Here is a 115,343-nt window from a genome sequence, read left to right on the forward strand (position 1 = left end):
TGGCAACGCCGTTCCGTCCATCAAGGGTCTGGAGAACCTGGTGGAGGAGGACAACCCGCCGCTGCCCGCGCACGCCAAGACCTTCAACGAGCTGGCTGCCAAGGGCTACGCCGTCCCGCTGAAGATCTCGAACACCGCGGTCGTGGCCGCCAACATCTCCACCGAGGTCGACACGTGGATCAAGGCCAAGATCTCGGCGGTCGACTTCGGCAAGAAGCTCGCCTCCTACATCAACACCGGCAAGGCCTGACACGCCAAGCCACCAAGGCTCACGCCTGAACTCGCTGCCCCGGGACGAGAGATCGTCCCGGGGCAGTGTTCATCTGCCCCGCCCGCCTCGCACTGTGTAAGGGTGGGTTCCATGACCAGGGTTGCCTACGACCTCGAGCACCGTGTGCTCGACAACGGTCTGCACGTCGTGGTCAGCCCCGATCAGCTCGCCCCCGGCGTGGCGGTCAACCTGTGGTACCGCGTCGGCTCGCGCGACGAGATTGCCGGGCGCACCGGGTTCGCCCACCTGTTCGAGCACCTGATGTTCCAAGGGACCTGGACCGGGGTCACCCCCGGTGAGCACCTCGCCGCCATGCAGGCCGCCGGTGGTGAGGCGAACGCGACCACCAGCTTCGACCGCACCAACTACCACGAGACCGTGCACCGAGGTGCGCTCGAACTCGCCCTGTGGCTGGAGTCGCAGCGCATGGGGCACCTGAGGGTCGACCAGATCAACTTCGACACCCAGCGTGACGTGGTCAAGGAGGAGAAGCGCCAGCGTTACGACAACGTGCCCTACGGCGACACCTTCGAACTGCTCACCGCCCAGCACTTCGGCGACCACGCCTACGGACACGTGCCGATCGGCTCGATGGCCGACCTCGATGCCGCCAGCCTGGACGACGTGCAGGCCTTCCACCAGCGCTTCTACCGTCCCTCGAACGCCAGCCTGGTGGTCTGCGGCAAGATCGGCGTCGACGAGGGCTTCGCCCTGGTCGAGCAGCACTTCGCCCACCTGCCCGCCCTCGATCGTCCCGATCGTCGTCCACCGGCATCGCTGGGTCCGCACGACGTCGCCCACGAGGTAGAGGTGGTCCGCCCCGTCCCCCGCGACATGCTGCACCTGGGCTGGCGGGTACCGGTCTTCCACCACCCCGACACCTTGGCGCTCGACCTGGGACTGGGCGTGCTCACCCGCACCCAGTCATCCCGGCTGCACCAGCTGCTGGTCGTCCAGCGGGAACTGGCCGAAGGTGTTTCGGCGCACACCATGGGTCTGGAGACCGGCACCAACCTGGCCCTGGTCAGCGCACGCGCCCGCCAGGACGGACCGAGCGACGAACTCGAGCGGGTGCTGCGCGAGGCGCTCGCGGAGTTCGCCGCCACCGGCCCCACCGAGGCCGAACTCGATCGCGCCCACGCCCAACTCGAGCGCGAGTGGTTGAGCGAACTGGCCACCGTCGACTCCCGAGCCGATGCGATCAACCACTTCTCGGTCGCCCTGGGCGACCCCCAACGGCTCAACACCCACCTCGATGAACTGCTGGCCATCACCCCCGAACGGATCGCTCAGGCGCTGAGCCAGTGGCTCGACCCTGAACACTGTTCCGTGCTGCGCTACCGGCGCGAGGAGGCGTGATGGACCAGCGTATCCCCCACCGCCCGCGACCGGACGTCCAGGCGGCCCCGTCGTGGCGCTTCCCGCAGCCCGCGGTGACCACACTGCCCAACGGCATCGAGCTGTGGAGCTTCCACCTGCCGGGCCAGCACGTCGTGGCCACCGACGTCCAGGTCGAACTGCCGCTGGCCAGCGAGCCCAGGGACCTCGAGGGCGTGGCCAGCATCGCCCTGCGCACGGCGGACGAGGGCACGCTGCCACACCCGGGCAGCCAGATCGCCGAGCGGCTCGAGGACGCCGGTGCCGCGTTCGGCGGCGAACTCGACCACGAGGCCACCACCTGCACCCTCGACGTTCCCTCCACCCGGCTGGCGCAGGCGCTGCCGCTGTTGGCCGAGATCGTCACCCAGCCGAGCCATGCCGCCGCCGACGTCGACCGCCACGTGGCCCTGCGCCTGGCCCAGATCGACCAGATCCGGGTGCAGGGACCCCAGCGGGCCAACCAGGCCTTGCGACAGGTCACCTGGTGGTGGGACTCGCGACGGTCGCGTCCCGGCGCTGGTCTGGCCGACTCGGTGGCGAGGGTGACCCGTGACGACGTGGCAGACTTCCACGCCCGGCACTGGACGCCGGCCGCGACCCGGGTGCTGGTCGCCGGTGACCTCTCCGACACAGCTGACCTGGTTGGGCTGGTCGAGCGCTCGTTCGCCGACTGGGCCACCCCGGGTACGCGCCCGTCACCGGTGCGCGAGGAACCTCTGCCCACCCCACCGGGCCCGGTCGTGCACCTGGTCGACCGCCCGGGGGCGGTGCAGGTCGACCTGCGGATCGGCGGTACCTCGGTCGACCGGCTGCACCCGGACTTCGCCGCCCTGCAGACCGCCTGCGTGGCGGTCGGCGGGTCGTTCATGTCCAGGCTCAACCGGGTGCTGCGCGAGGAGCGCGGCTACACCTACGGCGTCAGCCTGGGCGCGGTGCCGATGCTGCACGCCGGACAGTGGACCCTGGCCGGAAGCTTCCGCACCGAGGTCGCCGTCGCCGCCCTGATGGAGGCCCGCGGACTGCTCGACCTGGTCTCGAACCCACTCACCGGCGACGAGGTCGACGACGCACGCACCCAACTGGTCGACATGGCCGCGCTGCGCTACGACACCCCCGCCTCGATCATCTCCCAGGCACGCCGACTGGCCCTGGTCGGGCTCGATCCCGACCAGGTCAACCGCCATTTCGCCAATGTCACAGCCGTGGGCACCGACGAGGCGTCAGCGGCCTTCAGTCGCCACATCGGCCCGGACGAGGGCCACATCGTCCTGGTCGGTGACGCCGAGGCCCTCACCCGTGACCTCGAACTCGACGGCTACGAGGTCCGTCCGCTCGAGGTCTACTGATCGCCAACAGGCCCGACCACTGGGTTCTGGCCTTCAGCGGCCCGACAGGGCCAGCGCCTCGGCGACCTTCGCACGAGCCACCTGCACCTGCTTCTGGTAGCCGGCGAGGTCACCGTTCTTCAGCGACTCCTCGGCCGCCTTGAACGCTGCGTCGGCTTCTGCGAGAAGCTTCGTCACCGTCGGGTTGGTGGTCGTCGAGCCTCCGCCCTCATCGGTGGGGTCCTCGCCGGTGTCGGCGCCTGAATCGCCACCGAAGACCTGGTCGAGGGCCTGCTGCAGGGTGTCACCGATGCCCACCTGCTCACCGAAGCGGACCACCACGAAGCGCAGGGCCGGGTAGCCACCCTGGTTCGACGAGACGCGCTGGGTGTAGATCGGCTGCACGTAGAGCAGTCCCCCACCCAGCGGCAGGGTCATCAGGTTGCCGTAGTGGGCCTGCGCCGACCCCTGGTTGAGGAAGGGGCGCAACCGCTCGGCCACCACCGGGTTGGTCGTGATCGCATTCATCGTCTGCGAAGGACCGGCGATCTGTTGGGCGTCCTCCATGCGCAGGATGCGCAACGTGCCGTAGTCGGACGACGCGGCGTCGGCGTTCACCGCCAGATAGGCACGCAGGTTCTCGCGCTTGTCGGGGACGAACAACGTGGTCTGGCTGAACACCGGTTCGGAGTCGCCCGGCCACTTGATGCTCAGGTAGTACGGCGGCTCGAGGGTGTTGCCCCCGGCGACCGGGTCGTTGGGCACCCGCCACAGGTCGGTGCCCTGGATCAGGGTGTAGGGGTTGGTGGTGTGGTAGCGGCCCAACACCTCTCGCTGCACCTTGAACAGGTCCTGCGGGTAACGCACGTGCGACAACAGTGAGGGCTGGATCGCCGACTTGGGCTTGACCACGCCCGGATACACCTTCATCCAGGTCTGCAGGATCGGGTCGTCCTCGTCCCAGGCGTAGAGGGTGACGGTGCCGTCGTAGGCGTCGACCACGGCCTTGACCGCGTTGCGCATGTAGTTCACCGGCTGCGACTGCTGCAGCCGCCCGGTTTCGGTGCGGGAGTCGGCGGTCGCGGTGCGCAGGTCGGTACGGGTGGAGTTCGGGTAGTTCGCGCTGAGCGTGTAGCCGTCGAGGATCCAGACGATCCGACCGTCGACCACTGCGGGGAACGGGTCCTGGTCGAGGGTCAACCACGGGGCGACCTCGGCAACCCGCTTGGCCGGCTGGCGGTTGAACAACAGCTTGGACTCGGAGTTGACCCGGTCGGACAGGATCAGGTTCAGGTCGGCGAAGTGGGTGGCGAACAGCACCCGCGACAGCGGGTTGCTCAGCGAGACCCCGCCGGCACCGTCGTAGGTGGTCTTCTGCTCGGCCCCCAGGTCTCCGGAGGTGGGGATGTCGAGTTCGACCGGTGCGGTGCCCTCGGGGGCCCCGACCACCACGTACTGGCTGGCACGCTCGCCGTAGTAGATCCGCGGCTGCGACTCCTTGAGCGGACCGGTGTTGGGGATGTTGCCGGCCAGCCAGACCGGCTCACCGTTGCTCTCGCGCTGGTTGCCGTAGGCGGCCACCAGCCCATAGCCGTGGGTGTAGACCGTGTGCAGGTTGTTCCATGACCGATCGGGGATGTTGTTGACGTCGATCTCGCGTGCGGCGACGACGGCGTCGGTGACGGTGCCGTTGACGTTGTATCGGTCGACGTCGAGCACCGAGGGGAAGGAGTAGTAGCCGCGCACCTGCTGGCGCTGCTCGAAGGTGGCCGGGATCCGGGCAGGGTCCATCAGCCGGATCGCCGGCAGTGCGGCGGCGTCGCTGCGCAGCTGGCCGGCGCTGGCGGTGGTGACCGCCGGGTAGTCCTCGATCTCGACCCGGTCTATGCCGAACGCGGCTCGGGTCGCCGCAATGTTCGTCTCGAGGTAGGGGCGCTCCAGCTCCTGCTCGCTGGGCTTGGTGTGGAAGCGTTGCAGCGCGGCCGGGTAGATGCCCTGCACCACCAGCGAGGCCACCAGCATGACCAGGATGGCCAGACCTGGGATCGACCAGCGTCGCACCCGGGCGTTGGCGAAGAACAGCGCCGCGCACACGAAGCTGATCACCGCGATCACCACCTTGCCGGTCATCCGGGCGTGATGGTCGGTGTAGCCGACACCGGTGAACAGCGAGTTCTGGTTGATCGCGAAGCCATACCGGTCGAGCAGGCTGCTCAGGCCGTAGAGCACCAGCAGCACGCCCATCATCACCGACAGGTGGGCCTGTGCGGGGCTGTCGAAGGGACTGCGTCGGCGCACGGTGACCACCCCGGGCGGACCGGACATGTTCAGGGTGCGCAGCGCTCCGTTGGCGAAGTGGGTCAGTGTGGCGCCCACCAGGGCGGCCACCACGACGCTCATCGCGAAGCCGACGACGAACCGCCACCAGGGGTAGCTGAACACGAAGAAGCTCACGTCGAGTCCGGTCCATGGGTCACGCACGCCGAAGCCCGTGGCGTGGCGCCAGGCCAGGAACATGTCGGTGCGCTCGACCGCCGACACCCCGGCCAGCAGGCCGAACGCGAGGGCGGGCAGGATGATCGAGGTGCGGGAGCGGCGCTGGATGAGTTCGCGGTAGCGCGCCAGCATCGCCGAGGTGTCCTCGGGGCGAATCCTCGGACGCATCCGCTGCGCCAGCCACATCATCGACCCCACACCCAGGGCCATCGCCAGCCCGAAGACCACGAACAGCAGCACACTGGCTGCCAGCCTGGTGGTGTAGACCGACTGGAAGCCCACCTCGCGGAACCACAGCCAGGTGGCGGCGATCTCGGTGGCGATCAGGTAGATGACCAGCAGGGCCGCCACGACTGCGGCCACCACACCCCAGCGCACTCCACGGCGTTCGGTCATCGCAGCGTCTCCCACAGGGCCTTGGTCAGTGCTGGTACGAACTCGGGTCCGCCGACGAGGTCATCGGGGTTCGAGACCACGCGTCCCAGGCCGTACTGGCTGCCGTCACGCAGGGCGCCTGCCACCAGGCGGATGTCGACACGGTGCGGATGTCTCGCCACGAACAGACTGGCCTCGTGCGGGTCCTGGGGTAGCTCGTGCTCGTACTCGGGTGGCACGGTGGCGTGCTCGAAGGCAATCGCGCAACCGGCGACCGAGGCTGGCCAGGCGATGCCTGCCAGGGTCTGGTCGAGCCGCTCGCCAGCGTGGAAGTCCTCCTGTTCGACCGATGACAACCCGTCAGGAGCGCCCACCGACAGGTGTTCGGCCAACGACGGCTCGTTGCGGATCAGTTCATCGGTGCGCACCAGCGCGAACAGTCGTGCCGGCTGGTCCCAGCCCGAGCGCGACACATGGCGCTCGATGTCGGCCAGGGCGGCCACCAGAGCGTCGGGAACACTGTGGTCCTGCTCGCTCAACAGCGAGGCACCCCCTCCGAGTTGTTCTGCTTGATCTTCTGCAGGCTGCTGATCGCCTCACGAAGCGTCGAGACCTTGACCAGGTCGAGCTTGGTGCGCAGCCCCTGCACGTCCTGACAGTTCTGCGCGGGCACCAGGAACACCTTGGCGCCGGCCTTCTCGGCGCCCGCGACCTTCTCCTGGATGCCGCCGATCGGCGAGACGGTGCCGTCGGCGGAGATCGAGCCGGTGCCGGCGACGTTCATGCCGGCGAGCAGGTCGTTCTCGGTGACCAGGTCGTAGATGGCCAGGGCGAACACCAGTCCGGCTGACGGGCCGACGATGTTGGGGTCGATCCCGTAGCTGACCTTGGCCTGGTACTTGTGCCCGAGGTCGAGGCTGATGCCCACGTAGGGGACGGCCTTCTCCTTGGGCCCCGGTGCGGTCTGGATGGTCACGTCGACCGGTGCCCCGTCGCGCTCGACGGTGAACACGACCGACTCCCCCACCTGGTGGCGTCGGATCCGGTTGCGCACGTCGTCCACGGTCTGCACCGCCACGTCGTCCACCTCGGTGATCAGGTCGCCGGGCATCAACTTGCCGTTGGCCGGGCCCGACACGACGACGCTGACCACCATCGGCAGTTCGAGCACCGGCTGCCCGGCAGCGCGCAGCGCGGCGACCACGGCCGCACGCTGCGAGTTGTCCATCATGGCCACTTCTTCGGACTTGACCTGTTCGGTCGACTTCGAGCGGGGGTAGACCACCTCACGGGGCAGCACGTCGCGCTTGGGCAGCCAGTACGACAGCACCGATTCCGGCAGCGACACGAACGAGTCCACCCGGGTGACCGAGACGGTGGTCATTCGCAGGTGCCCGTTGAGCGGGGTGGTGGGCAGTCCCTGCACGGTGATCATCGGCTGGCCCGCGGAGTTGTTGCCAGCCAGGTCGACGGTGCGTCCGGGGGCCCATGACACGAACGGGACCGGTGCGAGCGCGATCACCGCGGCGAGCGCGATGAACACCACGGCAGCCACCATTGAGGTGAGCGTGTTGGTGGTCAGTGGCCCCCGCAACCAGCGACGCAGACGCCGACCACGGGGCCGCTTCCCCGGTGCCGCCGGGGCAGGCGTGTCAGCGCTCATGGCCCGAACCCTACAGGCAGCCGCCAACCACGGCCGAGGCGCACACGGTTGCCCGCTGCGGTTCAATGGGAGTGCTGTTCAATGGTGCTGTCGCCGCGCTCGCTCTGCGACCTCGACGACACCCGCAGCCCGACCCGGCCAGGAGGCCACACACACGATGAACGACACCCCTGACCACGACCCTCGTCCCGGCGACCAGCCCGAGGGCGACCCGGTCGACCCCTTCCGCCAACTGTTCGAGCAGATGGGCATGGGCAACGGCGACCAACCGCTCGACCTGAACGCCCTGATGGCGCAGGTGCAGCGCCTGCTGGGCGGGTCCGGACTGCTCGGTGGCGCCGCCGGCATGGGCGGTGCGGGCAGTGCCACCGGCTCGCCGATCGACTGGACGCAGGCCCGGGTGGCCACGCGACACCTGAGTGCGGCCAGGGGCAGCGACCCCTCCCCGACTCCCAGCCAGCAGCGTGGCCTGGCCGACGCGGCCCGCCTGGCCGAACTGTGGCTCGACGAGGCATGCGAGTTCCCCGCCGTGACGGCGACCCCCCAGGTGTGGAGCCGGGCGGAGTGGATCGAGCAGACCCTCGACTCGTGGAAGCCGATCGTCGAACCGATCGTCACCTCACTGGGCGACGCGATGGCCGGGTTGTTGGCCACCGACGGTCACGAGGACGACCCGATGGCGGCGATGGCCACGATGTTCGTGCCGATGCTGCGCCAGATGGCCGGTGGCATGTACACGATGCAGTTCTCGCAGGCCTTGGCCGAACTGTCCGGCCAGGTGGTCTCGGGCACCGAGATCGGCATCCAGTTGCTCAGCCGGCCACGCGTCACGCTGATGCAGTCCAACATCGACACCCACTTCGCCGACCTCGACCTGCCCAGCGACGACATTCGGTTGTACCTGACCCTGCGCGAGGCGGCCCGGCAGCGGCTGTTCAGCGCGGTCGGATGGCTCGCACCGCAGTTGCTGGCGCTGGTGGAGCACTACGCTCACGAGACCCGCATCGACCGTGACGTGATCGAGTCGACCATCGCGATGGACGACATCGGCTCACTCACCCCCGAGCGCCTGCAGGAGCTGTCCCAGCAGTTGCAGGGCAAGCTGTTCGAACCGACCCAGACCGACGAGCAGCGGGCGGTGCTGCAACGGCTGGAGACCCTTCTCGCCCTCACCGAGGGGTGGGTCGACCACGTGGTCGCAGTCGCCGCGACTCGGTGGATGCCGAACCATGCCGCACTGGCCGAGACCCTGCGGCGTCGCCGGGGCGTGGGCGGGCCCGCCGAGAAGGTGTTCCAAGCCCTGGTGGGGCTCGAGCTTCGTCCCCGCCGGGTGCGGGACGCTCAGAACCTGTGGGCAGCCATCGATGCCGAGCGTGGCGCGGTCGCCCGTGACGGGCTGTGGTCGCATCCTGACCTGCTGCCCTCGGCGTCGGCGCTGGACGACCCGATGGGCTATGTCGTAGGTGAGGCCGAGGGAGGCGACCAGGCGGCCGACGAGTCGTTGGACGACCTCGACCGTGAGCTGGCCAAGCTGCTCGAGCAGGAGGGCCGCGAGCAGGACTGAGCAGGGCGCGCTGGCACCTTGACGTTGACGTCGGCCTGCCACTAGCGTTACGGGCGAAGCCCCCGGAGGGAGCGGACCGCGTGCAGGGGAAGGCATGCGACCGCGAAGACCGGGGGCTTCTCCCTTCGGCGGAACTGCGGCGCGTCGTGAGGCGCCGACGGGCACAGCACCCCCTGCTTCGCTACAGTGTGCGGGTAGTTGTCCCGTGTTCCCCACTCGGTTGGGGGGTGTGGGAGCCCCTAACAACAAGGAGGAAACGTGGCTGACGAGACCTACAGCGGTGAGTTCTACTGCGTGAAGTGCAAGGACAAGCGCAAGGCCGAGGGCAACGTCGTGGTCAACGACAAGGGCACCCGGATGGCCAAGGCCAAGTGCCCCGAGTGCGGCACCAACCTGAACCGCATCCTGGGTCGCGCCTGAGCCAAGGCGACACCCGCAACTTCCGACGGGACGGATCCTGACAAGGGTCCGTCCCGTCGGCGTTCTGCGGGTGTTGTCCGGGTGTTGCCCGCGTCGGGCGTGGGCATGGACGAGTGATCGTCGGCTGCGCAGGCTGTCGGCATGGAGATCGCCACCGCACCGTCGCCGCACAGCCCGCTCGACGCCGACCTCGTCGAGATCGGCGGACGATGGCGACTGGTCGACCGGCATGGTGACCAGTGGGACCTCGGCACCTTGGACCAGGTCACCATCGACGCCCTCATCGCGATGCGCACCGGTGGCGCGATCGACCAGGAGCTGTTCGACGACCTCGACCTGCACGGCCTGATCAGTCCGCCCACCAAGCGGCTGTCGGTGGCCGTGGTCGGGTCACGCGCCGCGGCCGGCGCCTGTGCCCGCGCTGTCCTCGACGTGCCCGGCAGCTCACTGCTGGTACTCGACCCGCGTGGCCTGGTGATGGCCACCCACCGTCAACGGCGTCCGCTGACCGGCGCCGACGACCTGAGGCGTGACCTGCTCGCGGCTGGCGCCGACCCCGCACGAGTGGTCGCCCAGGGCCACTGGTCGGAGTTGGGCGCCGACGCTCCGGTCGACCTGGTCGTGGTGGCCGAGCGCCAGGTCGAGGCTGACCGGGCAATCACCGATCACTTGGTGCGCACCTGCCTGCCCCACCTGGTGGTCACAGCGCACCGCGACCGCGCCACTGTCGGACCGTTCGTCCTCCCCGGCGGCAGCGCCTGCGTGGGGTGTCTCGACCGCCACCACAGCGACCGTGACCCGCACTGGTGGGCAGTGGTCGCGGCACTGGCCCGCAGGCCCGCTCGTCCCGCCGACACCACCGTGGCCTGGATCCAGGCCACGGTGGCGTCGTGGCTGCACACCCTGGCCCGAGACGACGACTGCTTCGGTCGCGGCGAGGTGGTGCAGTTGCAGCTGGGACGAGGGCCGGCCAGCACCGTGCTTTGGCCACCCCACCCCCAGTGCTCCTGTCGCGGGTGATGGCCGTGAGGCTGGCTCACGCGGCGCGAACCACCTGCGCCGCCGCTGGAACCGTCTCGAGCGGGCGGGGGTGCTTGGGCGGGCGTCCACGGGGACGCTTGCGTGCGATGACCACGCCGTTCTGGAACAGCTCGCCGCCCCAGACGCCGTGGGGCTCGCGACGTCGCAGGGCGCCTGCCAGGCACTCCTCGCGCAGCGGGCACGGGCCACAGACCGTCTTGGCGAACTCGACCGTGGCGGGGGCATCGGCGAAGAACACCTCCGGGTCGTGGTCCTGGCAGGGCAGGTCGGCCTGCTCGGCCAGCCACATCAGGTCGGCGCTGGTCGTGTCGGTGCGGGTCACGTCGCGGTTCAACACGTCGTGGCTCATGAGGATCTCCTGTGGATGGTGCCTGTTCTGGGATCCGGGAAATCACGAAGGCCGTGAACCCGGAGTGCGGATTCACGGCCTGGTCGGCAGCTGCACGTCTAGACGAGTGCGCGCGATTCCAGACTGGTCCGCTGGGCGGGAGTGCCCACGTAGGTCTTGGGTCGGGCAGTGGCGGCCCCCGACGGGGTGCACGACATGCCAAGGGTGAGGCCCAAGCCATTGATGATGGTGATCAGCATGGGGGCTCCTCCTCTCCGGACCGGTGTGGGCACGACCTGTTCCACAGGGTGCGCGCCCCACTCTACTGGAACCGGTGTCAGGCCGCGCAACCCATTTTCGACAAGCGCTGATGCCGATCGCTCAGACCAGGGTCGCCCCCTGCGCCGAGCGATGGTCGGCCAGGATCCGGAGCACGTCATCACCGTGGCGCTCGAGCTTGCTCCGCCCGACCCCAGAGATGGCCAGCAGCTCGCTGGAGCTCGTGGGCAACTGCTCGGCGATCGCGATCAGGGTGGCGTCGGTGAACACCACGAACGCCGGCATCGAGGCAGCCTGTGCCACCTCCAGTCGCCACTGCTTGAGCTGTGCCAACAGCGACTCGTCGTACGAACTCGGGCACCCGGCATGGCGGCCCAGCTTGCGATCGGCACCGGTACGCAGGCCCTCGCCGCAGACCCGGCAGACGTCAGCAAGGGTCGTCCCCCTGCGCCGGCCGGCCCGCGGCTTCGGCTCCTCGACCAAGGTGGCCGGGGTCAGACCGTCGAGGAAGCGGGACACCGGGCGGGACGACCGTCCAGGACCACCTCGCGACCATGACAGCCGCAGGTGCCTGCGGGCACGGGTGATGCCGACGTAGAGCAACCGCCGCTCCTCGTCGACCTGGCTCGGCGTGCTGGCCAGGACGAAGGGCAGGGTGCCCTCCTGCACACCGACCAGGGCGACTGCGTCCCATTCCAGCCCCTTGGCCGAGTGCAGTGTCGAGACCACCACCGAATCGGCGACCGGGACGTGCTGCAGGCTCGCTCGTGCGTGCAACTCGTCGGCCAACTGCCCCAACGTGAGCTCCTCGTCGGGGTCGACGTCGCAGCCAACGTCGACCAGCGCCTGCCAGGACTCCCAGCGTTCCCTGACCCGCCCGGAGCCCTGCGGCGGCTCGGACGACCAGCCCAGACCGGTCAACAGTTCGCGCAGTGCGCTCAGCCCCGGCCCTGGGGGGTCCTGCTGGGCACGAGCGCCGAGGTGGGTGAGGGCTTGACGGATCTCGGGCCGTTCGTAGAAGCGTTCGCTTCCCCGCACGCTGTACGGCACACCGAGGTCGGCCAACGCGGCCTCGAGCGCAGGAGCCTGCGCGTTGATCCGGGTGAGCACCGCCATCTCGCGCCAGGGCGTCCCGCTGGCGTGCAGGTCGCGGAACCAGGACGCCACGGCGCGAGCCTCGGCCGCCCCGTCGGGAAGGCTCGCGAACTCCGGATCGGGTCCGTCCGGCGCCTGCGCGACGAGGTTGAGCGGGGCTGGCTGGTCGCGGCGGCGAGGGGCCCGCGCCAGCACCCGGTTGGCGAGTTGGACGACCTGGGGTGTGCTGCGGTAGTCGCGCACCAGGCGCACCTCGCGGCAGTTCGGGTGCGCCGCGGAGAATCCCAGCAGGTGCTCGGGACGCGCTCCGGCGAAGCCGTGGATGGACTGCTGCGGATCGCCGACCACGCACAGGTCGACCGAGTCGCCCACCCAGGCGTCGAGCAGGGTCTGCTGCAGGGGGCTGACGTCCTGGTACTCGTCGACCACGAAGTGTCGGTAGCGCCCGCGCACCTGCTCAGCGACGTCAGGGTGTTCGTGCAGCAGGGCGACGGTGCACAGCAGGATGTCGTCGAAGTCGATCACCCCGCGTTCGCGCTTGGCGGCCTCGTAGGCGCCCAGTACCCGGGCCACGGCTGCCGGTTCCAGGCCGGCGACCTGGCGGCCGGTCGCCCTTGCCAGGCGTGGGTAGTCGCCGATGGTGACGTTGGAGACCTTGGCCCACGAAATCTCGCCGAGCAGGTCGCGCAGCAGCGCGGTGTCGGCCGACAGTCCGCACTCGTGGGCGGCCTGCGCCGCGAGCCCCATCCGCTGGTCGCTGACCGGGGGCAGCTCGACCCCGTAGGCACGCGGCCAGAAGTGCTGCACCTGCCTCAGGGCGGCGGAGTGGAAGGTGCGAGCCTGCACCCCTGCCACACCCAACGCCTGCAGGCGCGAGCGCATCTCGCCGGCAGCACGGGTGGTGAAGGTGACGGCCAACGTCCGTCCTGGGTCGTGGGCGCCGACCAGCGCCGCATGGGCGATCCGGTGGGTGATCGCCCGGGTCTTGCCCGTTCCTGCCCCGGCGAGCACCACGACCGGCCCATCGAGTGCGGTCGCCACCTGACGCTGCTCGGGGTCGAGGGCAGCCAGTACTTGGTCAGGGGTCGCATCCACGCAGGCCACTGTAGGCGGCCGGTCCGACGAGCGCCCCGACCATCCTGCTCGCACAGTTTTGTCAGTGCGGGGCCATAGATTGGTCCGCAGGTTCGCCAACGAGCCATCACCAGTTGTCGAGGGGAGGCCCAGTGCTCGAGGTGTCGGTCGTGCGCACGCTGCGCCAGGCTGCTGACGGCCTGGGCCGGTGGTGGGCCGTGCCCCCTGCAGACCCCTTCGACACCGACCTGCTGGTGACCCCGGGCGCAGGGCACCACCGCTGGTTCTCCCAGCAGCTGGCCCTGGGCCTTGGCGTCACGGCCGGGGTCCGTGCGATCACGATGGCGCAGCTGCGCCGTGACCTCACCGTTCGTCACGCCGACCTCGACCCGAGCTCAGACCCCTGGTCGTCGACCGCGGTCACCGCCACCCTGGTCAGGGTCTTCGAGGACCACTGGCAGTCGGCCTGGATGACACCGGTGCGCAACCACCTTGCCCCGGTGCTCGACGATGTCACCGAGTACGAGCGCCCCGGACGACGGCTGGCCACCGCCACCCGTCTCGCCCGCCTGTTGCTGGGCTACTGCCGACGAGTGCCGTCAATGGTCACCGCGTGGGAGCAGGGCACGGCTGTCGGACCGGACGGACAGCCACTGGTGCACGACCGTTGGCAGTACGAGCTGTGGCGCCAACTCACCCATCGGATCGGCGCCCCCGGACCGCTGCAGCGCCACCGGAGGGTGGTCGAGGCCCTCCGCGACGACTCCGATCGCCAGCGGGTCGCCGTGATCAGCCTCGAACCGCTGGCCCCCCTCGACCTCGAACTGCTCACCGCACTGGGTTCGGGTCGAGCGACCAGGCTGTGGCAGCTGGTCAGCGCCGACCCCGACCGCGTCGGCCCGATGGCCCCGATGGGGCGTCAGGGCGCAGCTGCCCTGGCCCAGTGGCGCGCGGTCGAGGGCATCGAACTGGACGAGTCGGGAACGGTGCTGCCCGACCAGCCCGGCACGACCGCCCTGGGGCGCCTGCAGCAGGTGCTCCGCGGCGCCGACCCCGTCCGCGGGGGCGTGGACCACTCGGTGCAGGTGCACGCCAGCCACGGCGCAGACCGGCAGGTCGAAGTGCTGCGTGAAGTGCTCTGCGGCCTGTTCGACGAGCACCCCGACCTCGAGCCTCGCGACGTGGTGATGGTCTGCCCCGACCTGGACAGGTTCGCTCCCCTGCTGGACGCGGCCTTCGGTCTCGGTGACGACGGGCACCACCCGGGCCATCGACTGCGCGTGCAGACCCCGGGGATGCGCGTCGTCGACAACCAGGCCCTTGCCCTGCTCGAGCGCATCCTGGCGCTGCCGGCCGAGCGCACCACCAGCGCCGACCTGGTCGACCTGTGCGCCAACCCGTGCGTGCGCCACCACTTCGGCTTCGGTGGTGACAACCTCGAGCTCGTCCGGAGCCTGCTGTCACGGGCCCAGGTCCGGTGGGGTCTCGACCTGTCCCACCGTCAGCAGGCCTTCGACCTGCAGGTGCCGCAGTCGACCTGGTTCGCCGGGGTCGAGCGGATGATGCTGGGTGCCACGATGGCCGACACTCCCCCGGCCTGGGTCGGTCTGACCGCTGCCGCCCCGATGACGGACGCCCAGGACCTTGCCGTGGCCGGCTCCTTGGCAGAGCTGGTCTCGCGACTGCGCAAGGTGCGCGCCGACACTGCCACCCCGGCGACCCCCGACCAGTGGGTGACCAGGTTGGACGACGCCCTGGGCATGTTGGCGTCCCTGCCCCGCGACGAGCAGTGGCAGCTGACCGCGGCCCGCGCCGCGGTGCGGTCTTGGGCGTCCCGGGCCGGTGCTGCCGGCGGACGGATGTCACGTGCCGACGTGCACACGATGGTCTCTGGCCTGGCCGGGCGCAGCCACCGACGTCCCGCCTTCGGCAACGGCAACCTGCAGGTGGTCGGTCTGGACGAACTTCGCGGTGTCCCCCACCGAGTCGTGGCCGTGCTTGGGCTGGACGACCAGTGCTTCCCGGCTCGTCCCGGACGAGTGGGCGACGACCTGGTGCCCGTCGCCGACCGGCTCGCCTGGCAGGACCGTCGGCTCAGGTCGCAGGGGGCGCTGCTCGACGCGATCCTGGCCGCCTCCGACCACGTGGTGATCACCCATGCCCACCGCGACTCCCGCACCAACGACCCGATCGACGAGCCGGTCGCCGTCACCGAGTTGAGGGCAGCGATGGCGCTGGTCACCCAACCCCCTGGCCGCACGGCCCCGCTCACCTGGCGTTGGCCGGTGATGACCCATCCCCTGCAGCCTCACGGCGTCGACAACTTCGCGGCCCGCACCGGTGATCGTCCGTTCAGCTTCGACGCCCACTCCCACGCCGCCGCCGGCGCGCTCAGGTTGCGACTGGAGGCCAGGCCCGAACCACCGGTCGATGCGACCACCTGGCGCTTCGACGCGCTCGACCCGGAGGAGCCGGTGGCGCTGGCCGACCTGCTCGCCTTCTGGCGACACCCGGCCAGGGCGTTGCTGCAACACACCATCGGCGCTTCCATGCAACGCCACAGCGAGCACCTGGAGACCCACCTGCCGCTGGAGTTGTTCGCGATGTCGGAGTACACCGTCGGCGAGGGCCTGCTGGCCTCACACGCGAGCGGGCTCACCCGTGACGAGGCGCTGAGCCTTGAGTGGCTGCGCGGCAATGTGCCGCCAGGCCTGATGGGCCGCAAGCAGCTTGAGCGGGTCGCGACCAAGGTCGACCGACTGCTCGACCACAGCCTGCCCCGTGATGCCACGGTCACCGACCACCCGATCAGCCTCACGCTGGGCACCACCCCGTTGACCGGCATGGTGCGGTTGCGCGACGGCCACCTGGTCAGCCAGTCGTTCGCCAGGCTCAAGGGCAGCTCACTGCTCGCGACCTGGCTCGAACTCCTGGCTGTGGTGGCCCAGACCGGGCAGTCGGTCGAGTCCCACGTGGTGCGCAAGGACTCCCGCACCGTGCTGCTGGGCCCCAGCCGCGCTGAGGCCCTCGCGCAGCTGGGGTGGTACCTCACCTGGTACCGGCGAGGCCTGTCTCGCGTGCTGCTGGCGCCGATGGACCAACTGCTTCGCGAAGCCAGTGTCGACGGCCCGTGGGAGCGGGGCGACGACGACCGGGCGAGGGTTGCCCGCGCGTGGGAGTGGAAGAGCGAACGCGATGCCGACTGGGCCATGTTCACCACCGAGCCGTGGGAGGCGCTGCGGGTGCGTGACAGCGGTGTCGACGGCATGACCTTGGTCCAGCTCGCCGACCACGTGTTCGGCCAGATCAGCCAGGCCCGCCGATGACTGTTCGACAGTTCGACGCAGCGCTGATCACCAGTGCAGCGACCACCACGGTGATCGAGGCGAGTGCCGGGACGGGAAAGACCACCGCCATCGCCGGGCTCACCGTCCGTGCCCTGGCCGAGGGCTGGTGCACCGTCGAACAGGTGATGCTGGTGACCTTCGGCAACCGGGCCTCGACCGAGCTGCGCTCCCGCCTGCACGCGCGCCTGGTCGACGCGGTCGAACTGCTCGCCGATCGCCGGCAGCCCGGGGACGGGATCGACCACCTGATCGCCGGCAACGGCGACGAACGTGCGCTGCGCGCCAGCCGGGTGGCGACCGCGCTGCGTGACGTCGACCGGGCGACGATCGCCACGACCCACGGGTTCTGTGCCTCGATGCTGGCTGAACTGGGGGTGCTGGTCGACCACGACAACCGTGAAGTGTTCGCCGACGACCTCGACGAGATCTTCGAGCAGGTGTTTCGCGACTGCTACCTGCGCCAGCACGCCGACGCTGCTCCCTCGCAGTTCCACGTCAGCAAGGCACGCGCGGTCGCCGAGTTCGTCGTGAAGCGCCTGGAACCGCTCGACGGCCCTGAGGGAGTCCCGGCCGAGCACTGGGCGCTGGCCACCGCGGTGCGGGCCGGGCTCGAACAGCGCAAGCGCGTCCTGGGTGTGCACGGCTACGACGACATGGTCACCCGACTGCACCGCGCCCTGCAGGCCGACCTGCCGGCGACGATGTTCGCCGAGGGCGACCCCGTGCTGCGGGCCCGACAGAAGCTGGCCGACCGCTTCCGTTGGGTGATGATCGACGAGTACCAGGACACCGACTCGATGCAGTGGGAGATCGCCCAGGCCGCGTTCGACGGGCGGAGTCCGCTGGTGCTGGTGGGCGATCCCAAGCAGGCCATCTATGCCTTCCGGGGCGCAGACGTGCAGGCCTACCTGCGTGCAGTCGAGGGAAGTGACCAGGTCACCCTCGCCACCAACTGGCGCAGTGGCCACACCGTCGTCGCCGCGGTGGCCCAGCTGTTCGGGCCGCGCGCGCTGGGCACAGGCATCACCCTGCCGACGGTGGGTGCCCACCACGACGACCGCCACCTCGAGGGCGCCGACGGGCCGATGCCGGTGGTGCAGTTGCGCCTGGTGACCGGCGCTGAAGACCGGACGATGTCGGACGTCGAAGCCACCAGGTTGATCACCCACGACGTGGTGGCCGAGGTCACCCGGCTGCTGGCGGCTGAGTTCGTCGAACCGCCATTCGGCTCCTCCGGTCCACAGCGTGCCCGGGTGCACCCCGGCGACATCGCGATCCTGGTGCGCACCAACCGCCGCGGTGACGAGTTGAAGGAGGCACTGCTCGAGGCCGGGGTGCAGGCAGTCTTCTCCGGTGCCGGGTCGGTCTTCGACACCCTCGCCGCCAAGGACTGGCTCCGCCTGCTCGATGCGATGGAGCAGCCGACCACCGCCAACATCCGTCGAGCCACGCTGACGGCCTTCTTCGGCCACGACGTCATGACGCTGTCGCGCCTCGACGACATGGCCGTGGCCGACATCGCGGTGACGATCAAGGATGTCGCCGGGGTGATCACCCGTCATGGCGTGGCCGCGGGCTTCGCCGAACTGTGTGAGCAGCGCGACGTGCTGCGTCGGGTGCTGGGCGGCCAGGACGGGGAGCGGGTGGCCACCGACCTGCGCCACATCAGCCAGCTGCTGCACGACCACCAGCGCCGCACCGACTGCGGCGTGAGCGCCCTGCGGGCATGGCTGGCCGATCGCGTCGACGGTGGTGCCGGCTCCGAAGAGGGTATGCGTCGCCTCGAGAGCGACCGTGGCGCAGTGCAGATCATGACGATCCACCGCTCCAAGGGCCTCGACCTGCCGATCGTGCTCGTACCCGAGGCCTCGACCTGGACCGCACCCACGCGTCGTCGGTTCGAGCCGGTGGTCACCCACGACGACCAGCGGCGGGCCAGGATCAAGCTCGCCCCGACCAAGGCAGAGGAGTCCGCGGCCGACCAGGAAGCGGCAGACGAGGAACTACGGCTGCTCTACGTCGCCCTGACCCGTGCCAAGTACGCCCTGCGCGCCTGGTGGGCGCCCAGTGGACTGAACACGCCTCGTTCGCCTCTGCATCGCGCGCTGGCCGACCTCACGACCACCGCCCAGTCGCCCCCACCGATCGTGGCGCTCGCCGAGGAACCAGCCGCACGCCTGCTGGCTCGGTGGGGTGGCACCCTGTGGCAGGCGACCAGGGTGGTCGAGCCTCCCGCCCCGGCCCGGGCAGCCCTTCCCGACAAGATGACACCTGTGCCTGAACTGCGGCGCTTCGACCGGGAGATCGACCCACACTGGCGCCGCACCAGCTACAGCGCCCTCACCAGCGACGTGCACGACGCCGTGTCGGCCCCAGGACTCCACCCCGCGCCGCGAACCCAGATCGACGACGAGCCGGACGATCTCGACGAGCTTGCAGCAGACGACGGTCCCCCCACCCCGATCAGGGACGACGTCCAGCCCGAGGCCGGTGACCGAAAGGTGTCGCCCCTGGCGAGCTTCCCGGGCGGGGTGCAGTTCGGCACCCTGGTGCACGCCGTGCTGGAGGACCTCGATCCGTCGGTGAATGACCTGGATGCTGAACTGACCCGGGCCAGTGTGGCCGCGCTCGACCAGGTGCCGCTGCCCGACGTGTCGGCCACCGACCTGGCGTTGGGTCTGCGAGAGGTGGTGACCAGTTCGCTGGGGTCGCTGAGCCAGGGGCGGGCGCTCTGCGACTACCCGACCACCGATCGCCTGCCCGAGTTGGTCTTCGAACTACCGATGGCCGACGACACGCGCAGGGCCCACTCGGTGGCCGACCTGGCGGCAGCGTTCACCCGTCATCTCGACGCCTCGGACCCGCTGGGCGACTACGGCGCACGGCTTGGGGCCACGGTGGCCGGTGACCGCTTGTTGGCTGGTTGGCTGACCGGGTCGATCGATGCGGTGCTGCGCCAACGTGATGGCGACACCACCCGCTACCTGGTGCTGGACTACAAGACCAACCGGATGCCACTGCCACCCGACGAGGTGCTGACGGTGCAGCACTACTCCGCGGCGGCCATGGCCGAGGCGATGATGGCCTCCCACTACCCGCTGCAGGCCCTGCTCTACAGCGTGGCCCTGCACCGATTCCTGACCCTGCGCGTTCCCGGCTACGACCCCGACCAGCACCTCGGCGGCGTTGGCTACCTGTTCGTGAGGGGCATGGCTGACGACACGGTCGAGCAACCCCTCGACATGCCCTGGGGTGTGTTCACCTGGCACCCGCCGGCAGCCCTCGTGCTCGAGGCCTCGGCGATCCTGGAGGGACTGTGACCGACATCGCCCGCGACCACGTGATCAGTGCCACCGGTGTGCTGAGGGACTTCAACCTGGCAGGGATCCTCGACCTCGGCGACGTCCACCTCGCCCAGACCGTCGCCCGCCTGCACCGGATCACCGACCCCCGGGTCGTGCTGGCCATGGCGTTGACCGCACGTGCGGTCCGCAACGGCTCGTCCTGCATCGACCTCACCACGATCCGCTCGGAGGTGCGCGAAGACCTGCTCGACCCGGCCCTGCGCGACCTGACAGTCCAGGATGCGGCCTCCCACGATCCGGACGAGGCCACCGCCCTGGTCGAGGCGCTCCCCTGGCCCGAACCCCAGGACTGGTTCGAGGCCCTGCGGTCCTCACCGGCCGTGGCTGACCCCTTCGCCGAGGTGAACCGCTGCCCGCTGCGCCTGGACGACGGCCTGCTGCACCTGGAGCGACACTGGGTCACCGAGCGCCGCATCGAGGGTTTCCTGGCAGCCCGCCGGGCCACCAGCCCGAGCGTGGACACCCAGCTGTTGGACGAGTCGCTGGCCCGGCTGTTCTCCCCCAGCGACCCGCTGCAGGCCCAGGCGGCCAGGGCCGCTGCCACCTCATGGACCTCGGTGGTCGCCGGCGGTCCCGGCACCGGCAAGACCACGACCATCGCACGTCTGCTCGCCGTCCTGGCCAAGGTGCACGGCCAGCCGCCCACAGTGGCGCTGGCTGCACCCAGTGGCAAGGCCGCAGCCAGGCTGCACGAAGCCGTGCTCGGAGCCTGGGCCGCCCCCGACCTGGCCGGCTGGTCGAAACCCAGGATCTCGGCAGGGCTCACCGTGCACCGGCTGCTCGGTGCGCGCGGGCGCCACGGAGGCTTCCGCAAGGGTCCTGACGACCCGCTGGCCCACGACGTGGTGGTGCTGGACGAGGTCAGCATGCTCGACCTGTTCCTGTTCGAGCGCGTCCTGAGCGCCCTGGGCCCACGCACCAGGCTGGTCATGGTGGGCGATCCCCACCAGCTCAGCAGCGTCGAGGCCGGTCGTGTGCTGGCTGACGTGACCCGACTGGGACTGACCGTCTCGCAGGCCGACCCCACCCCGGCCGTGGTCGAGTTGCAGCACAACTACCGATTCAGTGGAGCCATCCAAGATCTGGCCCACGCCGTGCGTTCCGGTGACCACGAGGCCGCTGCCTCGGTGCTGTCATCCGGTGATGACAGCGTCCAACTCGTCGATGTCGACCTGGGCCACGCCAGCTCCACCGAGGTTCCTGGCCTTCTCGACGACCTGCTCGGCCCCCTGACCAGCATGATCGACGCGGCCGAGGCGGGCGACGCGCCGCAGGCGCTGCGTGACCTCGACGAGCACCGCCTGCTGTGCGCGCACCGGGAGGGCCCGTTCGGGGTCGGGCGGTTCACCCGTGAGGTGGCTGAGCTGCTCCGCCGCGCCAGGCCGGGGCATGGTCATGCCGGTGAGCACCATGTCGGTCGTCCGGTGCTGGCCACCACCAACCAGCCCGACATCAACGTCTTCAACGGTGACAGCGGGGTGATGGTGTCCACGCAGTCCGGAGTGCGCCTCGCCCTGGGCCCTGCCGACCAGCACCGCCTGCTGGGGGCATCGTTGGTCGACGGTCTGGAGACGCTGTACGCCATGACGGTGCACAAGTCGCAGGGCAGCCAGTTCAACCACGTGACCGTGGTGCTCCCGCCGCTCGGGTCGCCACTGCTCACCCGGGAACTGCTCTACACGGCCCTCACCCGCGCCACCCAGCGCGTGCGGCTCGTGGGCAACCTCGACCAGGTCGAGGCGGCACTGGCTCGTCCGACCCGACGACTCACCGGCTTGGCGCGGGGCACCCGGGCCGAGCACGGGCCTCAGATCAGCGGCTGATCCTCCGGGGAAGGCAACCGACCGGCCCGCCACGCCTCGATGACCCTCCTGGCGACCGACCCGGGTCCGGGCGGCAGCACGATCCCTGAGCCAAGGGCGCGCTCGTAGTCGCTGCGGCCGAACCAGCGCACCCACTCCAGTTCGACGCCGTCGGCCACCGGCTCACCGCTCGCCCGAGCCACGAAGGCCAGCATCAGTGAGCGCGGAAAGGGCCACGGCTGGCTGACCAGATAGCGCAACGCAGTCACCTGCAGCTGGCTCTCCTCACCGACCTCACGCACCACCGCCGCCTCGACCGACTCCCCAGCCTCGGTGAACCCGGCCAGCAGCGAGGCTCGTCCGGTCGGCCACGTCAGCTGGTGGCCCAGCAACAACCGGTCATCCTCGTCGACCACGGCCACGATCATCGCCGGGTCGGTGCGTGGGAAGACCAGGCGGCCGCAGTCGAGGCACCGTCTCGAGAAGCCGCCGTCGACCGGCACGGTCTGGCCGTGGCAACGCTCGCAGCGCGGTTCGGTGTCGTGCCAGGCCAGGATCGCCGTCGCTGCCATCACCACCTGGTGCTGCTCGCTGCTCAGGCCGCTCGCCTCACGCAGGCTGGTACCCCCGTGCACCTCACCTCGACGCGCGAACCACGGACCGGACGGCCCAACGCCCAGGAACACCTCGCCCGACTCCTCCGGCAGCAGCGGCCCGCTGGTGCCCACGGGTTCGGACGCGAACATCCCGTCGGGGTCGACAACCAGCACCCGGGCCTTGAGGTCGGCGCGGTGCTGGGCGAGACGCCGCCGGTCACGGCGATCATCAGCGCGGCGGTCAAGGACGTGGTCGAGCACGAGGCTGACCCTAGTGCGGCTCCCGTCGGGGTGAGAGCAGGTCCACCAGCTCGGCGCGCCCCATCCAGCGCTCGGGCCGTTCGCGTCGTCCGCTCGCCACGTGCACGTAGCAGGCGTCGACCAGATCGACATCCACCCCCTGCGACGCCGCCCAGGCCAGCCGGTAGATGGCCAGCTGCACCGGGTCGGCTGGACGGTCGGAGGTCTTCCAGTCGACCAGCAGCCAGCGGTGGGTGCCGTCCTCGGACGGGTAGACGGCATCGATCTTGCCCCGCACCACGTGGTTGCCCAGGGCCATCACGAACGGCACCTCGACCGCCGCGGGAACCTTCGAGGCCCACTCCCCCGCTCGGAAGGCCGCGACCAGCGCGGCCAGCTGGTCGTCATCGGTGACGACATCGTCCTCGATGTCGACCAGGGGGTCGACCAGGTGGGTGGGACCATGGTGCTGCTCGACCCACTCGTGGAAACGAGACCCCAGCGTGGCAGCCGGGTTCACCGGCCGCGGCAGTGGCCGCACCAGCTGGGCGGCGTAGCTGTGCGGGGCGCGGTGGAGTGTCACCATCGCGGTCACCGACAACGACTCGGGCAGTTCAACAGCAGCCGAGGCCGACCGGCGGCGTTCGACATCGAGCAGCAAGTGCTCCAGCCGCTGGTCCCACTCAGCGACCTGCAGTGTCTCATCCAGTGACAGCTCCTCGTCCAAGGGGCCCTGGTGACCCATCGCGGTCTTGGCGGCCCTCACCAGCTCGGCAGCCTCCAGACGGCGACGCCTGCCCTCGGAGTCGACCGGAACCGGCCACGGGGTGACCGACGCACCGTCGCCGCTTGGCCGCTCTGCGGTGTCGTCGACCACCGGATGCAGCCGGCCCTGCCGGGCAGCCTCCTCGGCCACCACCTGCCAGTACGGAGAGGGCTCGCGGGCCGAGCTCAGCCCGGGACGCCACCGGTGCGTCGTCGCCACCAGCTCGCGGCGGGCGCGGGTGAACGCCACGTAGGCCAACCGGTCCTCACTCAGCCGGTTCGCCTCGCGCTGTTCCTCGTTGTAGGCGGTGAACCGTTTGTCACTGGGCGGCCCAAGCTGGGCGATCGAGTCGGCATCACCCCTGAGCTCAGCCGGGACGGTGTGCGCGGCGCGCACCCAGTTCTCGGTCACCCGGTCGGAGGGGAAGACGTCATCAACCAGCGCAGGTACGACCACCAGGTCCCACTCCAGGCCCTTGGCGCGGTGCACGGTGAGCAGCTTGACCGAGTCCCGGTCGCTGGGTGTGGCCTGTTCGAGGCCCACACCGTGGTCGATCTCGGCCTGGAGCCAGGCCAGGAGCCCGGCCAACGAGGTGTCGCCGTCGACGTCGACATAGCTGGCCACCGCGTCGACGAACACCCCGAGGTGGTCGGCTCGACGAGCGGCGACCGCCTCGGTGCTGGCCTGCAGTTCGACCTCGAGCCCGAGCGTGGTGATCACCCGCCTGACCTGGTCGAGCACCGGCTCACCCGAGTGGCGGCGAAGCTGTTCGAGTTCCCCCGAGAAGATGGCCAGGCGCTGGCGGGCCTGGTCCGACAGCGGTGCGGTGCCGGGGTCGTCGACGGCCTCGAGCAGGCTGAGCACGTCGCTCTCGTCGGTCTCAGCCAGGGCACCGTCCAGTTCGTCGGCGAGGTCTGCGACCCGGCCCTCGACGGGCAGGCGCCGTCCCGCCAACTCGCGAGCGCGCCGCCCCAGCACCGCCAGGTCCCGTGGACCGATCCGCCATCGCGGTCCGGTGAGCAGGCGGACCAGGTCGGGGTTGCTGGTGACGTCGTTGACCAGCCGGAGGGTGGCCAGCACGTCGGCCACCTCGGGCAGCGACAGCAGACCGCCCAGTCCGACGATCTCGACCGGGACGTCACGCTCACGCAGGGCGCTGTGCACGGCCCCGAGGTCGGCGTTGCGTCGCAACAGCACCGCCGCGTCCGACCACAGGGCGATGGTGCCGCTGCGGTGTCGATCGACCACCAGGTCTGCCAGCCACTCGACCTCGTCCGGCCAACTGATGAAGCTGGCAGCCCGGACGGTGGCAGCGGGGGTGTCTTCCGGAGCGACCAGCGGGATGGGGGTCCCCTCACCGGCAGGGTCATGCACGGTGAGCACCGGATCGGTGCGCAGGCTGGTGGCGACGCGGTTGGCCACGTCGAGCACCTGCTGGCCGGATCGGCGGTTGACCGACAGCTGGTGGCGCCGGGCATCGAGCAGTTGTCCGGCCGGCCCGACCCTGGGGAAGTCACGGTGGAACCGCAGGATGTTGCTCGCCGCCGCCCCGCGCCAGCCGTAGATGGCCTGGAACGGGTCGCCCACGGCGGTGACCGGGTGCCCTGCACCCTCACCCGCCGAGGGTCCGCTGAACAGGCCGCGCAGCAGTTCAGCCTGGGCACTGGAGGTGTCCTGGTACTCGTCGAGCAGGACGACCTTGAAGGTGTCCCGGGTGAGTTCGCGCACCGCCGGCACCTGCTCGACCACCGCTGCCGCGACGGCCATCTGGTCAGCGAACTCCGCCACGCCCAACTCGTCCTTGAGCCGCTGGTAGTCGGCCACGAGCCCGAGCAACTCGACCCGCTCGTCCACGGTCGCCCGCGCGCTCGTCACCGAGCGGTAGACCGCACCGCGTGTCGACAGGGGCGCCTGGTCGAGTTCGCGGGCGAACCGGGCGGCATGGTTGCGGATCCGCTCCGGACTGACCCGGTGCGCCTGCATCATCGCGTCCAATGACAGCACCCGCTCGGTCAGGGTGGCCGGGCGCACCCGCGACAGGTGGCTGACCGGTCCGGGTGCACGACGCACCACACGGCTGGCCAGCCGGTACCGGGCTGCACCGGTGATCAGGGTGCGGTCGCTCTCCTCGCCGATCCGCAGGCCGTGCTCGCTGACCAGGCGTCCGGCGAAGGAGTCGTAGGTCATGACGACCTCTTCACCCTGTTCGTCGGCGCCCTCGAGCAGCACGCCACCACGACGCAGCGCGGTTCGGATCCGTTCGGCCAACTCCCCGGCCGCCTTGCGGGTGAAGGTCAGTCCGAGCACTTGGTCGGGACGCACCTGACCGGTGCCCACCAACCACACCACCCGGGCGGCCATCACGGTGGTCTTGCCCGAGCCGGCGCCGGCGATGATCACGCCCGGCTCCAGCGCAGCGGTGGCCGCGGCGAGCTGCTCGTCGCTGAAGTCGATGCCGAGGGCCTGGCTGAGGTCGTGTGGTTCGCGCAGGCTCATCGTCCGACCTCCCCTGCGATCGCCTTGGCCGGGCAGGAGGCCAGGAACGGGCAGTGCCGGCACCCGTCACACGGTCTGGCCTCGAACTGCTCCGACCGCACGGTGGCCACCGCCTCGCTGACGGCGTCGACCATCCAGTTCACCGACTCGGACTGCTGCTCGAGGTGCGGCCGGGTGTCCAAGGAGGGCTGGGTCAGGACCGACGGGGTCGTGGCGCCGTGGCGCAGGTAAACCAGTTCGGCCCCGCCGGTGCGTCGTTCCCCGTCGGTCAGGTCGTCGAAGGCACCCAGCTGGGTGGCCAACTGGTACAGGCCCAGCTGCGGTGATGCCTCGGCCTGTGCCTTGGTGGGTCGCTGGCGTCCGGTCTTGAAGTCGACCACGTGCAGCTGCCCCTGCGAGTCGCGTTCCAGCCGGTCGACGACACCGCGCAGCTCCACCTGCTCGTCACCGAGGTCGAGGTCGAGTGAGAACGACACCTCGGTGCCGACCACCTCGCGGGTGTTGGCTGCCGCCCAGGCCGCGTAGCGCTCCAGGGCAGCCTCGGCCTCGCTGCGCTCGGACGAACTCAGCCAAGCGGCATCGAACGGGATGCGGTCCCAGACGTGGTCGAGGTGGGCCTGCAGTGTCTCCAGGTCGATCCCCTCCGACGAGGCGTGGTCGACCAACACGTGCACCACCGAACCGAGGCTGCTCGCGCTGCCACGAACGGTCTCCGCGCGAGCGGGACGGCTGAGGAACCAGCGCCGGGGACAGGTCAGCAGGGTTTCCAGCTCCGACCCCGACAGCGAGATCGGGGCTCGGGGGTCGAGGAGCGGTTGCTCAGGATCGGTGTGGTCGAGCAGCCCCCACCAGCGGCCGGGGTCGGCATCCGGCGCCAGTCGTCCCCCTTGGTGGTCGTCCGAAGCCGCCAGCACGGCCAACCGACTGGCCGCGGCCTGGCGAAGCGCTGGCGACGACCGGCCGTCAGTGGCGGCACGGCGCAACTCCGCCACCAGGCCCTGCACCGTCAGCGGACGGCTGGGTCGCCCGAGCAGTCGTACCGGCTCGACCGGCAGCTCCTCGACGAACCGTGAGGGCTGGTCGCCCTCGCCCTCGGTGCCGTGCACGCAGGTGACCAGCAACTCGTCGGTGGCTCGGCTGGTGGCCAGCAGGAAGAGCCGGCGCTCCGCGGCCACCAGTGCGCTGAACGGCTCCGGATCGGCCAGTCCCTCGCGGGTCAGCCGGCTCGCATCGAGCAGGCTGCTGCGGCGTCGGGTCGCCGGCCACTCGCCCTCCTGCACCCCGGCCACCACCACCAAGGGCCATGACAGTCCCTTGACCCGATGGGCGGTGGTCAGGGTCACCCCGCGTTGCCTGGGGTCGGACTCGCGGGCCCGGTCGGCCGGGATCTGCTGGGCGGCGACCTCCGACAACAGTGCCCGGATGCCGCGCACGCCGGTCCAGGTCGTCTGCGGGTTGGCCACGTCGAACAGGGCGCAGATGGCGTCGAGGTCGCGGTTGGCGCGCGGGGCGGTCTCGGAGGACGAGACTGCCTCGTTGGTCAGCCGGCGGGGCCAGTCGGTGCCCGACCACAGCTCCCACACCACCTGGGCGGCGGTCGCCCCCTCGACGGCCATCTCATGGCAACGGCGGAGCAGCTGCCCCAGGCGCACGGCATCGCGGCCCTCGGGGGTGTCGGTGACGTCGGCATGGCCGTCCGGGTCACGGAGCAGCCGCACCAGGCCTTCGGCCGAGGTCGGTGGTTCCGCGGCTGACTCCTCCGACTGCCGCCCAGACCGCAGCCGTCGCCCGAGCCGGCGAAGACCCAGACCATGCAGCCCGGCCAGGGGCGAACGCACAAGGTCGAGGACGAGGTCTGCCGTCCACTCCTGGGGCTCGACAGTGACTGCCGTCAGCGCCAACACCAACGGTGTCACGGCCATCGCCTCCGACAGGGCCACCTCGTCGGCTGCCATCTGTACCGGAACGCCGTGGGCCGACAGGGTGCGGGCCAGCATCGGCAGCGTGCCGTGGCCCGATCGGGTGATCACCGCCATCTGCGACCACTCCAGTCCTTCGGTGAGCCGAGCGCTGCGCAGCCGCTGCACGATGTGGTCGGCTTCGGCCCCCGGCGAGTCGCACACCCAGGCCTGGACCCTGCCGGCCGGCCGGCCCACCTGGGCGGTGCCAGGACCGAAGCCAGCGGGTCGCGGCAGGCGGTGGGCCGTCGCCGTCATCGCCTGCACCACCGCCGAGGAGTTGCGGTGGTTCTCACCCAGCCACACCCTGGAGGGGTCGGCGCTGCCCACTCGGCGGAACAGGTCGGTGAAGTCCAGCACGAGGCGGTCGTCGGCCCCCCGGAACCCGAACACCCCGGTGAACGGGTCGGTGGTCGCCCACACTCGTGCACCCACGTGGGCCAGGTCTGCCACCAACTGCACCTGGCTGGGGTCGTACTCACCCATGTCGTCGCACCAGACCTGTTCGATCTCAGCAGCCCAGGCCTGGGCGACCTGTGGCTGGGTCATCAGCAACCGTCCCCGGTGCACCAGTTCGGCGTAGTCGAGCACGTGCTCGGCGTCGAGCACCTCGAGGTACTCCTCGAAGAACTCCGCGAGCATCGTCCAGGCCGGCCGACCGGACTGCTCGGCCAGCAGTGCCACGTCCGAAGGATCCAGGCCCAACTGCCGGATGCGGGCCATCGCCGTGCGCAGCTCGCTGGCGAAGCCCCGCGTCCTCGCCGCCGAAGCCAGGTCGTCGGGCCAGCGGGTGGTGTCGGTGTGGGCGAGCAGTTCGCGCACCCTGAACTCCTGTTCGGGTGCGCTCAGCAGCGTGGGCGCCGACCCCCACTCGTCGTGGTCGCCGAAGCGCCTCAGCAGGCCGTGGGCCAGTGCGTGGGGTGTCATCACCGCCGGGGCCAGTTCGGCCCCACCCAGCGTGCGGATGATCTGCGTGCGGAGGGCCTGGGCAGCTGGGCGGGTGTGGGCGAGGACGAGTTGCCTGCCCAGCGGGGTGCCGTCAGCCACCGCTCGGCGCACCCCCTCGACCAACAGAGAGGTCTTGCCCGTGCCCGGTCCACCGACGACCAGCACGTCACCGCCACCAGCAGCTTCGACGGCAGCCTGCTGCTGCGGGTCGAGGGCGAGGGGCTCGTGATTGTCGGCCGAGGTCCGCGCCAGCAGCTGCGGGGCCCCTGGGCGTGGCTCCCCCGGGGTGCGCTCGGTGCGGCTCGGCATGCACCCATGCAACCACGAGGCTGTGACAGCTGGCGTCCACGGGCGGCCCGGATCGGCGTCCCACCCCCACGGGTGTGGCCATCATGGCTTGTCACAGGCATGTCTAGATGTGATTTCCACCAAGTTCGCGCCTGACCCCGGGCTGTGGAAGAGTGGTGACACCGTACGGCGGTGACGCGGGAAGTCCGCGACCACGTGACCGAACGGGGTGAGCCGGTCACGGTTCACCAGCATCCAGGGGCTGCGGCCCCACCACGCAAGTGCACGAGGAGTAGTCATGGCACAGGGAACCGTCAAGTGGTTCAACGCCGAGAAGGGGTACGGCTTCATCGCCGTTGACGGAGGTTCTGAGGACGTCTTCGTCCACTACACCGCCATTGAGTCGAGCGGCTTCCGCACGCTCGAGGAGGGCCAGAAGGTCGAGTTCGAGATCACCCAGGGCCCCAAGGGCCAGCAGGCCGACAGCGTTCGGCCGATCGGCTGATCACCGCACGATCCCACACACGTCCACGCGGGGGGCCCGGGCAACCGGGTCCCCCGCGTGCGTGTTGACCGCTGCGGGAGCTCCCGGCACCCCGCGCGTGCGTGGCGGGCAGAACTGAGAAGCTGAGTCATGTCCTCCCCCAGTCCTGACCTGACCACAGAGGTCGCCGGACGCCGCGTCGCGCTGTCGAACCTCGACAAGCAGCTCTACCCCAGCGGCTTCACCAAGGCCGAGGTGATCGCGTACTACCTCGAGGTGGCGCCGGTGATGTTGCCCCACCTGCATCAGCGCTGCATCACCCGGCTGCGGTTCCCCAACGGCACCGACCAGGGCTCCTTCTACGAGAAGAACGCTCCCGCAGGCACCCCCGGCTGGGTCCGCATCGCCGAGGTCACCGCCGCCGACTCCCTGCTGCGCTACGTGGTCGCCGAGGACGCGGCCACCTTGGTCTGGCTCTCGAACCTCGCAGCCCTCGAACTGCACACTCCTCAGTGGCGTCTGGACGATGCCCCCAGCGGCGAGCAACCCGTCACCTTCGACGGCGCCAACGCCGTGCACGCCAGTTCACTGGTCGTCGACCTCGACCCCGGGCCAGGCATCCAGGCCTCACAGATCGCGACAGCGGCCATGCTCGCCGCCCACGAACTCGCCGAGGCCGGGCTCGTCCCGTTCGTCAAGGGCTCCGGGTCGAAGGGCATGCAGGTGGTGGCGGCGATCGAACCCGCACCCTGGCGCGACGCCATGGAGCAGGTGCGGCGCATGGGGGTCCGCCTCGCGCGGCAGCACCCGGACCTGTTCGTGACCACGATGAACAAGCAGGCCCGTACCGACCGGATCTTCCTCGACCACCTGCAGAACCGCGCCGACCGCAACACCATCTCGGTCTACTCGCTGCGGGGCCGGGCCAAGCCGACCGTCTCAGCGCCACTGTCCTGGGACGAGGTCGCCACCATCGCCGACGGCGATGAGTTCCAGCTGACAAGCGATGAGGTGCTGGCCCGGTTGGCTTCCGACGGCGACCTGTGGGCGGGCCTGCTCGACCCCGCCAACGCTGCTCCTCTGCCCGACTGGCCGGACGATCCGGGCTCGTGATTGACTACCCACAGCCACCCCGCCCGACATCCACCACCCGTGCACCGATGGTCACGGACACTCCCCGAGGTTCGCCCGATGACAGACGAAGCTGACGAGCCCACGCGGCGGATCCTGCGTCAGCTGGAGGATCCCTCGCGGACCCGGCGCACCGAGGAGTTCGGGGCCTGGGTTGCCGGTGCCACCGACATCGGACGACGCCACCACACCAACCAGGACGCCTTCGCGATCGGGGTGCCCGATCCCGAGGCCCGCCGCGCGGTGCTGGTGGTCAGTGACGGCGTCTCGTCCTCGGTCGGTGCCGAGCGGGCCTCGGCCACCGCCTCGAGCACATTGCGTGACTTCCTGGTCGACAACCTCGACCTCGACACCGCCGAACTGTCCGAGCAGTTGACCACCGGCTACAAGCTGGCCAACGACGCCGTGCTCGCCGACGGTGAGGATGGGTCGTCGGTGGGCTCCTGCACCCTGGTGGCCGCCGTCGTGCGCGATCACGAGGTGCACCTGGCCAACATCGGTGACACCCGTGCCTACTGGGTCCCCGACCGGGGCGAGGCCGTGCAGCTCAGCGTGGACGACTCGATGGCCCAGGCCCAGATGGAGATGGGACTCAGCCGCGAGGAGGCCGAGTCGAGCTACCACGCCCACGCGATCACCAAGTGGCTGGGCCCAGAAGCCCCCACCGTCGCCCCCCGCGTCGGGTCGGCCACGCTCGAGGAGGCCGGCTGGGTGCTGATCTGCAGCGACGGCCTGTGGACCTACGCCTCCAGCGCCGAGGCGATGGGACGACTCGTCGGTCAGTTCCAGCGCTCGATGCCGCCCAGCGACGGTCCCGGGGTGCTGGCGGCTGCCCTGGTCGCCTGGGCCAACCACCAGGGCGGCCGCGACAACATCACCGTCGCGATGGCTCGTGTCGATCCTCCCGCCCCCGACGTGGCGTCCCTGCTCGACGACTGAAGCGCACAGCACCTGAACCGACCCGCTCCACGCGTCCGCCGTCGGCGTAGCCATGGCGCACCCGCTCCGGGGCCGCGCTAGGTTGGCCACGTGGAGATCAAGATCGGGATCATGAACGTGTCACGCGAGCTGACGGTCGAGTCGAACGACACCTCCGAGCAGGTGTTGTCGTCCTTCAGCCAGGCGCTGGCCGACGGTGGCGTGCTGACACTCAAGGACGAGAAGGGCCGCACCATCGCCGTGCCGGCCGCGTCGGTCGGCTACCTCGACCTGGGCAGCGAACAGAGCCGCCCGGTCGGTTTCGGCACCGTCTAGGACTCTCTCAGGCCCACACCAACGCAGGACCACCAACTCAGGGCTGCAACCCCAGCGCCACCATGCGCTGCGCGCTGGCCTCGACCAGGTCGGCGATCAGCTGCACGCTGGCGCTCAACTCCTCGAGGCTGCCGGGTACCGAACCGGTGCACAGCGCCGCCAGGGAGCTGTCCTGACCGGCGACCCGCTGGGCCTGGGCACTGCCCTCAGCGAGCACCCGGCGACCGAACAGCCCGAGCGAGTGCACCACCTCGGGGTCGGCGTCGACCAGTGACTCCAGCGACTGACGGGCCCACCAGGCCAGAGCCTGGGCCTCAGCGACCAGTGAGCTGAACTGGGCGCGCAAGGCCGGGGGCAGGTGCTCTGACACTGCTCCCTCGAAGTCGGTGGCGAAACCACACACCAGCACGCACTTCAGCAACACCTGGGGCCAGGTCTGCGGGGCGGTGTGACGGTGGAACTGCCCGAGCGCCTCGGTGAAGGCACCAAGACCCGCCTCAGGGCTGCTGCCGTGGTCGGTCAGGGCGGCCAGAGCCCGGTCGAGGGCCGCGAAGCGGGTACTCGCGTGCCTGGCCAGCTCGAGCGTCTCGGGCACGCTGGTGCCCAGTCGGGCATCGGCGGCCAGCGACTGGAAGTGCGTGAGCAGAGCCGCCGAGGTGAGCCCCAGCAGGCTGGCTGCCTGCGCGTCGGAGTGCTCGGTCAGCGCGGTGTTGTCCACACCTGCGACCCTAGCCAGCGGACGCCGCCACGGGCCGACAACGCGCCGCAGGTGGGCGCCGCGGCCCATCAGGGGTAGGATCGAGGGGTTGGCCATCGCCGCTGCGCCACGACTGCCCTGCCGGGTCCACCCTCGGGAGCCGGTCGCCGCCGTGCAGGTCCGCGCGGTGTCCCCCAACGACGCACACAGACCCCAGGGCCGACGCCCTGATGATCAGAAGGCATGACCCTGAGCGAGCACACCGTCTCCCACGACGAGGTCGAGCAGACCTCCCCCACCACCAGCCAGGCCGAACCCGCCTCCCCGCGCAGCGCACCGGAGGCCGACGAGCGCCTCAGCTTCGCCGACCTCGGCGTGATCGCGCCGATCGAGCAGTCGCTGGCCGAGGTCGGCATCACCCATCCGTTCCCGATCCAGTCGCTGGCCATCCCGATCGCCATTGAAGGCACCGACATGATCGGCCAGGCCCGTACCGGCACGGGCAAGACGCTCGCCTTCGGTATCTCGTTGCTGCAGCGCATCGTCGTCGCCGGCGATGCCCATGAGGACGAGTGGGCCCATCCGGGCAAGCCGCAGGCGCTGGTGATGTGCCCGACCCGCGAACTCGCGCTCCAGGTCGCCCGCGACCTCGAGATCGCCTCGTCGGTGCGCAAGGCCCGCGTGCTGACCGTCTACGGCGGCGTCGGCTACGAGCCCCAGCTGGACGCGCTGGCCGCCGGCGTCGACGTGGTCGTCGGCACCCCCGGACGACTGCTCGACCTGGCCAACCGCGGCACCCTCGACCTGCGCCATGTCAAGGTGGTCGTGCTCGACGAAGCCGACGAGATGCTCGACCTGGGCTTCCTGCCCGATGTCGAGCGGCTGATCGGCAAGACGCCCACAGACCGGCAGACCCTGCTGTTCTCGGCCACCATGCCGAGCGCGATCGTGTCGCTGGCCCGCGCCCACCTGCGTCGCCCGGTCAACGTGCGCGCCGAAGGCCACGACGCCCAGGCGACCGTGCCGGACACCACGCAGTTCGTCTACCAGGCCCACGACCTCGACAAGCCCGAGATCATCGGCCGCGTGCTGCAGGCCGACGGTGTCGAGAAGGTCATGGTCTTCTGCAAGACCAAGCGCGCCGCCCAGCGGCTGTCGGACGAGCTCGAGGACCGTGGCTTCGCCGCTGCCTCGATCCACGGCGACCTCAACCAGGCTGCCCGTGAGCGTGCCCTCAAGCGCTTCCGTGACGGCAAGATCGCGGTCCTGGTCGCCACCGACGTGGCCGCCCGCGGCATCGACGTCAGTGGGGTCAGCCACGTGATCAACAACGAGTGCCCCGATGACGAGAAGACCTACGTGCACCGGATCGGCCGCACCGGTCGCGCCGGCGCCAAGGGCGTGGCGATCACCTTGGTCGACTGGGCCGACCTCACCCGCTGGAAGCTGATCAACAAGGCCCTCGAGCTCGACTTCGAGGACCCGGCTGAGACCTACTCGACCTCACCGCACCTGTACACCGATCTCGAGATCCCCGAGGGGACGAAGGGGCGGCTGGTGTCGGCGGGCGACGCGGAGCGGGCCCGCAGCGAGCGCAGCGAGCGCGACGGCCACCGCAGCGACCGGGGCGGACGCTCCGGCCGTGGCGACCGTGGTCCGCGTCGCGACCGCGACGAGCGCCGCCGTGACGACCACGCCCAGGGCGAGCACGCCGCTGCCGACCGCCCGCGCCGTCAGCGTCGCCGCACCCGCAACGGCGAGGTGCTCGACCAGGCGCAGGCGCCCTCGTCCGAGCAGCAGACCAGCACCGCAGGAACGTCGGAGGGCAGCGACGTCGGTCAGTCGTCGCGTCGCCGCCGTCGTCGTCGCGGTGGACGAGGCGGCGGCCAGCCCGGCTCAGATCAGACCCGCCCCAATCAGACCAGCCCCAATCAGCCCAGCCCCAATCAGACCAGCCCCAATCAGACCAGCCCCAATCAGACCAGCACCGATCAGACCAGCACTGATCAGTAGACCATCTGCATGGCCTGCCGGACCTCTGACAGGGTCTGGTCGGCCACAGCAGCGGCCCGCTCGTTGCCGTCGCGGATCACCTGCCGCACGTGGTCGAGGTTCTGCTCGAGCTCACGTCGACGTGCCCTGATCGGTTCGAGATGTCCGTTGATCGCCTCGGTCGCGGCCTTCTTCAGGCCACCGCCTCCCCCGTCACCGATCTCGGCGGCGACCTCCTCGGGCGTGCGGCCCGAGCACAGTGCGGTGAGCAGCACCAGGTTGCTCACCTCGGGGCGACCCGTCGGGTCGTAGGTGATGTGGCGGTCGGAGTCGGTCTTGGCCTTCTTCAGCAGCGCAGCGGTCTCATCAGCCGACATCCGCAACTCGATGACATTGCCCTTCGACTTGCTCATCTTGGTGCCGTCCAGCCCCAGAATCGCCGGGGCGGCCGACAGCAGCGCAGCCGGCTGCGGGAACACCGGCTCATCCGGGTTGACCCGGCCGTAGCGCTCGTCGAAGCGGCGGGCGACCAACCGGGTCTGCTCGATGTGGGGCACCTGGTCCTTGCCGACCGGCACGATGTTGGCCTTGCAGAACAGGATGTCGGCGGCCTGGTGCACCGGGAAGGTGAGCATCAGCCCTGACATCGGGCGGGTGGAGCCCGCCAGTTCGTCCTTGACCGTCGGGTTGCGCCGCAGTTCGGAGTCGGTGACCAGCGACAGGAACGGCAGCAGCAACTGGTTCAGCCCCGGCAGCGCCGAGTGGGCGAAGATCGTCGTGCGCTGCGGGTCGATGCCGGTGGCGAGGTAGTCGATCACGGCGTTGAGCACGTTGTTCTGCAGGTCGCCGACCCCGTCACGGTCGTAGATCACCTGGTAGTCGGCGATCAGCACGTAGGTCTCGACGCCGAGGTCCTGCATGCGCACGCGGTTGGCCAGCGACCCGAAGTAGTGGCCCAGGTGCAGGAAGCCAGTCGGGCGGTCACCGGTGAGCATCCGGTAGCGCTCGGGGTGCACGGGCAGGTCGGCCTCGATCTCGTCGCTGCGCGCGATCGTGCGGCTCAGGGAGGCCTCGGAGTTGCTCTGCTCGATCAGCTCGGAGGCATCGTCTGCCGCGGACTCGAGAGCGGGGTCGGCGGGGGTGGTCATCGGGTCGGTCATGTCAGTCCTTGTCGCTGTGGCTCCCTGGTCGGCCCCGTGGATCTGCCCGTACGGGCACATGCGAAACGGCCGTCCTGGGACGGCCGTCGGGTGGGTCGTGCTCACCACTGGATCGCCGTCAGGTCGACGGCCACCAGCTCAGGAAGGTGTGCACGCCAGTGAGACTAGCACCCCACCCGGCTAGACCCTGGCGCCGCGGCCTCGGGCGACCCGCTGCAACTCGCGGAAGGCGCTGGCCCGGGTCAGGTTGCAGCCCAACTCGTGACCCTCCTTGCCCAGGCCGTGGTAGTCGGACGATCCGGTGCGCACCAGCCCGAGCCGAGCACCGAGGCGGAACAACAGTTCGCGGGTGTCGTCGTCGTGGTCCTCGTGGTCGACCTCGATGCCGTCCAGGCCGTGGTCGGTGACCAGGTCGCCGATGTAGTCGGCGGGCAGCACGTGGGCTCGTCCACGGCCCCACGGGTGCGCCAGCACCGCGACACCGTGTGCGGCGTGGACGAGGTCGATCGCCAGTTCGAGTGGGATGGCGTAACGGTGCACGTAGCCGGGCTTGTCGTCGGCCAGCCACAGGTCGAAGGCCTCGTTGCGGTTGGCGACGTAGCCCTTGGCCACCATCGCGTCGGCGACGTGCGGACGACCGACCGAGGGACTCGCCTTGGCGGCTCGACGGATGTCATCGCTGGTCAGCGGCATGCCGAGCTCGGTCAGGCGTTCGGCCATCGCCTCGATGCGTCCGGTTCGTCCGGCTCGGCTCTTGCGCAGTTCGTCTCCCAGCCCACGGTGCCAGCGGTCGCACCAGAAGCCGAGCAGGTGCACCGACGCACCGTTGCGCTCGCACGAGATCTCCACGCCGGGCACCACGGTCAGACCGATCCGCTTGCCGGCCTCGGTCGCCTCGTCGATGCCGTCGAAGGTGTCGTGGTCGGTCAGGCCGATGACGTCCAGACCGCTCGCCTGGGCCTTGTGCACCAACTGGGTCGGAGTGTCGGTGCCGTCCGAGACGGACGAGTGGGTGTGCAGGTCGACGCGCAGCATGGCCCCATCATGCCGCGTCGTCGCCGCGCCCGCCCAGCAGGGTGCGCACGACGCGCAGCCCCACCTGCAGCGGTGCCAACTCCGGGTCGCGGGCGAGCACGTCGGCCAGCAAGTCGGCCCGCTCGTCCACATGAGGTGTGCGCTCCCACCACGCCTCGACCACCTGCTCGGACGAGGAGTCCGGCGGTGCCTCGGCCAGAGCTGCGCGGGTCAACTGCGAGACCAGGCTGAGCAGGTCACCGCGAAGCGCCGCCCTGGCCTGCGCCTCCCACCGGTCCTTGCGGGGCAACGCCTCGATGCCGGCCAACAGCCGGTCGAGCCCCAACCGGGTCGACAGCTGAACCTGAACCGCCGCCGCACGCATCAGCTCGACTCCGGTCGCCTCGGCATCGGCCACCATGCCCAGGGCCAGGTGGGCATGACGTGACACCGCCGCCAGCTTGGCGACCTGCTCGGGCACACCGGCGGTGAGGTAGCGGTCGAGACGGTCGAGCACGCGGTCGCGCTCGTCCGGGACGAGCAGTTCACCGAAGCGGTCCACCAGCGTCTCGACCCCGCCTCGGTACTGGTCGATGGTGGCCTGCACCTCGATCGGGTGGGGCAGGTTCTGCAGCAGCCAGCGCGTCCCCCGGTCGACGAGGCGACGGCAGGCCAGCCGGATCTCGCGCTGCATGTCGGGGTGCACGCCGGCCCTGGCCACAGCCACCTCGACTCCACCGGCGGAGAAGATCGAGCGGGCGGCCAGTTGGGCGCGCACGACGTGGTCGGGTCCCACACCGAACTCGTCGGTCAGCCGGGCGGCCGCGGTGATGCCCTGGCTGTTGACGAACCGGTTGACCGCGACCGTGGTGATGATCTCGCGGCGCAGTGGGTGGGCCGCCATCTGCTCGGCGAAGCGCTCGCGCAGTTGGTGGGGGAAGTAGGTGACCAGCCGGTCGGCCAGGTAGGGATCATCGGGCAGGTCGGTGGCCAGCAACTCCTCGGCCAGGTCGAGCTTGGTCCAGGCCATCAGGGTGGCCAGTTCGGGGCTGGTCAGCCCCTCACCCGCGGCGATCCGACGTTCCAGCTCGTCGCGGCTGGGCATCTCGTCGACCTCACGATCGAAGTCCGAACTGGCTGCCAGGTGGTCCATCAGGCTCTGGTGCAGACCGGCGAAGTCGACCGCGCGGGCCAGGGCGTTCGACAGGGCAACGTTCTGGTCGATGTTGTGCCGCAGCACCAACTCGGCGATCTCGTCGGTCATGGTCGGCAGCAGGTTGTCACGATCCGAGGCGCTCAGCAGCCCCGACTCTGTTGCCAGACCCAGCAGGATCTTGATGTTGACCTCGTGGTCTGAGGAGTCGACGCCGGCGGAGTTGTCGATGAAGTCGGCGTTGACCCGGCCCCCGCCCTGGGCGTACTCGACGCGGGCAGGCTGGGTGAGCCCGAGGTTGCCTCCCTCGGCGACCACCCGGCAGCGCAGCTGGGTGGCGTCCACCCGCACGGCGTCGTTGGCCCGGTCGCCGGCCTCGGCGTCGGTCTGTGTGCTCGCCTTGACGTAGGTGCCGATGCCGCCGTTGAAGAGCAGGTCGACCGGTGCTGCCAGCACCGCCTGCACCAGTTGGCTGCCGGTCAGTTCGGTGACCTCGGCGTCCAGCCCGAGCGCGCGACGGATCGGTTCGCTGATCGGCACCGACTTCGACGAGCGCTCGAACACCCCCCCACCCTCGGAGATCAGTGAGGGGTCGTAGTCGGTCCAGGCAGATCTGGGCAGCTGGAACAACCGCAGCCGTTCGGCGTGGCCGACGGCGGCATCCGGGTCGGGATCGACGAAGACGTGTTGGTGGTTGAAGGCCGCCACCAGCCGGATGTGCTCCGACTGCAGCATTCCGTTGCCGAACACGTCACCCGACATGTCGCCGATGCCGACGCAGGTGAAGTCGGTCTGCTGGCAGTCCACGCCCATCTCGGCGAAGTGACGCTTGACCGATTCCCAGGCACCACGGGCGGTGATGCCCATGGCCTTGTGGTCATACCCCTTCGAACCTCCGGAGGCGAAGGCGTCGCCGAGCCAGTAGCCACGCTCCAGGGAGACCTCGTTGGCCAGGTCGGCGAACGCGGCCGTGCCCTTGTCGGCGGCCACCACCAGGTAGGTGTCGTCACCGTCGTGGCGCACGGTCCGTTCGGGATGGACGACTTCGCCGGCGACCAGGTTGTCGGTGACGTCGAGCAGGGCGCCGACGAAGATCCGGTAGCAGGCCCGTCCCTCATCCAGCCACGCCTCGCGATCGGCGGCGTCCGGTAGCTGGCGGGGCAGGAAGCCTCCCTTGGCGCCCACCGGGACGATCACGGCGTTCTTCACCAACTGGGCCTTGGCCAGACCGAGCACCTCGGTGCGGAAGTCCTCGGCCCGGTCCGACCAGCGCAGCCCGCCGCGGGCCACGGCACCGAAGCGCAGGTGCACTCCTTCCACCCTGACCGAGTGGACGAAGACCTCGAACGCGGGTCGGGGCTCGGGCAGGAACTCGATCAGTTCGGGGCGCAACTTCAGGGCCAGTGCGAACTGCTGCGGCGTGCGGCCAGTGCGTACCTGGTGGTGGTTGGTGCGCACGCAGGCATCGACGATGGCGAGCAGCCACCGCACGATCCGGTCCTGGTCAAGCAGGCTCACCCGGTCGAGGTCGTCGAGCAGCCGAGTGCGCAGCCGCTCGACCTCGTCCAGGCGCCGTTGCATCGCCTGCTCACCGGACTCCCCCGCCTCGACGACGAACTGGTCGGGGTCGAACTTGGCGGCCATCAGGGCGGCAAGGCCAGTCGCCAGGTGCGGCAACGCCAGCAGCGTCTGGGTGACGTAGGCGTGGGAGTACTGGCTGGGCGTCTGCAGCAGGTAGCGGGTCAGGGCACGCAACAGGTTGACCTGTCGCCAGTCGAGATCGGTGGCCGTGACCAGGGCGTTGAGCGGATCAGCGTCCACCCAGCCTCGGTGGACCGCCTCGAAGGCGGCCATGATCCGCGCGCGGTCACCCTCGTCCCACTCCTCGGCCTCGGGGTGCCGCAGTCCGAAGTCGTAGACCATCACCTGGCGGCCTGCCAGCTCGAGCTGGTGAGGACGCTCGTCCACCACCTGCACCCCCAGGCTGGTCCACTGCGGCATGACCTCCGACAGGGTCATGGTCGCGCCGGTACGCATGACCTTCACCCGCCACTGGGCGATGTCGGTCCCCTCGGGGCGGTGGATGGCCAGTTGCATGTCGTCGGCCTCGTCCAGGGCGAGCAACTGCTGCACGTCCTCAACTGCCTGTTCAGGCGTGGTCGACTCCTTGTAGCTGTCAGGGAAGTCCACCTCGCGCGCGGCACGGTCGAGGTCGGCCGCCAGTGCGTCGTAGGTGTCCTCCCACGTCTTGACCGCCCCCGCCAGCACGGCCTGCAGTTGGACAGGGTCGACCTCGGGACGATCCCCTTGGGCGAGTACCGCGGGATCGATCCTGACGGTGAAGAACACCCGGCACAGCACCGACTCGAAGAACTGGGTGCGGAAGTCGAGCGAGGCCACCGGGACGAGCGAACCGATGGCCTGCTCCATCGCCCGTCGCGACTCGGTCGAGTAGCGGTCGCGCGGCAACGAGACCAGCACGTAGAGGAATCGGTGACCGGTGCTCCAGCGCATGAACGACCTCAGCTCGCGCCGTTCACGGAGCTCGGCCAGCCGGGCGATCGCGGGCACCAACTGGTCGACCGGGGCCTGGAACAGCTCGTCACGCGGGAAGGAAGCGATGGTGGCCTCGACCGCCCGGGCCCCGTGGCTGCCCGGCGGGTAGCCGATGGCCTGCCGCACCCTCGCCGCCTTCTCACGCACCAGGGGAATCGAGTCGACCGGGTCGGTGTAGGCCGACCGGCTGAGCAGCCCCAGGATCCGGTGCTCGCCGGTGCAGCGGCCGTCCTCGTCGAAGGTGCGCACAGCGAGGTGGTCGATGTGGCCGCCGCGGCGGATCGTCGAGCGGGCCGAGTCCTTGGTGACGATCACCCGCTGGGCCCGCATCGGGTCAGCGGGCACCACCTCGAAGTCCGAGACCGGGTGCTGCCCGTCTCGCAACAGGCCCAGCCCGGTGCCGGGTACGGCGACCAACTCTCCCGCCTCGAGACGGTGCTGTCGGGTGCCGAGCAGCAGCGAGTGGTCGTCGGCGAGCCAGGTCAGCAGTTCGGCCAGGTCGGGGTCGAGGTCGGCGGCCACCTGGTGCACCCGCTGCTGCATGGCGGCCCAGTCGTCGACCACGACGGCCAGGTCGTCCAGCGCCTGTCGCAGTTCGCCTGCCAACTCGCCACGCTGGTCGTCCGGATCGCCACGGGGCGCGACCACGTCGACGTGCACCCATGACTCCGGGTGACCGCCGATGTCGAGTTGTGGGTGGTGCAGGTCATGGATCGCCCACCCGAGTCGGGTCAGGGTGAGTTCGATGGTGTCGACCACGAACGGACGGTCAGGACTGACCACCTGCAGGGCATGGTGGTTGGCACCGACCCAGTCCGCCTCGCCGGGGGCCCAGATCCGGATCGCGGGCTGGTCGCCGGGGCGAGACGCCGACAGTTCGGCGTGGGCATCGATCATGTGCCCCACCTGGACGGGATCCAGGCCGCCCAGTTGCTCTGTGGGGACACGCCGAAGGTAGCCCTCGACCAGCGCTGCCGATCGGCCCTGGGTGGCTGTGGCGACGCTGTCCAGGAATGCCTGCCGTGCCCAGTCCTCGACCACGCCCGACCACTCCTTCGCATGCGACCGTCGCCGGCCACGACGCCGGTGCCGTGGCCATCCCCCAGCCTAGCGAGCACCCACCTGCCGATTCAGCCGTCGGCGCATCACCGCCGCGGTCTGCGCGCCTGGCACGGACGAGCACGCACAATGGAGGCATGGAGATCACGTCCCACCAGTCCTACGCCGCCGACCCGGCCCGCGTGCACGCCATGATGACCGACCCCGCCTACCTGGCCGAGGTGTGCCGCCGCGGTGGCGCCACCAGCCAGACCATCGACGTGCAGGGTGACACCACCACGGTGACGATGGCGCTGCCGGCGCCCGAGCAGGTGCGCAAGTTCGTCGGTGAGTCCCTCGACGTCACCCAGGTCGTCGTCTGGGAGCCTGCTGCGGCGGACGGTCGGCGTGAGGGCACCCTCGACCTCACCGTGAAGGGCATGCCGGTGGTGATGAAGGGACGAGCCACCATGGCCCCGGCGGGTGCGACCACCGAGGTCAACTACCTGGCCGACCTCAAGGTCAACATCCCCCTGCTGGGCAAGAAGCTCGAGCAGGCTGCTGCCCCGTCGATCAGCCGCGCACTTCAGGTGCAGCAGCAGGTGGGCACCGACTACCTGGCCGAGCGCGCCTGAGCCTCAGGCCCGCTCGGGTGTCCGGTCAGGCGTCGGGCGCCATGTGCGGGTAGCGGTGGTCGACCACCGGCACCAGGCTCTCCTTGACCGCCCTGGGGCTCGTCCAGCGGGCGATGTTCCACAGCGAGCCGGCCTTGTCGTTGGTGCCGGAGGCTCGTCCACCACCGAAGGGTTGTTGGCCGACCACCGCACCGGTGGGCTTGTCGTTGTAGTAGATGTTGCCCGCGGCGTGCACCAGCGCCCGGCTGGCCCGGTCGAGGGCATGGCGGTCGGTGGAGATGATCGCGCCGGTCAGCCCGTAGACGGCGGTGCTGTCGACCAGGTCGAGGATGGCGTCGTACTGGTCGTCCTCGTAGACGAAGATTGACAGCAACGGCCCGAAGTACTCGGTGCAGAACACGTCCTGGTGGGGGTTGTCGGAGACCACCAGGGTGGGCCGCACGTACCAACCGGTGGAGTCGTCGACCGTGCCGCCGGCGATGATCCGGGCGTCGGACGACGCACGCACCGCGTCGATCGCGCCGGACAGCTTGGCGAAGGCCCGTTGGTCGATGACTGCCGAAGTGAAGTTGGTGAAGTCGCGCACGTCACCGACGGCCAGGTCATCGGCCAGAGCGGCCAGGTCGCCCTCCAGTCGCCTCCACAGGCTGCGCGGCAGGTAGGCCCGCGATGCTGCCGAGCACTTCTGGCCCGAGTACTCGAACGCTCCCCTGACCAGGGCGGTGCGCAGCACGTCGAGGTCGGCCGAGGGGTGGGCGAGGACGAAGTCCTTGCCCCCAGTCTCACCGACCAGGCGCGGGTAGGTGCGGTAGTCGGCGATCCGGTTGCCCACCTCGCGCCACAGGTGCTGGAAGGTGCCGGTCGACCCGGTGAAGTGGATGCCGGCCAGGTCGGGTGAGGCCAGAGCGACCTCGCTCACCTCGGGGCCGTGGCCCGGCACCAGGGTGATCACCCCGGGCGGCATGCCGGCCTCGCGCAGCAGGTTCATGGTGACTTGGGCGGCCAGTTGCTGGGTGATCGAGGGCTTCCACAGCACGACATTGCCCATCAGCGCGGGTGCGGTCGGCAGGTTGGCGGCGATGGCGGTGAAGTTGAACGGGGTGATGGCGTAGACGAAGCCCTCCAGCGGGCGGTACTCCATCCGGTTCCACAGTCCCGGTGAGCTGATCGGCTGCACCTGGTGCACCTGGCGGGCGAAGTCGACGTTGAACCTGAGGAAGTCGACCAGTTCGCAGGCGGCATCGATCTCGGCCTGCTGCACGGTCTTGCCCTGGCCGAGCATGGTGGCTGCGTTGAGCCGGTCTCGCCAGGGTCCGGCGGCCAGCTCGGCGGCCCGCAGCATGATCGCGGCGCGGTGCTCGAAGCCCAAGTCGGCCCAGTCGCGGGCCACGGCTCGTCCGGCCTCGAGCGCCTCGGTGACGTCGGCGGTGGTCGAGACCGCGACCCGTCCCAACACGTGGTGGTGGTCGACCGGACTGGTCACCTCGACCAGGTCGCCGCCGGCCATCCGAGGGCCGTGCCCGAAGTCACCGGTCAGCTCGACCGGCTCGGACGACCACACGTCGTCCAGGGCCTGCTGCAGGCTGGCGCGCTCGGACGAGCCGGGTGCGTAGCTCCTGACCTCTTCGTTGACGGGGATGGGCATCTCAGCCTGCCTTGCTGGTCTTGGACGACTTCGCGGCCGCCTCGCGCTTGGCCTTGGCCGCAGCCACCGAGGCCTTGAGTGCCGCCACCAGGTCGACGACCTCGCCGCCGGTGGCCTGCTCGTCGCCGCCCTCGGGCATCGGGGCGCCGTTGAGCTTGGCCTGGACGACCGCGTCGAGGGCCTCGCGGTAGGCGTCGGTGAACTGGCTCGGGTCGAACTCGCCCTCGAGTTCGGTGATGAAGGTCTGGGCCATCTTCACCTCGGCCTTGCTCGCCTTCACGTCCTCGGGTGGGGCGGCGAACGACAGGTCACGCAGCTCGTCGGGCCACAACATGGTGTGCATCACCAGCACCTGGTCACGGGCCCGGATCAGCGCCAACGACTCACGCTGGCGCAGGGCGACCTTGACCACGGCCGACTTCCCGGTGGCCTGCAGGGCGTCGCGCAGCAGCACGTAGGGCTTGCCACCGGGGCCCTCGGCCTCGAGCACATAGGTCTTCTCGAAGTAGGTGGGGTCGATGGCCGAGGTGTCGACGAACTGGACGACGTCGACGGCCTTGGTGGTGGCCAGCGGCAGGTCGTCGAAGTCCTGCTTCTCGAGGATCGCCATCCGGCCGTCGGCGGCCTCGTAGCCCTTGGCGATCTCGGCGAACGGGATCTCCTCACCGCACTTGTCGCAGACCCGCTTGTAGCGGATCCGGCCACCGTCGGCCGGGTGCACCTGCCGGAACGAGATGTCCTTCTCCTCGGTGGCCCCGTAGAGCTTGACCGGGATGGTGACCAGGCCGAACGAGATCGCACCCTTCCAGATCGAACGTGGCATCGGTCAGTCCTCTCCTCGGCCGGGCAGTTCCTCGGCAGCGTGCCACAGCAGCGCGCACTCCTCGACCAGGCTCGCCACCTCAGGGGTCTCCCAGGCCCGATCGAGGCCGAGCCCTGATGCGGCCCGCGCGGCCGTGCTCACGTCGAGGTCGGCCTCGTCGGTGAACCACGACACCACCCGGGACGGGTCGATCGAATCCACCTCGACCCGCCCGTTGGGGGTGTCGGGATGGGCAGGATCGGTGCTGATCGTGGACGGGGGCACCTCACAGGCCAGCACCCCGCGGCGACCGTACTGGGCCAGGCCGGCCACCGAGGCGAGCACCATCGCTGCATGCTCGGCCTGCTCGTCGTCGGCCGGGCCGTAGCCGAACTCCTCGAGCAGGCCGGGGGTGGCGGCATGACCGACCACCGGGCGCGCCTGCAGGGCGTCGCGCCAGCGGTCGGGGTCTGCGGGTACGAACACCAGCATGGTGGCCTCCACCTGGTCGGGGTCGGTTCGCGGCATCTCAGCCTCCACGGTAGCTTGGCAGGCAGGCACGAGCAGTGACTCAGGCGATCAGTGGCTCAGGCGAACAGTGACTCAGAACAGGGAGCGGTGACCGTGATGACCCGCGTGGCGGTGGTGGTGTTGGCTCTGCTGGTGGTGCTCACCGGGTGCTCGGGGTCATCGAAGGCCCCCCAGACCGCAACCATGACCATCGTGATCGCCGATGGCTCGGTCTCGCCCAACGGCCAGAGGGTCGAGGTGCGCAAGGGTGGCACGGTCACCCTCGAGGTCACCACCGACAAGGCCACCATCATCCACGTGCACGGTTACGAGATCGAGGTCCAGGCCAACCCTGGCGCCCCGACCACGCACGAGTTCACGGCTGACAAGCCCGGGGCCTTCGAGATCGAGACCCATGACCCGGCGGTGATCGTCGGCCAGTTGGTCGTCAAGTCGTGACCGGCCTGCTGCCCCTGCACGGGGTCGGCTCCCGCTCAGACCTGCCCCTGCCCTTCGCCCTGGTGGTGTTCGGGGCGGCCCTGGTCGTCGTCCTCACCTTCGTGCTCGTGCTGCGCTCCTGGGGCCGGGCCCGATGGACCGAACCGCGTGGACGAGCCCTGCCCGGGCTCACCCGCCTGGTCGACCACCCGGTCACCCGCTGGGCGCTGCGCCTGCTGGTGCTGGCGGCGAACGTCGTCGCCTGGGTGGCGTTGTGGGCAGGCCCCGACAAGGTGAGCAATCCGTTCCCCGGGTTCCTGTTCGTCTGGGTCTGGGTGGGTCTGGTGGTGGTCTCGCTGCTGACCGGCACCTCGTGGTCGGCGCTGCACCCGGTGCGCACGCTGTTGGCCTGGCGGGCGGGGTCCTCCACGACCACCCCGATGCCCCGCTGGGGGGTCTGGCCGGGCGCCCTGGCCCTGGCCGGTTTCGGCTTCCTCGAACTCGTGCAACCCGACCGGGCCACCACCGGCGTGCTGCGCTGGTGGGCACTGGCCTGGCTGGTGTGGGTGGTGGCCGGCACCCTGCGCCATGGCGGCGCCTGGCTGGCCTCGTCCGACCCCTTCGAGGTCTACGCCTCGGCCCTGGCACGGATCTCACCGTGGCAGCGGATCGACGGGGTGATCTGCTGGGTGAACCCGCTGCGCCAGGTCTGCAGCACGCCCGCCCCGCGGGGACTGTGGGGGGTGGCGCTGGTGTTGCTCGGCACCACCGCCTTCGACTCGCTGGGCAGCTCACTGGCCTGGGTGCGTGCCGTGCAGTCGTCGGCTGTGCCCGCCCTGGCCTGGGGCACGGTGGGCCTGCTGGCGATGATCGCCCTGGTCGTGGCGCTCTACTGGGGCGCCTGCGCGCTGCTCGACCGGCATGCCAGACCCGAGCACACACCCCTGCGGTCCTGGCACCGGCTCGGCCCCTCACTGCTGCCGATCGTGGTGGGTTATGTGATCGCCCACTACACCACGCTGTTCGTGCTCGAAGGGCAGCGCGTGCTGATCACGCTGTCCGACCCGCTGGGCCGCGGCCAGAACTGGTTCGGGACCGCCGAGTGGGGTGTCGACGCCTCGATCTTCGAGCACCCCTCGCTGGTGGCCTGGCTGCAGGTCGCCGGCATCGTCATCGGACATGCGGTGGCCGTGGTGGCCGCCCATGACCTCGCGGTGCGCTGGCTGCCGACCGAGCGGCAGATGACCGCACAGGTCCCGATCCTCGCGGTCATGGTGGTCTTCACCTGCGGCGGCCTGTTGCTGTTGTTCGCCCCCTGAGCGGGCCCGTCCCACAGGGTGTTGCCCGGGTGTTGCCCGTAGCTCACGGATGCTGGTGACCTGCCGCCGCCTCGGCACAGGGTGGGGGCCATGACCATCACTGCCCTGACCGCAGCACCCTCCTCCAGGCAGGGGCTGACCCTGCGCAGGCTGCCCACGCTCGACCCCGAGACCTTGCTCGCCAACGCCGGGCCAGAGCAGAACATGGCTCCTCGATCGGCCCGACCGCCGGCCCAGGAGCCGACTGCACCCAGCGGCCGGGACGAGCGCCCCAAGCAACTCGTGGCTCGCTTCGGAGTGGTGGTGCTCGAGGTGCTGCAGCAGCGTCGGGGCGCCCACCAACTGCACCGCTGGCTCAGCGACGACGCGGCCGTCGCCCTGGCTGCCTGGTCACGCCACGCCCTGTGGCAGGGCGCGCGGATCGGGTCGGCCAGGGCATGCCTGCTCAATGCCGCAGTGGTCGAGGGCTGCGTTCGGGTCGACCATGACGGTCACTCGACCATGCTCACACTCAGGCTTGAGCGCCGCCGCCAACGATGGCTGTGCACCGACTTCGCGATCCTGCGAGGCCAGTCGCAACTGCTCGGGCGCGTGGCCTGAGCACCAGGCTCAGGCCACGCTCCCTCAGACGGTGCTACCTCAGACCGCGCCGGGGTTGCGGCCGTGGCAGGCCTTGAACTTGCGACCCGAGCCGCACGGGCACTTCTGGTTGCGGCCCACGCCGTCGAAGGTGCCACCCGACTTGACCTCGTCGGTCGCGGTGTCCTCGGCGGTGGCAACCGGACGAGCAGCCCTCGCCGTCTGGGTCCGGGTGGCCTGCGTCCGAGTGGTCTGGGGACGGGCCGAGCGGGCCTGGGCAGCTCGTCCGCCACCTCGGCGCACGGGCTCACGACGCGTGGTCGCCTCACCGCTCTCGTCGGGGGCCGAATAGCTCAGGTTGGACGCCTGGCGTCCACCCAGGCCCTTGGCGCCGATGACCGGACGCGCACGCCGCTGGTTGGCCTGGTCGAGAGCGGCGACCGCCTCCTCGGGCAGGTCGACCGCATCCTGCGCGAGCTCCTCGTCGGTGTCGCCGTCGCCCCCGGAGAGCACCATCGGGCGACCGGAGCCGACCAGTCCGACCTGCGGCACCTGGGTCTGCACCTCGAGGTTGAACAGGTAGCCGACAACCTCCTCCATGAAGGCTTCCATCATGGAGTTGAACATCATGCCGCCCTCGCGCTGGTACTCCACCAGGGGGTCGCGCTGGGCCATGGCGCGCAGGCCGATGCCCTCGCGCAGGTAGTCCATCTCGTAGAGGTGCTCACGCCACTTGCGGTCGAGCACGGTGAGCAGCACCTGGCGCTCCAACTCGCGCATGGTCTCCTCGCCGAGGTCAGCCTCACGCTTGTCGTAGGCAGCGTTCACGTCGTCGAGGAAGGCGTCGACCAGCCCCTGCTGGTCGTGCACGTCGTCGACGTCGTCCAGCTCGATGCCGACCGGGTAGAGCGTTCGCATCTCGGTCCACAGCTGGTCGAGGTCCCAGTCGTCCTCGAAACCGACGGTGTGCGAGCGCACCCCGGACTCGACGACCCGGGCGACCGTGCCGCGCAGCTGGGCCTCGACGTCAGCACCGTCGAGCACCTTGCGCCGGTCGCCATAGATGGCGTGGCGCTGCCGGTTCATCACGTCGTCGTAGCGCAGCACGTTCTTGCGCATCTCGAAGTTCTGCGCCTCGACCTGCTTCTGCGCGCTCTCGATCGACTTGTTGATCCAGGCGTGCTCGATCGGCTGGTCCTCGGGCACCTTGAGCGTGAGCATCGCCCGCTCCATGGCCTCGCCCTTGAACAGCCGCATCAGGTCATCACCCAGGGAGAGGTAGAACCGGCTCTCCCCCGGGTCACCCTGACGACCGGATCGTCCACGCAGCTGGTTGTCGATCCGGCGCGACTCGTGGCGTTCAGAACCGATCACGTAGAGCCCGCCCAGTTCGACGACCTCCTCATGTTCCTCGGCGGTCTGCTCCTCGAGCTCGGCCAGGGTGTCGGCCCACGCGGCCTCGTACTCCTCGGGCGTCTCGTGCGGGTCGAGGCCCTTCTCCTTGAGCACCAGGTCGGCCAGGAACTCCGGGTTGCCGCCCAGCATGATGTCGGTGCCTCGTCCGGCCATGTTGGTGGCCACGGTGACCGCACCCTTGCGACCGGCCAGGGCGACGATGGCCGCCTCTGACTCGTGGTGCTTGGCGTTGAGCACCTTGTGCGGCACGCCCGCCTTCTTCAGCAGGCTCGACAGCACCTCGGACTTGGCGACCGAGGCCGTGCCCAGCAGCACCGGCTGGCCCTCTTCGTGGCGCTCCTTGACGTCGTCGACGATGGCCGAGAACTTGCCGTTCTCGGTGCGGAAGACCAGGTCGCGCTGGTCAGCGCGGATCATCGGCATGTTGGTCGGGATCGGGATGACCCCCAGGCCGTAGATCTTCTGGAACTCGCTCTCCTCGGTCTTGGCGGTACCGGTCATCCCGGCGAGCTTGTCGTACATCCGGAAGAAGTTCTGCAGGGTGATCGTGGCGAGCGTCTGGTACTCGTCCTTGATCTGCACCTTCTCCTTGGCCTCCAACGCCTGGTGCAGGCCCTCGTTGTAACGGCGACCCGACAGCACGCGGCCGGTGTGCTCGTCGACGATCAGCACCTCGCCGTCCATGACGACGTAGTCCTTGTCGCGCTTGAACAGTTCCTTGGCCTTGATGGCGTTGTTGAGGTAGCTGATCAGCGGGGTGTTGGCCGACTCGTAGAGGTTGTCGATGCCGAGGCGGTCCTCGACGGCGGTGATGCCGGAGGCCAGCACGCTCACGGTGCGCTTCTTCTCGTCCACCTCGTAGTCGCGGTCGCGCTTGAGCCGGGTGACCAGGGTGGCGAACTCGGGGTACCACTCGTGGCTGTCCTCCGAGGGACCCGAGATGATCAGCGGGGTGCGGGCCTCGTCGATCAGAATCGAGTCGACCTCGTCGACGATGGCGAAGTGGTGACCGCGCTGGACGAGGTCCTCGCTGGTCAGCGCCATGTTGTCGCGCAGGTAGTCGAAGCCGAACTCGTTGTTGGTGCCGTAGGTGATGTCGGCGTTGTAGGCCTCGCGCCGCTCAGCGGGGGTCATCGTGGTGAGGATCACCGCGGTGGTCAGGCCGAGGAAGTGGTGCAGGCGCCCCATCTGCTCGGACTGGTACTTGGCCAGGTAGTCGTTGACCGTGACGACGTGGACGCCCTTGCCGGTGAGCGCATTCAGGTAGGAGGGCAGGGTGGCGACCAGCGTCTTGCCCTCACCGGTCTTCATCTCGGCGATGTTGCCGCGGTGCAGCGCGGCACCGCCCATGATCTGCACATCGAACAGTCGCTTGTTGAACACCCGCTGGCCGGCTTCGCGCACCGTGGCGAAGGCCTCGACCAGGATGTCGTCGAGGGTCTCACCGTCCTCGAGGCGCTCGCGGAACTCGTCGGTCTGCGCGCGCAACTCCTCGTCGGTCATCTCCTCGTAGTCCGCCTCGATGGAGTTGACCTGGTCGGCGATCTTGCGCAGTTGCCTGAGGGTGCGGCCCTCGCCCGTGTTCAGCAGGCGATCGATGAAGCTCACAGGGATCCTTTGCGTCGGCGTGGTCTGGCGTGCGGCGAGCCCAGACCTCAAACAGACCCCATCCTAGTTGGCCACTGGTCGCTGCCCGAAACCGTGAGCGGCGACCGCCGAGGCCAGTTCGGGTGCCAGGTCGCCGCGCGGTTGCACCCTCACCGACGACAGACCCAGCCAGCCCGCCATGGTGGCCAACTCGTGCGCCAACGCCGCTGCCACCTCGCCGAACTCGGCTCGTCGACCGGGTTCGCGCCAACTTGCCTGGACGAGCAGCGTCGCGGTCTGCCGGTCGGCCTTGAGGTCGACGCGGGCGACGAACTCGTCGTCCATCAGGAAGGAGTAGACGTAGTAGCCGTACAGGCGCTTCGGCTCGGGGACGTAGATCTCGATGCGGTAGTGGTAGTCGAACAGGGTCTCGATGCGTTGGCGCTGGTACATCATCGAGTCGAACGGGCTGAGCAGGGCCCGGGCACCGACCCGGCGGGGCACGGTCGTGCCGGCCACGCACCACAACGGGCCCTTCCAGCCCTCGACGGCCACCGGCTCCAGTTCACCGGTCTCGACCAGGGCGTCGATGGCGGCTCGGGTCGGGCGACGCTGGGTGTAGAAGTACTCCGACAGGCAGCGCTCGGAGAACACCCCGAGGGCGTTCGCCGCACGCCGGGCCAACATCGTGCGCTGCTGCTGCTCGTCCATGGGCGGCTCGGCCAGCACGTGCGCCGGCAGGACGCGTTCGGGAAGGTCGTAGACCCGTTCGAACTGGGCATTGCGCCGGGCCGAGGCGATCCGGCCGCGGGTGAAGTGCCACTCCAGGGCGACCTTGGCCGATGACCAGTTCCACCCCCAGTTGACCCGGCTGCGTTCCTCGGTGTGCTGGATCTGGCGCGCCGTCAGCGGCCCGCCCTCGGTGACCTCACGCAGCACCTGGTCGGTGATGTCGGGAAAGCCCTCCCGGATGCCCGAGATCCACGCCCCGTCGTCCTCGCGCTGCATCTTGAAGCGCATGGCGTTGAACAGGTTCACGTCGATCAAGCAGGCGGCATGCCCCCAGTACTCGACCAGCCGTCGAGGTGGGCTGCCGAAGGCCCGGTCGAGCAGCCCGGTGTCGTAGGGACCGAGCCTGGAGAACAGTGGCATGTAGTGCGCACGCACGGCCACGTTGACCGAGTCGATCTGGAACTGCGCCACGCGCGTGATCTCACGCTGCACGTCGCGCATGGTCGGTGCCCGGTCCCGGCGCGGACGAGCCAACCCCTGGGCCTGCAGCGCCACGCGGCGGGCTTGGGCCAGGGACAGCGACCTCACCGGGTCACCGACCGGCGGGATGGGATCACGGCAGGGCGAGCCTGATCACGCCGTAGTCGTAGCCGCGGCGGCGGTAGACCACGCTCGGCTTGCCGGTCTCGGCGCACGAGTAGAGGAAGAAGTCGTGACCGACCAGCTCCATCTCGTCCAGGGCCTGGGCCAGCGTCAGCGGCACGGCCTGGAACTCCTTCTCCTTGACCACCAGCGGACCGTCGCCGGTGACCTCGATGCCGGCGATGTTCTGGGTCTGGGACGCCTCGTCGTCGACCTGCTCGACCTCGTGCGGCTCGTGGAACGAGTTGGCCACCTCGTGGCCACGCAGGCCCTTGGTGCGCTTGCGGCGGTCGGCAGCCTTGCGCAGCTGCGCCTTCAGCTTGTCCATGGCTCGCTCGAAGGCCTGCATCTTGTCCTCGGCGGAAGCCTCGGCGCGCACCACCGGTCCCCGGCTGCGCAGGGTGATCTCGGCGTCGACGGCCTTGTCAGGTGAACCCTTGGTGTCGTTGGCGGTGAAGACCACCTCGACGCGCTGTACCCGGTCGCGGAATCGCTCGACGGTGGCGATTCGTTCGGTGACCTGCTCGCGTACGGCGTCACTGATGGTGCAGTGGTGTCCGGAGACGACGATGTCCATCCCATCCTCCTGTTCACGTGGACGACAACGGCACGACCACCCGGTCCGACGTCCAACGCCCGGACCTCACCCGCCACCGGTCTGTGTGACTGGGGCCGGCTGGTCGTGCCATGCCCCCAACTTAGCCACCATCGGCAACCCTGTCAGCCTTTCGATCAGGCATGTCAGGCGTTGTCGTCCACAACTGGGACGAGGCGACGGTGACCGCCAGCGCCACCCGGTGCCCGACTGCCTCGAGCGCCCCGGCAGCGGCCACCAGGGTGGCTCCGGTGGTGACCACGTCGTCGACGAGGACGACCTGCTGTCCGCTGCCGCGGGCACTGAACCGACCGAGCTGGTTGGCCCAGCGGTCGGCCCTGTGCAACTCGGTCTGGTCGACCCGGACGCCCGGGCGACGCAACAGACGACGCACCGGCATGCTGCTCAGCCGCCCCAGGTGCAGCGCCAGCGCCCGGGTGTGGTCGAAGCCACGGGACCGCACGCTGGCGCCGGGGCTGGGCACGGCGACCAGCACCGCGTCCGCCACGGCGGGCAGCACGTGTGACATCGCCTCAGCCAGGGGTGCCGCCAGACCCCAGGCCTGGGCGTCCTTGAAGCCCTTGACGATGGCGGTGACCGGGGGCTGGTAGCTGGTCGCCGAGACCACCCGCAGCCCGGACAGGTCTCGCTCCAACGGCCCGAGCCCGAGGCTGGCCCGACAGGCCGGGCACAGTCCCAGCACGGGTTCACCGCAGCCCGTGCACTCCGCGCCCAGGAACAGGTCGGCCAGCGCGTCGACGAACCTCATCGAGCCAGCCTGCCCCGTGCTGGGTGCCGGCCGCGTCGGGCCTGTGGACAACCGGCGGCAGGACCACGACAGGGTCAGCCGGGCAGCGCGGCCACCGGCAGGTCGCCAGCCACCTCCTGCCAGCGGAACCGGTCCTCGAGCCGCCACACCGTCTGGTCCTCGGTGACCACCACCGCGGTCGTCCCCGACACCCTGGGCAGCGCACTGATCTGGGTGATCTCGATCTCCAGGTCGCTGGGGCCCATCGCCTCGACCCGCGAGGCGTCAGACCGCACCCGGTAGACCGAGAAGTGCGGGTCGGCCGAACCGGCCGCCACCACCAACAACTCCATCGCCTCGGCCCAGGCCACGTCGCGCATGGCGGTGAGCAGGCCCTGGGAGGCGTGCAGCGGCAACTCCCGCCACCCCTCGGGCTGCAGCCGGCCCTCGCGATCGCGCAACCTGACCATGCCCAGCGACGACTGGTCACCCTGGGCGAGCACCACGGCCATCCGGGTCAGGTCGGGGGCGAGCCTGAAGGCCACCACCCGTCCATCGGGCAGGTCGGGAATGTCGACCACCTGCACCTCACCGTTGCGCCCGACGTGCACCAACTTGCTGGCCCCGGTGCCCGAGCTGTCGATGGTCCAACTGCCGTCGTCGGTCACCTGCGGATTGGCGAGGGCGGCCCCCTCGTGCACCATGTGGGGCACCCCGCTCACGTCGCCGGTCCACAGGCGCTTGCGGTCCTGGGACACCACTGCGACCCGGGTCTCGTCGCGCGAGACGGCGAGCCCTCCCACCGTGTCACCCCAGTCGGGCTGGCCCCACGCCCCCTGCACCGGCGAGAACCGTCCCCCGATGCGTTCGTCGACGTGCCCCAGCACCGACTCACGCGCCCCCACGACGGTGCCGAGGCTGCGCGAGTCGATCGGCGCGAACGAGGTGACGTCGACCAGTCGAACGGTCCCGGACGGCTCACCGGGCAGGGCCCAGGGTTGGCCGTTGACCGTGATCCGCACGGCGGTGACCTGGCTGAACTGGTTCATCGTCCACATCAACTGGGCGGCGACCTGCAGGCGTTGCCGGTCGCCCAGTCCTGCGATCGGGTCGGTCAGCGAGACCTCGGCCACACCGCCGTCGACGCTCACCGAGGCCAAGGTGCTGCGGGTGTCGGCCGGGATCGCGGTGCCCACGCTGGGCCGCTTCCAGGGAGCAGGTCCGGCCAACAACCCCTCCAGGGCGGCCGAGGGGTTCACCGTGGCCTCCGGCAGGTGCACCAACTCGGGAGCGACCGTCTGGCCGTTGCCGGTCAGGAAGTACAGGGTCACCGGGCGGAAGTAGCGCTGGAACAGGTAGCGCGCCAGCAGCAACCCTTCCGGCGGTGAGCCGATCCGCCACTGGCCGTCGACCTTGATCATCCGGAAGTCGTGCTTGTAGGTGCCGCTGTGCGGGGTGTGCCGCCCCTCGGCATCGAGCGACCCCACCCAGGGCGCGTTGAGTGCGGCGGACTCCTCGGTGGTCACCGGCTTGTGGTTGTCGGACTCGTAGATCACCGCCCCCGACTCCGGCTTCCAGTCGTTGCTCGCGCTCTGGGTCAGGTACTGGCGAGCCACGGGGTAGCCGGGACGGTCGCTGCTCATCGCCAGCAGGAAGCCGGCCAGGATCACCTCGGGACTGCCCCCGCGAACAGGGGGCTGCACCTCGATGCCGATGCCCTGCTCGACCTCACGCGAGCTGGCCGGCGCCACCGGCACCACCGGGCCGCTGATCGGCACCTGGGCGCAGGCGGCGAGCGCCGCCAGCGGCGCCCCGGCCAGGAGTGTGCGACGTCTCACTGGACGACCTCCCGCCGGACGGGCCGGGCCGCGATGGCCGGCGGAGGAGGATCGGCCGGCGCCAACGGCAACGGCGAGCTGGTCAGGATGCCGTGGGCCTTGCGGGGCAGAGTCAGGCGGAACTGGGCCCCCCTGCCGGGGCGACCCCAGGCCGACAGCCACCCGTTGTGCAGCCGGGCGTCCTCCATGGCGATGGCCAGACCAAGGCCGGTCCCGCCGACGGTTCGTGACCGGGCGGGGTCAGCGCGCCAGAACCGGTGGAACACCTGGCGCGCCTGGCTGGCCTGGAAGCCGACACCGTGGTCGCGCACCACGATCGCCACCGCCTGATCGTCGGCGGTGACCCGCACGTCGATCGGACGCTTCTCGCTGTGCTCGATGGCGTTGGTGAGCAGGTTGCGCACGATCCGCCTGATGCGTCGGGAGTCGACCTCGGCCCACGCCGGCCCGTCGTCGGTCAGCGTCAGCGTGGCTCCCGATCGCTCGGCGAAGGGCTTCTGCGAGGCGACCTCCTCGGCGACCAGGGCGACCACGTCGACCTCGTCAACGGTCAGCACGGCAGCGCCGGCATCGAAGCGCGAGATCTCGAGCAGGTCGGCCAGCAGGCCTTCGAACCGATCGAGTTCGTCGTGCATCAACTCGGCCGACCGGGCCTCGGTGGCGTCGAACTCGTGCCGGCTCTCGTACAGCAACTCGGCCGCCATCCGGACCGTGGTGAGCGGGGTGCGCAACTCGTGGCTGACGTCGGAGACGAACTGCTGCTGCACGCGCGACAGGTCTTCGAGCTGACCGATCTGCTGCTGCAACTCCGAGGCCATGTGGTTCATCGAGGTGGCCAGGCTGGCCAGGTCGTCGGTGCCGCGCACGGCCATCCGGTCGTCGAGGTGCCCGTCGGCCAGGCGTCCGGCGGTGATCGAGGCCTGCCGAACGGGTCGGACGATGTGGCGCGAGACCAGGATGGCGATCACCGTCAGCAGCGCCAGCACGCCTCCCCCGACGATCCACAACGCCTGCTGCAGCCCCGCCAGGGTCTCGACCTCGTGCTGCTGGGTGAAGATGAAGTAGATCGGGTACGACTGCCCCTGCACCGGCGCCTCGAGGCGTCCCCCGATTGCCAGGCCGGGCTGGTCGGGCACCGCGGGGTCGGAGTGCACGACGGTGGTCGGGGTGATGAACATGCCACCGGTGCCGCCGGTCACCGCCTGCACCAGCGACTCGGGCACGCTCTGGGCGCTGATACCCGGCGAGACGAAGCCCGAGACCGGGCCCTGGATCACCACGTGGAAGCTCTGCGGCTGGTTGCCCACCTCGTCGGCGAGTTGGCTCAGGCGCTCGTACAGGTTGGCGGTGCGCAGGTCGGTGTCGCTGAGCTGCTGGTTCATTCGGCCCAGTGCGGCGCTGGCCTCGTTGATGCTCGCGGCACGCTTCTGTTCGAGCATGCCGTCGGTGGCCAGGCGCATCATCAGCGCGCCACCGAGCAGCAGCACGACCACCGAGCCGAGCAGGGTCGAGGAGATGATGCGCAGCGGCAGCGACGACCACCACAGCTGCAGCGGGGTGCGTATCCGGCGACGGCCTGCCCTGTTCGCACCGGCCTTGGGGACTGGAGTGACCGACATCGCTCAGTCCGTGGCCGGCTCACCTGCGCGGTAGCCGATTCCCCGCACCGTGATCACGATCTCGGGCCGTTCGGGATCCTTCTCGATCTTGGAGCGCAGCCGCTGCACGTGCACGTTCACCAAGCGGGTGTCGGCAGCGTGACGGTAGCCCCAGACCTCCTCGAGCAGCACCTCGCGGCTGAACACCTGCTTGGGCTTGCGGGCCAGTGCCAGCAGCAGGTCGAACTCCAGCGGTGTCAGCGGGATCTGGGTCTGGCCACGCTTGACGCTGTGGCCCTCGGTCGAGATCTCGAGGTCGCCGATCACCAGCGTCGAGTCAGTGGAGTCCTCGACCTCGAGCCGGCGCAGCCGGGTTCGGATCCTTGCCACCAACTCCTTGGCCTTGAACGGCTTCGAGACGTAGTCGTCGGCGCCCGCCTCGAGACCGGTGACCACGTCGGTGGTGTCGGAACGGGCGGTCAGCATGACGACAGGGACGCCGGACTCGGCGCGAATGTCGCGACAGATCTGCACGCCGTCGCGACCGGGCAGCATCAGGTCGAGCAGGACGAGGTCGGGCCGGCTCTCGCGGAAGGCCCCCATGGCACGCGACCCCGACGAGCACCAAGCGGTGTCGAAGCCCTCCTGACGGAGCACGATCTGCAGCATCTCGGCGAGCGCGGCGTCGTCGTCCACGACCAGGATCCGGGGACGCGCCCCGCCTCGAGTGGCCTCGGCCATGCCGCCCCTCCTCACCGGTCGCGTCGTCGCTGAGCGTCTCTGGCATGGTAACGCGAGCCGCCAAGCCTCGACGATCGACGGCACGCCGACATCGCCCACTCCCCCTCGTCGGCCACGACCGGTCGTGCCCGCTATGCTCACCGAGGACCGACGTGGGAAGAGGACGGCATGCGCGCTGTGGGGTTCGACCGGGACAAGTACCTCACCCTCCAGTCACACCACATCGAGGCCAGGCGCAGCCAGTTCGGGGGCAAGCTCTACCTCGAGTTCGGTGGCAAGCTGTTCGACGACATGCATGCCTCGCGGGTGCTGCCCGGCTTCACCCCCGACAACAAGATCGAGATGCTCGCCTCGATTGCCGACGAGGTCGAGGTGGTGTTCGCGGTCAACGCTCGCGACCTGACCAACACCACCAAGGTGCGCGCCGACCTGGGCATCAGCTACGAGGACGACGTGTTGCGCCTGATCGACGAGTTCGGTGAGCGTGGCCTGTTCGTCAGCAGCGTGGTCATCACCCAGGTCACCGACGACAACCGCACCGTGCGCACCTTCCGCCGCAAGCTCGAGCGGATGGGCCTGAAGGTCTACCGGCACTACCCGATCAAGGGCTACCCGCACGACGTGCGCGCCATCGTCAGCGAGCACGGCTACGGCCGCAACGACTACATCGAAACGAGCCGCGACGTGATCGTGGTGACCGCCCCGGGGCCCGGCAGCGGCAAGATGGCCACCTGCCTGTCGCAGCTCTACCACGACCACCAGCGCGGCATCGGCTCCGGCTACGCCAAGTTCGAGACCTTCCCGATCTGGAACCTGCCGCTCGACCACCCGGTCAACATCGCCTACGAGGCCGCCACCGCCGACCTCGACGACGTCAACATGATCGACCCGTTCCACCTGGCCGCCTACGGCGAGCAGGTGGTCAACTACAACCGCGACGTCGAGGTGTTCCCCGTGCTCAACCTGCTCTTCGAGCAGTTGCTGGGGCACTCCCCGTACCGCTCCCCCACCGACATGGGGGTGAACATGGCCGGCATGTGCATCAGCGACGACGAGGTCTGTCGCGAGGCCAGCCGGCAGGAGGTCGTCCGGCGCTACCACAAGGCCCTGGTCGAGGAACGCCGGGACGAGCTCGAGCCGGTCGCCTCCGACCGGATCGCGTTGCTGATGGGCCAGTTGGGGGTGACCAAGGACGATCGTCCGGTGGTCGGGCCGGCGCTCGAGGTCGAGCGTCGCACCAAGGCCCCCGCGGCCGCCCTGCAACTGGCCGACGAACGCATCATCACCGGCAAGACCTCGGCGCTGCTGGGTGCGAGTTCGTCGGTGCTGCTCAATGCGCTCAAGGCCCTGGCCGGCATCGACGACCAGGTCAACCTGCTGGCCCCGGAGTCGATCGAGCCGATCCAGACCCTCAAGACCCACCACCTGGGCAGCCGCAACCCTCGTCTGCACACCGACGAGGTGCTGATCGCGTTGGCCGTGAGCGCCACCACCGACCCGCATGCCAAGGCCGCCATCGACCAGCTGCAGAGCCTTCGAGGCTGCGATGCACACACCACGGTGATCTTGGGTTCGGTGGACGAGGGGATCTTCCGCAACCTGGGCGTGCAGGTCACCAGCGAGCCGGTCTACCAGACCAGGAAGCTCTACCGGAAGCGCTGAGGGACCTCAGTTGACCTCGGGGTCGCTGACCCAGGCCGAGTTCAGGCTGACAGGGCCCTGCTGGCGGCGCAGCACCCGGCGCCACAGCGTCGACTGGTCGCTGCCGAAGATGTCACCCTCGCGCACCGCGGCCCGGTGCCAGTCGCCCCGCAGGATCTCACCCTCGAGCTGACCGGACTCCCAGCCGGAGTAGCCGGCGAAGATCCGCAGGTCGCTGTAGGCACCCTCGGCGATCTCGACCGGGGTGTCGAGGTGCAGCAGGCCCAGGTCGTCCACGACACGGCGCCAACCGGGCGGGTCCTCGGCGTCGTTGTTGACCTTGGCCACGCAGACCGCACCGTTGGGTGAGACCGGACCACCGGCGAACAGTCGCTGCGGAGGGCTGACCATCTGCTGCCACTGCGGCAGCACCTCGGCCAGTTCGGCGTCGGCAAGCTTGTTGAGCACCACTCCGAGGGCACCGGATGAGTCGCAGTCGAGCAGCAGGATCACGGTCTGCTCGAAGAAGTTGCCATCGAGCCCGACACTGGCGACGAGCAGCTCACCGGCAGCCGGACGCACCTGGATCGCACTCACCTCTCCATCTTGGCATGGCCACGAACCCTCGGCTGGCGAGCCCCGTCACCAAGGGGTCGTCGATCAGCGGGGTCGCATCCACGCCGCCTCGTCGGGGATGAGGTCTGGTGACAGCGGTGTCGGTGCAGGTCCGCCCGGCACCGGGATGGCCACCAGCGCCACCCAGGCTGACGGATCGTCGACCCGGGGCCCTGAGATGTCGTGCCGTCGGCGGCCTCCGCCTTCCAGACCACGGCGGCTGCGACGATCGCCCCAGCCTCTCGTGCCAGCCTTGTGGCGGCGATGTCGAGGTCACCGTCGGGGGTGAAGTCCTCGGCGAAGAGGGCCGCCATCGTCTCGACCGACGCGGCTGGCGACCAATCGGCGTGTTGGGCCACGTAGTGGCTGGCGTGCAACTGTGCGAGCTCGGCGAGGTCGTCGTCGGACACTGCCTCGATGGCCACGTCCCCGGCGTCGTCACGGTGCTGGTCTGCCCAGGCCCGAAGAGGGGGGCTCCACGACGCGCCGCCAGGGCGGGCAGGCCTGCTCCACCACGGCGCCGAACGTGCGCGCCAGCGCCCAGGCTTCGGGCATGGCTCCGGTGATCTTGGCGCGCAGCGGCAGGGTGGATGCCTCGACCTGGGCCTTCAACAGCGCAGTGCCGACACCCCGGTTTCGCCACTCCGTTCGCACCTCGAGCACCAAGGTCCTGGACCCAGGGTGGCAGGCGTTGTCGATGCCACGGCAGTGACCGACCAGCTGCCCATCGAGCTCCGCGACGAACGAGCGCCGATTGCCCCCAAGTCTCCACCGGTCCGGCTCGACCTCGGCCCACAGCAGAACATCATTGGGCACCACTGGCCGCACGTGGAGCATCGGTTCATCGTAGACGTGGCGAGTTCCCGACGGTGGCTCGCCGACTGCCGAGGCCATGAGATCGGCTCGCGACGTACTGGCCAGTGCTGAGGTCGACCCACACGAGGATCCAGTGCGCGCCATCGCGGTGCTCCGCCAGGCGGAGAGCCGCCTCGGGTTGGTCACGACCAGGTGCTTGGTGTCGCACTTGTGACAGCAGATGTCAGTTGAGCGGCAGCAGGCCTGCCGTAGTGCGACGGAGTCCTGACCTGCCCCCCGGTGAACGCTGATCCATCTTCTACGGCTGGCCCCAAGCCTCGAGGGCATCAGAAATCCTGGACAGGATCGCGCCCCGGCTGGCACCCGTCAACACCAGGTCCGAGGCGGCGTCATCGGGCGCCTCGACCAAGACTCCATTCAGGTCCACAAAGACGACAGTCGCCAGCCAACCCAAGCGCTTGTTGCCATCAACAAGTCCGTGGTGGTTGACCACCGAGTCCAGTAGGGCAGCTGCTTTGAGGAACAGCGTCGGACAGGCATCCGCTCCCCACAGAGCAGTCGTGGGACGATGGGCAGCCGACTCCAGCAGACCCACATCCCGCACCGGCCCCCCTCCGAGATCGCTGGCGAGCTCAAGAAGGTCTTCCGTCCAGGAAGACGCTCACCGGCCGAGCCGCTCCAGAACCTCTGCGTAGCGGCTTCGCGCGTGGGACGACGAGGCCGCGACCTCTTGAACGTGCCCCCGACGCTGGGCTACTTCATGGATCACCCGGATGGTCTGGAGTCGAACCGTCATCGGTAGGTCGCCGGGGCCATGGTCGCCAAGGGGTACATGGGCTCAAGGATGCCAAGCCGACCGGCGACGAATGACGAGTCCGGGGCTTGTCAGTGGCTTCCGGCGTACGAGCCTTCGACGGCACCACTGGCGCTGAGCGCTCGCGAGGCTGCTCCGGGAACGGTCCAAGGCACTCCCCCCGGTCCCCGAGATCTCTGAGCATGCTGAGGCCAACACAACGAAAGCCCCGCCGGCACGAGCCGGCGGGGCTTCTACAGGGGTGGAGCTCGGGGGGCATGTGTCGAACTCTTGGCCTTCAGTAATCACCTGATGCTGATACAGCGCGCCGCATCACCCGGACAAGACCCAGGTCAGGGATTGGTCCACGTCCCACCCTCATCGCGGCAGAAGAGTGTGCACACACAGAGGGCCGGTCTGTCGCGGCCCGTTCGCGGTACCGCAAGTCCACCTGACCTGGCGACGCGCGGCATGCAGAGAGTGCGCTAACATCGCTACATGACGATGCCAGCGAATAGTCTGAGCGACCATAGGGATCCGGAGCCCCATGCAGGACTGTCCTTGGCGGCTGCGCTGTTCCACGGCCTATCGGACCCGTCCCGGTTGGCGATCTTGCAGCACCTGAGCCTGGGCGAGCACCGCGTGCGTGACCTCACGGAACACCTTGGGTTGGCGCAGTCGACGGTGAGCGCCCACCTGGCGTGCCTTCGTGACTGTGGCCTGGTGGTGTCCCGGCCGCAGGGTCGGGCCTCGATGTTCTCCCTCACCAGCGTGCCTGAGCTGCTGGGCGTGCTGGACGCCGCAGAGCGACTCCTCGCCTCCTCGGGGTATGCGGTGGCGCTGTGCCCGAACTACGGCGTCGGGACCGAGGGCAACCCCGCCCCGGACCAGCTACGCACCCACGCCGGGCAGGAGGCGGGGGCGTGAGCCGCGAGGAGACCCCGCAGCGGGAGGTGCTCGTGGACGCGTGCGGGTGTGAGAGAACGCCGCCGCCTTTCACGGGCGGCGGCGAGGTCGAGGAACCGGTCACCCGGCTCTGGCACGTGCGGGAGATCCGGCTGAGTCTGCTCTCCGGCGCCCTGCTCGGCGTTGGGTTCCTCGCCGGACTCGGGGGCTGGGAGACGGTGGAGCTGGTGCTGGCCGCAGCGGCGCTGCTTGTGGGCGGGTCCACGTTCGTGCCCGGTGCGCTGCGGAGGCTGGCGCGCGGCAAGCTCGGCGTCGGCCTGCTGATGACGATCGGCGCCGTGGGCGCCACCCTGCTGGGGCAGGTGGAGGAGGCCGCCGCGCTGGCGTTCCTGTTCTCCCTCAGCGAGGGACTGGAGGAATACTCCCTGGCCCGGACCCGGCACGGCCTGAGGGCACTGCTGGACCTTGTGCCCAAGGAGGCGACGGTGCTGCGCGGAGGCCAAGAGGTCGTCCTTGACCCCGCCCAACTGGTGACCGGGGACGTCATGGTGGTCCGTCCGGGCGAGCGGCTGGCGACCGACGGGACCGTGCGCAGCGGCCGCAGCAGCCTGGACACCTCGGCCATCACCGGGGAGTCCATGCCGGTGGAGACCGGGCCCGGTCAGGAGGTCTTCGCCGGATCGATCAACGGCACCGGCGCCCTGGAGGTCACGGTGACCTCCACCGCGCAGGACAACTCCCTGGCCCGTATCGTGCACGTGGTCGAGACCGAGCAGTCCCGCCGCGGCGCCACCCAGCGGCTCGCGGACCGGATCGCCCGCCCGCTGGTGCCTGGCATCCTCGTCGCCGCCGTCCTGACCGCGCTGCTCGGCACCCTCCTCGATGACCCGTCGGTCTGGGTGCACCGGGCCCTGGTCATGGTCGTGGCCGCCTCCCCGTGCGCGTTGGCGATCTCGGTGCCGGTCACCGCGGGGGCCTCAATCGGGGCGGCGAGCCGCCGCGGACTCCTGATCAAGGGCGGTGCGGCGATGGAGGCACTGGGCAGGGTCCGCACCGTGGCCCTGGACAAGACCGGCACGCTGACCCGTAACCGGCCGGCCGTCGTCGACGTCGCTACCGCACCAGGGAACAACCGGGACCAGGTGCTGGGGTGGGCGGCCGCCCTGGAGGCGCGCAGCGAGCACCCGCTGGCCGCAGCCATCCTGGCCGCCACCGCCACGGTGCCCGCCGCGAAGGACGTGCAGGCCGTGGTCGGCGCCGGTCTGGTCGGCACCGTCGACGGTGCGCGGGTCCGGCTCGGCAGACCCGGCTGGGTCACCCCCGGCGACCTGGCAGGTGATGTGGCGCGCATGCAGCAGGCCGGCGCGACCGCGGTCGTGGTTGAGGTCGACGGCCACCCGGCCGGCGCCATCGCGGTCCGGGACGAAGTGCGGCCCGAGGCCGCCGAGGTCATCGCCCGTTTCGCCGACCACGGCTACACCGTGGTGATGCTGACCGGGGACAACCAGGTCACCGCACGGGCCCTGGCCGCCGAGGCCGGCATTGAGCAGGTGCACGCCGACCTGCGCCCGGAAGACAAGTCCCAGGTGGTCACCGGCCTGCGCACCCAGGGGCCGACCGCGATGGTCGGCGACGGTGTCAATGATGCACCCGCGTTGGCCACCGCGGACGTCGGCGTCGCGATGGGCGCGATGGGCACCGACGTCGCGATCGAGACCGCCGACGTCGCCCTCATGGGTGATGACCTGCGGCTGCTGCCGTACGCGTTCGAGCACGCCCACCGCACCCGCGCCATCATGCTGCAAAACGTCGTGGTCTCCCTCGCCCTGATCGCGGCCCTGATCCCGCTGGCCCTATTCGGCGTTCTGGGTCTGGCTGCGGTCGTCCTGGTCCACGAGCTGGCCGAGGTCCTCGTCATCGCCAACGGTGTCCGTGCCGGCCGCAGCAGACACCTCGCCGCCCCCGGCGTGGCGCAGGACCGTACCCACCTGGAAGGAGCTCGCGCATGAGCGCAGGCCACAACCACGGAAGCGCCACCACCCACCGCGGCCCGCTGGTGGTCGCGTTCGCGATCACCTCGACCATCTTGGTCGCCGAGGTCATCGGGGCGTTGTGGACCGGCTCTCTGGCTCTGCTGGTCGACGCAGGGCACATGGTTACCGACGCCGCCGGGCTGGGCATGGCTCTGATCGCCGCGTCGCTGGCCCTGCGCCCGCCAACACCCGAGCGGACGTGGGGGTTCCGCCGGGCCGAGGTACTCGCCGCGGGAGCCCAGGCCACTGTGCTGCTCGGGGTCGGGCTCTACGCTTTCGTCGAGGGCGTCCGCCGCCTGTACGAACCGCACGAGGTCAGCTCCACCGGCTTGCTCATCTTCGGTATCGTCGGCCTCGCCGGAAACATCGTCTCCATGCTGGTCCTCAGCTCCGGACGTGTCGCCAACCTCAACATGCGCGCCGCGTTCCTGGAGGTCGTCAACGACGCCCTGGGGTCGGTGGCCGTCATCATCAGCGCGATCATCATCACCACCACCGGGTGGGTCCGCATCGACGCCATCACCGGAATGCTCATTGCCGCCCTCATCGTGCCCCGCGCCATCACCATCCTGCGAGAGGCCGGACACATCCTGCTGGAGTCCACACCCAAGGGGCTGAACCTGGACGACGTCCGCGCCCACGTGCTCGCGGTGCGGCACGTGCAGGACGTACACGACCTCCACGCCTCCACCATCGCCACCGGCCTACCCGTGCTGACGGCTCACGTCGTCCTGGACGAGGAGTGCTTCACCGACGGTCACGCCGCCGAGATGTTGGCCCACCTCCAGGACTGCGTGGCCGAGCACTTCGACGTCAGCATCGGGCACTCCACTTTCCAGCTCGAACCACCCGGACACGCCGACCGCGAGCACACCGCCCACGCCTGACCAACTCCTCGGGTCGGCATGTGCCTAGATGACGCACGTACTCGAGACTCACGTCCAAGAAGGTCTCGTCCTCGGGGCTGCCCGGGGGTCTTCGAGGCGTGAAAGCAAAAAGCCCCTGCCAGCGAGCTGGCAGGGGCACAGGGGTGGAGGTGGCGGGAATTGAACCCGCGTCCTCAAGAGGCGAACCAGGTCTTCTCCGGGTGCAGCCGCCGTGGCGTTCTACTTGGCTCCTGCCCTCATGGCGGCATGTGGCAGACGAGCCCAGTCACAGTTGAGTCCCGATCAGCCCCTGCGACGCAGGCTGATCAGCAAGCCTTCTTGATGAGGCCAGGATCTGAGTCGAAGGCGGTCTCAGTCTGACCCTTCGGTCACTGCTCAGGCAGCGAGAGCGAAGTCTGCGCGAGTGTTGTCGGCAGTTATTGGTTTCCAAGGGACATTTACGAGTTGACCTTGGATTCTCGACCCGCTTCCCCTGGGACTACCGTCCCAAGTCGAAACCAGTCACCCCCTGTTGAGTTGTACCGGCCTTCGTCGCCCGACCTGAGTCGAGGCGATCCGGTGGCCGCACCGCCTCTCCATTCTACCTTGTCGCCGAGGTGGCGCGCACCTGTGTTTCCGGCCGTCAGCGACGGGGACGACGCTTGTGTGCCGGCCGGTCCTCGAGCACGCGCACCGGCAGCACCCGGTTGATCGGGTTGGTCCACTCCTCACCGTTGGAGGCGCGCAGCCCGCCGACAACGGTGAACACCAGCCAGCTGATGCCCAGCAGCGCCATCAGCGCACCGTGGAAGGGCAGCCACTCCAGGAAGATCGCCGAGCCGATGATCAGGCCGAGCATGGTGACCTGGAAGTTGAACGCCTTGGCGGCCTCAAGCTTGGCGTAGCTGTCCTTGGCGGTCACCGCGTACACCAGGCCCGGGCCCACGATCGAGGTGCCCAGCGCCGACAGGTGGCCCAATGTGGCGGTGACGCGTCCGGCGGTGCCGTCACGGTGCTGGTTGACCAATGGCGCGTAGGCCGGGTGTGCTCCCACGGCAGCCGACGACAGCGGGATCTGCACCAGTCCCGAGAACGCGGCGTTCAGTTCGGCGCGGGTCTCGGCCACCAGCGCCTGCCCGATCCGGTGGTCGAGTTCGTCGGCGCTGAGTCGTCCGTCGGCGTAGGCGCCCTGCAGGTAGGCCAGGGCCCTGTCCCGTTGCGCCTCTGTCACGCGCAGCGTCAGGTTGGGGTGGCTGCGCGTCACGTGCGCGAGTCCCTGGTTGAACGCCATCTGGCCCAACTGTGCCTGCAGCCTCTGCTGGCTGGTGGGACTGGTCGGGAAGCGTGGCGTCTGGCTCATGCCCCAAGCCTAGGTCGTCACCCCCACGGATCGGGGTCAGGATCGACCCCGAGCCAACCCTCATCCGACCCCGGTGAGCCTGCTCCTCGCGTGCTGTGCGAGGCGTGCCCTAGGGTCGAGACCATGACTGATCAGCAGCCTGCTGTCGAGATTCCCGAGGGCGATGCCCCCACCGAGTTGGTCATCACCGACCTGGTCGAGGGCGACGGCCCCCAGGCCACCGCCGGCCAGTTCGTCGAGGTGCACTACGTCGGTGTCGCCTGGTCGACCGGCGCCGAGTTCGACTCCAGCTGGAACCGTGGCGAGCCCCTGGGCTTCCCGCTGGGCGCCGGCATGGTGATCCGGGGCTGGGACACCGGCGTTCAGGGCATGAAGGTGGGCGGACGACGCCAACTGGTGATCCCCGCGCACCTGGCCTACGGCGACCGCGGCGCCGGTGGCGTGATCAAGCCCGGCGAGACCCTCATCTTCGTCTGCGACCTCATTTCATGCGGGGGATGACCCCCTGCACCCCCACCGACGGCTGACGGCTCAACGGCGGCGCCGGGCGGCCAGCTCCCGCTCGGTGTCGCGGCGGGCATCGCGTTCGGCGATCGCCTGGCGCTTGTCCCAGTCCCGCTTGCCGGTGGCGACGGCGATCTCGACCTTGGCATAGCCGTCGGAGAAGTAGATCGCCAGCGGCACGATCGTCCGACCCGAGTTGGCGACCTCTCGTTCGAGCTTGTCGATCTCGCGCCGGTTGAGCAGCAACTTCCTCGTGCGCCGGGTGGCGTGGTTCTTCCAGGTGCCGAAGGCGTACTCGGGGATGTGGGCGTTGCGCAGCCACACCTCTCCGTCGTCCACGGTGGCGTAGGCGTCGGCCAGTGAGGCCCGCCCGGCCCGCAGCGACTTCACCTCGGTGCCGGTGAGCACCATGCCCGCCTCGTAGCGGTCACCAATGTGGTAGTCGTGGGTGGCCTTGCGGTTCTGCGCCACCAGCTTGCGCCCCTTCTCGCGTGGCACAGCACCCTCCTGTCGTTCGGTCGCCCGTCATCGGTCATCGCAGGCGAGCGCCGACGGACAGCCTAACAAGCAGGCTCAGAACCACACCATCGGATTGACGACCTGCCCGTCCTGCCACACCATCAGGTGCAGGTGGCAGCCGGTGGAGTACCCGGTGGTGCCGACGTAACCGATCACCTGGCCGCGCTTCACCCGCTGACCGACGCTCACCACGTAGTGCGTGGCGTGGTTGTAACCGGTGGTGAGGTAGCGGCCGTTGACCACACCGTGGTCGATCATCAGGCGGTTGCCGTAGCCGGCGTTGTAGTAGCGCTCGGCCACCACGCCGTCGCGCGGAGCGCGGATCGGGGCACCACAGGCCGCACCGAAGTCGGTGCCGTCGTGCAGCTTCCAGTAACCCAGCACCGGGTGCAGGCGCATGCCGTAGACCGAGGTGATCGGACCACTCACCGGCATCGAGAACAACGGGGTGGACGACGACACCGCGGGTCGGCTGGTCGACCGCGACGTGTTGGACGAGGTGGTCTTCGGCCTGGAGGCCGTGACAGGCTTGGGCTTGGTGGGCGTGGACTGCTTGCGCTTGGCCGCATCCTGGCGGGCCTTGGCATCGGCTGCCGCCTTGGCCTTGCGCGCAGCCTCGAGCTTGGCCTTGCGGTCGGCCTCGAGCTTGGCCTTGCGGGCCGCTTCAGCCTTGGCCTTGGCGATCCGGTCGGCGATCCGCTTGTTGACCGCGGACTGCTCACTGACCAGTTCCTGCTGACGCTTGGTCTCGGAGGCGACCATCTGGTCGGCCTTCTGCTTGGCCTGGGCGCGAGCGGTGGTGGCGCGGGCCACCTCGTCGCGGGCGGCGGTGGCCTGCTGGTTCAGGGTGGTCGAGGTGGCCAGGTGCTGCGCGGCCTTCTTGCGGGCGGCGGCAACGGTCGCCTCGGCCTTGGTGGCAGCGGCCTCGGCGGCGTCCTGCTTGAGCTTGAGTGCGCGCAGACGGTCCATCTGGCGACCGGAGCTGTCGAAGATGGTGGTGCCCCACTGCATCTTCTGGTTGAGGTCACCGGTGGTGGTGCTGGTCACCAGGATGGCCAGGCCGCTGACGCTGCTGCGCTGCTGCATCTGTTCGCGGGCGCGGGCCCCGATGGTCGCGTGGAACTCCTCCACGTCGGCGGCTGCCTTGGCCGCGGCCGCCTTGGCCTTGGCCAGCTCGGCCTGGGCGACCTTGAGTTCGCCGGCGAGCTTGGCGTCCTGGGCCCGGGCCTCGCGCAGTTGGCTCTCAGTCCTGGCCAGTTCGCCCTGGGCCTGCTGCAGCGCGGCCTCGGAGCGCTTCAGCTCGTTGGCCGCCTGGATGGCCTCCTGGTTGTACTCGGCGAGGTCGGCCTTGGACTGGGCCAGTTCGGTCTCGACCTTCTTCTTGCGGTCGTCGAGGTCGTCCGCGTGGGCGCTCAGGGGGGCCAGCACCAGACCGGCGCCGAGCAGGACGACAAGCGCGGCTCGTCCGAGGTCGCGCACAGTGCGACGCACGACACGAGTGGCTGCGTGGGCGGGGGGAAGTCCGCTGGTCACGTGGTCACACTCCTGTTCGCGGCCCATCGGCGTCACACCTTCAGGTACCGCTTGGTGGCAATCAGTGTCGGCACTATAGAGAGCGCGATTGCGGTCAGGGCAACCCAACCGACCACCACCAGCACGTCGCCCCGCTCAAGCCACCGTAAAGCCTGCATCGAGACTTCAAGGTTGCGTGTGATCACCAGGTGGTGCAGGCCCAGCAGCGTCGCCGAGGCGAACACCGCGCCCAGCACACCCGCCACCAGCGACTCCAGCAGGAAGGGCAGCATGATGTAGGTGTTCGAGGCGCCGACCAGGCGCATGATGCCCAGTTCGCGGCGTCTGGCGAAGGCGGCGATCCGGATGGTGTTCGAGATCTGCACCCAGGCGGCCACCAGCAGGGCGACCGACATCGCCACGGTCCCCCACTTCAGGGCGTTGAGGCCGGCGAAGATCCGGTCGAGCACGGTGTGCATGTCCTGCACGTTCTGCACGCCGGGCAGGCCCATCGCCTCGGTCACCACGCCCTGGTACTGCTCGGGGTCCTTGAGCTTGATCCGGTACGACTCCTGCATCTGGTCGACGGTCAGGTCGTCGGCGATCGGTGAGTCCTTGTACGTCTCCTGGAAGTCGCGGTAGGCCTCCTCCTTCGACTCGAACATCACCTTCTCGACCTCGGGATTGGCCTCGAGTGCCTTCTTGATGGCGTCCTTCTGCGACTGGGTCACATCCTGACCGGGCTCGCAGTTGCCGCTGGTGGAGTCCTTAACGCACAGGAAGACCGAGATCTCGATCTGGTCGTACCAGCGGTCCTTGAGCAGGTCGACCTGCTTGTTGATAAGCAGGCCCAGCCCGAACAGGGTCAGCGACACCCAGATCGTGACCACCACCGCGACGGTCATCGCGGCGTTGCGGGTCAGTCCAGACCAGGTCTCACGCAGTGTGTGGCGCATGTGTTCTCTCCTCGACGTCCGGCGCGATCAGGCGCTGCCGTAGACGCCCTTGCTCTGGTCGCGGACGAGTTGGCCGGCATCGAGTTCGATCACGCGGCGGCGCATCTGGTCGACGATGGTGGCGTCGTGGGTGGCCATGATCACGGTGGTGCCGGTGCGGTTGATCCGGTCGAGCAGCTTCATGATGCCCACGCTGGTGGCCGGGTCGAGGTTGCCGGTGGGCTCGTCGGCGATCAGGATCTTCGGCTTGTTCACGTAGGCCCGTGCGATCGCCACCCGCTGTTGCTCACCACCGGACAGTTCCTCGGGCAGGCGGTGGCCCTTGCCCGACAGCCCCACGGTCTCAAGCACCTCTGGGACGACCTGCTTGATCTCGCGGGTCGGTCGTCCGATCACCTGCAGTGCGAAGGCGACGTTCTGGTGCACGGTCTTGCCCGGCAACAGCCGGAAGTCCTGGAAGACGGTGCCGATCTGGCGGCGAAGCGCCGGCACCTTCCAGGAGTGCAGGGTGTCGAGGTCCTTGCCGAGCACGTAGACGGTGCCCTTGGTCGGCCGGTACTCGCGCAGGATGAGCCGCGTGAAGGTCGACTTGCCTGAGCCCGACTGCCCGACCAGGAAGACGAACTCGCCCTTGTCGATCTGGACGGTGACGTTCTTCAGAGCCGGACGAGTACCGCCCTCGTACTGCTTGGTGACGTCGTCGAAGGTGATCATGCAGACCTCAGCCGGAGTTGGGGAAGTTCCTGAGTTTCTCTCAGGCCGGCTGCGTCGAGTGTAGGCGAGAGCGCTGTGAGCACCCTCACGCCACGCCCGCCACCTTGAGTCGCGATGGCGGCGCGGGGGTTGGCTCAGTCGTCGGTGTTCGAGCGGCGCCAGCGGATGCCGGCGTCGATGAAGCCGTCGATGTCACCGTCGAAGACCGCGTCGGGATTGCCGACCTCGTGGTCGGTGCGCAGGTCCTTGACCATCTGGTAGGGGTGGACGACGTAGGAGCGCATCTGCGAGCCCCACGAGTTGCCCGAGTCGCCCTTGAGGGCGTTCATCTCGGCCTCGCGCTCCTGGCGGGCCCGCTCGAGCAGGCGCGACTGCAGCACCCTGAGCGCGGCCGCCTTGTTCTGCAACTGCGACTTCTCGTTCTGGCAGCTCACCACGATGCCGGTCGGCAGGTGGGTCAACCGCACCGCGGAGTCGGTGGTGTTCACCGACTGCCCACCAGGGCCCGACGAGCGAAAGACGTCGACCCGCAGGTCGGCCTCGGGGATGTCGATGTGGTCGGTCTCCTCGGTGACCGGCAGCACCTCGACACCGGCGAACGAGGTCTGGCGGCGGCCCTGGTTGTCGAACGGCGAGATCCGCACCAACCGGTGGGTGCCCTGCTCGACCGAGAGCGTGCCGTAGGCGAATGGGGCCTTGACCGAGAAGGTGGCCGACTTGATGCCGGCCTCTTCTGCGTAGGAGACGTCGTAGACCTCGACCGGGTAGGAGTGGCGCTCGGCCCACCGGGTGTACATCCGCAGCAGCATCTGGGCGAAGTCGGCGGCGTCGACTCCCCCGGCCTCGGACCGGATGGTGACCATCGCCTCGCGGGCGTCGTACTCACCCGAGAGCAGGGTGCGCACCTCGAGCGCCTCGATCGCCCGGGTGAGTGAGTTGACCTCGCGCTCGGCCTCGGCCATCGAGTCGGCGTCGCCCTCCTCAGCGGCGAGTTCGAGCAGCACCTCGGCGTCATCGAGCCGGGTGCGCAGGTCGGCGACCCGCTTGATCTCGTTCTCGAGCAGCGACAGCCGGGAGGTGACGCGCTGGGCATTGGCCTGGTCGTTCCACAGGTCGGGCGCGGCCACCTGCTGCTGGAGTTCGGCGATCTCGGCCTGCTTGCCGGCAGGGTCGATGACCGCCTCGATCGAGTTCAGGGACTTGTCGAGGTCGGTGATCTGCTGCTGGAGGTCTGCGAGTGCCACGAGAGCCGAGTCTACCCGCCCGCGGCCTCGTCGGCCCTGCGCCGCCACTGGCCCCGAGTCAGGCCGTACAGGTGGCAGTCCTGGAAGCCCTCCGTGCACCGCATGTGGTCGATCGCCAGACCCTCGTGCTCAAAGCCTGCCTTGACGAGCACCCGACCCGAGGCAGTGTTGCCGGGGGCGTGCACCGCGTACAGGCGGTTCAGTCCCACCTCCTCGAACATGTGCGCGACCACCGCCGTCAGGGCCTCAGTGGCCAGACCTCGTCCCCACGCCCGGCGGGCGACCACGTCACCGACCTCGGCCTTGGCGTCGTGCCCGTCGAGGTTGACCACGCTGATGGCACCGACCAGGTCACCATCGACCTCGATGCCCCAGTGGTAGCCGCTGGTCGAACTGGTCATCATGCCGTTCAGCGTGCTGCTGGCTCGTGGCATGGGGGCGATGCGACTGCTGGCCGTCGGCGCGGCACTCGGTGTGGGTGCCAACATCTGCTTCGCCTTCTGGGGCAGCGCCGCCGGCATGTTCGCGGGACAGGGGCTGATGGGCGGGGTGTGGGGCGTCTTCGCGGTGATGGGCATCATCGTCGCGCAGGACCTGTTCCCGTCACGGATGGCCACGGCCTCAGGTGTGTTCATGAGTTCGATGCCGGTCGCGAGTGCCCTCGGCGGCCTGACCGGGGGTCTGGGTGTGGCCAGCCTCGGGCTGCCGCTGGTGTTCGTCGTCCCGGCGGTGTTCGGGGTGTTGGCCGCCATCGGCCTGTTGGTGATGTCACGCACCCACGACTGAGCGGACGCGTCAAGGCTGGTAATCGACCAGGGACGAGTCGGCGATGATCGCGTTGCACTCCCCTGCTCTGCCCTTCAGGCCCTGCATCGACCAGAACCTGCCCGAGGTCACGTCCCAGTGCGCCTCGTCCGAGCCGTACACGTAGGTCATCAGCGTCGCGGCCTCGAGGGGCGAGCCCTGGTGCACCATCGCCACCGACAGGCACTGGGCCTGCAGTTCCACGCGTCGGTTCTTGCGCATGCCGACGGTGTCGTCGACGCCTGACTCGAGCACGAATGGGCTGTCGGGGCTCACCACCACACTGCCCTGCAGGTAGTGGCCGAGCTCATGGGCGATGATCAACGAGACGAACATTCCATCGCCGTTGCCCTGGAGTGAGCTGCCGGTGCGGATGCCGTCGTCGGCGGCGAGGGCACCACTCTGCTCGGCCGCCGTGCAGGGACCATCACCCGGGTGCAGTGAGCAGTGCAGCAGCCTGACCGGACGCCAGGAGATCCCGGCCGAGGCTGCCCATGGACGCCACCAGTACCGCCGCTGCAGCCGGGATCGGCAGGCGTCGCCAGGTGGTCACGACACCCATCCTCGCTGTGCACGTCATCCTCATAGCCACACCACCCCCCACGAACCCGCCCGGTTGTCAGGTGTGGGGGCTGGCACAATGGTGCGCGGTGTCCGGGAGCATCGTTCCCCCGGGCACCGAAGGGCGCATAGCTCAGTTGGTCAGAGCACTTGCCTTACAAGCAAGGGGTCGGGGGTTCGAGCCCCTCTGCGCCCACCGGTCAGCCGTCGACCACTGGGTTAATCTGAAGTGGTGAGCAACGGACCCAGCAGGACGCCGTCGGGCAACGACGCCGCCCAGCTCACGCCCGCCAAGTTGCGCGTGCTGGCCGCGGTCGACCACTTGGGTCCTGAGGTCTCCATCGCCACGCTGGCCGACAGCTTGGGTGGCCACCCCAACGCCACCAGGCACAGCTTGAACGCCCTCGTTCAGGCCGACCTGCTGCGGGTCGACCTGGTGAGCTCCGGCGTCGGTCGACCTGCCCAGTCGTTCACGATCACCGACGCAGGCCGTCGGCACCTCGCCCACCAGGTCACCGACACCGCCCAGGCCGAGTTGCTGGAGGCGGTCACACGGTCGTTGGCCGACCTGCCCGAGGGCATCAACGTGGCACGCACCATCGGCCGGGAGTGGGGCCGCGGACGCCACGACCTCGGCTCCGGCCTGGTCGAGGGGTTGACCCAGCTCGGTTTCGCTCCGCGGCCCGGTCAGCAGCCCGGTGAGATCAGGCTGTTGGCCTGCCCCCTGCTCGAGATGGCCCACCGGCACCCCGAGGTGGTCTGCGCGATGCACCAAGGCATGATCGACACCGTCCTCGAGCCCGGCCAGTCGGCCGATCTGCTGCCCTTCGCCGAGCCCGACGCCTGCCTGATGAAGGTGCATGAGGCCTGAGTCGGAAGAGTCCGGTTGGACACTTCCTGAATCCTTGGCCAGATCAGCCACGAAAACCTCAGTTCCTGTGTTTTACTGCTTTCTACACTCTGAGTGGAGAAACGGATGAACCCTGATTTTCCTTTCTGGCTGCGCGCCTCGCACCTCATCAACCTCGTCCTGATCGGCATGCTCCTGCGCTCCGGCTGGGAGATGCTGTCATCCCTGCCACGGCTGTGGTGGCGCAAGGACTGCGCCCCCGGCACCGAGTGGCTGCGCTTCACCAAGCGCAAGCTGCCCAAGGAGGAGGGCGTCTACACCTCGCTGATGGACGAGAAGTCGCTCTCACCGCTGATCGCCCTGCCCGGCCGCGAGAACATCGGGCTCGGGCGCCACTGGCACGGCTTCTCGGTCATGCTGTGGGTGCTCAACGGCATCATCTACGTGACCCTGCTGTTCGCCACCGGACTGTGGCGCCGGATCGTGCCCACCTCGTGGAGCGTGTTCGGTGAGGCCTGGGAGTCGATGAAGATCTACGCCGGCTTCGGCGTTCCCGACATCTCGCACTACACCCCGTACGACCCGCTGCAGATGCTGACCTACACCGGCGTCATCTTCATCCTGGCGCCGTTCATGATGCTCACCGGTGTCGCGATGGCTCCCGCCATTCGCTCGCGCTACCCCTGGTACGTGAAGTTCTGGGGCGGCCACCAGGGCGCGCGTTCGCTGCACTTCATCGCCATGGTGCTGATGACCGGCTTCATCATCATGCACGTCGGCTTGGTCTTCCTGGTGCACCGCGACCACAACGTGGTGCACATGGTCTTCGGCGACGTCGACACTGCCCGCGCCGCCCAGGCCCTCGTCATCATGATCGTCACCATCGTCGTGGTGGCCCTGTTCTGGATCGGGCTGAGCTACTGGACGCTGGCCGACCGCCCGCGCGCACATCGCTTCCTTGTCGGCTTCACCGAGATCGGGCGCAAGATCTTCCTCAACTGGATGCGTCCGCGCAACGCCACTCAGAGCAGCTACACCGACGCCGACATCTCCGAGTTCCACTGGACCAACGGTCTTCCGCCCACCGAGGAGGAGTCGACCGAGTGGGTGGCCTGGGCCGACAGCGACTGGGACGGCTACACCATCACCGTCGGCGACGACATCGGTGGCGTGACCAAGACGGTGACCCTCGACGAACTCAGGGCCCTGCCGCAGACCTCCTACATCGCCACCCACACCTGCATGCAGGGCTGGTCGGCGACCTCACGCTGGACCGGCGTGAAGCTGACCGACGTGCTCGGCTTGCTCGGTGAGAAGCCGGCCGGTGCGAACTACGTGCTGGTCGACTCCTACGGTCTGGCCCAGAAGATGATCGACAACCGTCCGCGCGAGCCGTTCTACGCGGTGATCGACCTCGAGACCCTGGGTGAGGACGACACGATCCTGGCCTACGAGCGCAACGGCCAACCGATCCCGAAGTACTTGGGCGCCCCTGCCCGCGTGCGGGTCGAGTCAAACCATGGCTACAAGCACGTCAAGTGGGTCAGGTCGGTGCGCTGGATCGCCGATTACAAGACCTATGGCGACGGCCGCGGTGGCACCCGCGAGGACTCGGCCCTGCAGGCCCTGAACGGACGGATCTGACATGCCGGAGATCGACAGCACCCGCTTCCGCGTGGCCGGGATCACCTCCCCTGACGAGGTGAAGCGTGCCCTCCAGTCGCTCTACGACGTGTTCGCTGAGCAGGGCATGGGGCAGGCCACCTTCGAGGTGACCGAGAACACCGACGTGGCCGACCTGTGGGTCAAGCACAAGGCCGACGTCGTCCCCGATCGTGAGGTCATCCGCCGGGCGCTGGCCGAGGCGGGCGACTTCACACTGGTCGACGACCAGGCGCCTCCGGCCTGACCTGCACGAACACCGCACTCACCACGCCCGGGGAGCCGGCACCTCCACGTGCCGCCCCCGGGCGAGCCATGCCACGACGACTCCGGCCGCCACCCAGACCGCCAGGGCCACCAGTTCGAGGTTTCCGAGCCTGCCCGGTGACGTGGGCCAGAACAGCAGCCACAGGAAGCCCAAGGCGCACAGCACGCCCACGGCCGAGCGGATGCGGGCGCCGGTGTGGTCGGCGATCCTGGTCGAGATCAGGCAGGTGTAGAGGTAGGCCACAGCGGTCAGCGCCGAACACATGTTGACGATGTAGTTGACCACCTCGCGCCCGGCCCACGGCGCGATCAGGCTGATCACCAGCACCAGACCCACCGCCCAACCGAACACGCCCACCCGGTTGCGCAGACCGAAGCGGGGCGAGAGGAACTCGTGGTTGGCCAGCGAGGCGATCAGCTTGGACGAGGCCAGCGTGAACGCGTTGAGACCCGACATCACCGCACCCGCCAACGCGACGATCAGTGCTGCCAGGCCGATCGGGCCCAGCGCGTCCTGCACTGCTGCACCGGTGGGCCAGGTCACCGCGTCCACCTCGTCGGGGGCGAAGACCAGGCCCGTCATCGTGTTGAGGATCGCGTACAGCGAGGCACCCACGACGATGCCGGTGACCGCCAGCCGAGTCGCCCTGCCCGGTTCGAAGCCGAGGTCGCGGGCGACCTGGGGAATGACGTCGAAGCCGACGTAGAGGAAGGGGACGATGGCCACCACACTGCCGACTCGTGCCCACGAGATCTGCCAGCCGTTGACGTAGGTGGTCGCGAACGGTGCCAGGTCGACCACGAACAGCATCAGCACGAACAGGGTGACCACGTTGCCGACCAGCAGCAGGACGAGGATGTTCTGGGTGCGCGAGCTGCCCTTGAGGCCGCGCACGTTCAGCCAGGCGAAGGCGATCATGATGGCACTGGCGATGGCGATGTCGGAGGCGTGCACCGGGTAGCCGGCCACCGAGTAGAGGTAACCCACCGAGACCTGGTCACCGAACACCCGGCGAAGCACCAGCACGAAGGCGGTGCCGTTGAGCCCGACCAGGCTGATGTAGGCCAGCAGCAGCGACCAGCCGACCACGAAGCCGTGCATTCGTCCCAGGTGGCGGTAGGCGTAGCTGAACTCGCCGCCCTCGTCGGCGTGCTCGTCCATCATCACGTGGTACCCGGCCTGGATGAAGACCACCGCCAGGGCGCCGATGCCCAGGCCGAGCGCGGTGTCGATGACCCCGGACTGCTTCAGGAACCGGGAGCCGGGCAGGGTGAACGACCCCCACCCGATGATGGCGCCCACGACCAGGGCGATGACGTCGATCCGACGCAGACGATGCACGAGCAGGGGCCGCGTCGTCAGTGTTCGCGGCGGGTGTAGGCCGCCCAGTAGAAGACGGCGACCAGCAGCGCCCCGCCGACGATGTTGCCCAGGGTGACCGGGACCAGGTTGTCGAGGAAGAACGACGACAGCGTCAGGTCATTGACTGATTCACGGGTCAACCCGGCGGCCTGGACGCCCGGGGAGTTCCAGAAGGTGTCGCCGCCGTAGTTCTTGACCAACAGCCCCATCGGGATCATGAACATGTTGGCCACCGAGTGCTCGAACCCACTGGCGACGAACAGCGCGATCGGGCCGGTGATCGCCAGCAGCTTGTCGACCAGGGACCGGCCGGCGTTGGAGGTCCAGATCGCCAGGCAGACCAGCACGTTGGCCAGGATGCCGAGGATGAAGGCCTGCAGCCAGGTGTGCGAGACCTTGGCGTTGGCACTGTTGACGGCCACTGCACCCCATGCACCATGCCCCTGCATCGGCGTGCCGGCGAGCAGCACCAGTGCGGCCAGCCCGACCGCGCCCACCAGGTTGCCCAGGTAGACCACGCCCCAGTGGGCGGCCCAGGTGCTGAAGGCGATCTTGCGCCGGATCAGCGGGACGATCGACATCGTGGTCGAGGTGAACAGGTCACCGCCGGTGAGCACCACGAGCACCAGGCCGACCGAAAAGCTCAGGCCGCCGACCACCTTGGTCAGCCCGTACCACTCCTGGGTGCCCGCAGCCATCTGCGAGGTGGTGAAGAAGATGAAGCCCATCCCGATCAGGGCGCCGGCGCTCATGGCCAGCACGAACATCTCGAAGCGACCCTTGGTGGCCGTGGCGACCATGGCCGCCTCGGTGACAGCCGGGATCCCGGCCGGCGGGACGATGTTCAACTTCGCCGCAACGTCATCCATCTGTTCAGCCCCTCCCGTGGAGGCGTCGTTGCCGCCCCAAGAACTCGTCAGAAATCCTTGCGTCATCGTAGCAACGCAGGTCTGGTCCTCGTGGGCTGCCCCGCCCCTGAAGTGTGCGTGAGATCGTGGGGCGTGCACGCCCGAGAGATCACCTCCCCCGTGTCACTGGTCGACCCCGACGGGCGGCTCAATCGGGGCGCTGTCGGCTGGAGCCGTCGACCACTGCACGACACCTCCGGACTGAAGCGTGGCTGGCGAGGACGCGGGCGCAACAAGCGCTGGGAGTACTGGCTGGTGATGACGCCAGACCTGCTGGCCTCGCTGACCCTGTCAGACATCGACTACGCCGGCGTCCACACCGTCTGGGCCCACCAGATCTCGACCGGGCGCACCGTCGACCGGACCGCTGTCGTGCCCATGGCGCTCGGCACCACCATCCCCGGCTCACTGGGTGGCGGCCCCAGCAACTACCACTCACGTTCGCTGTCGGGCCGGGTCGACGAACTGCCCGACGGCACCAGGCTCCGGGCCCGCACCCAGGGTGTGGAGTTCGACGTCACGGCCGGACGCCTCGGTGCGGGCGAGTCGCTGGGCGTCGTGGTGCCCTGGGGCGACACCCGCTTCCAGCACACCATCAAGGACCCGCTGCGCCCGGCCACCGGCTGGATCGAGTTCGAGGGCACCCGCCACGACCTGGACGGGAGCGTGTCGTGGGCGGTGCTCGACCACGGTCGCGGTCGCTGGCCGTACTCGCTGTGGTGGAACTGGGCGGCCGGCGCGGGCCATGCCACCGATGGACGCGCCGTGGGCCTGCAGTTCGGCGGCCGGTGGACCGACGGAACCGGTGCGCGCGAGAACGCGTTCTGGGACCACGCCTCACGCACCGACCGCAGGCTCGTCTCGTCAGCGGCCCACCAGGTGTTCGGCCACTGGTCGGGAACGGTGCGCACCACACAGGGCACGATCGAGGTGGCCGACGTCCTCGGGTTCGCCGAGGACGTCCGTAACCGATGGTGAGGCTCAGACAGCGGCGTCGACATCGACCACCAGCACCCCTGGGCGGGAACCGTGGCGTCCATCGTTGAGCGGGATCCGTCAGGACAGCCTTGACACTGACAGATGGCACGATGATTGGCGGGAGGACGAGCATGGAGGAACGAGTGACGCAGTGGAGTGAGCTCGAAGACCTTGGGCTGACCGAGGAGAGCGATGAGTTCGACCCGTTGGCCCCGATGCAGACCCATGCCGGCGGAGCTGTCGGCGAGCAGGAAGACGACGAGTACGGCACTCCGTTGGTGCGGGTCGACCCGCACAACGGTGAGGTGAACTACGAGGTCCCTTTCGGTGACCCGCTGGGAGTCGTCCGGGTCTGGATCAACGACTCCAAGGTCATCACCAAGGTTCGGGTCTCCCCCAACTGGCGCGAGAAGCTGTCCCGGGTGAACGGCGGGAAGGCCGGGGCGGTTCAGCTCGGCCATGCCTTCGGTGTTGCCTTCGCGGGCATCAACAACTACGACCGCATCCACCAGGAGAACACCACGGTCGACCTCGACGGGTCCGACGACCTGCCCGAGGCGCGCGAGCCGCTCTCATGGGCTGCCATGGCGCGGTTGAATGAGCGCTCGATGCAGGTGCACGAGCGCTTCGAGGCGTTGAGAGACGACGAGGGCCACGGCCACTGGGAGGGCGAGGCCGGTGTGGGCCGCGCCGCTGGAGGCAAGGTCAGCGTGACGGTGGCGCACACTGGCAAGTACGACAACGTCACGTTCGACGAGACATGGCTGCAGGGCAGCCGCGCCCGTGAGGTGTGCGACGCCGTCGTGGCGGCCGCCGGAGCGGCGATGGCTTCCAAGGGCGAGTCGACCTATGTCCCGGGCGAGCGTGATGAGCTGCGGCAGGAGAGATCAGCCATCCGAGATGAGTTGAGGGCACTGATGAGGCGAGGATTCTACTGATGAGCGATGAGAGGAGAGCCAATCCCATGGTTGACGACGAGCAGGTGAAGCGCGCCCAGGAGAGCGGCGTCGAGGGCTATCGCTCAGACAGCGATGACGCACTGGTCGACTTGGACATCTATGAGACCCTGATCGACCCCAACGGGGCTGGCGGCAAGGCTGGTAACAAGGGTGCTGGTGGCGCTCCCATGATGATGCCGCCCGGCATGATGGGCGGAGGTGCCGGCGGCGGGGCTGCTGGCATGAACGCAGCCGGCATGAACGCGGCCGGCATGGGTGCGGCCGGCATGGGTGCTCGAGGCATCGGCGCCGGAGCCGGGGGCGCGGGCATCGGTGGCGGCGCGGGCATCGGTGGCGGCGCGGGCATCGGTGGCGGCGCGGGCATCGGTGGCGGCGCGGGCGTCGGCGGCGGTGCCGGGCTCGGTAGTGGCCTGGGAGCCGGCAGCTTCGGCGGCGGCAGCTCTGCGGCTGGGCTGGGAGGTACCTCGGGGCTCGACACCGATGGTGACGGCATCGCCGACACCTTCGCCGGCGGAGGCATCGACACCGATGGTGACGGAGTGCCCGATCTCTTCCCTGGCGACGAGGGCTACAACCCCGGCGGGTACGACCCAAAGACACGCGACTCCGATGGCGACGGCATCCCCGACTCCGAGGACGACACCCCCTCCGGCGACCTCCCGAAGCGCGACTCCGACGGCGATGGCATCCCCGACTCCGAGGACGACACCCCCGCCGGCGACCCCCCGAAGCGCGACTCCGACGGCGACGGCCTCCCCGACTCCGAGGACGACCCCCCCTACGGCGACCGCCCGAAGCGCGACTCCGACGGCGACGGCCTCCCCGACTCCGAGGACGACCCCCCCTACGGCGACCGCCCGAAGCGCGACTCCGACGGCGACGGCATCCCCGACTCCGAGGACGACACCCCCTACGGCGACAACAACACGCAACCTGTTCCGCTGACGGAACCTCCGAAGCCGAGCATCCCCAAGCTGTCGGAGCCGACGGGACCTGGCGGGCCGGGTAGTCCGGGAATGTCGACCCCCTCGATACCGAGCGGCGGTGGCGGAGGGGGCGGTGCCACCACGGCCCACAACCCGGACGCCATGGAGACCGCTGGCTCGGGGTGGGCCACGCTGGCCAGTGACATGACCGAGGTGCAGACGACGGTCACCTCGGAACTAGCTCCTCCGAACGGTGGGCTGGGGTTCGTGACGCCGCCGGCGACGAACTACAGCACGCTGCAGTCGACCAGCGGGACGTGGGCGGGCAGCGCGTCGACTGTCTTCACCGAGATCGGGACCGGGCTGGCCCGTGACGCCAAGGGCTACCGAGACCTGGCCACAGCGCACATCGAGGCCAGCAACAACGTGAATGAAGGAGAGGCCTGACCAATGGTGATGCTTGCTGACGGAGGCGGCGGGTCGGCGGGGCCCACGATCGTCACGATGTACGAGATCATGAATCCGTGGAACTCCATCAAGACCAACGGGCCCTCGATCTGGTCGGCTGAGAAGGCCGAGGCCGAGGACTGCTTCAACAAGGTGAAGGAGCACTACGCCTGTGACGACGAGCAGACCTTCACCACCCAGCTGACCCAGATCGGCACCGACCTGGAGAGCCTGATCCCCCAGATCGATGCCATCTTCAAGGGGACGTTCGAGCAGAACAAGGACGTTGCCAAGAAGTTGCTGGCTCAGAAGGACGCATGGAACGAGGTGCGAACGAAGGTCACCACCGTTCGCGAGAACGTCGAGACCCACCTCGAGATGGACGACTGGGGCGGCGCTGGCGGCGAGGAGTACAAGAACGTCCTCCCGACCCAGAAGAAGGCGCTGCAGGAACTCAGCGGTCTGGCGACTGCGCAGAGCATGGCGGTCGACCAAGCCGGCACCATGAATGCCTGGATCTACCAGCGCACCCGTGACTCGGTGCTCGACGTCAAGGAGTACATGCCCGAGGGCTACTCCAAGAAGTCTGTGGAGGGCGGCTTCTGGACCCGCCCGACAGTGGGCGGGACTCCGTGGGACCAGTATGAGTATGCCAAGCACACCATGACGTTGGTCAACAACCTCAAGGCGCTCAAGACCTGGCTTGACAAGGTCGTCGACCCCTACGCGTCGGACTGGGCGAGTGCCGCACAGCGCCTCACGACCGACATCGACACCGTCACCAACGCGCCTGTCAACCTGCAGGACTCTGGCCAGTGGCCGGGTATCACCATGCGAGTCGAAGCTGACGCGGCCAACACCAGCGCGCTCGGGTACAACTCCGGCTACGTCGGTGGCAACTACGACACCGGTGATGGTGAAGGCATCGACATGAACATCTGACCATCGGTCGATCCACGACAGCGCCGGGGCGGTCTGCACCGGCGCTGTCGCGTTCCAGGAGCACGCGGCGAGTTTCGCCAGCGCGCCAGCGCCCTGCTCAGGTTCTGGGCGTGTGGTACTGGGCGTGGCTAGGCTGGCGGAGCACGTGAGCCGAACTGCCCGATCGTCCCTGCTCAAGGAGAGTCGATGCACATCACACACACCGCCGGTCGCTGGCTCGCCGGAGTTGCCCTCGGCACACTGCTGCTCTCCCAGAGCGGTTGCTCGGTCCTGGGCGGGGCCTCGACCCCTGCGGAGGTCTTGGCCACGATCACTGAGAAGTCCGGTGTCGATGCCATCCTGTGGGCCGAGATGACGGTGGGCGACGGGAAGGTGACCTACGCCGACGTGGCTGTGCTGAAGGACGGCAAGGCGTCGCGCTACAACCACAAGGGCGATCACACCATGGACGACGACTCCCTGGGCCTGTCCAAGGCGGTCCCGACTGCACAGTTCCCGGTCACGGAGTACGCGGCTGCGGCCGAGGGGATCAACTGTGACAACCAGAACCCATCGGTCTGGGTCGCCGTCACCCCGGGCGGCAAGTTCTACTCATCGGCCGACTGCGGGAACGAGAACGAGGTGAAGCGCCAGCGGCTCGACGGCCAGGAACTGAAGGGGGTGGCCGACTTCGCTTCGGCAGAAGGTGTCACCGCGCTGCTCGCCGAAGGACGTGCACTGTTCGGCGACCAAGCTGCTTTCACCCAGATCCGGATCAGCAGTGGCTCGGGAGCGACCAGGACTCCTTCTGTTTCACTCAATGCCAAGGTCAGCGACTCGTGCATCGGATCGGTGCTGCGGACGGCGGCCATCGCCGATGAACGCGGGCTGTGGCTCCAGAGCGCCGGCTGCAAGGGCGAGAACGGGGCAACGTTCTCACTGGCAGGAGTCACCCCCGAGAAGCTGGCCGGAGCCATTGACAAGGCAGTCTCCCCGCTGGGGAGCTACTCCAGCATCGTCATCAGCGGTGGTTCAGGTGGGCCAGTGATCACAGCCGGTGGAGGCGGCCAGGAGGTCACAGTCGACATCGACGGCAAGCCGATCAACTAGGTCGCCCGCTCCAGGCCAGCTGGCGAGGGCCTCTCAGGCGAGGGCCCTGCGCACCAGTCCCGCGATCGTCCCACCGTCGGCTCGTCCGGCGGCGCGGGCGTTGACGGCCTTGACCACCTGTCCCATCTGCTTCATGGTCGGCTTCTCGCCGAGGGCCTCGGTGACCAGCGCCACCTCCTCGTCCACGATCGCCTGCAGTTCCTCGGCGGTCAGCGGCTCGGGCAGGTAGCGGGCGAGGTACTCGGCCTCGGCCAGTTCCTTGCCGGCCAGTTCGGGACGACCACCGGACTCGTAGGCCTCGGCGGCATCCTTGCGCTTGTTGACCTCGCGGGTGACGATCGCGATCTCCTCGGCCTCACTGAGCTGGCGGGCGGCCGACCCAGCCACCTCCTCGGTGGCGATCGCCGCGATGGCCATCCGCAGGTTCGACTTCGCGGCCTCGTCCTTGGCCTTCATCGCGGTGACCAGGTCGGTCTTGAGCCGGTCCTTGAGGGCAGCCACGTCAGTTCTCCTTGCCGAAGCCCGAGGCCTCGTCGATGGCGGTGAGCTCGTCCTCGGTGAAGTCGAGCCGGTCGAGGGTGCCTAGGTTGGTCTCGAGCTGCTCGACCGAACTGGCACCGATGATCACCGAGGTGAGCCGGTCGTCACGCAGCGCCCAGGCCAACGCCATCTGGGCGAGCTTCTGGCCGCGGCCCTGGGCGATCTCGTTGAGTGCACGCACCTGGGCGAGCTTCTCGTCGGTGATCTGGTCGGACTTGAGCGACCCACCGCGCGAGGCCCGTGACCCCTCAGGGATGCCGTCGAGGTAGCGGTCGGTGAGCAGGCCCTGCGCGAGGCTCGAGAACGAGATCACGCCCATGCCCTCGTCTGCGCAGGTGGTTAGCAGGTCGTCGTCCTCGATCCAACGATTGGTGATGGCATAGCTGGGCTGGTGGATCAGCAGCGGCGTGCCGAGGTCGCGCGCGATCGCTGCCGCCTCACGGGTCTGGGCGGAGTTGTAGGACGAGATGCCCACGTACAGGGCCTTGCCCGAGCGCACGGCACGGTCGAGGGCACCCATGGTCTCCTCGAGCGGGGTGTCAGGGTCGAAGCGGTGGCTGTAGAAGATGTCGACGTAGTCCAGGCCCATCCGTGCCAGCGACTGGTCGAGTGAGGCGAGCAGGTACTTCCGCGTGCCACCGCCGGAACCGTAGGGACCGGGCCACATGTCGTATCCGGCCTTGGAGCTGATGATCAGCTCGTCGCGGTAGGGCTTGAAGTCCTGGGCGAACAGGGCGCCGAAGTTCAGCTCGGCCTGACCGTAGGGCGGGCCGTAGTTGTTGGCCAGGTCGAAGTGGGTGATGCCGCGGTCGAAGGCGCGCCGCAGGATCTCGCGCTGCACCTGCGACGAGCCGACGTCGCCGAAGTTCTGCCACAACCCGAGGCTGATCAGGGGCAGCTTCAGACCCCACGAGCCGGTGCGGCGGTAGGTCATCTGGTCGTCATAGCGGTCGGCGGCAGCAACGTAGGCGGTCATGGCCTCGAGTCTAGGACGACGCACACGGTGAGGGGGCGGTCAGGCCAGCAGCGCCATCGTGGTCCACCCGTGCCCGATCCTGCGGGCGGTGGTCCAGTAACGGCCACCGTTGCGGTAGTACCACATGGTCCCGTCGGCCCGCACCCCCACCAGGTCGTAGCGCCCGTCGCCGTCCATGTCACCGGGCGACAGGATGTGGGTGAAGCCACGCCAGCCGTGACCCACCTGGCGAAGCAACACCAGGCCGCCGGTGCGGGTGGTCACATAGGTGAACATGTAACCGTCAGACCTGACTGCCACGATGTCGGGCTTGGTGTCACCGGACAGGTCGCCCACCGCGACCAATGAGGTCATCGACTGCCAGCCGTGGCCCACCTGGACACCGGGGGTGAGCGGTTTGCCGAGCCCGGTGAAGCCGTAGCGCTTGAGCTTGCCGTCGGAGGAGCGAGCGACCAGATCGGGACGCCCGTCACCGTTGAGGTCGGGAGAGACGGTGAGCAGCGACATGCTGTTCCAGCCCGACCCGATCCGGGTCGGCGCGCGCCAGCGACCCCGGTCCGATCCCGGGTAGAGCCACAGGGTGCCGTCGGAGCGCCGAGCGGCGAGCTCGACTCGTCCGTCGCCGTTGAGGTCGTGCACGGGGCTGATCCAGGTCATCACCTGCCACGCACTGCCGACCTTGCCCTGCGAGGTCAGAGTCGGTCCGTTTCCGGTGACGTAGAGCTGGAGGTCGCCGGTCGCCTTGGTCACACCGATGATGTCGGCGCGACGGTCTCCGGTCATGTCACCGAACACGCCGCTGCCGCGGACGGTCGGCACGATGGTGGTGACCTCGGGCATGTTCAGCGGGGAGTCCTCCGGCGCCGGCGGCGGCACCGTGACCGGTTCCAGGATCGACCGAGCATTGCCCGAGGGGATGTGCGTCCGGCCCAGCGGGCCGGCGGAGGCCTCGACGACGGCGTTGCGGAACACCTGGCGGGCGAAGTCGATCGACTCCTGTGGCATCGGGAAGCGGTCCCGGTTCAGGTCGTCGAGGGCGACCACGAAGCCCATCGTGGAGAAGTTCACCACGCCTGCCCCGGAGGGGACGGTGTAGTAGGTGAGGTCGGCGTTCATCGCCGTCGTCCCGCGGCAGGTGAACGGAGAACGAGCCGCAATGGACAGGTTCGCCGGGTTGCTGGTCGACTTCTGGGCGCTGTCCACCTCGATGTTGAGCAGGGCCGGGTAGGTCGAACCCTTGGTCGCACCAGTGCCCTTGAACAGGAAGAACGAGGGATCGATGACCACCAGCGGCGCCACCAGTGACGAGCAGGAGTAGCGCGAACCCAGCAGGCTCAGGCTGTAGCTGGTGGAGAAGTTCGTCGTCGTCTGGTCGGGGGTCTTGACCGGGTCCTCACTCGACAACTTGTAGATCTCGTAGCTGCGCAGGTCCTGGTCGTAGCGGATGCGCCACCACAACGTGTTGGCCCCGGCGAAGACCAGGTTGGTACCCGCGTCGCGCAGTTCGCGCACGGAGGCCCACTGCGAGTTCGACCAGTACTCGTCGTGTCCCAGTCCGATGAGTGCTCGGGCACCCCGGTGTGGAGCGGACCCGTCACGGGCGATGTCGACACTGGTGGTGTACGACAGGTCGACCCCGGTCCTCTCAGCCTCCACGACAGCAGCTCGCTCCATGATCATGAAGTGGGCCACGCCGTAGTCGCGGTCGAGCGGGCGGTTGAGCGAGATCATCCGGGACCGTGCGGTGCTCGAGAGGGCGGACCCGTCGTCCAGCATGCCGGTGTACGCCGAGTACCCACCGAAGCGGTTGTAGGCCTGCCAGGTGGGCGGGGCCGCGACGATCGCGGTACGACCGGCATGCGCGGTGGAGCGCACGACGAACGGCACCTGCACCTTCAGGCCACCGGTCTCTTCGACCACCAGAAGGTAGACACCTTCGGGCCAGCCGGTGGTGGGCACGCTCATGGTGTCGGACCATTCGGAGGCATCCACCATGTTGACCACCCCGCCGAGACTGTTCGTCCTGGTCAGGCGAGGTTGCGGCTGAACGGTCGCTGGGGCCCAGTCAGACCGGGCGATCTCGCGCCCGCCTGCGCCGGCGTACCAGCCGACCCGGTAAGCGGTCACCCGCTGGCTCTCGGAGATCCGGTTGTCGATCCTCAGGACCACCGGCTGGCCCGGGGTGACCGAGGCCGCCGTGGTGTAGGCAGACAGCTGCGTGGGCAGGGCCCACTGCTCGGTCGGCACGTTCCAGCCTGAGCTTCCGGGGAGCTGGTTCTCCTGCTCGACCCAGGTCTCGGCATGGGCTGGAGGGGCCGCCACCACAGAAGTCAGCGCACCGGTGAGGATGGCCAGGATCATCACCAGGGTGCGTCGAAGCCGTCCCGCGCGAGGGTGTGGGGATTGGGAGAAGTGCACGAGAGACACTTACCACACCGAGATCGGCAGCCCTGACCCTGCATTCGGCAATAGAGTGGGCGGTTGTCCTCGTCCCGGTGACCCGACCGCTCCCCCAGACTCCAGGAAAGACCCGTGCGCAGCATCTCCGCATCCTTCGCCATGCCGGCGAACTGAAGTACCACTACCTCGGCATCACCCTGGTCTCGGTGTTGATCGCCGTCACCGCCCTGCTGACGCCGTTCGTCGTCCGCGGCGCCACCGACGAGGTGGTGGCCGGTCTGCAGGGTGGCGGGGGTGGCGTGCGGGTGATCCTCTACTACGCGATCGCCCTGCTGGTGGTCGAGGTGCTCAACACCGTGCTGCGCAACATCGGTGGGTTCTGGGGCGACATGATGGCGGCCCGGCTGCGCGCCATCCTGTCGGGGCGCTACTACGACAAGCTGCTGCGCCTGCCGCAGCGCTACTTCGACAACACCCTGTCGGGCACCGTGATCGCCAGGCTGAACCGGTCGATCACCGAGATCACCAACTTCCTCAACAGCTTCGCCAACAACTTCCTGCCGATGCTGATCACGCTGGCCGCCGTGCTGGGCATCAGCGCGTTCTACTCGTGGCCGCTGGCGGTCGCCCTGATCGTGATCTTCCCGGTCTACACCTGGCTCACCACCATGACCAGCCCTCGCTGGCAGGCACTGGAGAAGCAGAAGAACGCCCATGTCGACACCGCAGGTGGAGCCTTCGCCGAGGTCGTCGGCCAGATCAAGGTGGTCAAGAGCTTTGCCACCGAACAACGTGAACTGCGTCGCTTCAACCGCGAGTACGCCTCGACGATCGGGCTGACCAGGCGCCAGTCGAGCTGGTGGCACTCGATGGACGTGCTGCGCAACACCGCACTGGCGCTGATCTTCTTCGTCGTCCACGCCATCATCCTGGTCAAGACCGTCCAGGGTGACTTCAGCGTCGGCACCATGGTGATGCTGCTGCAGTTGGTGACCATGGCCAAGCAGCCGGTCACCGGCATGAGCTGGATCGTCGACACCGCCCAGCGTGCCATCGCCGGCAGCGTCAGCTACTTCGAGGTGATGGACGAGGTCGAGGAGTCGACCGAGATGCACATCGACCAGCGTGCGGTGGCACCACTCGACCCAGTCACCCCCGGTCAGCCCGTGATCTCGCTGCGGGATGCCAGCTTCGGCTACTCCGACTCGGCCGAGGACGTGCTCAGCGGGGTCAGCTTCGAGGTGATGCCGGGCGAGAAGGTGGCCCTGGTCGGTGAGTCCGGTGGTGGCAAGACCACCATCGTCAACCTGCTGCTGGGGCTCTACCCGCTGCGCGAGGGGAGCCTCACCGTGCTGGGACGAGATCACTCCCGCACCGACCTGGCCGAGTTGCGTCGCTCGATCGGCGTGGTCTTCCAGGAGCCGGCCCTGTTCTCGGGGACGATTCGCGACAACATCACCTACGGACGACCCGACGCCACCGACGAGCAGGTGGTCGAGGTCGCGACCCGCGCCAACGCCCACCAGTTCATCAACGGCTTCCGCGATGACTACGACTCGGTGATCGGTGAGCGCGGGTTGAAGTTGTCGGGCGGTCAACGCCAGCGGATCGCGGTGGCCCGGGCCATGCTCAAGGACGCGCCGATCCTGGTGCTGGACGAGGCCACCTCGGCCCTGGACACCCGCTCGGAGCGACTCGTGCAGGAGGGGCTCGACGTGCTGATGGAGAACCGGACCAGCATCATCATCGCCCACCGGTTGTCGACCATCGCGGCGGTCGACCGGATCGTCACGCTGCGCGATGGCAAGGTCGACGAGATCGGTACCCCGGCCGAACTGGCGGTCAGTGGCGGCATCTACTCCGAACTGCTGGCGCTGCAGGCCGAAGGTGGCAAGCGCAACCGCAAGCGGCTGCAGAGCTACGACATCTCCGGCTGAGAACCTCAGCTGGACGAGGACGACGAGGAGGCGGCCTGTTCCTTGCGCCGGATCAGGTCGATGGCGATCGCCGCACCGATCACCCGTCGTCTGGTCGCCGACTTCGCGGCCCAACGACCACGCACCGAGCGTCCGCCGGTCATGGACGAACTGACCGCACGAGAACGTGAAGTGTTCGCCCACCTCGCCCGCGGCCACTCCAACGCCGAGGTCGCCGCCGAACTGGTGTTGTCGATCGAGACGGTGAAGTCGCACGTGGCCGAGATCCTGCGCAAGCTCGGCCTGCGCGACCGCGTGCAGGTGGTCGTCTTCGCCCACGATCACGGTCTGACCGACCTCGGCGACCACGCATGACAAATGCCATGAACATGCACGTCATCCTGCGTGTCGGCTGAGGAAATCCTGAGCAGGCTTACCCTTCGCCTCCGCTCCGGGTTAGCGTGGACGAGAGTCGTCGCATGAGGTGATCGATGCGGTTGCGCCGCGAAGTCGAACAGCACCCGCGGGCCGAGGCCCCCGGGGTCTTCTCGCATGCCTGCGCAGCGGCGTTGGTGGCGGTGGTGGCGATCATCCCGATCACCCTGCTGTCACAGATCACCGCCGAACCCACGCCGATGTCGGCGGTGCCGGCACCGGCCGCGACCAAGGCCGCACCGCAGTGGTCGACCCCGCCCGAACAGCCCACCTCGCCGACACTCGGCACCGACGACGGCTCGCTGGTCCAGCCCGGGCTCGGCGACGACCGCGGAGGCGTGCGCGGCGACGACGTCGACCCCGTTGAGATCAACCACGAAGACACCTCCGTCATGGTGGTCACCCGAGCCACCAACCTGGCCCCGGGCACCATCAGCAAGGTGACCCGACCGGGCAAGGGCATTCTCGCCTACCCAGTGGTCGGCCCGGTCACCTCCAACTACGGCATGCGCTTCCACCCCGTGTTGGGTTACGTGAAACTCCACACCGGCACCGACTTCGGCACCGGGTGCGGACGAGCCGTGGGCGCCTCGGCTGCCGGCACCGTCAGCTTCGTCGGCTGGGGCGGTGGCAACGGCAACCGGATCGTGATCGACCATGGCCTGGTCGAGGGCAAGCGCCTCGAGACCACCTACAACCACCTGTCGGCCTTCGCCGTCAGACCGGGCCAGAAGGTCGTCCAGGGCCAGGGCATCGCACTGACCGGGACGACCGGCTACTCCACCGGCTGCCACCTGCACTTCGAGGTCATGGTCGACGGCAACTTCGTCGACCCGCTGCCCTGGCTCTCGGGAGAGGCGTCGCCGAAGAACCCCATTCCTGACTCGCTACTGGTGACCTCGGGTCCGTCGGACTCATCGACACCGACCCCGAGCGCCACTCCCTCCGCTGACCCAAGCAGCCAGACCCCGTCGGGGACACCCAGCAGCAGCGAGTCCGGGACTCCCTCGGTGAGTCCGTCACCGGGCACCCCGAGCCAGTCGCACACTCCGACGCCCGGTACGCCGACGCCCAGTACATCGACGCCCAGCCCCACGACGCCCAGTCAGACTCCGACACCCAGCACCACACCGACTGCCACGCCGAGCCAGACCCCCACGCCGACACCCACGCCGACACCCACGCAGGAGCCGAGCGACCCGGCGCCCACCGAGACAGTGACGCCGACGCAGCCTGCTCAGCCCAGTGAGCCTCCCCCACCGGAGCAGTCGACCATCGCCCCGGCCAGCGTCGATCCCACCGTGAGCCAGCAACCGCCGGCGCCGAGCGCCAGCGAGCCCGCCCCGTCCAACTAGCGGCGGCGTCCACCTGGTGACGACGAACTAGCGGCGGCCGGCCTTCGAACGGACGATCCGCTGGGCCTGCCAACTCGAGTCCAGGGTGATCGGTGCGGTCAGCACCAAGCCGGCGGTCTGCACGCCCTCGGCAATGTCACGAGTCTCGACGTGACCCTCCAGCCCCACCTTGGGGGTGAGCAGCCAGATCGTCCCGGTGGACGAGAGGTCGGTCAGCGAGTCGACCAGTGCGTCGGCGACGTCGCCGTCCTCGGCGCGCCACCACAGCAGCACGGCGTCGACGGCCTCGAGCGCCTCCTCGACGAGATCAGCGTCGATCGCGTCCATGATCGCTTCACGCAGCGACTCGTCGACGTCGGTGTCCCAGCCCAGTTCCTGGACCACCATGCCGGTGGACAGTCCCAGTACTGATGCGACCTGTTCGGTCCCCACGGTGCCGATGACCCTCTCGTTCAGCGCCGGGGGCTCCGGCGCGGCTGTCCCCAGCCTGCCAGAGACCCCATCGGCGCACCACCCCGGGTCGGGCTCAGGCGTCGCCGCCCGCGTTGCCCGAGGTGCCGGCGTTGACGTCGAGCAGCTTGTACATCTCGGCTGCCTTGGTCGCCCACTCGGCGGGAACCTCACCGTTCTTGGCCAGCATCTGCAGGGTGCGCACCGCGATCGAGGGACCGTCGATGTGGAAGAACCTGCGAGCTGCCTGGCGAGTGTCGGAGAAGCCGAAGCCGTCGGCACCCAGGCTGATGAAGTCCCCGGGAACCCACTGGGCGATCTGGTCCTGCACCGCACGCATGTAGTCGCTGACGGCCACCACCGGACCCTGACGGTCGGCCAGCTTCTGGGCCACGAACGGCACCCTGGCCTCCTTCTCGGGGTACAGGAAGGACTGCTCGTCGCACTCCAGCCCGTCGCGGCGAAGCTCGCCCCAGCTGGTGACGCTCCAGACGTCGGCGACCACGCCGAAATCCTTCTTGAGCAGCTCTTGGGCCTCCAGCGCCCACGGCACGCCCACACCCGAGGCCAGCAGCTGGGCACGACGTGCGTCCTCACCGACACCCTCGAAGCTGCCCTCCTTGAGCAGGTACATGCCCTTGACGATGCCCTCGACGTCGACGTTCTCGGGCTCGGCGGGCTGGGCCAGCGGCTCGTTGTAGACCGTCAGGTAGTACATGACGTGCTCGGGGTTATCGCCGTACATCCGGCGCAGGCCGTCCTGGACGATGTGGGCGATCTCGTAGCCGTAGGCCGGGTCGTAGCTGACCACGGCCGGGTTGGTCGAGGCCAGCAGCGGCGAGTGGCCGTCCATGTGCTGGGTGCCTTCACCGGTCAGCGTGGTGCGGCCGGCGGTGGCGCCGATGTAGAAGCCCTTGGCCAACTGGTCACCGGCGGCCCAGATGTTGTCGCCGGTGCGCTGGAAGCCGAACATCGAGTAGAAGACGTAGATCGGCACCATCGCCACTCCGTGGGTGGCGTAGCTGGTGCCGGCCGCGATGAACGCTGCCGACGAGCCGTCCTCGTTGATGCCGGTGTGGAGAATTTGGCCCTGGGGTGACTCACGGTAGGCGAGCATCAGCTCGTGGTCGACCGGGGTGTAGTTCTGCCCGTGAGGGTTGTAGATCTTGATCGTCGGGAAGAACGAGTCCATGCCGAAGGTACGGGCCTCGTCGGGGATGATCGGCACCACGTGCGGCGCGAACTGCTTGTCGCGCATCAGGTCCTTGAGCAGCCGGACGAAGGCCATGGTGGTGGCGATCTGCTGGTTGCCCGAGCCCTTCTTGACGCTGGCATAGGCCTTGTCGTCGGGCAGCGGCAGCGGCTTGGAGGTGTCGCGGCGCTCGGGTACGTAGCCGCCGAGCTCCTTGCGACGTCCCTGCATGTACTGGATGGCCGGATCGTGCTGCCCCGGGTGGTAGTACGGCGGGGTGTAGGGGTCGGCCTCGAGCACCTCGTCGGTGATCGGGATCTGCAGCCGGTCACGGAAGCTCTTGAGGTCGTCCAGCGCCAGCTTCTTCATCTGGTGGGTGGCATTGCGGCCGGCGAAGTGGCGACCCAGGAAATAGCCCTTGATGGTCTGGGCGAGGATCACCGTCGGCGCGCCGGTGAACTCGGTCGCAGCCTTGTAGGCCGAGTACACCTTGTGGTAGTCGTGCCCGCCGCGGGTGAGCCGCCAGATGTCGTCGTCGCTCCAGTCGGCAACCATGGCCTCGGTGCGCGGGTCGCGTCCGAAGAAGTGCTTGCGCACGTACGCGCCATCGTTGGCCTTGAAGGTCTGGTAGTCGCCGTCGGTGGTGGCGTTCATCAGGTTGACCAGAGCACCCTCGGTGTCGTTGGCCAGCAGCTGGTCCCAGCCACGACCCCAGACCACCTTGAGCACGTTCCAGCCGGCACCGCGGAAGAACGCCTCGAGTTCCTGGATGATCTTGCCGTTGCCGCGCACCGGACCGTCGAGTCGCTGCAGGTTGCAGTTGACCACGAAGGTGAGGTTGTCGAGCTCCTCGTTGGCAGCCAAGTGCAGCAGGCCGCGCGACTCCGGCTCGTCCATCTCGCCATCACCGAGGAAGGCCCACACCCGCTGGTCGGAGGTGTCCTTGATGCCACGGTTGTGCAGGTAGCGGTTGAACTGCGCCTGGTAGATCGCGTTCATCGGGCCCAGACCCATCGACACCGTGGGGAACTCCCAGAAGTCCGGCATCTGGTGCGGGTGCGGGTAGGACGGGAGGGACTTGACCTTGGACTTCTCCTGGCGGAAGCCGTCCATGCGCTCCTCGTCGAGACGACCCTCGAGGAAGGCGCGGGCGTACATGCCGGGCGAGGCGTGGCCCTGGAAGAAGATCTGGTCACCGCCGCCGGGATGGTCCTTGCCACGCCAGAAGTGGTTGAAGCCGACCTCGTACAGGGTCGCGGCCGAGGCGTAGGACGAGATGTGGCCACCGACACCGATGCCGGGACGCTGGGCCCGGTGCACCATCACGGCGGCGTTCCAACGCAGCAGCCGGCGCACCTGGCGCTCGAGCACCTCGTCGCCCGGGTAGGCCGGTTCGCGTTCGGGGGGGATGGTGTTGACGTAGTCGGTGCTGGTCAGCGAGGGGACGCCGATCTGGCGCTCGCGGGCCCGCTCCAGCAGCTTGAGCATGACGTAGCGTGCGCGATTGCGTCCCCCGGCCTCGATGATCCCGTCAAGGGACTCGAGCCATTCGCCGGTCTCCTCCGGATCGGTGTCGGGCAGGTTCGTGGGCAGCCCGTTGAGGATGGGTCCGGCATCGTCTCGGTCAGTCACTGAACAGAGTCCTTTCTCAACACCCACATTCGCGCTCGCGGTAGTGGGACCCTGCGCCGGCGAGGGCGGCAGGTGCGTCGTCTGACAGTCTTCCACCCCCAGCAACAGTTGTCACAGGAGCGACGCTGCGTGGTTGACTTCCCGGCATGGCACGAACCCACGAGCCGCTGGGGCTGACCCTGCTGGTCCAGGGACCCGACGACTGGGAACACGCCCGGGACCTACGTCTGGAGATGCTGGCAGACAGCCCTTTGGCGTTCCTCGAGCGCCACGGGGACGCGCTGGAGCGTTCCGACGACGCATGGCGTGAATTGCACCTTCGCCGCCTTGCGCCCAACAGTCGCTCGGTCGCGCTCGCCGACGACACCGGCCGCTGGCTGGGCCAGATGGTCGTGATCGACGACCGGCCCTCGGGCAGGGCGTGGCTGGTCGCGGTCTACCTCACCCCCGCCCTGCGGGGGACCCGGGCTGCAGCAGCCATGCTCGAGGCGGTCGTCGACTGGGCCCGTGAGCGTGGAAAGGACGCGCTGTGGCTCGAGGTGCACGAGCACAACCCTCGCGCCATCGCGTTCTACACCCGGCATGGCTTCGTCGACACCGGGGGTCGGCGCCCCTACCCGCTGGACGAGTCGGCCGACGAGGTGGAGATGAGGCTCGACCTGTGAGTCATGCGGTCGGCCGGCGACCTGCAGCAGGTGTTTCCGACTTCCTTGCGGACTGCTCCGTGATGCGGAGCACTCCCCCAGTGCTCTGACCAGGACATCAACAGCCTCGACAGCCCCATGACGCCGAATTGTCAGCCGGTGGTGCCACGGTGCAGTGGGGCGTCCCGGCCGTTCCCGGTCGGCACGTGGTCACCTGAGGAGGAGCGACGATGGGCAAACTCGCAACGCCCACACCCGACATCGACCTGCCCGGGATCGTGCGCCGTGTGAGACGAATCCTCGGTGTCAGCCAGCGTGGGCTGGCCCAACGCCTGGAGGTCAGTGCCAGCACGGTCGCCCGGTGGGAGACCGGGGCCGCTGAGCCGGCCTTCTCGATGTTCGCCACCATGCTCGATCTGGCCGGCCTGCGCCATGAGGTCGTCGACGCTGATCAGGTACACCCAGCGCCCATGGGCGGGCGCGACGACGTGCGAGACCGTCGCGGACGCCGGTTCCCCGCCCACCTCGACGTGGTGGCCACCCCGATCTGGGACGACCTGATGTGGGGGCGCTGGGCGGGCGAGCCGCGCATCGCGAAGTCGGTGAACCGGCGCCGCAGCGACATCCCGCCGTTGGCGGAGCGGCTCGGGTTCAGTCCACGCCCAAGACTTCAGTTGGCGCCGCAGCACCCAACCCTCCAGCAGGTGCTGGAAGAGCGAGGGCGACAACGCGAGAGTGAACGCGCGATGGTCAGGGCCCGCAGCAGACTCCTGGCGGAGCGGAACACCCCCGCTCAGAGCGGCTGACGACCCAGGGTTCCCACCAATGACTCGCGGTGCTCGGCCGACTTCACTCGCTCGAGCTGCTCGTGCAGGTCGCGGAGCCGGGTGGTCATGCCCAGCTCCCCCACCGGCTCGACGTTGCCCTCGGCGTCGATGAAGTGGCTGATCGCCTCGACAGCTGCACTCACCCGGTTGACGTCCAGTTCCTGCTGGGCGTCCAGGCGTTCGGCGTACCAGTCGCTGGCCAAGATCTCGTCGCGCTCGAACAACCGGCGAAGCTCCGGGCTGTGCAGCGTCCATCCCTCGGCGGATTGCCCGAGCGCCATCACCTCGAGCAGCGCCCGCAGCGGCGGCACCGCCCACTCGATGGTGCCGTCGTCGATGTAGCTCTGGGCGACCCTCTGGTGGGTGGTGACCACGACGTCGACCGAGTCGGCGTACACCTTCGGGTCCTGCAGCTCGGGCGCCAGCATCTCGGGGGTGAACACCTTGTCGGGGTGCAGGAAGATGCGCCCGAAGAAGGTGGTCACGAACCGCTCGTTGATCCGGTGGCCCAGTCGACTGGCCTGCACCGTGCGACCCTCGTGCTCGAAGTCGGGCACCGCGTCGAGGTAGCCCTGCTCGATCAACCAACTGGCGTCGCGCTCGGCCGGCCCCATCCGGGCGAACAACTCGGGCACCAGCAGGCTGAAGTCGTGGTCGATCCGGGTGTGCGGTCCGATGTATCCCGCGCTGGAGACCCACCCGTCATAGCCGCTCAGCGCATACGACAACAGGCTGGCATTGAGGTCGAGGATCGACGGCAGCATGTTGAACGGGCCCTTGGTCAGCGCTCCTTCCGAGCCGGCGCCGGTCGTCGAGGGCGACTTGCCGGTCATCGAGCTGATGAACTCCATGAACAGTTCCGGCAGCTCCATGTAGTGCAGCGGGTTGTAGCCACACAGTGCGGGCACGCCCTCCTCGGGCGGGTTGTTGCGTCGTCCAGCAGCGACCACGTCGACCGGGAGCGGGAAGAACTCGTCCAGCGGGCGGTGATTGACCAGGTGGCTCGCCATCTCGGCCATCATCGTGGCCTCGGGCTGGGCGTGGTCTGGCCGGGTCTGCAGGTAGCGCGGGTTCTTGCTGGGCTTGCCGTCGACAAGACGCGGGTTGGCCGAGCTCACCACGAACTTCGGTGAGGCGTCGTCGTCCTGGGCCGCGAAGTCGCGCAGCAACTGCTGCATCGGCTCAGTGAACTGGCTGAACCCCACCGCGTCGCGCACGATCGCACGGGCCTCGTCCCGGGTGATCGGCTGGAAGTTCGACAGGAACGTGCCCGGCGAGGAGATGTCGCGCTCGGCCTGCTTGTCGTAACCACGGTGGATGGCGTCGTCGGGGCGCTGGAACAGCAACTGCTCACAGTTCTTGACGAACTTGCGCGACACCGGACGGCCCGGCTTCTGACGGGCCTGCTCGAGCGCGGCCCGGGCGCCGGTGCGCCTCGAGAAGTCCAGCGGGTGGTCCGGCATCGGCACCACGGTCGAGGCCGTGATGTCGTCCTCGGTCTGCACCTTGACGGCCGGGCTGAAGTCCGGACGCAGGCTGAACAGGCGCCACGAACCGTCGGCCTCGAAACCGACCCGCAGCATGTTCGAGATCACCTTGTCGCCGTCGAGGCGCACCACATTGCCCAGACGCCCGTTGACCACGCTGACACCGAAGTGGCTGCGCCAGTCGTCACCCCACTCCACACGGTGGTAACGCTTGATGGTGAACAGCAACTCCTTGATGTGCGGCGGGATCGCGGCGAGGCGCTCGTTGTACTCGGGGGTGTAGAGCGAGCTCGGGGTGAGCAACTTGATCACGCTGCCCAGGCTGCGGTCGGGCGACATGATCGAGCGAGCGTCGTCGTTCTGCCCCTCGTCGATGAAGCGCTGCGACCAGTCCTGGCTGATCAGGTCGGCCACGGCCTCGATGTCGTCGGAGAAGTCCGCTGTCCACTGGTCAGTGAACACGAAGGCGTCAAGCAGCGACTTCGAGATCTCGCTCTTGCCACCGCCGGAGACCGTCGCGGGCTTGTGGCACTGCATCGCGATCGGTGAGATGCCGATCAGGTGCCACTGGGTCTTGTCGAGCTCACGCTGCTTGGAGTGGATCTGGTAGCCGTTGGGACCCATGTAGGTCTGACCGGCCAGCAGCGGGATCTCGTGACGCTGACCCTCGTGCTCCCAGCTGACGGTCTGGGTGTTGAGGCTGTAGGTCGAGTAGGCCGGCACCAGCACCAGGTTGGGCAGCAGGGTGTCGTAGGCGTGGCCCTCGGGCTGGGGGTCGAAGCGCCCGGGGTTCTGCTCGAGCACTTCGGCCACCGTGTATTCGGCCGGGGTGACCTTGTCGATGAACTCCGGACCCAGGTTGTAGGCCGAGTGGCAGATCGCTCCACCAGCATGCTCCTCCTCGGCATGGCCGTAGATGTTGGCCGAGTAGCTGATCTGGGTCTTGATCTCCTTCTTGCAGTAACCGAAGTAGTTGTCGGCGATCATGGTGACCACCACGCCGCGGGCATCACGCGCGACCAGCTTGAAGGCCTGGCCGTTGTTGTAGAGCTCGTCCTCACTCGACCAGCACATTCCGTCGCGCTTCTGGCGCTCGGTGGCCTGGTCGACGTGCGGCAGGCCGACGGCCTTCTTGGTCACCTTCGTCAGGTGCGGGGCGAGGATCACGCAGCCGGTGTGACCGGTCCAAGTCGCCGGGTCAAGGGCGGCGTCGTTCTCGGGCAGGTAGGGGTCGCCGGCATTGCCGAAGATGCCCTCGACGAAGTCCAGGTTGGCGACCAACGCACCGGGGACGATGAACCGGGTCTCCATGGTGATCGCCGGGCGTCCGGGCACCGCAGGCACGACCAGCGGACGCAGCAGCAGCGAGACCAGGGCGTGCGCCGGCTTGTCGTTGTTGGCGGTCCAGGGCAGCACCTTGTCGTCGGCGGGTGGGTCGAGCGCCAACTCGAGCATCCGCGCGAAGGTCTCGAGCGGGGCGGCGAGCTTGTCGTCCTGGATGGGCAGGCCGCCCTCGGCGATGTGGAACACGCCTTGGGTGGTCCGGCGGTCGTTGGCGGGGTTGTGCAGCACGCCGTTGACCAGCCGGTAGCTCGACAGCAGCGACGAGCTCACCTCGTCCCCGTCCTCGGGGAGCGACAGTTCGCGGGCCAGGCCCGGCTCGTCGAGGACGAGGGTGCGCCGCGGCAGCTTGGGACGCACGGAGGCCTCGGCCAGGTAGGAGTCCAGGAACTGCTGGATCCGCTCGTCGGCGGGGCACAGCCGATCGGCCAACCGCCGCCGGAACTCACGTTGCCGAGCCACCATCGGGGCGACCAGCCCCCAGCCGGACGACTCGGTCGCGTCGGCGGGCAGTGGCTCCCCCAACAGGGCTAGGCGGAGGATGACGGCAGAAGTGATGTCGGCGTTGGCCATGGCCCCATTCTCCCCGACGGAGTGCCCCGAAGGGCCAGCGGGTCAGCAGTTGGGCCCAGAGGCGAACGCCGTCAGCTGCTCCAGCGGCCAGCTCGTGATCACCCGTTCGGGTGCCACACCGGCCGCCTCGAGACGGGCAGCGCCCAGGTCGAGGAAGTCGAGCTGACCGGGGGCATGGGCGTCGGTGTCGACGCTGAACACGCAGCCGATCTCGGCAGCCAGGGCGATCAGTTCGTCGGGTGGGTCGCACCGTTCAGGTCGGCTGTTGACCTCGACGGCGACCCCGAACTGGCGGCAGGCCTCGAAGACCACCTCGGCGTCGAACCGCGACTGGGCCCGCAGCGATCCGACCTCGACCCGTCGTCCGGTGCAGTGGCCGAGCACGGTGACCCGCGGGTTCGCCACGGCGTTGACCATCCGCCGAGTCATCGCCTCTGGTTCCATCTGCAGCTTGGAGTGCACCGAGGCCACCACCACGTCGAGCTGAGCGAGCAGGTCGTCGTCCTGGTCGAGCGAGCCGTCGTCGAGGATGTCGACCTCGATGCCGCGCAGCAGGCGCAGCTGGTGGCCCTGGTCGTCGAGCCGGCGCTGGACGAGCGCGATCTCGTCCCACTGCGCGAGCAGGCGTTCGCGCGGCAGCCCGTTGGCCACCCGCAGCCGGGGTGAGTGGTCGGTGACCGCCAGGTACCCATGCCCCAGCGCCGAGGCGGTGAGCGCCATCTGCAGGATCGGCGAACCCCCGTCCGACCAGGTGGAGTGGGTGTGCAGGTCACCACGCAGGTGCGCCCGCAGGCCGTTCGCGGCGAGCGGCGCCCTGCCCTGGTCACGCAGCTTCGCCAGCTTGGCTGGCACACGGTCGTCCATGGCGGCCTCGATCACCTCGGCCGTGCTGGCACCGACACCGGGCACGCTGCGCCAAGCGCCTGCCTGGTGCAGCAGCTGCCACTCGTCGGGTCCGAGCGCCTCGAGCGCGTCGGCCGCCCGCCGGTAGGCCTCGACCCGACGGGTGTCGTCGCGGGCACGCTCGCGCCAGAGGGCCACTTCACGCAACAGTGCGACCGGTCCGGAGGAGGACGTCAGTCGATCGTGTGCGGCAGCGTCCATGCCGGTCACTCTAGGGCGCGCCAGTCAAGATCACCTGACCCGGGGCCGACACGTCCACGACTCCCGGCACGGCTCCCCCGAGCCCTAGGATCGTGCCCCGGGACGACCGACGGCCAAGGAGGTGAGGGTGATGGCACAGGCACGACAGGACCCCGAGCGGAGCGCAGCGGTCAGACGGTTGGCCGGTGTCACCTCCCAGATGACCACCGCGGCCGTCGGCGCCATGGACGAGCGTCTGCCGTGGTTCACCGACCTGGACGCCGAGGAACGCTCGTGGATCACCCTGGTCGCCCGCAGTGGCATCGACGGCTTCGTCAGCTGGTTCGCCGCCGAGCATCCTGACGAGTTCTCCCCCGCCGCGGTGTTCGACGCGGCGCCTCGCGCACTGACCAGGCGGATCAGCCTGCACCAGACCGTCGAGTTGGTGCGCACCACGATCGCCGTGGTCGAGGAGCAGATCCAGGTGCTGCTGCCCGAGAACGACCGGGCGCTGATGTCGACCGCGATCGTCCACTACTCGCGCGAGGTGGCCTTCGGCGCCGCCGAGGTGTACGCACGGGCCGCCGAGATGCGGGGATCGTGGGACGCCAGGATCGAGGCCCTGGTCGTCGACGCCGTCGTACGTTCCGAGACCGACGAGACCGTGGTGTCCCGTGCCTCCACCCTGGGCTGGGTGACCGGCACCAAGGTCGCGGTGGCCGTGGGGCCTGCCCCCGAGCAGGCCACCGCCGCCCTGGACGACGTGCGCCGCACGGCCGAGCGGCAGCGGCTCGGGTTGCTCGCTGCGTTGCAGGGTGACCGGCTGGTGCTGATCGTGTCGGGACCCGACCTGGTCGACACCGCAGCGGCGGTGCGCGCCACGGCCGCACTGGAACAGCACTTCGGTGACGGGCCGATCGTGGTCGGTCCGCTGGTGGACGACCTGGTCGATGCCTCGGTCTCGGCCCGAGCCGCCATAGCCGGTGCCCGGGCGGCGGTGGCCTGGCCGGAGGGACCTCGCACCCTGTCGGCGCTCGACGTGTTGCCCGAACGTGCCCTGGCCGGTGACGGTCATGCCCGACGGACCCTGGCCCAGGACGTCTACGGGCCGCTGGAGCAGGCCGGTGGCGACCTGCTGTCGACCTGCGTGGGCTTCCTCGACCACGGCTGCTCGGTCGAGGGCACCGCCCGGGCCTTGTTCGTGCACGCCAACACGGTGCGCTACCGGCTCAAGAGGATCCAGGAAGTGACCGGCTACTCCCCCATGGACCCGCGTGAGGCCTATGTACTGCGGCTGGCGATCACCCTGGGACGGCTGGCGCAGCGCCGCTGAGCCGGCGGCGTCGATCCCGATCTGTGGCGGGAAGGTTGCCGTCGACGCGAAGTTTCACGCCACGAAGCAGCCAGGGCCGGCAGCCGGGGAATCACAACGGTGCGATTCAGGTGATCTTCCAACCCCACACGTCGACCGTCGTCATCGGTGCACGAGCGACACCCAAGGACAATTGGAGGGTTCCCACAAAGAGGGCCGTGACCTTTTCGTAACCGATCGAGGCGCGCGGCCCACACCTTCGGCGGCACAGTGGTGCTGTGCTCGCGATCGTCGCGCCCGGACAGGGCGCCCAGACCCCCGGCTTCCTCGCCCCTTGGCTGGAGCTCCCCACCTTCGCCGCCCGCCTCGCTTGGCTGAGCGTGGTCAGCGGACTCGACCTGGCCCACTACGGCACCGAGGCCGACGCCGAGACCATCCGCGACACCGCCATCGCCCAGCCCCTGCTGGTGGCCGCCGGCCTGGTGTCGGCGCTCGAACTGTTCCCACGCCCCGCCGACGCCTTCTCGAAGGTCGCGGTCGGCGCCGGCCACAGCGTGGGTGAGATCACCGCCGCAGCGGCAGCCGGCGTGATGAGTGCAGAGTCGGCGATGGTCTTCGTGCGTGAGCGTGGACGAGCGATGGCCGCGGCCAGTGCGGCGCGCCCCACCTCGATGACCGCCGTCGTCAGCGGCGACCGCGACGAGGTGCTGGCCAAGATCGAGGCCGCGGGCCTCACCCCGGCCAACAACAACGGCTCCGGCCAGATCGTCGCCGCCGGCACCGTCGAGCAGTTGGCCGACCTGGCCGCCGATCCCCCCGCGCGCGCCCGCCTGGTGCCGCTGTCGGTGGCCGGCGCCTTCCACACCATCCACATGGCGCCCGCTGTCGATCACCTGAGCCGGTTGGCCCTGGCCATCTCGACCAAGGACCCACGCACCCGACTGCTCAGCAATCGTGACGGCCAGGTCGTCCACCACGGCCGTGAGTACCTCGAGCGGATCATCGCCCAGGTCGCGAACCCGGTGCGCTGGGACCTGTGCATGGAGACCCTGGCCGACCTCGGCGTCACCGGTCTGCTGGAGCTGCCGCCGGCCGGCACGCTGACCGGCATCGCCAAGCGCAACCTCAAGGGCGTCGAGCTGTTCGCCCTGAACACCCCCGACCAGCTGAACGAGGCCCGCGCGTTCATCGAGCGCCACGGCCAGGAGAACCCGACCGGCGACCTCTCGATCACCCCGAGTTGGCGCCTGGTGGTCAGCCCCGGCAAGGGATCGTTCGTCCGCGAACCCGGCACCGAGGTCGGCACCGTGCTGCCGGTCGGCGCCCCGGTCGGCGCCGTGCGCAACCTGCGCGAGTCGGTCCCGGTGCCCGCCACCCACGGTGGCGAGGTCGTCGAGTGGCTCGTCGAGGACGGCGACCCCGTGCACGCCGGCCAGCCACTGGTGCGGCTCCACCCCGAGGCCGAAGGCCGCCACGACGTGCTGGGCGAGACCTCGTCCGCCGGCCAGGAGAGGACATCATGACCGCCACCGCCCCCGCCGGGATGCTGACCACGAGCCAGGGCGCGCAGTACGCACGCCTGCTCGGCGTCGGCGGGTATCGCGGCAGCCGCGTCGTCGACAACGACGAGATGTGCACCTGGATCGACTCCTCCGACGAGTGGATCCGCCAGCGCACCGGCATCGTCGAGCGCCGTTGGGCCACCGAGGACGAGACCCCGCTCAGCATGGCCGCTGCCGCCGCCCGCAAGGCGCTGGACCGCGCGGGACTCGCCGCCGACCAGGTCGACGCCGTGATCTGCTCGACCGTCTCGCACTTCCAGCAGACCCCCTCACTGGCCGTGCTGGTCGCCGACGAGCTCGACTGCGGCACACCTGCCGCCTTCGACATCTCCGCCGCCTGCGCCGGGTTCAGCTACGGCGTGGGGATGGCCGAGTCCCTGGTGCGCAGCGGCGCTGCCATCAACGTGCTCGTGATCGGCGTCGAGACCCTGAGTCGGCTCACCGACCTGTCCGACCGCTCGACCGCCTTCCTGTTCTCCGACGGCGCCGGTGCCGTGGTGGTCGGCCCGAGCGACACTCCAGCCATCGGTCCGGTGGTCTGGGGATCGGAACCGGGTGACCACGAGGTCATCCAGACCCGCCCCTGGGAGGTCGGCAACCCCGAATTCCCCTACATCGAGATGGAGGGCCAGAAGGTCTTCCGCTGGGCGACCACCGCGATCGCCGACAAGGCACGCGAGTGCCTGCGCGTGGCCGGTCTCGAGCCCGAGCAGCTCGACGTTTTCATCCCCCACCAGGCCAACAATCGGATCACCGACTCGATGCTGCGCCACCTCAAGTTGCCCGAGTCGGTCACCGTGAGTCGCGACATCACCCACATGGGCAACTCGTCGGCCGCCTCGATCCCCCTGGCGATGGAGGCCCTGCTCGAGTCCGGCGAGGCCACCTCGGGCCAGACCGCCCTGGTCATCGGCTTCGGCGCCGGACTGGTCTTCGCGGGCCAGGTCCTCGTCCTGCCCTGACCACCAACCCAAGAACTTCTGTGGGAGCCACCGGGCCCGACAGAACAGCAGCACCCACACCCACACAAGGAGGGCCCCATGGCCAGCACCGATGAGATCCGCGCCGACCTCGCCGAGATCGTGAACGACGTCGCCGGCGTTGCCGTCGAGGACGTGCAGTTGGACAAGTCGTTCACCGACGACCTCGACGTCGACTCGCTGTCGATGGTCGAGATCATCTACGCCTGCGAGGAGAAGTTCGGCGTCTCGATCCCCGACGAGGACGCCAAGAACCTCAAGACCGTCGGCGACGCCGTCGCGTTCATCGAGCGCGCGCAGGCCTGAGCCTGTCAGCCCCGGTCGGGATCACCCACCGGCCGGGGCCGCACCACCCCACCGACCCACGGGAGTACCGCATGTCTGACATCGTCATCACCGGATTCGGCGCCTTCACGCCGCTGGGCACCGACGCGCCCAGCACCTGGGAGGCGATGCTCTTGGGTCGCTCGGGGGTGCACCACCTGCCCCACGAGTGGGCCGAGGACCTGCCGGTCACCTTCGCGGCCGAGACTGCCGGCGATCCGTCGGACAAGCTCGACCGCGTCGAGGCCCGCCGGATGGACCGCTCCACCCAGCACGCGGTGGTCGCCGCGATGGAGGCCTGGGCCGATGCCGGCCTCACCCTCGGCGACGACAACGGCATCGACCGTGACCGGCTCGGTGTCTGCTGCGCCTCAGGCATCGGCGGCATGCAGTCACTGCTCAGCCAGTGGGACGTGCAGAAGGAGAAGGGCTTTCGTCGGGTCAGCCCGTTCACCATCCCGATGCTGATGGCCAATGCGCCGGCCGCCAACGTGGGCCTTCGCCTCGGTGCCCGCGCCGCCATCCACACCCCGGTCTCGGCCTGCGCATCGTCCAACGAGGCCATCGCCTTCGGCCTCGACATGCTGCGCCTGGGCCGCGCCGACATCGCCGTGGTCGGTGGCACCGAGGCGGTCGTTCACCCGCTGCCGATCGCCGCCTTCGCGCAGATGCAGGCGCTCAGCCGCCGCAACGACGACCCTGAGCGGGCCTCGCGCCCCTGGGACGTCGACCGTGACGGCTTCGTGCTCGGCGAGGGTGCCGCGCTGATGGTGATCGAGACCCTCGAACACGCCCAGGCCCGCGGCGCCAAGATCTACGGAACCCTGGCCGGGGCCGGCATCTCGGCCGACTCCCACGACATCGTCCAGCCCGACCCCACCGGTCGCGGCCAGGCCGCCGCGATGACGAAGGCGATCAAGGACGCGGGCCTGACCCCGCGCGACATCGTCCACGTCAACGCCCACGGCACCTCGACCCCCCAGGGCGACGTGGCCGAGGCCGCCTCGATCGCCGCAGCACTCGGTGATTCCGCTGACCAGCCCTGGGTCACCAGCACCAAGTCGATGACCGGCCACCTGCTCGGTGGCGCCGGTGCGGTCGAGACCTTCGCCACCGTGCGTGCGCTCAGCGACCGTCGTGTTCCGGGGACGATCAACGTCGAGAACCTCGAGCCCAACCTGCCGGTGCGGATCGCCACCGAGACCACCTCGCTCGGTGACGGCGACCTGGCCGCCCTGAACAACTCGTTCGGGTTCGGTGGTCACAACGTGGTCATCGCCGTCACCAACGCCCACCAGAACCGGTGACCCCATGACTGCCACCAAGGCCGAGAAACTGCCGCGCGCACTCGATCCGCGCAACCCCAACCACCGGCTCGCTGCCTTCTTCGACGAAGGCAGCGTCGAACTGATCAGTGCCGACGACGACTCCGGCTTCCTGGCTGCGGTCGGACTGGTCAAGGGCTGCCGCACCGTGGCCTTCTGCTCCGATGCCACTGTGATGGGCGGCGCCATGGGCGTCGAGGGCTGCAAGGTGGTCGTCGCCGCCTACGAGCGAGCACTGGCCGACCAGTTGCCGATCGCCGGCATCTGGCACTCCGGCGGAGCCCGGCTGGCCGAAGGTGTGCTGTCACTGCACGCCGTCGGCGAGATCTTCAACATCATGACCATCGCCTCGGGCAAGGTTCCCCAGGTCTCGATCGTGCTCGGCCCCTGCGCCGGCGGTGCCGCCTACGGTCCCGCGCTCACCGACGTGGTGATCAGTTCCCCGGCAGGACGCATCTTCGTCACCGGCCCCGAGGTGGTCCGTTCGGTGACTGGCGAGGACGTCGACATGGCCCGCCTCGGCGGTCCCGACACCCACGGACGTCGCTCCGGGGTCGTCCACGTCGAGGCCACCGACGAGGCCGACGCCCTCGACCAGGGACGCCGGCTGGTGTCGCTGTTCGCCGACCAGCGCACCGTCGCCCCAGACGTCGACGACACCGACCTGAGCACGCTGCTGCCGGAGTCGGCCAAGCGCGCCTACGACGTGCACCCGTTGATCCACGGCCTGGTCGACGAGGGATCGCTCAGCGAACTGCACGCCCGCTGGGCCCCCAACATCGTCGTGGCCCTGGGTCGACTGGGCGGACGAAGCATCGGCGTGATCGCCAACAACCCGCTGCGGCTGGGTGGCTGCCTCGACTCGCTGTCGGCCGAGAAGGCCGCGCGCTTCGTGCGGATGTGCGACACCTTCGGGATCCCGCTGGTCGTGCTGGTCGACACCCCCGGGTACCTGCCCGGCGTCGGGCAGGAGTGGGACGGTGTGGTCCGCCGCGGCGCCAAGCTGCTGCACGCCTTCGCCGAGGCCGTCGTCCCGCGGGTCACCCTGGTCACCCGCAAGACCTACGGCGGTGCCTACATCGCGATGAACTCCCGTGCGCTGGGCGCCACCAAGGTGTTCGCCTGGCCCACCGCCGAGGTCGCGGTGATGGGCGCGGTCGCAGCGATCCGCATCCTGCACCGGCGCAAGCTCGCCGCCGTGCCGGACGAGAGCCGCGAGCAGGTCGAACTCGAACTGGCCGCCGAGCACGCCCGGATCGCCGGAGGCATCGACCGCGCCGTCGAGATCGGCGTGGTCGACCAGGTGATCGAGCCCACCGCCACCCGATCGGCACTTGCTGCGGCGATCAGCGACGCCGATCGGGGCACACGGGGCAACCACACCAACATCCCGCTCTGATGCCACCGCTGGCCGATGGGCGACCCGCAGGTACTCCTCGAGGCCTACGGCATCGCGATGGACCAGGCCAAGTACGACTTCTACCGCGAACTGTGGAGCGCGGGGGGCTGACTCAGGCCAGGTGACGCTCCAGCCAGCGCGGCCCGTCGGCACCGGCCTGCCTGAACAGCTCCAGCTCCTCGTCCCAGGCCAGACCCAGCAGGTCAGCCACGGCACGGTGCAGGCTGGCGCGGTTGAGCGCATCGGCCACCAGCGCGGCACGCAGTCGCTGCTCGTGCACCAGCACGTCGCCGTGACGCCCGATCGTGGCGTGGAAGACCCCCAGGCGCGGCGTGACCGAGTAGCGCACACCCTCGTCGGTGCCCGGCTGGTGCTCGGTGACCTCGAAGCGCAGTCGTCCCCAGCGCTGCAGGCTCGAGGCGATGGTGGCCGCGGTGCCGGCCGGGCCACGCCACTCGAGTTCGGCGCGGTAGCTGCCGCGGTCAGCAGGCTGAGGGCTCCAGTCCAGGCGTGTGGGTACGCCAAGGACGCCGCCCAGGGCCCACTCGATGTGCGGGCACAGCGCGGACGGCGTCGAGTGGATCCACACCACCCCGGTGGCCGGGGCGTCGACGCCGGTCGTCGTGGTTCCACCCGTCGTGGTGACGGCGGTCATGGCTCCTCCTCAGCATCCAGACGTGCCTTCCCCAGCAGCTGGACGATCGGAGTCGTGACCTTGACCTCGATTGTGCCTCGTCAGGCCGCCGCACACCAGTCCTGAGAACTCGCCTAGGCTTTGGCCATGTCGAGCGATGCCACCGTCCCCGCCGCCGCCCCCCTGTCCGTGGACGAGGTGTTGTCGTCGTCGGTGTCGATGAGCGAGTTGCGCGGTGACGGCACCGACCTGCTGTGGCTGGAGTCCAGGCCCTTGGAGGACGCCCGGATGACCGTCGTGAGGTGGCGGGACGGGCAGCTCAGCGAACTCACCGCCGCCCCGATCAACGTGCGCACCCGCATCTGGGAGTACGGGGGTGGTGCCTGGGACTGCCACGACGGCGTCCTGGTGGTCAGCGACCTGACCAGCGGGCGACTGGTGCGCCTCGAGGGCAACCAGACCACTCCCATCACCCCGGCCGACCCGGCGGTCCGCTTCGGTGGGCTGCAGGTGCACCCCGACCGCGACCTGGTGCTGGCCGTACGCGAGGACGGCCGTCAGGAGGGTGAGCCGGTCAGCAGCATCGTCGCCCTCAGCCTCACCGGCCCCAATGCCGACTTCGGCACCGTCCTGGTCAGTGGTGCCGACTTCCACGCCGGGCCCCGCCTCAGCGAGGACGACCTGTTGGCATGGTTCCAGTGGAACCATCCTTCGATGCCCTGGGACGAGACCGAACTGCGCGTGGCCCGGTTGAGCCGCGTCGGCGACGCCTGGCGCACCGACCACCACCAAGTCGTCTTCGCCGAGCCCGACACCAGTGCCCAGCACCCCCAGTGGGACGGCCGTGACCTGGTCTTCAGCCAGGACGGCTCCGGCCACTGGAACATCGCTCGCTGGGACCGCACCAGCACCCGGGCGGTGACCGATGAACCCCATGACCACGACCACCCGGTCTGGACCCTGACCGTGCCCACCTGGTCGCCTGTTGCTGGAAGGGTGCTGTGCCACCGGATGGTCGACGGATGGCCCGAACTCGGCTGGGCCGGCGCTGACCAGTCCTGGCAGCCGCTGCCCGTGCCCGACCTCGCCGACGTCGACTCGGTGGCCGTGCTGGACGGGCGGGTCTTCGTCCTGGCCGGCTTCGCCACCCGTCCACCGGCCCTGGTCGCGATCGACCCCAGCGGTGAGGTCGAGTTCGTCCACCAGCCCCAAGGCGAGCCGGAGCAGCTCACCACAGCACCCCGGAGCATGATCATCGACGGCCCCACCGGCCCCGTCCACGCCTGGTACCACGCCCCCACCCGCGACGCCGACCAACCGCCCCCGACCATCGTGAGGACCCACGGCGGGCCGACCTCGTTCGCCAGTGCCGCGTACAACCCCTCGGTCACTTTCTGGACGAGCCGCGGCTTCGCCGTCGTCGACGTCAACTACGGCGGCTCCACCGGGTTCGGACGGATCTACCGGGAGCGGCTGCTGCAGAACTGGGGTGTGGTCGACGTCGAGGACTGTGTCGCCGTGGTCGAGCACCTGGTGGCCGAGGGCCTGGCCGACCCGGCCAGGGTGAGCATCACCGGGGGCAGTGCGGGTGGCTACACCACCCTGCAGAGCCTGGCCACCACCTCGACCTACACCGCCGGCGTCAGCCGCTACGGCATCGGAGACCTCGAGATGCTGGCCACCGACACCCACAAGTTCGAGTCCCGCTACCTCGACTCGCTGGTGGGCCGCCTGCCCCAGACGCGCCAGCGCTACCTCGACCGCTCCCCCATCCACCACGTCGAGAACATGTCGACCCCGATGCTGTTGCTGCAGGGCACCGAGGATGCCGTCGTCCCGCCCAACCAGGCCGAGGCCATCGCCTCGGCGGTCCGGGCCAAGGGGCTGCCGGTGGCCCTGGAGCTGTTCGAGGGCGAGGGCCACGGCTTCCGGTCGATGGCCGCCCGACGCCGGGCCCTGCTCGCCGAGCTCGCATTCCACGTGCAGTTGTGGCGATTGGACACGACCGACACCGACCTGCCGGAACTCGACCTGCGCTGAGGAGTCACCTACTGTGGGCTGCGACATCGATGACGGCGGAGGACTCGTGGCCATGAAGAAGCTCCTGCGTTGGCTGGTCGCCACCGCGACCGCCGCCACCTGCGTGGTCGCGATGCCCCTGAGCTCGACGGCCGAGCCGCTCAAGGACGTCGGGCAGGCCCTTCCCGCCGATGCACCGGCCACGCAGGGCACCGCCCCGACCACGTCGACGACCACCATCGGTCCGGCCGCCGTGGCGCCGTGGCTCACCCAGCTCAACACCGTTCGCTCGCAGTTCGGCGTGGCTGCCGTTGTCGAGTCCGCCACCTGGAGCCAGGCCGCCGGCCTGCACTCGCGCTACATGGCCGAGAACCAGGTCGTCACCCAGGCCGAGGACCCGACCCAGCCGTACTACACCACCGCCGGCGACACCGCGGGACGCAACTCGTTGGTGGCTGCCGGCTGGAGCACCCCCACCGAGTTCATCGACGCCTGGACTGCGGCCCCCTTCCACCTGATCTCGATGCTGGACAGCCGGCTGGCGACCGTCGGCTACGGCCAGTACACCTCGACCTCCACCTCGGCGACCGCCGCGACCCTCAACGTGGCCCAGGGCCGCACCCGGGCCCCTGCCACCACCGGATGGCCAAGGGTCTGGCCGCGCGGCACCACCCGCATCCTTGAGATGACCGAGGCCTCGTCGCCGGACCCGGCTGCCGGCTGCAACGCACCCAGCGGCTCGTGGTACGGCACGCCGACCCTGGTCGACTTCGGTCCCGGCACGAGCGTGACGAGCGCCACCGCGGTCGTGCTCGAGGACGGCACCAACGTGCCCGTCTGCGTGCGCACGGCCTCCAACTACGCCAACTCCACGGCCAAGGCCCTGATGGCCGGCAAGGTGCTGGTGATCCCGACTCGTCCGCTCGCGCTCAACAAGGGCTACACCGGCAGCGTCACCACCAACCTCGGCTCTGTCAGCCTGCGCTTCGACACCGGCAACCCCGCCTCAGGCGTGTTCGGCGACCACACGGGAGACGGCCTGGCCGACGTCCTGGGGGTGCAGGGGGGCACCGAGAACCTGATGATGTTCCAGACCGGGCCCGGGCCCGCACTGCGTCCCGGCATCCGAGTGGGCCACGGTTGGGGCGGGATGAACTGGATCTCCTCGGTTCCCGACCTCAACCGTGATGGCCGCACCGAGCTGCTGGCGCGCGCCACGGACGGCACCCTGTGGTTGTATCCCGGCCTGGGTCGGGGGGCCTGGGGGACCAGGAGCAAGCTCGGACACGGTTTCGGAGGCTTGGACCAGCTCGTGGTGATTCCTGACGTCACTGGCGACACGTTGCCCGAGTTGATCGGTCGCACGAGCAGCGGCGAGTTGGCGCGTTTCAGCTTCACCGGACCGACCAGCTACCTGGCGAACCGCCGCACCATCGGTCATGGTTGGGGCAGCATGCAGAAGCTTGTCTCAGCGGGCGACTTCACCGGCGACCGGATCCCCGACATCCTCGCCATCGGGGCCCAGGGAGAGTTGTACTGCTACCCCTTGACGGCCCAGGGAACCTTCCGAGGCGGGCGTAGCCAGGTCGGCCACGGTTGGAGCGGCTGGACCGCCATCTGGTCACCCGGGGACATGAACGGAGACGGTCGGCACGACCTGATCGGCCGCAGTCCGGAGGGCGCGTTGTTCTTCTACGCGAACCTCACCGGCCGATGGGGCAGCAAGCGCCAGATCGGTTGGGGCTGGGGCGGCTACCGGCTGCTCGCCTGAGGACCACCAGGGATGATCCTGCTCGATCGTCCACGCTGGCCGGCCCACGGGACCCTGTTCGCCCACCTGGTCTCCGACGCCTCCCTGGACGAACTCCACCGGTTCGCGGGCGACCTCGGTCTGCACTGGCGGGCCTTCGACCACGACCACTACGACCTGCCCGAACGGCTGTGGCAGCCGGCGGTCGACGCCGGAGCCCTGCCCATGTCGTCCATCGACCTGGTCAGGCGCCTGTCCGCAGCGGGCCTTCGGGTGCGCCCGGCCGACAAGTTGCCCACCGTCGAACGGGTGCTCCCCCACCTGCTGGAGAGCTGGCGTGGTCTGGGGCTGACCAGCGACGCCGACGCCGTACGGGACGACCTGCTCGAGCGCTGGCGGCAGCCACAGCGCCACTACCACGACCTGCGACACCTGCAGCAGGTGCTCGAGGCACTGTCGAGGTTGCAGCCGGGGCCTGCCCTGCGGCCGGTGCTGCTGGCGGCGTGGTTCCATGACGCCGTGTACGACCGGGCACCCGACGATGAGCAGCGTTCGGCGGCGTTGGTCGAGACCAGCCTGCGCGGGCTGGTGGGCGAGGCCGAGGTGGCCGAGGTGGTGCGCCTGGTGCACCTCACGATCAGCCACGACCCCGAGCCCACCGATCGGGCAGGGGCGATGTTGTGTGATGCCGACCTGGCGGTGTTGGCCCAGCCGCCGGGACGCTACGACATGTACGTCCGCGACGTGCGCACCGAGTACGACCACCTCGACGACGCCACCTGGCGGGCAGGACGCACAGCCGTGCTCGACCACCTGCTCGCGCTGGACCCGCTGTACCGGACAAGCGCGGGGCGCGACCTGTGGGAGCACCCCGCGCGAGTCAACCTGCAGCGCGAGCGGCGTCGCTGGTCGTCCTAGTCGAGCCGGGCGCGCTCCCCGAAGATCGCCGTGCCCACCCTGACGATGGTGGCGCCGTGGGCGATCGCCAGGTCGAGGTCGCCCGACATGCCCATCGACAACTCGTCCCAGGTCGAACCCAGCACCTGGGCGTCGCGCAGCTCACGCTGCAGGTGCTGCATGCGCACGAAGCAGGCCGCGACCGCCTGCTGGTCGGGGCCCGGCAGCGCCAGCGTCATCAGTCCCCTGACCCGCAACCGGTCGAACGGCGCCAGGGCGCGTGCGAAGTCGAGCACCTCGTCAGGTGCCAGACCTGACTTGGTGTGCTCACCCGAGGAATTCACCTGCACGAGCACGTCGAGGCTGCGGTCGAGCGCGTCGAGGCGGCGCTGCAACTGCTCGGCCAGGCGCAGTGAGTCGAGCGACTGCAGTTCGGTGGCCCACTGTGCGGCGTCCTTGGCCTTGTTGGACTGCAGGTGACCGATCACCACCCACTCGACCGGGCCACCGGGCGGTGGGTGCTCCTGGTAGTGCTGGGCCTTGCCCACGAGTTCCTGGACCCGGTTCTCCCCGAACCGTCGATGCCCCGCGGCGATCGCCTGGTCGACCAGCTCGACCGGATGGGTCTTGGTGACCGGCAGCAGGTGCACCTCGTCGCGTGACCGTCCAGCAGCCTGGCAGGCCGTGGTGATCCGTTGTTCGACGTCGGCCAGGTTCGCGGCCACGTCGACGCGGTCGACCGGGTGACTGGTCATGGCCAGCGAGCCGCCAGCGACATCACCCCGAGGGTGGCCACCAGCCCGGCGAGCAGCGCGTAGGTGACGTAGCGATGGGTGACCTCGACGTAGACCCGCTCGTAGCCCACCGAACGGGCGATCGCCTGGTAGACCTCCTTGAGTTCCTGGGACGAGGCCGCAGAGAACTTCTTTCCGCCCGACTCACGGGCGACGATGGCCAGCTCGTTGTGGTTGACCGGCACGGCCTGACGCACGCCCCGGTCGACCACGTAGCCGTTGGCGGTGCCGTAGGCGATGGTGTAGACGGGCACGCCCTGCTTCTTCGCCTCGCGGGCAGCGGCCTCGGACGAGCGGCCCATGTTGGTGGCGCCGTCCGACAGCAGCACGATCGCAGCCGGGGGCACGTCATTGGGGTTCTGCGGATCGGGCGGCAGCGTCTTCAACAGGTTCAGCGACTGGTAGACACCCTCACCGATCGCGGTGGACGGGGCGTACTGCAACGCGTCGATGGCGCGCTGCACCGAGCCACGGTCGGTCGTGGGTGGCACCATCGGCCTCGCCGTCCCGGCGAAGCTCACCAGGCCGACGTTGAACCGTGGCGGCAGCAGGGTGGTGAACTCCTTGGCGGCGTCCTGGGCGGCGCGCATCCGGTTGGGCTTGACGTCCTCGGCCTTCATCGAGATCGACACGTCGATGGCCAGCACCACCGTGGCCCGCTCGCGGGGTACCTCGGCGAAGTCCTTGGGCTTGGCGTAGGCCACGACCAGCATCGCCATCGCCAGCACGGCCGCACCAACGGCCAGGTGGCGCTTCCACGGCTTGTCCTTGGGGATGACCAGGTCAAGTCGGCTGCCGGCACGTCGTCCTGAGGTGAACCCGGTGCGGGTGACCAGCGCGAAGTAGAGCACGGCCACGACGGCGACGGCGATCAGCCACCACAGTCGGTTGGGGCTCAGGAACTCGATCATCGGCACGAGCAGCGCGGTCATGAGGGCCACCTCGCTGCCATCGACACCGCACCGAGTGCCGCGATCACCGCGAAGGCGAAGGCGTAGAACGCCCACTGGGCGGTGATCTCCTTCTTGACCTCCTCGAAGCCGACCTCGCCGCGCACGTCCTTGTAGACGCTGGTCAGGTCCTTCGCGCTGTCGGCGGTCCACGCCTTGGCGTCGGTGGTCTGGGCGATCTGGGCCAGCCCGGCCTTGTCGGGCGCCACCCGCTCGCGCTTGCCGTCGAGGTCGACGTAGCCGGTCTCGGTGCCGTAGGCGATCGTGTAGACCTTGACGTTCTGCTCCTTGGCCTTTCGGGCGGCCTCCAGGGGCGACCCGCCCTCGGTGTTCTGGCCGTCCGACAGCAGCACCATCACCGCGGGGGCGGGTTTGTCGTCCGGTCCGGGCGGGGCCAGTGTGATCGCCTGCAGACCCTCGTCAATCGCGGTGCCGATCGCGGTCGCGTCCTGCAGTTCGAGCCCGGCGATCACTCGCTGGGCCGCACCACGGTCGGTGCTGGGTGGCAGCCGGGTCTCGGGCTTGCCCGACAGGGCGACCACAGCCACGTTGAAGTCGGGTGGCAGTTGCAGGATGAACTCGGTGGCGGCCTTCTTCGCGGCACTGAGCCGGTCGGGGCTGACGTCCTTGGCCTGCATCGAGTGCGACACGTCGATCACCACGACGACCGTGGCCCGCGCGCGGGCCACCTTCTCGACGCCCTCAGGACGTGCCCAGGCGAACACCAGCGCGACCAGCGACAGCAAGGTCGCAGCCACGGCCACGTGGCGCCGCCAACTTGACTGCTTGGGCAGCACCCGGCCGAGCACGCCGGTGTTGGTGAAGCGCATGCCGGTCAGGTGCTTGCGCCGCAACACCCAGATGTAGGCGGCCACCAGCAAGGGCACGAC

Annotated in this window: 93 protein-coding genes, 1 tRNA gene, 1 other RNA gene and 2 pseudogenes (1 of these 97 running past the window's edge); 47 read left to right on the forward strand and 50 right to left on the reverse strand. The window is 69.2% G+C overall.

All coding sequences use genetic code 11. The features are described 5' to 3' along the window. The 3 genes and pseudogenes from IE660_RS03675 to IE660_RS03685 form a co-directional block, all read left to right on the forward strand. Window positions 1-250 (forward strand): annotated as a pseudogene (locus IE660_RS03675) (ABC transporter substrate-binding protein); the annotation flags it as partial. A 111-nt stretch (window positions 251-361) separates the two neighbouring features. After that, window positions 362-1,630, forward strand: coding sequence for a M16 family metallopeptidase (locus IE660_RS03680; RefSeq protein ID WP_203567008.1), 1,269 nt, complete (start codon window positions 362-364; stop codon window positions 1,628-1,630). Beyond that, on the forward strand, window positions 1,630-2,997 hold the full coding sequence (locus IE660_RS03685; RefSeq protein ID WP_203567009.1) for a M16 family metallopeptidase: 1,368 nt from the start codon (window positions 1,630-1,632) through the stop codon (window positions 2,995-2,997). The genes IE660_RS03680 and IE660_RS03685 overlap by 1 nt, the downstream gene beginning before the upstream one ends. Window positions 2,998-3,030: 33 nt before the next feature. Here the strand turns inward: IE660_RS03685 and IE660_RS03690 are convergent, their stop codons facing one another. Genes IE660_RS03690 through IE660_RS03700 form a run of 3 tightly spaced genes read right to left on the reverse strand, consistent with a single transcriptional unit; the run spans window position 3,031 to window position 7,510 of the window. Then, a complete protein-coding gene (locus IE660_RS03690; RefSeq protein WP_203567010.1) occupies window positions 3,031-5,868 on the reverse strand; it encodes a UPF0182 family membrane protein in 2,838 nt (945 codons plus the stop codon). Further along, window positions 5,865-6,389, reverse strand: coding sequence for a PPA1309 family protein (locus IE660_RS03695; RefSeq protein ID WP_203567379.1), 525 nt, complete (start codon window positions 6,387-6,389; stop codon window positions 5,865-5,867). The genes IE660_RS03690 and IE660_RS03695 overlap by 4 nt, the downstream gene beginning before the upstream one ends. Then, entirely contained in the window at window positions 6,383-7,510 is a 1,128-nt protein-coding gene (locus tag IE660_RS03700) for a YlbL family protein (RefSeq protein WP_203567011.1), read from the reverse strand. The genes IE660_RS03695 and IE660_RS03700 overlap by 7 nt, the downstream gene beginning before the upstream one ends. 157 nt (window positions 7,511-7,667) lie before the next feature. On the opposite strand from IE660_RS03700, the gene IE660_RS03705 reads away from it, so the two are divergent. The 3 genes from IE660_RS03705 to IE660_RS03715 all read left to right on the forward strand — a co-directional run bounded on the left by IE660_RS03705 (window position 7,668) and on the right by IE660_RS03715 (window position 10,514). Next, window positions 7,668-9,074, forward strand: a complete 1,407-nt coding sequence (locus IE660_RS03705; protein WP_203567012.1) for a zinc-dependent metalloprotease — start codon at window positions 7,668-7,670, stop codon at window positions 9,072-9,074. Between the two features lie 258 nt (window positions 9,075-9,332). Further along, window positions 9,333-9,494, forward strand: coding sequence for a DUF5679 domain-containing protein (locus IE660_RS03710; protein WP_203567013.1), 162 nt, complete (start codon window positions 9,333-9,335; stop codon window positions 9,492-9,494). A gap of 141 nt (window positions 9,495-9,635) precedes the next feature. Continuing rightward, a complete protein-coding gene (locus IE660_RS03715; RefSeq protein ID WP_203567014.1) occupies window positions 9,636-10,514 on the forward strand; it encodes a hypothetical protein in 879 nt (292 codons plus the stop codon). 16 nt (window positions 10,515-10,530) lie between these two features. On the opposite strand, the gene IE660_RS03720 is transcribed toward IE660_RS03715, so the two are convergent. The 3 genes from IE660_RS03720 to IE660_RS03730 form a co-directional block, all read right to left on the reverse strand. Next, window positions 10,531-10,884 (reverse strand): WhiB family transcriptional regulator, encoded by a 354-nt coding sequence (locus tag IE660_RS03720; RefSeq protein WP_407928988.1) that lies wholly within the window; start codon window positions 10,882-10,884, stop codon window positions 10,531-10,533. A 98-nt stretch (window positions 10,885-10,982) separates the two neighbouring features. Beyond that, window positions 10,983-11,123 (reverse strand): hypothetical protein, encoded by a 141-nt coding sequence (locus tag IE660_RS03725; protein WP_203567015.1) that lies wholly within the window; start codon window positions 11,121-11,123, stop codon window positions 10,983-10,985. Window positions 11,124-11,244: 121 nt separating this feature from the next. Beyond that, window positions 11,245-13,341, reverse strand: coding sequence for an ATP-dependent DNA helicase UvrD2 (locus IE660_RS03730; RefSeq protein WP_407928989.1), 2,097 nt, complete (start codon window positions 13,339-13,341; stop codon window positions 11,245-11,247). Between the two features lie 122 nt (window positions 13,342-13,463). Between IE660_RS03730 and IE660_RS03735 the strand changes: the two genes are divergently transcribed. From IE660_RS03735 to recD, 3 genes are read left to right on the forward strand one after another with little or no spacing between them, the layout of a single operon-like run. After that, window positions 13,464-16,637 (forward strand): exodeoxyribonuclease V subunit gamma, encoded by a 3,174-nt coding sequence (locus IE660_RS03735; RefSeq protein ID WP_203567017.1) that lies wholly within the window; start codon window positions 13,464-13,466, stop codon window positions 16,635-16,637. Continuing rightward, the gene (locus IE660_RS03740; protein WP_203567018.1) at window positions 16,634-19,978 is read left to right on the forward strand and encodes a UvrD-helicase domain-containing protein; all 3,345 of its coding nucleotides are present in this window, start codon (window positions 16,634-16,636) and stop codon (window positions 19,976-19,978) included. The genes IE660_RS03735 and IE660_RS03740 overlap by 4 nt, the downstream gene beginning before the upstream one ends. Next, the gene (recD, locus tag IE660_RS03745) at window positions 19,975-21,846 is read left to right on the forward strand and encodes an exodeoxyribonuclease V subunit alpha (RefSeq protein ID WP_203567019.1); all 1,872 of its coding nucleotides are present in this window, start codon (window positions 19,975-19,977) and stop codon (window positions 21,844-21,846) included. The genes IE660_RS03740 and recD overlap by 4 nt, the downstream gene beginning before the upstream one ends. On the opposite strand, the gene nudC is transcribed toward recD, so the two are convergent. The 3 genes from nudC to IE660_RS03760 are packed head-to-tail and all read right to left on the reverse strand — an operon-like array spanning window position 21,831 to window position 29,138. Continuing rightward, window positions 21,831-22,682: an NAD(+) diphosphatase gene (gene nudC / locus IE660_RS03750; RefSeq protein WP_203567020.1), complete on the reverse strand. Its 852-nt coding sequence runs from the start codon at window positions 22,680-22,682 to the stop codon at window positions 21,831-21,833. The genes recD and nudC overlap by 16 nt on opposite strands. A 10-nt stretch (window positions 22,683-22,692) precedes the next feature. Next, window positions 22,693-25,923 carry an ATP-dependent DNA helicase gene (locus IE660_RS03755; RefSeq protein ID WP_203567021.1) on the reverse strand — a complete coding sequence of 1,077 codons (3,231 nt, stop codon included), beginning with the start codon at window positions 25,921-25,923 and terminating at the stop codon, window positions 22,693-22,695. Next, window positions 25,920-29,138: an ATP-dependent helicase gene (locus IE660_RS03760; protein WP_203567022.1), complete on the reverse strand. Its 3,219-nt coding sequence runs from the start codon at window positions 29,136-29,138 to the stop codon at window positions 25,920-25,922. The genes IE660_RS03755 and IE660_RS03760 overlap by 4 nt, the downstream gene beginning before the upstream one ends. Window positions 29,139-29,415: 277 nt before the next feature. Here IE660_RS03760 and IE660_RS03765 point away from each other — a divergent pair, with 277 nt between their 5' ends. The 4 genes from IE660_RS03765 to IE660_RS03780 all read left to right on the forward strand — a co-directional run bounded on the left by IE660_RS03765 (window position 29,416) and on the right by IE660_RS03780 (window position 31,986). After that, window positions 29,416-29,622 (forward strand): cold-shock protein, encoded by a 207-nt coding sequence (locus tag IE660_RS03765; protein WP_203567023.1) that lies wholly within the window; start codon window positions 29,416-29,418, stop codon window positions 29,620-29,622. A gap of 129 nt (window positions 29,623-29,751) precedes the next feature. Continuing rightward, window positions 29,752-30,714 carry a non-homologous end-joining DNA ligase gene (ligD, locus tag IE660_RS03770; RefSeq protein WP_203567024.1) on the forward strand — a complete coding sequence of 321 codons (963 nt, stop codon included), beginning with the start codon at window positions 29,752-29,754 and terminating at the stop codon, window positions 30,712-30,714. 78 nt (window positions 30,715-30,792) lie between these two features. Next, on the forward strand, window positions 30,793-31,671 hold the full coding sequence (locus IE660_RS03775; RefSeq protein WP_203567025.1) for a PP2C family protein-serine/threonine phosphatase: 879 nt from the start codon (window positions 30,793-30,795) through the stop codon (window positions 31,669-31,671). Between the two features lie 90 nt (window positions 31,672-31,761). Next, window positions 31,762-31,986, forward strand: a complete 225-nt coding sequence (locus IE660_RS03780; RefSeq protein WP_203567026.1) for a DUF3107 domain-containing protein — start codon at window positions 31,762-31,764, stop codon at window positions 31,984-31,986. Window positions 31,987-32,023: 37 nt separating this feature from the next. Here IE660_RS03780 and IE660_RS03785 read toward each other — a convergent pair whose 3' ends face one another. After that, window positions 32,024-32,704 (reverse strand): ferritin-like fold-containing protein, encoded by a 681-nt coding sequence (locus IE660_RS03785; RefSeq protein ID WP_203567027.1) that lies wholly within the window; start codon window positions 32,702-32,704, stop codon window positions 32,024-32,026. A 222-nt stretch (window positions 32,705-32,926) separates the two neighbouring features. Here IE660_RS03785 and IE660_RS03790 point away from each other — a divergent pair, with 222 nt between their 5' ends. Continuing rightward, window positions 32,927-34,696 (forward strand): DEAD/DEAH box helicase, encoded by a 1,770-nt coding sequence (locus IE660_RS03790; protein WP_203567028.1) that lies wholly within the window; start codon window positions 32,927-32,929, stop codon window positions 34,694-34,696. Here IE660_RS03790 and trpS read toward each other — a convergent pair. The 3 genes from trpS to IE660_RS03805 all read right to left on the reverse strand — a co-directional run bounded on the left by trpS (window position 34,690) and on the right by IE660_RS03805 (window position 41,599). Next, window positions 34,690-35,835: a tryptophan--tRNA ligase gene (gene trpS / locus IE660_RS03795; RefSeq protein WP_203567029.1), complete on the reverse strand. Its 1,146-nt coding sequence runs from the start codon at window positions 35,833-35,835 to the stop codon at window positions 34,690-34,692. The two genes, IE660_RS03790 and trpS, sit on opposite strands and share 7 nt — an antisense overlap. A 180-nt stretch (window positions 35,836-36,015) precedes the next feature. Continuing rightward, window positions 36,016-36,867, reverse strand: a complete 852-nt coding sequence (locus tag IE660_RS03800) for a PHP domain-containing protein (RefSeq protein WP_235997046.1) — start codon at window positions 36,865-36,867, stop codon at window positions 36,016-36,018. A gap of 10 nt (window positions 36,868-36,877) precedes the next feature. Further along, entirely contained in the window at window positions 36,878-41,599 is a 4,722-nt protein-coding gene (locus IE660_RS03805) for an NAD-glutamate dehydrogenase (protein WP_328701828.1), read from the reverse strand. Between the two features lie 155 nt (window positions 41,600-41,754). Between IE660_RS03805 and IE660_RS03810 the strand changes: the two genes are divergently transcribed. Further along, complete coding sequence (locus IE660_RS03810; RefSeq protein ID WP_203567032.1) at window positions 41,755-42,231, forward strand: DUF2505 domain-containing protein; 477 nt, start codon at window positions 41,755-41,757, stop codon at window positions 42,229-42,231. Window positions 42,232-42,256: 25 nt separating this feature from the next. Here IE660_RS03810 and pruA read toward each other — a convergent pair whose 3' ends face one another. Genes pruA through IE660_RS03825 form a run of 3 tightly spaced genes read right to left on the reverse strand, consistent with a single transcriptional unit; the run spans window position 42,257 to window position 45,206 of the window. Further along, window positions 42,257-43,876 carry an L-glutamate gamma-semialdehyde dehydrogenase gene (pruA, locus tag IE660_RS03815; RefSeq protein WP_203567033.1) on the reverse strand — a complete coding sequence of 540 codons (1,620 nt, stop codon included), beginning with the start codon at window positions 43,874-43,876 and terminating at the stop codon, window positions 42,257-42,259. A 1-nt stretch (window position 43,877) separates the two neighbouring features. Further along, window positions 43,878-44,699, reverse strand: coding sequence for a non-homologous end joining protein Ku (ku, locus tag IE660_RS03820; protein WP_203567034.1), 822 nt, complete (start codon window positions 44,697-44,699; stop codon window positions 43,878-43,880). Between the two features lie 3 nt (window positions 44,700-44,702). Further along, a complete protein-coding gene (locus IE660_RS03825) occupies window positions 44,703-45,206 on the reverse strand; it encodes a DUF6912 family protein (RefSeq protein WP_203567035.1) in 504 nt (167 codons plus the stop codon). A gap of 99 nt (window positions 45,207-45,305) precedes the next feature. On the opposite strand from IE660_RS03825, the gene IE660_RS03830 reads away from it, so the two are divergent. The 3 genes from IE660_RS03830 (at window position 45,306) to IE660_RS03840 (ending at window position 47,545) form a co-directional block, all read left to right on the forward strand. Then, window positions 45,306-45,647 (forward strand): cupredoxin domain-containing protein, encoded by a 342-nt coding sequence (locus IE660_RS03830; protein WP_235997047.1) that lies wholly within the window; start codon window positions 45,306-45,308, stop codon window positions 45,645-45,647. After that, window positions 45,644-46,945: a hypothetical protein gene (locus IE660_RS03835; protein WP_203567037.1), complete on the forward strand. Its 1,302-nt coding sequence runs from the start codon at window positions 45,644-45,646 to the stop codon at window positions 46,943-46,945. Before IE660_RS03830 ends, IE660_RS03835 begins: the two co-directional genes overlap by 4 nt. A 90-nt stretch (window positions 46,946-47,035) precedes the next feature. Next, window positions 47,036-47,545: an Rv3235 family protein gene (locus IE660_RS03840; RefSeq protein WP_203567038.1), complete on the forward strand. Its 510-nt coding sequence runs from the start codon at window positions 47,036-47,038 to the stop codon at window positions 47,543-47,545. A gap of 39 nt (window positions 47,546-47,584) precedes the next feature. On the opposite strand, the gene secA is transcribed toward IE660_RS03840, so the two are convergent. The 7 genes from secA to mtrA all read right to left on the reverse strand — a co-directional run bounded on the left by secA (window position 47,585) and on the right by mtrA (window position 57,421). Continuing rightward, a complete protein-coding gene (secA, locus tag IE660_RS03845; protein ID WP_456237010.1) occupies window positions 47,585-50,548 on the reverse strand; it encodes a preprotein translocase subunit SecA in 2,964 nt (987 codons plus the stop codon). A gap of 63 nt (window positions 50,549-50,611) precedes the next feature. Beyond that, window positions 50,612-51,847, reverse strand: a complete 1,236-nt coding sequence (locus tag IE660_RS03850) for a winged helix-turn-helix domain-containing protein (protein WP_328701829.1) — start codon at window positions 51,845-51,847, stop codon at window positions 50,612-50,614. A gap of 25 nt (window positions 51,848-51,872) precedes the next feature. Next, window positions 51,873-52,478, reverse strand: a complete 606-nt coding sequence (hpf, locus tag IE660_RS03855; RefSeq protein ID WP_203567039.1) for a ribosome hibernation-promoting factor, HPF/YfiA family — start codon at window positions 52,476-52,478, stop codon at window positions 51,873-51,875. A gap of 121 nt (window positions 52,479-52,599) precedes the next feature. Beyond that, window positions 52,600-53,265, reverse strand: a complete 666-nt coding sequence (locus tag IE660_RS03860) for a ComF family protein (protein ID WP_203567040.1) — start codon at window positions 53,263-53,265, stop codon at window positions 52,600-52,602. 74 nt (window positions 53,266-53,339) lie between these two features. After that, window positions 53,340-55,082, reverse strand: coding sequence for an LpqB family beta-propeller domain-containing protein (locus IE660_RS03865; protein ID WP_203567041.1), 1,743 nt, complete (start codon window positions 55,080-55,082; stop codon window positions 53,340-53,342). Further along, a complete protein-coding gene (mtrB, locus tag IE660_RS03870; RefSeq protein ID WP_203567383.1) occupies window positions 55,079-56,587 on the reverse strand; it encodes an MtrAB system histidine kinase MtrB in 1,509 nt (502 codons plus the stop codon). The genes IE660_RS03865 and mtrB overlap by 4 nt, the downstream gene beginning before the upstream one ends. Window positions 56,588-56,704: 117 nt before the next feature. Then, window positions 56,705-57,421: an MtrAB system response regulator MtrA gene (mtrA, locus tag IE660_RS03875; RefSeq protein WP_203567042.1), complete on the reverse strand. Its 717-nt coding sequence runs from the start codon at window positions 57,419-57,421 to the stop codon at window positions 56,705-56,707. Between the two features lie 168 nt (window positions 57,422-57,589). Between mtrA and IE660_RS03880 the strand changes: the two genes are divergently transcribed. Then, on the forward strand, window positions 57,590-59,083 hold the full coding sequence (locus IE660_RS03880) for a DUF1846 domain-containing protein (protein ID WP_203567043.1): 1,494 nt from the start codon (window positions 57,590-57,592) through the stop codon (window positions 59,081-59,083). 6 nt (window positions 59,084-59,089) lie between these two features. On the opposite strand, the gene IE660_RS03885 is transcribed toward IE660_RS03880, so the two are convergent. The 4 genes and pseudogenes from IE660_RS03885 to IE660_RS03900 form a co-directional block, all read right to left on the reverse strand. Beyond that, a complete protein-coding gene (locus IE660_RS03885) occupies window positions 59,090-59,659 on the reverse strand; it encodes a YqgE/AlgH family protein (RefSeq protein WP_203567044.1) in 570 nt (189 codons plus the stop codon). After that, entirely contained in the window at window positions 59,656-60,087 is a 432-nt protein-coding gene (locus IE660_RS03890) for a hypothetical protein (protein WP_203567045.1), read from the reverse strand. Before IE660_RS03890 ends, IE660_RS03885 begins: the two co-directional genes overlap by 4 nt. Before the next feature lie 28 nt (window positions 60,088-60,115). Beyond that, a complete protein-coding gene (locus IE660_RS03895) occupies window positions 60,116-60,514 on the reverse strand; it encodes a GNAT family N-acetyltransferase (protein ID WP_203567046.1) in 399 nt (132 codons plus the stop codon). A 277-nt stretch (window positions 60,515-60,791) separates the two neighbouring features. After that, window positions 60,792-61,109 (reverse strand): annotated as a pseudogene (locus tag IE660_RS03900) (type II toxin-antitoxin system death-on-curing family toxin); the annotation flags it as partial. Between the two features lie 681 nt (window positions 61,110-61,790). On the opposite strand from IE660_RS03900, the gene IE660_RS03905 reads away from it, so the two are divergent. The 3 genes from IE660_RS03905 to IE660_RS03915 are packed head-to-tail and all read left to right on the forward strand — an operon-like array spanning window position 61,791 to window position 65,112. Then, window positions 61,791-62,213, forward strand: a complete 423-nt coding sequence (locus IE660_RS03905; protein WP_328701865.1) for a metalloregulator ArsR/SmtB family transcription factor — start codon at window positions 61,791-61,793, stop codon at window positions 62,211-62,213. After that, entirely contained in the window at window positions 62,210-64,201 is a 1,992-nt protein-coding gene (locus IE660_RS03910) for a heavy metal translocating P-type ATPase (RefSeq protein WP_328701830.1), read from the forward strand. The genes IE660_RS03905 and IE660_RS03910 overlap by 4 nt, the downstream gene beginning before the upstream one ends. Continuing rightward, window positions 64,198-65,112: a cation diffusion facilitator family transporter gene (locus tag IE660_RS03915; protein ID WP_203567050.1), complete on the forward strand. Its 915-nt coding sequence runs from the start codon at window positions 64,198-64,200 to the stop codon at window positions 65,110-65,112. The genes IE660_RS03910 and IE660_RS03915 overlap by 4 nt, the downstream gene beginning before the upstream one ends. A gap of 141 nt (window positions 65,113-65,253) precedes the next feature. Here IE660_RS03915 and ssrA read toward each other — a convergent pair. After that, window positions 65,254-65,621: a transfer-messenger RNA gene (ssrA, locus tag IE660_RS03920) on the reverse strand. Window positions 65,622-65,734: 113 nt separating this feature from the next. After that, window positions 65,735-66,451 (reverse strand): DUF1707 and DUF4870 domain-containing protein, encoded by a 717-nt coding sequence (locus tag IE660_RS03925; protein ID WP_203567051.1) that lies wholly within the window; start codon window positions 66,449-66,451, stop codon window positions 65,735-65,737. Window positions 66,452-66,574: 123 nt separating this feature from the next. Here IE660_RS03925 and IE660_RS03930 point away from each other — a divergent pair, with 123 nt between their 5' ends. Continuing rightward, window positions 66,575-66,952: an FKBP-type peptidyl-prolyl cis-trans isomerase gene (locus tag IE660_RS03930; protein ID WP_203567052.1), complete on the forward strand. Its 378-nt coding sequence runs from the start codon at window positions 66,575-66,577 to the stop codon at window positions 66,950-66,952. 30 nt (window positions 66,953-66,982) lie between these two features. Here the strand turns inward: IE660_RS03930 and smpB are convergent, their stop codons facing one another. The 6 genes from smpB to IE660_RS03960 form a co-directional block, all read right to left on the reverse strand. Next, window positions 66,983-67,453: an SsrA-binding protein SmpB gene (gene smpB, locus IE660_RS03935; RefSeq protein WP_203567053.1), complete on the reverse strand. Its 471-nt coding sequence runs from the start codon at window positions 67,451-67,453 to the stop codon at window positions 66,983-66,985. A 75-nt stretch (window positions 67,454-67,528) separates the two neighbouring features. Continuing rightward, complete coding sequence (locus tag IE660_RS16330) at window positions 67,529-68,965, reverse strand: peptidoglycan DD-metalloendopeptidase family protein (protein WP_203567054.1); 1,437 nt, start codon at window positions 68,963-68,965, stop codon at window positions 67,529-67,531. A 74-nt stretch (window positions 68,966-69,039) separates the two neighbouring features. Continuing rightward, entirely contained in the window at window positions 69,040-69,942 is a 903-nt protein-coding gene (ftsX, locus tag IE660_RS03945; protein ID WP_207730956.1) for a permease-like cell division protein FtsX, read from the reverse strand. A gap of 27 nt (window positions 69,943-69,969) precedes the next feature. Continuing rightward, window positions 69,970-70,656 (reverse strand): cell division ATP-binding protein FtsE, encoded by a 687-nt coding sequence (gene ftsE, locus IE660_RS03950; RefSeq protein ID WP_203567055.1) that lies wholly within the window; start codon window positions 70,654-70,656, stop codon window positions 69,970-69,972. Window positions 70,657-70,790: 134 nt separating this feature from the next. Then, window positions 70,791-71,900, reverse strand: a complete 1,110-nt coding sequence (gene prfB / locus IE660_RS03955; RefSeq protein ID WP_203567056.1) for a peptide chain release factor 2 — start codon at window positions 71,898-71,900, stop codon at window positions 70,791-70,793. Between the two features lie 11 nt (window positions 71,901-71,911). Further along, window positions 71,912-72,304 carry a GNAT family N-acetyltransferase gene (locus tag IE660_RS03960; RefSeq protein ID WP_203567057.1) on the reverse strand — a complete coding sequence of 131 codons (393 nt, stop codon included), beginning with the start codon at window positions 72,302-72,304 and terminating at the stop codon, window positions 71,912-71,914. On the opposite strand from IE660_RS03960, the gene IE660_RS03965 reads away from it, so the two are divergent. Then, complete coding sequence (locus IE660_RS03965) at window positions 72,303-72,686, forward strand: MFS transporter (RefSeq protein WP_203567058.1); 384 nt, start codon at window positions 72,303-72,305, stop codon at window positions 72,684-72,686. The genes IE660_RS03960 and IE660_RS03965 overlap by 2 nt on opposite strands. A 9-nt stretch (window positions 72,687-72,695) precedes the next feature. Here IE660_RS03965 and IE660_RS03970 read toward each other — a convergent pair whose 3' ends face one another. Together IE660_RS03970 and IE660_RS16110 are read right to left on the reverse strand one after the other, a co-directional pair. Continuing rightward, window positions 72,696-73,040: a hypothetical protein gene (locus IE660_RS03970; RefSeq protein ID WP_203567059.1), complete on the reverse strand. Its 345-nt coding sequence runs from the start codon at window positions 73,038-73,040 to the stop codon at window positions 72,696-72,698. 91 nt (window positions 73,041-73,131) lie between these two features. Further along, a complete protein-coding gene (locus IE660_RS16110) occupies window positions 73,132-73,257 on the reverse strand; it encodes a hypothetical protein (RefSeq protein ID WP_268882536.1) in 126 nt (41 codons plus the stop codon). 130 nt (window positions 73,258-73,387) lie between these two features. Between IE660_RS16110 and IE660_RS03975 the strand changes: the two genes are divergently transcribed. The 4 genes from IE660_RS03975 (at window position 73,388) to IE660_RS03990 (ending at window position 76,024) form a co-directional block, all read left to right on the forward strand. After that, window positions 73,388-73,461: transfer RNA gene (locus IE660_RS03975), tRNA-Val, on the forward strand. 36 nt (window positions 73,462-73,497) lie between these two features. Then, the gene (locus IE660_RS03980) at window positions 73,498-74,136 is read left to right on the forward strand and encodes a helix-turn-helix transcriptional regulator (RefSeq protein WP_203567060.1); all 639 of its coding nucleotides are present in this window, start codon (window positions 73,498-73,500) and stop codon (window positions 74,134-74,136) included. A 105-nt stretch (window positions 74,137-74,241) separates the two neighbouring features. Further along, window positions 74,242-75,759: a molybdopterin-dependent oxidoreductase gene (locus tag IE660_RS03985; protein WP_203567061.1), complete on the forward strand. Its 1,518-nt coding sequence runs from the start codon at window positions 74,242-74,244 to the stop codon at window positions 75,757-75,759. 1 nt (window position 75,760) lies between these two features. Next, a complete protein-coding gene (locus IE660_RS03990) occupies window positions 75,761-76,024 on the forward strand; it encodes a hypothetical protein (RefSeq protein WP_203567062.1) in 264 nt (87 codons plus the stop codon). An 18-nt stretch (window positions 76,025-76,042) separates the two neighbouring features. Here IE660_RS03990 and IE660_RS03995 read toward each other — a convergent pair whose 3' ends face one another. Next, window positions 76,043-77,386, reverse strand: coding sequence for an APC family permease (locus IE660_RS03995; RefSeq protein ID WP_203567063.1), 1,344 nt, complete (start codon window positions 77,384-77,386; stop codon window positions 76,043-76,045). Between the two features lie 17 nt (window positions 77,387-77,403). Beyond that, window positions 77,404-78,276 carry a formate transporter FocA gene (locus IE660_RS04000; protein ID WP_203567064.1) on the reverse strand — a complete coding sequence of 291 codons (873 nt, stop codon included), beginning with the start codon at window positions 78,274-78,276 and terminating at the stop codon, window positions 77,404-77,406. A gap of 132 nt (window positions 78,277-78,408) precedes the next feature. On the opposite strand from IE660_RS04000, the gene IE660_RS04005 reads away from it, so the two are divergent. The 5 genes from IE660_RS04005 to IE660_RS04025 all read left to right on the forward strand — a co-directional run bounded on the left by IE660_RS04005 (window position 78,409) and on the right by IE660_RS04025 (window position 83,656). Then, window positions 78,409-79,293 (forward strand): DUF2804 domain-containing protein, encoded by an 885-nt coding sequence (locus IE660_RS04005; RefSeq protein WP_456237011.1) that lies wholly within the window; start codon window positions 78,409-78,411, stop codon window positions 79,291-79,293. Window positions 79,294-79,424: 131 nt separating this feature from the next. Next, the gene (locus IE660_RS04010; RefSeq protein ID WP_203567066.1) at window positions 79,425-80,231 is read left to right on the forward strand and encodes a hypothetical protein; all 807 of its coding nucleotides are present in this window, start codon (window positions 79,425-79,427) and stop codon (window positions 80,229-80,231) included. Then, window positions 80,231-81,625 (forward strand): WXG100 family type VII secretion target, encoded by a 1,395-nt coding sequence (locus IE660_RS04015; RefSeq protein ID WP_203567067.1) that lies wholly within the window; start codon window positions 80,231-80,233, stop codon window positions 81,623-81,625. The genes IE660_RS04010 and IE660_RS04015 overlap by 1 nt, the downstream gene beginning before the upstream one ends. A 57-nt stretch (window positions 81,626-81,682) precedes the next feature. Continuing rightward, complete coding sequence (locus tag IE660_RS04020) at window positions 81,683-82,567, forward strand: hypothetical protein (protein WP_203567068.1); 885 nt, start codon at window positions 81,683-81,685, stop codon at window positions 82,565-82,567. A 186-nt stretch (window positions 82,568-82,753) separates the two neighbouring features. Further along, the gene (locus IE660_RS04025; RefSeq protein WP_203567069.1) at window positions 82,754-83,656 is read left to right on the forward strand and encodes a hypothetical protein; all 903 of its coding nucleotides are present in this window, start codon (window positions 82,754-82,756) and stop codon (window positions 83,654-83,656) included. A gap of 33 nt (window positions 83,657-83,689) precedes the next feature. On the opposite strand, the gene IE660_RS04030 is transcribed toward IE660_RS04025, so the two are convergent. The 3 genes from IE660_RS04030 to IE660_RS04040 are packed head-to-tail and all read right to left on the reverse strand — an operon-like array spanning window position 83,690 to window position 87,533. Next, the gene (locus IE660_RS04030; protein ID WP_203567070.1) at window positions 83,690-84,157 is read right to left on the reverse strand and encodes a GatB/YqeY domain-containing protein; all 468 of its coding nucleotides are present in this window, start codon (window positions 84,155-84,157) and stop codon (window positions 83,690-83,692) included. 1 nt (window position 84,158) lies between these two features. After that, window positions 84,159-85,172, reverse strand: coding sequence for an L-glyceraldehyde 3-phosphate reductase (gene mgrA / locus IE660_RS04035; protein WP_203567071.1), 1,014 nt, complete (start codon window positions 85,170-85,172; stop codon window positions 84,159-84,161). Between the two features lie 39 nt (window positions 85,173-85,211). Next, window positions 85,212-87,533, reverse strand: a complete 2,322-nt coding sequence (locus IE660_RS04040) for a N,N-dimethylformamidase beta subunit family domain-containing protein (RefSeq protein WP_203567072.1) — start codon at window positions 87,531-87,533, stop codon at window positions 85,212-85,214. Window positions 87,534-87,667: 134 nt separating this feature from the next. On the opposite strand from IE660_RS04040, the gene IE660_RS04045 reads away from it, so the two are divergent. From IE660_RS04045 to IE660_RS04055, 3 genes are all read left to right on the forward strand, one after another. After that, on the forward strand, window positions 87,668-89,509 hold the full coding sequence (locus tag IE660_RS04045; RefSeq protein ID WP_203567073.1) for an ABC transporter ATP-binding protein: 1,842 nt from the start codon (window positions 87,668-87,670) through the stop codon (window positions 89,507-89,509). Between the two features lie 60 nt (window positions 89,510-89,569). Continuing rightward, a complete protein-coding gene (locus IE660_RS04050; protein WP_203567074.1) occupies window positions 89,570-89,863 on the forward strand; it encodes a response regulator transcription factor in 294 nt (97 codons plus the stop codon). Between the two features lie 116 nt (window positions 89,864-89,979). Next, window positions 89,980-91,278, forward strand: a complete 1,299-nt coding sequence (locus IE660_RS04055) for a M23 family metallopeptidase (protein ID WP_203567075.1) — start codon at window positions 89,980-89,982, stop codon at window positions 91,276-91,278. Between the two features lie 27 nt (window positions 91,279-91,305). On the opposite strand, the gene IE660_RS04060 is transcribed toward IE660_RS04055, so the two are convergent. Both IE660_RS04060 and aceE read right to left on the reverse strand, forming a co-directional pair. Further along, window positions 91,306-91,719 (reverse strand): DUF3052 domain-containing protein, encoded by a 414-nt coding sequence (locus IE660_RS04060; protein WP_407928994.1) that lies wholly within the window; start codon window positions 91,717-91,719, stop codon window positions 91,306-91,308. Window positions 91,720-91,804: 85 nt separating this feature from the next. Continuing rightward, window positions 91,805-94,552 (reverse strand): pyruvate dehydrogenase (acetyl-transferring), homodimeric type, encoded by a 2,748-nt coding sequence (gene aceE / locus IE660_RS04065; protein WP_203567077.1) that lies wholly within the window; start codon window positions 94,550-94,552, stop codon window positions 91,805-91,807. Between the two features lie 146 nt (window positions 94,553-94,698). On the opposite strand from aceE, the gene IE660_RS04070 reads away from it, so the two are divergent. Together IE660_RS04070 and IE660_RS04075 are read left to right on the forward strand one after the other, a co-directional pair. Next, complete coding sequence (locus IE660_RS04070; protein WP_203567078.1) at window positions 94,699-95,217, forward strand: GNAT family N-acetyltransferase; 519 nt, start codon at window positions 94,699-94,701, stop codon at window positions 95,215-95,217. A 209-nt stretch (window positions 95,218-95,426) separates the two neighbouring features. Further along, entirely contained in the window at window positions 95,427-96,002 is a 576-nt protein-coding gene (locus tag IE660_RS04075) for a helix-turn-helix domain-containing protein (RefSeq protein WP_203567079.1), read from the forward strand. Here IE660_RS04075 and IE660_RS04080 read toward each other — a convergent pair. Next, window positions 95,990-99,424: a hypothetical protein gene (locus IE660_RS04080; protein ID WP_203567080.1), complete on the reverse strand. Its 3,435-nt coding sequence runs from the start codon at window positions 99,422-99,424 to the stop codon at window positions 95,990-95,992. The two genes, IE660_RS04075 and IE660_RS04080, sit on opposite strands and share 13 nt — an antisense overlap. Window positions 99,425-99,466: 42 nt before the next feature. Beyond that, the gene (locus IE660_RS04085) at window positions 99,467-100,528 is read right to left on the reverse strand and encodes a PHP domain-containing protein (RefSeq protein ID WP_203567081.1); all 1,062 of its coding nucleotides are present in this window, start codon (window positions 100,526-100,528) and stop codon (window positions 99,467-99,469) included. Window positions 100,529-100,658: 130 nt separating this feature from the next. Here IE660_RS04085 and IE660_RS04090 point away from each other — a divergent pair, with 130 nt between their 5' ends. The 6 genes from IE660_RS04090 (at window position 100,659) to IE660_RS04115 (ending at window position 107,409) form a co-directional block, all read left to right on the forward strand. Then, complete coding sequence (locus tag IE660_RS04090) at window positions 100,659-101,840, forward strand: PucR family transcriptional regulator (RefSeq protein ID WP_203567082.1); 1,182 nt, start codon at window positions 100,659-100,661, stop codon at window positions 101,838-101,840. Between the two features lie 257 nt (window positions 101,841-102,097). After that, complete coding sequence (locus IE660_RS04095) at window positions 102,098-103,342, forward strand: acyltransferase domain-containing protein (RefSeq protein ID WP_203567083.1); 1,245 nt, start codon at window positions 102,098-102,100, stop codon at window positions 103,340-103,342. After that, window positions 103,339-104,343: a beta-ketoacyl-ACP synthase III gene (locus IE660_RS04100; RefSeq protein ID WP_407928990.1), complete on the forward strand. Its 1,005-nt coding sequence runs from the start codon at window positions 103,339-103,341 to the stop codon at window positions 104,341-104,343. The genes IE660_RS04095 and IE660_RS04100 overlap by 4 nt, the downstream gene beginning before the upstream one ends. Before the next feature lie 78 nt (window positions 104,344-104,421). Next, window positions 104,422-104,667, forward strand: a complete 246-nt coding sequence (locus tag IE660_RS04105) for an acyl carrier protein (RefSeq protein WP_203567084.1) — start codon at window positions 104,422-104,424, stop codon at window positions 104,665-104,667. Window positions 104,668-104,738: 71 nt separating this feature from the next. After that, window positions 104,739-105,992 carry a beta-ketoacyl-[acyl-carrier-protein] synthase family protein gene (locus IE660_RS04110; protein ID WP_203567085.1) on the forward strand — a complete coding sequence of 418 codons (1,254 nt, stop codon included), beginning with the start codon at window positions 104,739-104,741 and terminating at the stop codon, window positions 105,990-105,992. Window positions 105,993-105,996: 4 nt separating this feature from the next. Then, window positions 105,997-107,409, forward strand: a complete 1,413-nt coding sequence (locus IE660_RS04115; protein WP_203567086.1) for an acyl-CoA carboxylase subunit beta — start codon at window positions 105,997-105,999, stop codon at window positions 107,407-107,409. Window positions 107,410-107,521: 112 nt separating this feature from the next. Here the strand turns inward: IE660_RS04115 and IE660_RS04120 are convergent, their stop codons facing one another. Next, on the reverse strand, window positions 107,522-108,064 hold the full coding sequence (locus IE660_RS04120) for a DUF3145 domain-containing protein (protein WP_203567087.1): 543 nt from the start codon (window positions 108,062-108,064) through the stop codon (window positions 107,522-107,524). Between the two features lie 126 nt (window positions 108,065-108,190). Here IE660_RS04120 and IE660_RS04125 point away from each other — a divergent pair, with 126 nt between their 5' ends. Genes IE660_RS04125 through IE660_RS15645 form a run of 3 tightly spaced genes read left to right on the forward strand, consistent with a single transcriptional unit; the run spans window position 108,191 to window position 112,730 of the window. After that, the gene (locus IE660_RS04125) at window positions 108,191-110,083 is read left to right on the forward strand and encodes a S9 family peptidase (protein ID WP_203567088.1); all 1,893 of its coding nucleotides are present in this window, start codon (window positions 108,191-108,193) and stop codon (window positions 110,081-110,083) included. 52 nt (window positions 110,084-110,135) lie between these two features. Beyond that, entirely contained in the window at window positions 110,136-111,833 is a 1,698-nt protein-coding gene (locus IE660_RS04130) for an FG-GAP-like repeat-containing protein (protein ID WP_203567089.1), read from the forward strand. A gap of 12 nt (window positions 111,834-111,845) precedes the next feature. Next, window positions 111,846-112,730, forward strand: a complete 885-nt coding sequence (locus tag IE660_RS15645) for a DUF4031 domain-containing protein (RefSeq protein WP_235997018.1) — start codon at window positions 111,846-111,848, stop codon at window positions 112,728-112,730. Here the strand turns inward: IE660_RS15645 and IE660_RS04145 are convergent. The 3 genes in view from IE660_RS04145 to IE660_RS04155 are tightly spaced (each overlapping or abutting the next) and all read right to left on the reverse strand, a layout consistent with a single transcriptional unit that may run on beyond the window. Continuing rightward, on the reverse strand, window positions 112,727-113,464 hold the full coding sequence (locus tag IE660_RS04145) for a YggS family pyridoxal phosphate-dependent enzyme (RefSeq protein WP_203567090.1): 738 nt from the start codon (window positions 113,462-113,464) through the stop codon (window positions 112,727-112,729). The genes IE660_RS15645 and IE660_RS04145 overlap by 4 nt on opposite strands. After that, the gene (locus tag IE660_RS04150) at window positions 113,461-114,435 is read right to left on the reverse strand and encodes a VWA domain-containing protein (protein ID WP_207730957.1); all 975 of its coding nucleotides are present in this window, start codon (window positions 114,433-114,435) and stop codon (window positions 113,461-113,463) included. Before IE660_RS04150 ends, IE660_RS04145 begins: the two co-directional genes overlap by 4 nt. Continuing rightward, on the reverse strand, window positions 114,432-115,343 hold the 3' portion of the coding sequence (locus IE660_RS04155; RefSeq protein WP_407928995.1) for a VWA domain-containing protein. The gene runs 66 nt beyond the window's last position; only the last 912 of its 978 coding nucleotides appear in the window; its start codon lies beyond the right edge, outside the window — the gene reads right to left on this strand; the stop codon is at window positions 114,432-114,434. The genes IE660_RS04150 and IE660_RS04155 overlap by 4 nt, the downstream gene beginning before the upstream one ends.

The organism is Aestuariimicrobium ganziense, from assembly GCF_015352975.1.
Classification (GTDB): Bacteria; Actinomycetota; Actinomycetes; order Propionibacteriales; family Propionibacteriaceae; genus Aestuariimicrobium; species Aestuariimicrobium ganziense.

What these genes read in the sequence shown, in the direction of transcription:
- IE660_RS03680 (WP_203567008.1), top strand. Translation starts at nt 362, where the DNA reads ATGACCAGGGTTGCCTACGACCTCGAGCACCGTGTGCTCGACAACGGT.
- IE660_RS03685 (WP_203567009.1), top strand. Translation starts at nt 1,630, where the DNA reads ATGGACCAGCGTATCCCCCACCGCCCGCGACCGGACGTCCAGGCGGCC.
- IE660_RS03690 (WP_203567010.1), bottom strand. Translation starts at nt 5,868, where the DNA reads ATGACCGAACGCCGTGGAGTGCGCTGGGGTGTGGTGGCCGCAGTCGTG.
- IE660_RS03700 (WP_203567011.1), bottom strand. Translation starts at nt 7,510, where the DNA reads ATGAGCGCTGACACGCCTGCCCCGGCGGCACCGGGGAAGCGGCCCCGT.
- IE660_RS03705 (WP_203567012.1), top strand. Translation starts at nt 7,668, where the DNA reads ATGAACGACACCCCTGACCACGACCCTCGTCCCGGCGACCAGCCCGAG.
- IE660_RS03715 (WP_203567014.1), top strand. Translation starts at nt 9,636, where the DNA reads ATGGAGATCGCCACCGCACCGTCGCCGCACAGCCCGCTCGACGCCGAC.
- IE660_RS03720 (WP_407928988.1), bottom strand. Translation starts at nt 10,884, where the DNA reads ATGAGCCACGACGTGTTGAACCGCGACGTGACCCGCACCGACACGACC.
- IE660_RS03725 (WP_203567015.1), bottom strand. Translation starts at nt 11,123, where the DNA reads ATGCTGATCACCATCATCAATGGCTTGGGCCTCACCCTTGGCATGTCG.
- IE660_RS03740 (WP_203567018.1), top strand. Translation starts at nt 16,634, where the DNA reads ATGACTGTTCGACAGTTCGACGCAGCGCTGATCACCAGTGCAGCGACC.
- IE660_RS03755 (WP_203567021.1), bottom strand. Translation starts at nt 25,923, where the DNA reads ATGAGCCTGCGCGAACCACACGACCTCAGCCAGGCCCTCGGCATCGAC.
- IE660_RS03760 (WP_203567022.1), bottom strand. Translation starts at nt 29,138, where the DNA reads ATGCCGAGCCGCACCGAGCGCACCCCGGGGGAGCCACGCCCAGGGGCC.
- IE660_RS03765 (WP_203567023.1), top strand. Translation starts at nt 29,416, where the DNA reads ATGGCACAGGGAACCGTCAAGTGGTTCAACGCCGAGAAGGGGTACGGC.
- ligD (WP_203567024.1), top strand. Translation starts at nt 29,752, where the DNA reads ATGTCCTCCCCCAGTCCTGACCTGACCACAGAGGTCGCCGGACGCCGC.
- IE660_RS03775 (WP_203567025.1), top strand. Translation starts at nt 30,793, where the DNA reads ATGACAGACGAAGCTGACGAGCCCACGCGGCGGATCCTGCGTCAGCTG.
- IE660_RS03790 (WP_203567028.1), top strand. Translation starts at nt 32,927, where the DNA reads ATGACCCTGAGCGAGCACACCGTCTCCCACGACGAGGTCGAGCAGACC.
- trpS (WP_203567029.1), bottom strand. Translation starts at nt 35,835, where the DNA reads ATGACCGACCCGATGACCACCCCCGCCGACCCCGCTCTCGAGTCCGCG.
- IE660_RS03810 (WP_203567032.1), top strand. Translation starts at nt 41,755, where the DNA reads ATGGAGATCACGTCCCACCAGTCCTACGCCGCCGACCCGGCCCGCGTG.
- pruA (WP_203567033.1), bottom strand. Translation starts at nt 43,876, where the DNA reads ATGCCCATCCCCGTCAACGAAGAGGTCAGGAGCTACGCACCCGGCTCG.
- ku (WP_203567034.1), bottom strand. Translation starts at nt 44,699, where the DNA reads ATGCCACGTTCGATCTGGAAGGGTGCGATCTCGTTCGGCCTGGTCACC.
- IE660_RS03825 (WP_203567035.1), bottom strand. Translation starts at nt 45,206, where the DNA reads ATGCCGCGAACCGACCCCGACCAGGTGGAGGCCACCATGCTGGTGTTC.
- IE660_RS03830 (WP_235997047.1), top strand. Translation starts at nt 45,306, where the DNA reads ATGACCCGCGTGGCGGTGGTGGTGTTGGCTCTGCTGGTGGTGCTCACC.
- IE660_RS03840 (WP_203567038.1), top strand. Translation starts at nt 47,036, where the DNA reads ATGACCATCACTGCCCTGACCGCAGCACCCTCCTCCAGGCAGGGGCTG.
- hpf (WP_203567039.1), bottom strand. Translation starts at nt 52,478, where the DNA reads ATGGACATCGTCGTCTCCGGACACCACTGCACCATCAGTGACGCCGTA.
- IE660_RS03860 (WP_203567040.1), bottom strand. Translation starts at nt 53,265, where the DNA reads ATGAGGTTCGTCGACGCGCTGGCCGACCTGTTCCTGGGCGCGGAGTGC.
- mtrA (WP_203567042.1), bottom strand. Translation starts at nt 57,421, where the DNA reads ATGGCCGAGGCCACTCGAGGCGGGGCGCGTCCCCGGATCCTGGTCGTG.
- IE660_RS03880 (WP_203567043.1), top strand. Translation starts at nt 57,590, where the DNA reads ATGCGCGCTGTGGGGTTCGACCGGGACAAGTACCTCACCCTCCAGTCA.
- IE660_RS03895 (WP_203567046.1), bottom strand. Translation starts at nt 60,514, where the DNA reads ATGCTCCACGTGCGGCCAGTGGTGCCCAATGATGTTCTGCTGTGGGCC.
- IE660_RS03905 (WP_328701865.1), top strand. Translation starts at nt 61,791, where the DNA reads ATGCCAGCGAATAGTCTGAGCGACCATAGGGATCCGGAGCCCCATGCA.
- IE660_RS03915 (WP_203567050.1), top strand. Translation starts at nt 64,198, where the DNA reads ATGAGCGCAGGCCACAACCACGGAAGCGCCACCACCCACCGCGGCCCG.
- IE660_RS03925 (WP_203567051.1), bottom strand. Translation starts at nt 66,451, where the DNA reads ATGAGCCAGACGCCACGCTTCCCGACCAGTCCCACCAGCCAGCAGAGG.
- IE660_RS03930 (WP_203567052.1), top strand. Translation starts at nt 66,575, where the DNA reads ATGACTGATCAGCAGCCTGCTGTCGAGATTCCCGAGGGCGATGCCCCC.
- ftsX (WP_207730956.1), bottom strand. Translation starts at nt 69,942, where the DNA reads ATGCGCCACACACTGCGTGAGACCTGGTCTGGACTGACCCGCAACGCC.
- ftsE (WP_203567055.1), bottom strand. Translation starts at nt 70,656, where the DNA reads ATGATCACCTTCGACGACGTCACCAAGCAGTACGAGGGCGGTACTCGT.
- IE660_RS03965 (WP_203567058.1), top strand. Translation starts at nt 72,303, where the DNA reads ATGCCGTTCAGCGTGCTGCTGGCTCGTGGCATGGGGGCGATGCGACTG.
- IE660_RS03960 (WP_203567057.1), bottom strand. Translation starts at nt 72,304, where the DNA reads ATGATGACCAGTTCGACCAGCGGCTACCACTGGGGCATCGAGGTCGAT.
- IE660_RS03970 (WP_203567059.1), bottom strand. Translation starts at nt 73,040, where the DNA reads ATGTTCGTCTCGTTGATCATCGCCCATGAGCTCGGCCACTACCTGCAG.
- IE660_RS03985 (WP_203567061.1), top strand. Translation starts at nt 74,242, where the DNA reads ATGAACCCTGATTTTCCTTTCTGGCTGCGCGCCTCGCACCTCATCAAC.
- IE660_RS03990 (WP_203567062.1), top strand. Translation starts at nt 75,761, where the DNA reads ATGCCGGAGATCGACAGCACCCGCTTCCGCGTGGCCGGGATCACCTCC.
- IE660_RS04000 (WP_203567064.1), bottom strand. Translation starts at nt 78,276, where the DNA reads ATGGATGACGTTGCGGCGAAGTTGAACATCGTCCCGCCGGCCGGGATC.
- IE660_RS04010 (WP_203567066.1), top strand. Translation starts at nt 79,425, where the DNA reads ATGGAGGAACGAGTGACGCAGTGGAGTGAGCTCGAAGACCTTGGGCTG.
- IE660_RS04015 (WP_203567067.1), top strand. Translation starts at nt 80,231, where the DNA reads ATGAGCGATGAGAGGAGAGCCAATCCCATGGTTGACGACGAGCAGGTG.
- IE660_RS04020 (WP_203567068.1), top strand. Translation starts at nt 81,683, where the DNA reads ATGTACGAGATCATGAATCCGTGGAACTCCATCAAGACCAACGGGCCC.
- IE660_RS04025 (WP_203567069.1), top strand. Translation starts at nt 82,754, where the DNA reads ATGCACATCACACACACCGCCGGTCGCTGGCTCGCCGGAGTTGCCCTC.
- mgrA (WP_203567071.1), bottom strand. Translation starts at nt 85,172, where the DNA reads ATGACCGCCTACGTTGCTGCCGCCGACCGCTATGACGACCAGATGACC.
- IE660_RS04040 (WP_203567072.1), bottom strand. Translation starts at nt 87,533, where the DNA reads ATGATCCTGGCCATCCTCACCGGTGCGCTGACTTCTGTGGTGGCGGCC.
- IE660_RS04050 (WP_203567074.1), top strand. Translation starts at nt 89,570, where the DNA reads ATGGCGATCGCCGCACCGATCACCCGTCGTCTGGTCGCCGACTTCGCG.
- IE660_RS04055 (WP_203567075.1), top strand. Translation starts at nt 89,980, where the DNA reads ATGCGGTTGCGCCGCGAAGTCGAACAGCACCCGCGGGCCGAGGCCCCC.
- IE660_RS04070 (WP_203567078.1), top strand. Translation starts at nt 94,699, where the DNA reads ATGGCACGAACCCACGAGCCGCTGGGGCTGACCCTGCTGGTCCAGGGA.
- IE660_RS04075 (WP_203567079.1), top strand. Translation starts at nt 95,427, where the DNA reads ATGGGCAAACTCGCAACGCCCACACCCGACATCGACCTGCCCGGGATC.
- IE660_RS04080 (WP_203567080.1), bottom strand. Translation starts at nt 99,424, where the DNA reads ATGGCCAACGCCGACATCACTTCTGCCGTCATCCTCCGCCTAGCCCTG.
- IE660_RS04085 (WP_203567081.1), bottom strand. Translation starts at nt 100,528, where the DNA reads ATGGACGCTGCCGCACACGATCGACTGACGTCCTCCTCCGGACCGGTC.
- IE660_RS04090 (WP_203567082.1), top strand. Translation starts at nt 100,659, where the DNA reads ATGGCACAGGCACGACAGGACCCCGAGCGGAGCGCAGCGGTCAGACGG.
- IE660_RS04100 (WP_407928990.1), top strand. Translation starts at nt 103,339, where the DNA reads ATGACCGCCACCGCCCCCGCCGGGATGCTGACCACGAGCCAGGGCGCG.
- IE660_RS04105 (WP_203567084.1), top strand. Translation starts at nt 104,422, where the DNA reads ATGGCCAGCACCGATGAGATCCGCGCCGACCTCGCCGAGATCGTGAAC.
- IE660_RS04110 (WP_203567085.1), top strand. Translation starts at nt 104,739, where the DNA reads ATGTCTGACATCGTCATCACCGGATTCGGCGCCTTCACGCCGCTGGGC.
- IE660_RS04115 (WP_203567086.1), top strand. Translation starts at nt 105,997, where the DNA reads ATGACTGCCACCAAGGCCGAGAAACTGCCGCGCGCACTCGATCCGCGC.
- IE660_RS04120 (WP_203567087.1), bottom strand. Translation starts at nt 108,064, where the DNA reads ATGACCGCCGTCACCACGACGGGTGGAACCACGACGACCGGCGTCGAC.
- IE660_RS04125 (WP_203567088.1), top strand. Translation starts at nt 108,191, where the DNA reads ATGTCGAGCGATGCCACCGTCCCCGCCGCCGCCCCCCTGTCCGTGGAC.
- IE660_RS04130 (WP_203567089.1), top strand. Translation starts at nt 110,136, where the DNA reads ATGAAGAAGCTCCTGCGTTGGCTGGTCGCCACCGCGACCGCCGCCACC.
- IE660_RS15645 (WP_235997018.1), top strand. Translation starts at nt 111,846, where the DNA reads ATGATCCTGCTCGATCGTCCACGCTGGCCGGCCCACGGGACCCTGTTC.
- IE660_RS04145 (WP_203567090.1), bottom strand. Translation starts at nt 113,464, where the DNA reads ATGACCAGTCACCCGGTCGACCGCGTCGACGTGGCCGCGAACCTGGCC.
- IE660_RS04150 (WP_207730957.1), bottom strand. Translation starts at nt 114,435, where the DNA reads ATGACCGCGCTGCTCGTGCCGATGATCGAGTTCCTGAGCCCCAACCGA.